Origin of the sequence: Bradyrhizobium sp. 186 (assembly GCF_023101685.1) — a bacterium.
Classification (GTDB): Bacteria; Pseudomonadota; Alphaproteobacteria; order Rhizobiales; family Xanthobacteraceae; genus Bradyrhizobium.
The window spans coordinates 8,760,430-8,875,772 of sequence record NZ_CP082164.1 but is presented as its reverse complement, the minus strand read 5'-3'; the positions used below and the strand labels follow the sequence as shown (position 1 = coordinate 8,875,772).

75 protein-coding genes and 32 pseudogenes (1 of these 107 running past the window's edge) are annotated in these 115,343 nt (G+C 59.1%); 63 read left to right on the top strand and 44 right to left on the bottom strand.

Annotation, left to right across the window (positions count from 1 at the left end; all coding sequences use genetic code 11):
- Positions 1-313 precede the first annotated feature (313 nt).
- The 14 genes and pseudogenes from IVB18_RS42315 to IVB18_RS42250 all read left to right on the top strand — a co-directional run.
- Entirely contained in the window at positions 314-1,447 is a 1,134-nt protein-coding gene (locus IVB18_RS42315; protein WP_247986052.1) for an ABC transporter substrate-binding protein, read from the top strand.
- Positions 1,432-3,186, top strand: a complete 1,755-nt coding sequence (locus IVB18_RS42310; RefSeq protein WP_247986051.1) for an ABC transporter permease subunit — start codon at positions 1,432-1,434, stop codon at positions 3,184-3,186. Before IVB18_RS42315 ends, IVB18_RS42310 begins: the two co-directional genes overlap by 16 nt.
- Positions 3,187-3,250: 64 nt before the next feature.
- The gene (locus IVB18_RS42305) at positions 3,251-4,339 is read left to right on the top strand and encodes an ABC transporter ATP-binding protein (RefSeq protein ID WP_247986050.1); all 1,089 of its coding nucleotides are present in this window, start codon (positions 3,251-3,253) and stop codon (positions 4,337-4,339) included.
- A 355-nt stretch (positions 4,340-4,694) separates the two neighbouring features.
- Positions 4,695-4,967: pseudogene (locus IVB18_RS42300) on the top strand (transposase); the annotation flags it as partial.
- 534 nt (positions 4,968-5,501) lie between these two features.
- The gene (gene ltrA, locus IVB18_RS42295) at positions 5,502-6,749 is read left to right on the top strand and encodes a group II intron reverse transcriptase/maturase (RefSeq protein ID WP_247986049.1); all 1,248 of its coding nucleotides are present in this window, start codon (positions 5,502-5,504) and stop codon (positions 6,747-6,749) included.
- 76 nt (positions 6,750-6,825) lie between these two features.
- Positions 6,826-7,896, top strand: a pseudogene (locus IVB18_RS42290) (IS5 family transposase); the annotation flags it as partial.
- A 322-nt stretch (positions 7,897-8,218) separates the two neighbouring features.
- On the top strand, positions 8,219-9,433 hold the full coding sequence (locus tag IVB18_RS42285) for a M24 family metallopeptidase (RefSeq protein WP_247986048.1): 1,215 nt from the start codon (positions 8,219-8,221) through the stop codon (positions 9,431-9,433).
- 7 nt (positions 9,434-9,440) lie between these two features.
- Entirely contained in the window at positions 9,441-10,463 is a 1,023-nt protein-coding gene (locus tag IVB18_RS42280; protein ID WP_247986047.1) for a succinylglutamate desuccinylase/aspartoacylase family protein, read from the top strand.
- Between the two features lie 25 nt (positions 10,464-10,488).
- Positions 10,489-11,658, top strand: a complete 1,170-nt coding sequence (locus IVB18_RS42275; protein ID WP_346732591.1) for a pyridoxal-phosphate dependent enzyme — start codon at positions 10,489-10,491, stop codon at positions 11,656-11,658.
- A 758-nt stretch (positions 11,659-12,416) separates the two neighbouring features.
- Positions 12,417-13,247: a hypothetical protein gene (locus tag IVB18_RS42270; RefSeq protein WP_247986045.1), complete on the top strand. Its 831-nt coding sequence runs from the start codon at positions 12,417-12,419 to the stop codon at positions 13,245-13,247.
- Positions 13,248-13,568: 321 nt separating this feature from the next.
- Positions 13,569-13,686, top strand: a pseudogene (locus IVB18_RS42265) (IS630 family transposase); the annotation flags it as partial.
- Positions 13,687-13,837: 151 nt separating this feature from the next.
- Positions 13,838-14,197 (top strand): transposase, encoded by a 360-nt coding sequence (locus IVB18_RS42260; RefSeq protein WP_247986044.1) that lies wholly within the window; start codon positions 13,838-13,840, stop codon positions 14,195-14,197.
- A gap of 53 nt (positions 14,198-14,250) precedes the next feature.
- Positions 14,251-14,594, top strand: a pseudogene (tnpB, locus tag IVB18_RS42255) (IS66 family insertion sequence element accessory protein TnpB).
- A gap of 51 nt (positions 14,595-14,645) precedes the next feature.
- Positions 14,646-15,983 (top strand): annotated as a pseudogene (locus IVB18_RS42250) (IS66 family transposase); the annotation flags it as partial.
- A gap of 502 nt (positions 15,984-16,485) precedes the next feature.
- Here the strand turns inward: IVB18_RS42250 and IVB18_RS42245 are convergent.
- The 3 genes from IVB18_RS42245 to IVB18_RS42235 form a co-directional block, all read right to left on the bottom strand.
- Positions 16,486-17,649 (bottom strand): IS110 family transposase, encoded by a 1,164-nt coding sequence (locus tag IVB18_RS42245; RefSeq protein ID WP_247983249.1) that lies wholly within the window; start codon positions 17,647-17,649, stop codon positions 16,486-16,488.
- A 139-nt stretch (positions 17,650-17,788) separates the two neighbouring features.
- On the bottom strand, positions 17,789-18,022 hold the full coding sequence (locus IVB18_RS42240) for a hypothetical protein (protein ID WP_247986043.1): 234 nt from the start codon (positions 18,020-18,022) through the stop codon (positions 17,789-17,791).
- A 7-nt stretch (positions 18,023-18,029) separates the two neighbouring features.
- A complete protein-coding gene (locus tag IVB18_RS42235) occupies positions 18,030-18,362 on the bottom strand; it encodes a hypothetical protein (protein WP_247986042.1) in 333 nt (110 codons plus the stop codon).
- A gap of 336 nt (positions 18,363-18,698) precedes the next feature.
- On the opposite strand from IVB18_RS42235, the gene IVB18_RS42230 reads away from it, so the two are divergent.
- The 7 genes and pseudogenes from IVB18_RS42230 (at position 18,699) to IVB18_RS51510 (ending at position 25,806) form a co-directional block, all read left to right on the top strand.
- Entirely contained in the window at positions 18,699-19,580 is an 882-nt protein-coding gene (locus IVB18_RS42230; protein WP_247986041.1) for a site-specific integrase, read from the top strand.
- A gap of 11 nt (positions 19,581-19,591) precedes the next feature.
- Complete coding sequence (locus IVB18_RS42225; RefSeq protein ID WP_247986040.1) at positions 19,592-20,794, top strand: IS91 family transposase; 1,203 nt, start codon at positions 19,592-19,594, stop codon at positions 20,792-20,794.
- A 1,181-nt stretch (positions 20,795-21,975) separates the two neighbouring features.
- Positions 21,976-22,377 carry a tyrosine-type recombinase/integrase gene (locus tag IVB18_RS42220; RefSeq protein ID WP_346732590.1) on the top strand — a complete coding sequence of 134 codons (402 nt, stop codon included), beginning with the start codon at positions 21,976-21,978 and terminating at the stop codon, positions 22,375-22,377.
- Positions 22,378-22,579: 202 nt separating this feature from the next.
- Positions 22,580-23,296, top strand: coding sequence for a tyrosine-type recombinase/integrase (locus IVB18_RS42215; RefSeq protein ID WP_247991862.1), 717 nt, complete (start codon positions 22,580-22,582; stop codon positions 23,294-23,296).
- Positions 23,293-23,650: pseudogene (locus IVB18_RS42210) on the top strand (site-specific integrase); the annotation flags it as partial. The gene IVB18_RS42215 and the pseudogene IVB18_RS42210, both read left to right, overlap by 4 nt.
- Before the next feature lie 41 nt (positions 23,651-23,691).
- Positions 23,692-25,230: pseudogene (istA, locus tag IVB18_RS42205) on the top strand (IS21 family transposase).
- 207 nt (positions 25,231-25,437) lie between these two features.
- A complete protein-coding gene (locus tag IVB18_RS51510) occupies positions 25,438-25,806 on the top strand; it encodes an ATP-binding protein (RefSeq protein WP_253076228.1) in 369 nt (122 codons plus the stop codon).
- Here the strand turns inward: IVB18_RS51510 and IVB18_RS42195 are convergent.
- From IVB18_RS42195 to IVB18_RS42185, 3 genes and pseudogenes are all read right to left on the bottom strand, one after another.
- The gene (locus IVB18_RS42195) at positions 25,801-27,540 is read right to left on the bottom strand and encodes a recombinase family protein (RefSeq protein ID WP_247986039.1); all 1,740 of its coding nucleotides are present in this window, start codon (positions 27,538-27,540) and stop codon (positions 25,801-25,803) included. The genes IVB18_RS51510 and IVB18_RS42195 overlap by 6 nt on opposite strands.
- A pseudogene (locus IVB18_RS42190) lies at positions 27,540-27,833 on the bottom strand (IS3 family transposase); the annotation flags it as partial. The gene IVB18_RS42195 and the pseudogene IVB18_RS42190, both read right to left, overlap by 1 nt.
- Positions 27,834-28,225: 392 nt before the next feature.
- Entirely contained in the window at positions 28,226-29,461 is a 1,236-nt protein-coding gene (locus IVB18_RS42185; protein WP_247986038.1) for an IS701 family transposase, read from the bottom strand.
- A gap of 515 nt (positions 29,462-29,976) precedes the next feature.
- Here IVB18_RS42185 and IVB18_RS42180 point away from each other — a divergent pair.
- Entirely contained in the window at positions 29,977-30,888 is a 912-nt protein-coding gene (locus IVB18_RS42180; RefSeq protein WP_247986037.1) for a branched-chain amino acid transaminase, read from the top strand.
- Positions 30,889-31,002: 114 nt separating this feature from the next.
- Here IVB18_RS42180 and IVB18_RS42175 read toward each other — a convergent pair whose 3' ends face one another.
- Positions 31,003-31,485 carry a hypothetical protein gene (locus IVB18_RS42175; protein ID WP_247986036.1) on the bottom strand — a complete coding sequence of 161 codons (483 nt, stop codon included), beginning with the start codon at positions 31,483-31,485 and terminating at the stop codon, positions 31,003-31,005.
- Positions 31,486-31,505: 20 nt separating this feature from the next.
- Here IVB18_RS42175 and IVB18_RS42170 point away from each other — a divergent pair.
- Positions 31,506-31,634 (top strand): annotated as a pseudogene (locus tag IVB18_RS42170) (ATP-binding protein); the annotation flags it as partial.
- Positions 31,635-32,027: 393 nt separating this feature from the next.
- On the opposite strand, the gene IVB18_RS42165 reads toward IVB18_RS42170, so the two are convergent.
- Both IVB18_RS42165 and IVB18_RS42160 read right to left on the bottom strand, forming a co-directional pair.
- Positions 32,028-32,417 (bottom strand): hypothetical protein, encoded by a 390-nt coding sequence (locus IVB18_RS42165; protein ID WP_247991967.1) that lies wholly within the window; start codon positions 32,415-32,417, stop codon positions 32,028-32,030.
- A gap of 273 nt (positions 32,418-32,690) precedes the next feature.
- Positions 32,691-34,103, bottom strand: a complete 1,413-nt coding sequence (locus IVB18_RS42160; RefSeq protein WP_247986035.1) for an MATE family efflux transporter — start codon at positions 34,101-34,103, stop codon at positions 32,691-32,693.
- 697 nt (positions 34,104-34,800) lie between these two features.
- Here IVB18_RS42160 and IVB18_RS42155 point away from each other — a divergent pair.
- Positions 34,801-35,031, top strand: a pseudogene (locus IVB18_RS42155) (IS3 family transposase); the annotation flags it as partial.
- A 207-nt stretch (positions 35,032-35,238) separates the two neighbouring features.
- Positions 35,239-35,373 (top strand): hypothetical protein, encoded by a 135-nt coding sequence (locus IVB18_RS51785; protein WP_256476639.1) that lies wholly within the window; start codon positions 35,239-35,241, stop codon positions 35,371-35,373.
- 136 nt (positions 35,374-35,509) lie between these two features.
- On the opposite strand, the gene IVB18_RS42150 is transcribed toward IVB18_RS51785, so the two are convergent.
- From IVB18_RS42150 to IVB18_RS42140, 3 genes are all read right to left on the bottom strand, one after another.
- Positions 35,510-35,845, bottom strand: a complete 336-nt coding sequence (locus IVB18_RS42150; RefSeq protein WP_247986034.1) for a hypothetical protein — start codon at positions 35,843-35,845, stop codon at positions 35,510-35,512.
- 477 nt (positions 35,846-36,322) lie between these two features.
- Positions 36,323-36,829: a hypothetical protein gene (locus IVB18_RS42145; protein WP_247986033.1), complete on the bottom strand. Its 507-nt coding sequence runs from the start codon at positions 36,827-36,829 to the stop codon at positions 36,323-36,325.
- A gap of 670 nt (positions 36,830-37,499) precedes the next feature.
- Positions 37,500-37,805 carry a hypothetical protein gene (locus IVB18_RS42140; protein ID WP_247986032.1) on the bottom strand — a complete coding sequence of 102 codons (306 nt, stop codon included), beginning with the start codon at positions 37,803-37,805 and terminating at the stop codon, positions 37,500-37,502.
- 114 nt (positions 37,806-37,919) lie between these two features.
- On the opposite strand from IVB18_RS42140, the pseudogene IVB18_RS42135 reads away from it, so the two are divergent.
- Positions 37,920-38,105, top strand: a pseudogene (locus IVB18_RS42135) (integrase); the annotation flags it as partial.
- A pseudogene (locus tag IVB18_RS42130) lies at positions 38,102-38,617 on the top strand (site-specific integrase); the annotation flags it as partial. The pseudogenes IVB18_RS42135 and IVB18_RS42130, both read left to right, overlap by 4 nt.
- Positions 38,618-38,657: 40 nt before the next feature.
- Here the strand turns inward: IVB18_RS42130 and IVB18_RS42125 are convergent.
- The 8 genes and pseudogenes from IVB18_RS42125 to IVB18_RS42095 form a co-directional block, all read right to left on the bottom strand.
- Positions 38,658-38,774, bottom strand: a pseudogene (locus IVB18_RS42125) (hypothetical protein); the annotation flags it as partial.
- A gap of 95 nt (positions 38,775-38,869) precedes the next feature.
- Positions 38,870-39,334, bottom strand: a pseudogene (locus tag IVB18_RS42120) (IS3 family transposase); the annotation flags it as partial.
- On the bottom strand, positions 39,294-40,799 hold the full coding sequence (locus IVB18_RS42115) for a pyridoxal-phosphate dependent enzyme (RefSeq protein ID WP_256477129.1): 1,506 nt from the start codon (positions 40,797-40,799) through the stop codon (positions 39,294-39,296). The pseudogene IVB18_RS42120 and the gene IVB18_RS42115, both read right to left, overlap by 41 nt.
- Positions 40,800-40,887: 88 nt before the next feature.
- Complete coding sequence (locus tag IVB18_RS42110; RefSeq protein ID WP_247986030.1) at positions 40,888-41,793, bottom strand: GHMP kinase; 906 nt, start codon at positions 41,791-41,793, stop codon at positions 40,888-40,890.
- A 970-nt stretch (positions 41,794-42,763) separates the two neighbouring features.
- Complete coding sequence (locus IVB18_RS51780; RefSeq protein WP_256477138.1) at positions 42,764-42,892, bottom strand: hypothetical protein; 129 nt, start codon at positions 42,890-42,892, stop codon at positions 42,764-42,766.
- An 81-nt stretch (positions 42,893-42,973) separates the two neighbouring features.
- A pseudogene (locus IVB18_RS42105) lies at positions 42,974-43,123 on the bottom strand (transposase); the annotation flags it as partial.
- Between the two features lie 134 nt (positions 43,124-43,257).
- Entirely contained in the window at positions 43,258-43,605 is a 348-nt protein-coding gene (locus tag IVB18_RS42100) for a transposase (protein WP_247986029.1), read from the bottom strand.
- Between the two features lie 387 nt (positions 43,606-43,992).
- A complete protein-coding gene (locus IVB18_RS42095) occupies positions 43,993-45,024 on the bottom strand; it encodes an IS110 family transposase (RefSeq protein ID WP_247986028.1) in 1,032 nt (343 codons plus the stop codon).
- A gap of 1,206 nt (positions 45,025-46,230) precedes the next feature.
- Here IVB18_RS42095 and IVB18_RS42090 point away from each other — a divergent pair.
- A pseudogene (locus IVB18_RS42090) lies at positions 46,231-47,638 on the top strand (IS66 family transposase); the annotation flags it as partial.
- A 259-nt stretch (positions 47,639-47,897) separates the two neighbouring features.
- Here the strand turns inward: IVB18_RS42090 and IVB18_RS42085 are convergent.
- From IVB18_RS42085 to IVB18_RS42060, 6 genes and pseudogenes are all read right to left on the bottom strand, one after another.
- Positions 47,898-49,191 (bottom strand): annotated as a pseudogene (locus tag IVB18_RS42085) (IS5 family transposase).
- A gap of 408 nt (positions 49,192-49,599) precedes the next feature.
- Positions 49,600-50,826: an IS91 family transposase gene (locus tag IVB18_RS42080; RefSeq protein WP_247986027.1), complete on the bottom strand. Its 1,227-nt coding sequence runs from the start codon at positions 50,824-50,826 to the stop codon at positions 49,600-49,602.
- Positions 50,827-50,846: 20 nt separating this feature from the next.
- A pseudogene (locus IVB18_RS42075) lies at positions 50,847-50,966 on the bottom strand (integrase); the annotation flags it as partial.
- 28 nt (positions 50,967-50,994) lie between these two features.
- Positions 50,995-53,052 (bottom strand): recombinase family protein, encoded by a 2,058-nt coding sequence (locus tag IVB18_RS42070; protein WP_247986026.1) that lies wholly within the window; start codon positions 53,050-53,052, stop codon positions 50,995-50,997.
- Entirely contained in the window at positions 53,033-53,215 is a 183-nt protein-coding gene (locus tag IVB18_RS42065; protein WP_247531465.1) for a hypothetical protein, read from the bottom strand. Before IVB18_RS42065 ends, IVB18_RS42070 begins: the two co-directional genes overlap by 20 nt.
- 267 nt (positions 53,216-53,482) lie before the next feature.
- Positions 53,483-54,265 carry a site-specific integrase gene (locus tag IVB18_RS42060; RefSeq protein ID WP_247986025.1) on the bottom strand — a complete coding sequence of 261 codons (783 nt, stop codon included), beginning with the start codon at positions 54,263-54,265 and terminating at the stop codon, positions 53,483-53,485.
- Between the two features lie 319 nt (positions 54,266-54,584).
- Between IVB18_RS42060 and IVB18_RS42055 the strand changes: the two genes are divergently transcribed.
- Complete coding sequence (locus IVB18_RS42055; RefSeq protein ID WP_247986024.1) at positions 54,585-55,730, top strand: IS630 family transposase; 1,146 nt, start codon at positions 54,585-54,587, stop codon at positions 55,728-55,730.
- A gap of 28 nt (positions 55,731-55,758) precedes the next feature.
- Here the strand turns inward: IVB18_RS42055 and IVB18_RS42050 are convergent.
- A pseudogene (locus tag IVB18_RS42050) lies at positions 55,759-56,258 on the bottom strand (aldehyde dehydrogenase family protein); the annotation flags it as partial.
- 761 nt (positions 56,259-57,019) lie between these two features.
- On the opposite strand from IVB18_RS42050, the gene IVB18_RS42045 reads away from it, so the two are divergent.
- The 3 genes from IVB18_RS42045 to IVB18_RS42035 all read left to right on the top strand — a co-directional run bounded on the left by IVB18_RS42045 (position 57,020) and on the right by IVB18_RS42035 (position 61,752).
- Positions 57,020-58,207, top strand: coding sequence for an aminotransferase class V-fold PLP-dependent enzyme (locus IVB18_RS42045; RefSeq protein ID WP_247986023.1), 1,188 nt, complete (start codon positions 57,020-57,022; stop codon positions 58,205-58,207).
- 1,011 nt (positions 58,208-59,218) lie between these two features.
- On the top strand, positions 59,219-60,358 hold the full coding sequence (locus IVB18_RS42040; RefSeq protein WP_247986022.1) for an ABC transporter substrate-binding protein: 1,140 nt from the start codon (positions 59,219-59,221) through the stop codon (positions 60,356-60,358).
- A 569-nt stretch (positions 60,359-60,927) separates the two neighbouring features.
- Positions 60,928-61,752, top strand: coding sequence for a hypothetical protein (locus IVB18_RS42035; protein WP_247986021.1), 825 nt, complete (start codon positions 60,928-60,930; stop codon positions 61,750-61,752).
- 282 nt (positions 61,753-62,034) lie between these two features.
- Here IVB18_RS42035 and IVB18_RS42030 read toward each other — a convergent pair.
- Positions 62,035-62,637 (bottom strand): annotated as a pseudogene (locus IVB18_RS42030) (transposase); the annotation flags it as partial.
- A gap of 68 nt (positions 62,638-62,705) precedes the next feature.
- Positions 62,706-62,928: pseudogene (locus IVB18_RS42025) on the bottom strand (transposase); the annotation flags it as partial.
- A gap of 232 nt (positions 62,929-63,160) precedes the next feature.
- On the opposite strand from IVB18_RS42025, the gene IVB18_RS42020 reads away from it, so the two are divergent.
- Positions 63,161-64,396 (top strand): IS110 family transposase, encoded by a 1,236-nt coding sequence (locus tag IVB18_RS42020; RefSeq protein WP_247986020.1) that lies wholly within the window; start codon positions 63,161-63,163, stop codon positions 64,394-64,396.
- A 320-nt stretch (positions 64,397-64,716) separates the two neighbouring features.
- Here the strand turns inward: IVB18_RS42020 and IVB18_RS42015 are convergent.
- Together IVB18_RS42015 and IVB18_RS42010 are read right to left on the bottom strand one after the other, a co-directional pair.
- Positions 64,717-65,697: pseudogene (locus IVB18_RS42015) on the bottom strand (IS256 family transposase); the annotation flags it as partial.
- Between the two features lie 96 nt (positions 65,698-65,793).
- Positions 65,794-66,081, bottom strand: a pseudogene (locus tag IVB18_RS42010) (ISNCY family transposase); the annotation flags it as partial.
- 601 nt (positions 66,082-66,682) lie between these two features.
- Between IVB18_RS42010 and IVB18_RS42005 the strand changes: the two are divergent.
- Complete coding sequence (locus tag IVB18_RS42005) at positions 66,683-68,230, top strand: acetolactate synthase large subunit (RefSeq protein ID WP_247986019.1); 1,548 nt, start codon at positions 66,683-66,685, stop codon at positions 68,228-68,230.
- Positions 68,231-68,999: 769 nt separating this feature from the next.
- Positions 69,000-70,187 (top strand): aminotransferase class V-fold PLP-dependent enzyme, encoded by a 1,188-nt coding sequence (locus IVB18_RS42000; protein ID WP_247986018.1) that lies wholly within the window; start codon positions 69,000-69,002, stop codon positions 70,185-70,187.
- A 451-nt stretch (positions 70,188-70,638) separates the two neighbouring features.
- On the opposite strand, the gene IVB18_RS41995 is transcribed toward IVB18_RS42000, so the two are convergent.
- Complete coding sequence (locus IVB18_RS41995; protein ID WP_247991860.1) at positions 70,639-71,073, bottom strand: ATP-binding protein; 435 nt, start codon at positions 71,071-71,073, stop codon at positions 70,639-70,641.
- A gap of 36 nt (positions 71,074-71,109) precedes the next feature.
- On the opposite strand from IVB18_RS41995, the pseudogene IVB18_RS41990 reads away from it, so the two are divergent.
- Positions 71,110-71,443: pseudogene (locus tag IVB18_RS41990) on the top strand (transposase); the annotation flags it as partial.
- A 267-nt stretch (positions 71,444-71,710) separates the two neighbouring features.
- Positions 71,711-71,875 (top strand): hypothetical protein, encoded by a 165-nt coding sequence (locus tag IVB18_RS41985; protein WP_247986017.1) that lies wholly within the window; start codon positions 71,711-71,713, stop codon positions 71,873-71,875.
- Positions 71,876-72,180: 305 nt separating this feature from the next.
- Here IVB18_RS41985 and ccrA read toward each other — a convergent pair whose 3' ends face one another.
- Entirely contained in the window at positions 72,181-73,464 is a 1,284-nt protein-coding gene (gene ccrA / locus IVB18_RS41980) for a crotonyl-CoA carboxylase/reductase (RefSeq protein ID WP_247986016.1), read from the bottom strand.
- 911 nt (positions 73,465-74,375) lie between these two features.
- On the opposite strand from ccrA, the gene IVB18_RS41975 reads away from it, so the two are divergent.
- Entirely contained in the window at positions 74,376-75,368 is a 993-nt protein-coding gene (locus IVB18_RS41975; protein WP_247986015.1) for a ketoacyl-ACP synthase III, read from the top strand.
- Positions 75,369-75,388: 20 nt separating this feature from the next.
- Positions 75,389-76,216: a glucose 1-dehydrogenase gene (locus tag IVB18_RS41970; RefSeq protein ID WP_247986014.1), complete on the top strand. Its 828-nt coding sequence runs from the start codon at positions 75,389-75,391 to the stop codon at positions 76,214-76,216.
- A 195-nt stretch (positions 76,217-76,411) separates the two neighbouring features.
- Here the strand turns inward: IVB18_RS41970 and IVB18_RS41965 are convergent, their stop codons facing one another.
- Positions 76,412-76,858 (bottom strand): hypothetical protein, encoded by a 447-nt coding sequence (locus IVB18_RS41965; RefSeq protein ID WP_247986013.1) that lies wholly within the window; start codon positions 76,856-76,858, stop codon positions 76,412-76,414.
- A gap of 99 nt (positions 76,859-76,957) precedes the next feature.
- Between IVB18_RS41965 and IVB18_RS41960 the strand changes: the two genes are divergently transcribed.
- Together IVB18_RS41960 and IVB18_RS41955 are read left to right on the top strand one after the other, a co-directional pair.
- On the top strand, positions 76,958-77,740 hold the full coding sequence (locus IVB18_RS41960; RefSeq protein ID WP_247986012.1) for an enoyl-CoA hydratase/isomerase family protein: 783 nt from the start codon (positions 76,958-76,960) through the stop codon (positions 77,738-77,740).
- A gap of 730 nt (positions 77,741-78,470) precedes the next feature.
- On the top strand, positions 78,471-80,195 hold the full coding sequence (locus IVB18_RS41955) for an IS1634 family transposase (protein ID WP_247983724.1): 1,725 nt from the start codon (positions 78,471-78,473) through the stop codon (positions 80,193-80,195).
- A gap of 114 nt (positions 80,196-80,309) precedes the next feature.
- Here the strand turns inward: IVB18_RS41955 and IVB18_RS41950 are convergent, their stop codons facing one another.
- Positions 80,310-80,588 (bottom strand): hypothetical protein, encoded by a 279-nt coding sequence (locus IVB18_RS41950; RefSeq protein ID WP_247986011.1) that lies wholly within the window; start codon positions 80,586-80,588, stop codon positions 80,310-80,312.
- Positions 80,589-80,659: 71 nt separating this feature from the next.
- On the opposite strand from IVB18_RS41950, the gene IVB18_RS52060 reads away from it, so the two are divergent.
- Together IVB18_RS52060 and IVB18_RS51500 are read left to right on the top strand one after the other, a co-directional pair.
- Positions 80,660-80,914: an IS66 family transposase zinc-finger binding domain-containing protein gene (locus IVB18_RS52060; RefSeq protein ID WP_247986010.1), complete on the top strand. Its 255-nt coding sequence runs from the start codon at positions 80,660-80,662 to the stop codon at positions 80,912-80,914.
- Positions 80,915-81,089: 175 nt separating this feature from the next.
- Positions 81,090-81,404, top strand: coding sequence for a transposase (locus IVB18_RS51500; protein ID WP_253076236.1), 315 nt, complete (start codon positions 81,090-81,092; stop codon positions 81,402-81,404).
- A 494-nt stretch (positions 81,405-81,898) separates the two neighbouring features.
- Here the strand turns inward: IVB18_RS51500 and IVB18_RS51775 are convergent.
- Both IVB18_RS51775 and IVB18_RS51770 read right to left on the bottom strand, forming a co-directional pair.
- Positions 81,899-82,090: pseudogene (locus tag IVB18_RS51775) on the bottom strand (transposase); the annotation flags it as partial.
- Positions 82,091-82,152: 62 nt separating this feature from the next.
- Positions 82,153-82,359 carry a transposase gene (locus IVB18_RS51770; RefSeq protein WP_256477128.1) on the bottom strand — a complete coding sequence of 69 codons (207 nt, stop codon included), beginning with the start codon at positions 82,357-82,359 and terminating at the stop codon, positions 82,153-82,155.
- A gap of 250 nt (positions 82,360-82,609) precedes the next feature.
- On the opposite strand from IVB18_RS51770, the gene IVB18_RS41930 reads away from it, so the two are divergent.
- Complete coding sequence (locus IVB18_RS41930) at positions 82,610-83,296, top strand: hypothetical protein (protein WP_247986009.1); 687 nt, start codon at positions 82,610-82,612, stop codon at positions 83,294-83,296.
- Positions 83,297-83,335: 39 nt separating this feature from the next.
- Here the strand turns inward: IVB18_RS41930 and IVB18_RS41925 are convergent.
- A protein-coding gene (locus tag IVB18_RS41925; protein ID WP_247986008.1) for an IS3 family transposase occupies positions 83,336-84,468 on the bottom strand; the annotation gives its coding sequence in 2 pieces (ribosomal slippage) (positions 83,336-84,213 and positions 84,213-84,468; 1,134 coding nt in all).
- A 668-nt stretch (positions 84,469-85,136) separates the two neighbouring features.
- On the opposite strand from IVB18_RS41925, the pseudogene IVB18_RS41920 reads away from it, so the two are divergent.
- The 9 genes and pseudogenes from IVB18_RS41920 to IVB18_RS41880 form a co-directional block, all read left to right on the top strand.
- A pseudogene (locus IVB18_RS41920) lies at positions 85,137-85,423 on the top strand (transposase); the annotation flags it as partial.
- A 126-nt stretch (positions 85,424-85,549) separates the two neighbouring features.
- Positions 85,550-85,783: pseudogene (locus IVB18_RS41915) on the top strand (hypothetical protein); the annotation flags it as partial.
- A 771-nt stretch (positions 85,784-86,554) separates the two neighbouring features.
- Positions 86,555-87,271: pseudogene (locus IVB18_RS41910) on the top strand (transposase).
- A 963-nt stretch (positions 87,272-88,234) separates the two neighbouring features.
- Positions 88,235-89,557, top strand: coding sequence for a M20 aminoacylase family protein (locus IVB18_RS41905; RefSeq protein ID WP_346732589.1), 1,323 nt, complete (start codon positions 88,235-88,237; stop codon positions 89,555-89,557).
- Positions 89,558-89,934: 377 nt separating this feature from the next.
- Positions 89,935-91,794, top strand: a complete 1,860-nt coding sequence (locus IVB18_RS41900) for an AMP-binding protein (RefSeq protein WP_247986007.1) — start codon at positions 89,935-89,937, stop codon at positions 91,792-91,794.
- A complete protein-coding gene (locus IVB18_RS41895; RefSeq protein ID WP_256476638.1) occupies positions 91,791-92,555 on the top strand; it encodes an SDR family NAD(P)-dependent oxidoreductase in 765 nt (254 codons plus the stop codon). Before IVB18_RS41900 ends, IVB18_RS41895 begins: the two co-directional genes overlap by 4 nt.
- Before the next feature lie 11 nt (positions 92,556-92,566).
- Complete coding sequence (locus tag IVB18_RS41890; RefSeq protein WP_247986005.1) at positions 92,567-93,748, top strand: acetyl-CoA C-acyltransferase; 1,182 nt, start codon at positions 92,567-92,569, stop codon at positions 93,746-93,748.
- Positions 93,748-94,530: an enoyl-CoA hydratase/isomerase family protein gene (locus IVB18_RS41885; protein ID WP_247986004.1), complete on the top strand. Its 783-nt coding sequence runs from the start codon at positions 93,748-93,750 to the stop codon at positions 94,528-94,530. Before IVB18_RS41890 ends, IVB18_RS41885 begins: the two co-directional genes overlap by 1 nt.
- Positions 94,531-94,621: 91 nt before the next feature.
- Positions 94,622-95,636, top strand: a pseudogene (locus tag IVB18_RS41880) (IS3 family transposase); the annotation flags it as partial.
- Positions 95,637-95,659: 23 nt separating this feature from the next.
- On the opposite strand, the gene IVB18_RS41875 reads toward IVB18_RS41880, so the two are convergent.
- Together IVB18_RS41875 and IVB18_RS41870 are read right to left on the bottom strand one after the other, a co-directional pair.
- Positions 95,660-97,729: a recombinase family protein gene (locus IVB18_RS41875; RefSeq protein WP_247986003.1), complete on the bottom strand. Its 2,070-nt coding sequence runs from the start codon at positions 97,727-97,729 to the stop codon at positions 95,660-95,662.
- Positions 97,719-97,889 (bottom strand): hypothetical protein, encoded by a 171-nt coding sequence (locus IVB18_RS41870; protein WP_187436520.1) that lies wholly within the window; start codon positions 97,887-97,889, stop codon positions 97,719-97,721. The genes IVB18_RS41875 and IVB18_RS41870 overlap by 11 nt, the downstream gene beginning before the upstream one ends.
- A gap of 420 nt (positions 97,890-98,309) precedes the next feature.
- On the opposite strand from IVB18_RS41870, the pseudogene IVB18_RS41865 reads away from it, so the two are divergent.
- Positions 98,310-98,495: pseudogene (locus IVB18_RS41865) on the top strand (IS3 family transposase); the annotation flags it as partial.
- Between the two features lie 37 nt (positions 98,496-98,532).
- Here IVB18_RS41865 and IVB18_RS41860 read toward each other — a convergent pair.
- Positions 98,533-98,618 (bottom strand): annotated as a pseudogene (locus IVB18_RS41860) (transcriptional regulator); the annotation flags it as partial.
- Positions 98,619-98,884: 266 nt separating this feature from the next.
- On the opposite strand from IVB18_RS41860, the gene IVB18_RS41855 reads away from it, so the two are divergent.
- Complete coding sequence (locus tag IVB18_RS41855) at positions 98,885-99,451, top strand: hypothetical protein (RefSeq protein ID WP_247986002.1); 567 nt, start codon at positions 98,885-98,887, stop codon at positions 99,449-99,451.
- A 129-nt stretch (positions 99,452-99,580) separates the two neighbouring features.
- Here IVB18_RS41855 and IVB18_RS41850 read toward each other — a convergent pair whose 3' ends face one another.
- Positions 99,581-100,816, bottom strand: a complete 1,236-nt coding sequence (locus IVB18_RS41850) for an IS701 family transposase (protein ID WP_247983558.1) — start codon at positions 100,814-100,816, stop codon at positions 99,581-99,583.
- 1,018 nt (positions 100,817-101,834) lie between these two features.
- Between IVB18_RS41850 and IVB18_RS41845 the strand changes: the two genes are divergently transcribed.
- Positions 101,835-102,974 carry an ABC transporter substrate-binding protein gene (locus IVB18_RS41845; RefSeq protein ID WP_247986001.1) on the top strand — a complete coding sequence of 380 codons (1,140 nt, stop codon included), beginning with the start codon at positions 101,835-101,837 and terminating at the stop codon, positions 102,972-102,974.
- A gap of 501 nt (positions 102,975-103,475) precedes the next feature.
- On the opposite strand, the gene IVB18_RS41840 is transcribed toward IVB18_RS41845, so the two are convergent.
- Both IVB18_RS41840 and IVB18_RS41835 read right to left on the bottom strand, forming a co-directional pair.
- The gene (locus IVB18_RS41840; protein ID WP_247986000.1) at positions 103,476-104,918 is read right to left on the bottom strand and encodes an aldehyde dehydrogenase family protein; all 1,443 of its coding nucleotides are present in this window, start codon (positions 104,916-104,918) and stop codon (positions 103,476-103,478) included.
- Between the two features lie 771 nt (positions 104,919-105,689).
- Positions 105,690-106,799, bottom strand: coding sequence for a M14 family metallopeptidase (locus IVB18_RS41835; RefSeq protein ID WP_247985999.1), 1,110 nt, complete (start codon positions 106,797-106,799; stop codon positions 105,690-105,692).
- Between the two features lie 612 nt (positions 106,800-107,411).
- Here IVB18_RS41835 and IVB18_RS41830 point away from each other — a divergent pair.
- From IVB18_RS41830 to IVB18_RS41800, 7 genes and pseudogenes are all read left to right on the top strand, one after another.
- Positions 107,412-108,185, top strand: a complete 774-nt coding sequence (locus IVB18_RS41830) for a hypothetical protein (protein WP_247985998.1) — start codon at positions 107,412-107,414, stop codon at positions 108,183-108,185.
- Positions 108,186-108,364: 179 nt separating this feature from the next.
- Positions 108,365-109,189, top strand: coding sequence for an enoyl-CoA hydratase-related protein (locus IVB18_RS41825; RefSeq protein ID WP_247985997.1), 825 nt, complete (start codon positions 108,365-108,367; stop codon positions 109,187-109,189).
- Between the two features lie 323 nt (positions 109,190-109,512).
- Positions 109,513-110,712 carry a pimeloyl-CoA dehydrogenase large subunit gene (gene pimC / locus IVB18_RS41820; protein WP_247985996.1) on the top strand — a complete coding sequence of 400 codons (1,200 nt, stop codon included), beginning with the start codon at positions 109,513-109,515 and terminating at the stop codon, positions 110,710-110,712.
- A gap of 89 nt (positions 110,713-110,801) precedes the next feature.
- Positions 110,802-111,965 carry an acyl-CoA dehydrogenase family protein gene (locus IVB18_RS41815; protein WP_247985995.1) on the top strand — a complete coding sequence of 388 codons (1,164 nt, stop codon included), beginning with the start codon at positions 110,802-110,804 and terminating at the stop codon, positions 111,963-111,965.
- Positions 111,966-112,026: 61 nt separating this feature from the next.
- Positions 112,027-114,237: an acetate--CoA ligase family protein gene (locus IVB18_RS41810; protein ID WP_247985994.1), complete on the top strand. Its 2,211-nt coding sequence runs from the start codon at positions 112,027-112,029 to the stop codon at positions 114,235-114,237.
- Positions 114,238-114,493: 256 nt separating this feature from the next.
- Positions 114,494-115,030, top strand: a pseudogene (locus IVB18_RS41805) (MaoC/PaaZ C-terminal domain-containing protein); the annotation flags it as partial.
- 259 nt (positions 115,031-115,289) lie between these two features.
- Positions 115,290-115,343: the 5' end (the start) of a transposase gene (locus tag IVB18_RS41800; RefSeq protein WP_247985993.1), read on the top strand. The gene runs 366 nt beyond the window's last position; 54 of the gene's 420 nt are visible here — the first part of the coding sequence; it begins with the start codon at positions 115,290-115,292; its stop codon lies off the right edge, out of view.

Genomic DNA, 115,343 nt, shown 5'->3' with positions numbered 1-115,343 from the left:
GATCCTACCGGATCTTCCACTCTGTGGGTTAACCGTGCGGTGTTTCGGCTGGCCTCGCCGGAGAAACCTGTCGTGAGGTGGGCGGCGTCTCGGTTTCAAGAGCGAGCGTTGGAGGGCGAGTTACGAGCCTGTGGTTGTAAAGCCGACATATTGCAATAGCTGATGGTGGAATTGCGTAGAAGTGGCCCGCGATTTGCAGTTTTTCTTTGATAGTTCGCCATTCTTTGCTGGATTTGCGCGCGGATGGCTCGCTAGACGGTCTAAATGGTGGCGGTAAACGATGTAGTGCTGGGTTAGTTTGGGGAGGAGTGTCATGATCACAAGCGATAGGGCTGGCCGTTTTCATCGCGGCACGAGCCGGCGCTCATTTATTGGAACGTCGGCGGCTTTACTGAGCGTGCCGTTCGTCGCTAAGGCTACCGCTGCCTGGGCGCAGGACAAGCTCGCCGGCAGTGGCGAAGTTGTCGTCTTCAGCTATGGCGGATCGTACACGCAAGCGGTGAGAAAATACGTTTATGAGCCTTTCACAAAGGCGACGGGCATTGCTGTGGTCGATGTGACCGCTGACATTGCCGAGCCCCAAGTGAGAGCAATGTCTCGCGCCGGGCGCATCGACTGGGATGTCGCCCTGATTGACGGGCAGAACTTCCCGACCATGCATGAGGCGGGTTTGTTTCAGCCCATCGACTACGGTTTGTGGGACGAGGAAGCGCTCAAGGGGGCACCGCAGAGTGCTCGCCTCAGTGACGCAGTCGTTGCATTCCGTTCAACGACGTTGCTCGCTTATGACGAGCGTTCCTTTCCGAAGGGAGGACCGCAAAACTGGGCCGATTTCTGGAATGTCAAAGCCTTCCCAGGGCCGCGGGGCCTCAGTGCGGTCGCCAGGCATATGGTGTTGGCGCTCGCAGCTGACGGCGTGCCAAATTCGGATCGTTGGCCCTTGACCGATGACAAGGTCGAGAGGGCTCTCAAGAAGCTCTCGGAGATCAAGCCGAATGTCGCGAAGTGGTGGACGGCTGGAGGGGAGCCTGTTCAAGCGTTGATCAATCGGGAGTTCGTGATGACGAGCTGTTACGATGGTCGTGCGCTGTCGGCCATCCGTCAGGGGGCGCCTATTCGCATGGTGTGGAGCGGTGGCAATCTGGTCTATGTCTACTGGACGGTGCTCAAAGGCGGTCCTAACACCGCAAACGCACAAAAGCTGGTTGCATTCCTGAACCGGGCTCAGAACGCTGCGGAATTCACGCTCGGGACAAACTTGACTGGTCCCAATGTGAATCAGCTCAAGCATTTGCCGGCCGATCTTGTTCCGCTCCTCAGCATTACTGAGGAGAATGCATCCCAACTCGTGGCTCAGGATGATGCTTGGCTCGCCGCCAAGCGACCTGACGGACAGACCAATGTAGATCATCTCCAGGAGCGCTGGCTGGCATGGCGGGCACAATGAGTTCTATCGCAATCAAAGGCCGGGCGGAATCCTCGCGGCCTTGGCCCACGCCCTGGGCTTGGCTGCTGCTGCCTGGAAGCATCTTCCTCGTGGTGCTCTTTGTGGTGCCGCTCACAGGTCTTCTGTTGCTTGCCTTTGGGATGCCGAGCTGGACGCTGGCGAATTTCTCGCGCGTCGCAGACACGCCCGTCTATCTGACGGTGATGCGCAACACGCTGGAGATCAGCGTTACCGTGACTGCGATCGCCTTCGTCTTAAGCTATCCCATTGCCTACGCGCTCACGACGGGCGGAGTGGCGTTGCGCACCTTTTTGCTCATAGGGATCGTGCTGCCCTATTTCACCAGCACTCTGGCGCGGACCTTCGCCTGGATCGTCCTTCTCGGACGTAATGGTGTCGTTAACCAGTTCTTGCTCGAACTTGGCTGGGTATCTCAACCGGTCCCAATGCTCTATAACCGATTTGGTGTAATCCTCGGCATGACCCACATTGTCATGCCGATGATGATCCTGCCGATGTATACGGTCATGTCCAGCATTGACCCGAAGCTTCTGCGCGCCGCGAGGGCAAATGGAGCGAGCCCGCTCGCTGCCTTCCTCACGATCTTTCTGCCGCTTAGCCTTCCGGGATTGATTGCGGGGGTTCTGCTCGTCTTCATCTATTGTCTCGGCTTCTACATCACCCCTGCCTTGATGGGTGGGCTGTCAGACGTCATGATTACCATGGCGATCAGCTCCCAGATCCTGGAGCAACTCAATTGGAATTTCGGTGCTGCGCTTTCCGTGGTCCTCCTGGGCGCCGTCCTGACCATATTGTGGATTGGCTCGCGCTTCTTCCCCATTGAGCAACTTCTGGGATTCTCCGACGGCAAGCTCGCTTCGACCGTTGCCCGCCGTCAGATGGGTGCCAAAATGTTGATGCGGATCGGCTCCGCGGCAAACGCACTTGATCGCTGGCTTCCTTCGATGGGAGGCCGAAGTGTCCCGATCCTAGCAAGCTTTCTGGCCGTGCTTCTCCTGCTGCCGGTACTCATCGTTGCATACTTGTCATTCAGCGCCTCGTCCTATTTTGTCTTCCCGTTGCCAGGTTACTCGCTGCGCAACTACGAAGCCTTTTTTTTCGATACGCTGTGGGTGCGCGCCACCTTCACTAGCATGCGCATTGCGCTGATGGCGGTCGGCATGGCAACTGCGCTGGGTGCCATGCTTGCCTTCGGTCTGTCGCGCGGTGCCATGCCTGGTCGCGGAGCCATGGTCGCTCTCTTGCTCTCACCCATCATTATGCCGACAGTTGTCGTGGCCATCGCAACCTATTTCCTGCTGGCGCGACTGGGTCTGCAGGGCACCGAGTTCGGCCTGGCCCTTGGCCACGCGGTCCACGCCATTCCTTACGTGGTGGTGATCGTGGTTGCCAATCTGCGCGACCTTAACCCGAGCTATGAGCGAGCGGCGCGGAGCCTTGGCGCCGGACCGCTGGCCACCTTTCGCACGATCGTCGCGCCGCTGGTCATGCCGGCGCTCATCGTCGCCAGCTTCTTTGCCTTCCTGGCCTCGTTCGACGACGTGGTCTACGTGTTGTTCCTCGGCATCGGAAAGATCACGACCTTGCCGATGCGCATGTGGGAAGGAATCCGGCAGGACATCAGTCCCACCATCGCTGCTGTGGCCACGCTGCAGATGCTGATCGCGACGATTGTTATTCTCGTCGGTACCCTGCTGAGACGGCAAAAAAACACCTGACGGCCCTGAACGGGCGCGTAGGTCAAACGAAAACCAATGACGGATTGTACCCTAGGGAGCTGAAATGTTGATGAAAGCGACCGTGAGCGGCACTGATGTGAAGACCGGAGGCATCACGCTGCATAACTTGCAGAAGCGTTATGGTAGCGCGATGGCCGTTGATGATGTCAGCCTTTCCGTATCGCCCGGAGAGTTCATCTCCTTGCTGGGTCCTAGCGGATCGGGAAAAACAACAACTCTGATGATGATCGCAGGTTTCGAGATGCCTAACAGCGGTCAGGTTCTGCTGGACGAGAAGGATATCACGCGCCTGCCGCCTCACCGCCGCGAACTCGGTGTAATCTTCCAAAACTATGCACTGTTCCCGCACATGACGGTCGCCGACAACGTTGCATATCCGCTTCGCATGCGGCGTATGGCAAAGGCGGAGATCGAAGCCCGCGTGCGTCGTATTCTTGATCAGGTGCATCTCGGTGCCCTGGCCTCGCGCTACCCCCACCAAATGTCCGGCGGTCAGCAGCAGAGAGTAGCAATCGCGCGAGCCCTGGTTTTCGATCCGCCCGTTCTTCTCCTTGATGAGCCGTTGGGCGCTCTGGACAAGAAGCTGCGTGAGCATCTGAGGAACGAGATCAAGACCCTGCACAAGGAAGTCGGCAAGACGATGATCTACGTCACGCACGACCAGGATGAGGCGCTCGCCATGTCCGACCGTGTCGCGGTGATGCACGAGGGACGGATCCGCCAAGTCTCGGCGCCAAAGGATATTTATCGAAGGCCGGCCGACTTGTTCGTGGCGGGTTTCGTCGGCGAGGTCAATTTGATACCCGTCAAGCTCAACTCTGGCACCGTGCACGGGCCTGCGGGCGAATCCCTGCCGGCTCCGCCGTGGCAGGATGCGGACAGAGAGGCGACGCTGTGCGTGCGGCCCGAACATCTGCATCTCGAAACGGGCGGCGCCGGGTCACCCAGCGGAATTCAGGGACGCATCAGCGGCATGACGTTCGTTGGCGATGCGACGGTCTTGGAATTCCGCAGCGAAACGGGATTGCAGCTGTCATCGAAGGTGCTGAACGTATCGGCCAATTCCATGGAGGTGGGCGATCCGTGCGTCGCCTCTTGGGCTGCGAACGACGCAACAATCCTGACAGAGTAGGTTAGCGGCATTAGAGCAGTAGATGGAGATTTGGAAGCAACTATCTGTAACTTGCGGCAAAGGCCCAACCGCTGACCGGCTCTGCTCGGCCTGACCATCAGCGATTGCTGTATGGCGCCACACGAGAGCCCCCTGGTCCTCACGAAGACCGATGACGTGCCTCCCTCCTTTGCTTAGTCGCCCGTGAAGTAACGCGAACAGCCTGAAGTTACGGGCTAATTCGAGGAATGCCGGCGATTGATTTTGCCGGCAATCGCGATGGCGGGGCCAATTTCCTTGCAAAATCGAATGAGGGATTCCGTCGAATCGGCGGTCGTGATTCTCTGCTCGTCAGAGTGCATGAGCGGAGGTTTGGATGCGGCCACGGGAGCGGCGCGAGACCGGCGAGCAGGATCTGTTTCGTTCCCGGCTCGATCAGATCATCGACATGAAGCATTCGCTGGTGACGCTGGCGCGCACGGTGGATTGGGACTTCCTGGAGCAGGCGTTCGGAGCGGTCTACACGGACGGCCCTGGCCAGCCGCCGCTGCCGACGCGCTTGATGGCGGGGCTCGCGATCCTCAAGCACACCTATGACCTGTCCGACGAGGTGCTGTGCGAGCGCTGGGTGGAGAACCCCTATTACCGTGTGCCTCGTAGCTGGTGCGTATCTGCCAGCACAACTGTGTTGAAGATGGGAGTTGGCCTCCCGGAGCCGGCCTGCAGGGGCAGGCTTCAAACCACTCCAGGCTGCTGCGTTTAAGAGACGTGGTGGTGAGCGCTGGAGAAAAGGCGGCGAGCTACGCCGTCAGGTGAGTGATGAGAAGATGAGCGCAAGCGAACCGCCGATGACGCATCGAAATGGGTCCAGACGCTGTCAAAACGGGCATGGGGTTAATGATGCTCGGAAGGGTGTGGGCGACACCTGCTTACGGTCCACGCGGCAGCCGGTGTATAGGCGGCATGATCTCATCACAGGCTTCAATCCGGAACGAGGGAACCTGGCTCGGGGTGTTAAGGGAAATCCGCAAGTGGCGCACACCACGAGGGAGAATACCAATACCCGAGACAGGGGCGGAGCAGCCTGTAGTAGCGTTGAAGTGGCTGTAATGGCCATGGAGCGAAGGGGCTGCGTTACCCTGTCCGACATCGGACGCCAACCGGCTTTGTCGGGAGGAGCGTCATGACGTCGGACAAACCGTTGCCCATCACCAAGCGTATGGTCTGGGAGGCCTACCAGCTGGTGGCAGGGAATGGAAAGGCGGCGGGCGTCGATGGTCAGAGTCTGGATGAATTTGCGCAGGACCTTGGAAACAACCTCTACAAGCTCTGGAATCGCTTGGCGTCGGGAAGCTACTTCCCGCCAGCGGTAAGGCGCGTGGAGATTCCCAAGGCCAACGGCGGCATCCGTCCTCTGGGCATTCCGACGGTCGCGGACCGCGTCGCACAGATGGTGGTCAAGCAGTATCTGGAACCGGGGTTGGATCAAGTGTTTGACCCCGACTCCTATGGCTATCGGCCTGGAAAATCAGCGCATCAGGCGATCGAGCAAACGCGCAAGCGATGCTGGGACTATGACTGGGCTTTGGACCTCGACATCAAAGGCTTTTTCGATACGATCGATCATGCCCTTCTGGTAAGAGCGCTTCGGAAGCACTGTCAGGAGCCCTGGGTTTTGCTCTACGTCGAACGATGGCTGAAGGCTCCGGTAGAGATGCCCGATGGGACTATCCAGAAACGGGAAACCGGAACACCGCAAGGTGGAGTGGTAAGCCCGCTGCTGGCGAATCTTTTTCTGCATTACAGCTTCGATGCATGGATGCGTCGGACGTTTCCGCGCATTCCGTTCGAACGCTATGCCGATGATGCAATCTGCCATTGCCGAACACGGCAAGAAGCAGAACATCTGAAGGCAGCGTTGGAAAAGAGATTGGCCGACTGTCATCTGACGCTACACCCGCAGAAAACCCAAGTGGTTTACTGCAAGGACAGTAATCGACGTGGGACACATCCGCAGATCCACTTCACCTTCCTTGGCTTCACCTTCCGGCCCCGCATGGCGAAGAATCGTTGGGGCAAGCTCTTCACGTGCTTCCTTCCCGCAGTTAGTCCGCAGGCGCTCGAGCGCATGCGGGAGCGGATAAGGAGCTGGCGCTTGCCACAGCACGCGCCACTTCCGTTGGTTGATGTAGCCCGAATACTCAATCCAGTCCTTCAAGGGTGGTGGCAGTATTACGGGCGTTTCTATCCAACGGAGATGTCGAAGCTGTTCACGTACTTTGATGAACGTCTCGGAGCCTGGCTCCGACGGAAGTACAAGTCGCTCAGGAGGCACCGGGGACGGAGCTTGCGGCGGCTGAACAGTATCGCGAAGCGCAATCCCTCATTCTTCGTCCATTGGGCGCGCCTTGGTCACGCAACGGTTGGGTAACAAGAGCCGGATGATGCGAGAGTATCACGTCCGGTTCTGTGAGGGGCTGAGGGTGAAACTCCCTCGGCCCACTCGACAGTTCTTCTGCGGCGAGGAGTTCTTCCAGCACCGGCTGGTGTTTGATCGTTCGTCGTTGACGCGCTGGCGCAACCGGATGGGCGAGGAGCGGCTTCAGGCCCTGCTGCAGGAGAGCCTGTCGGTTGCCGTCAGGACCAAGGCGATCAAACCGTCCGAGCTCTCCCGGGTGATCGTCGACACGACGGTGCAGCCCAAGAACGTGATGTTTCCGACCGATGCCAAGCTTCTGAACCGGGCGCGCGAGAAGCTGGTGCGGCTGGCGCAGCTCACCGGGGTGGGTTTACGCCAGTCCTATGCGAGGGTGGGCAAGTTCGCCCTGATAAAACATCAGCGCTACGCCCATGCCAAGCAGTTCAAGCGTGCCAGGCGGGCGCTGAAGACGTTGCGTACCTATCTCGGCCGGGTCATGCGCGACATCAGCCGCAAGATCGCGGGCGACGCCGCGCTCGAGGGGAGGTTTTCGAAGCTGTTATTGCTGGCGCGCCGCGTCCACGAGCAGCAGCAGCGCCAGCGCGGGCCGAAGGTCTATTCGCTGCATGCGCCGGAGGTCGAATGCATCGGCAAGGGCAAGGCCCATCGCCCTTACGAGTTCGGCGTCAAGGTCTCCGTCGCAACCACGCTCAGCCACGCCCGGGGCGGCCAGTTCGTCACCCATGTGAAGGCGCTGCCCGGCAATCCCTATGACGGCCACACCCTGCAAACCATCATCCCAGACATGGAAAAGCTCGTCGGCAACATCATCGAGCGGCTCCTCCTCGACAAGGGATACCGCGGCCACAACGCGCCGGATTACAAGTTCAGGGTCTTCATCTCGGGTCAGAAGCGAGGTGTCACGCCGTCGATCAAGCGCACCATGCGCCGCAGATCCGCCATCGAGCCTGTCATCGGCCATCTCAAGGCCGAGCACCGCATGGAACGCAACTATCTTTGGTTCAAGCACGGCGATGCCAACAACGCCGTGCTTGCCGCCGTCGGCTACAACTTCCGCCGTCTCCTCCGCTGGCTCAGGCGTTTGTTGCACCAAATCCTGGCCGCCCTCTTCGCCCGGCCGCTGCTCAATCCAACCTGAAAACAGGAATCTTCACGGTCGACTGCTTAGTGCACGAGGTCACAGATCACTTCCAGTCCGCACCTTCTGTCGACAAGATTATGCCGCGGCTAACGTTCTCGCCAGCGGCTAGGCCTTGTCCTCGAATTCCAGCCGCGCAACCTTAGATCTTGCAGAAAATCTGCGTCACAAGCCGCAAATAGTGTCAGTCGGGATAGAAACTCGTGATATCAAAATCGGGAAAATTGTCGTCAGGATCTAGGTGCCGCTTCAGGCGCGCACTTGACCGTTTGCGCCCAATTGCTGGGTTCTGGAACCAGCCGCCTTGGACTAGGAGAGCCTCGTGAATCCGGATAGGACTCTAAAAGTGCGTCCGTTGCCGCCGTCCCCGCAAGTCCCACTTGAAGAACTTGACGCGCGGTTGAGCCGCGTGCGGAAAGAGATGGAGCGGGCTCACATAGACGTTGTTGTTCTGTCGGATCTGAAGAACATACAGTATTTTACAGACTATCGAACGCTCTCGGTCGCCTACAAATCAAGGCCTAGCTTCGTTGTAATTACCCAAGATCAGCTTCATGTCGTGGGTTGCCCGTCAGAAGTAAAGATCATGGAGAGTGCTCCGCGGCGATACTCGGTTATTTCTTATAACGGCTACATTTCCGAGGCGGTAGACGCAGTAGCTGAACGGATACGTAGCGGCGCGGCGTCGGGTCGTCAACGAATTGCTATTGACTACGGGCAAGAGATGCTCGGGCGCGGCTCACTCCGCATGCTCGATCGGCTAAAAGAATTGGCGTCCGATGGCGTGGTACAGACCGCAGTCGATCTGCTTTTCCGTGTTCGAATGATAAAGACTCCATTCGAAGCTGCAATGAAAAGAACCGCTATGAGCATCGTCAATGATGCGTTCGACCAGGTGATTGCGCAGGCCTATATCGGCATCACCGAGTTTGAGCTGTCACGGATGTTGCAGGCCCAGATTCACTTAAATGGCGCAGAAAGCGCTGACAATATTCCTATGCTCTTTAGCGACGGTGACTTTGTTTATGGCATCCGTCCTTCTGAGCGCAGGCTTAGAGAGGGGCACTATATTTGGACTGACAACAATGCAACATACGGCGGCTATCCTGCCGATCGGAACCGAATTGCACGATGTGGAGGTCCGCAAAATTGGGAAATTGAAACGTACAAGCGGACGCGTTCGTTGACGATCGAAGTTGCAAAAAGTTTCAAACCTGGCCTGCGCTGCCGTGACGTCTACAACAACTTTCTGCGACTTTGGAAAGACGCAGATCTAGGTGAACTCTACGGACATGTATCACGTATAGGACATGGTGGGGGGCTTGATATCACTGAGCCTCCCTCGGTGTCGGCCAGCGACGACACTCTGATTTTGCCTGGCATGATTTTCCATGTCGAACCGAAGCTTGAGAAGAATGGCGCAATTTTCCAGTTTGAAGAAGTCATCTACGTTCGCGAGAATGGCGTAGAGTTCATCAGTGAGCTGTCTCCCGACGAGCTACCTATAGTCCCTGCGTGGCCCAAGAAATCGGCGTGAGGGGGGCATGATCGCAAGTCAGTCTCGCATCTGGACTCCGCTCGACTTTGAACGAGATGGAAAGTTTGTTGACTACCTTCGATTGCCTCATTCCACTGATAGGTCTGCCTACGGTTGCATTCAGATCCCCATCGTCTGCATCAAGAACGCGATCGGTCCGACGGCGTTGCTTATCGCGGGCAACCATGGAGACGAATATGAGGGCCAGATTGCGCTAATGAACCTCGCTCGCCGTCTTACACCCCGCGAGATCTCAGGGCGCGTAATTGTCCTGCCATCAGCGAACTTTCCTGCGGTGAAGGCAGCCAGGCGCGTATCGCCCGTGGATGCAGGAAACCTCAATCGCTCGTTTCCGGGTAGTGCCACTGGGACGCCGACGGAGATGATCGCACACTACATCAGCACGGTGCTGTTGCCGATGTCTGATATCGCTATCGACCTGCATTCGGGTGGGCTGTCGCTCGACTACGTTCGGTGCGCGATCATCCGGCCCGGACGTACGAGCGAAGAGCATCAAGAATTGCTCGAGCTTCTTCGCGTTTTCGGTGCGCCGATCAGCTTTGTCGACAGCAGCCAAGGTGGTGGTGGTGGTGGTGGTGCGACGACGCTAAACGCAGTAGCCAGATCTCTCGGTGTGCCTACTATCACGACCGAGCTTGGTGGCGGCGCCACAGTGTCCCCGGCCGGCGTTCAACTGGCCGAGCATGGCATCACGCGCGTCCTAAAGCATATTGGTATTGCGCCTAACCTGGCCGGAGAAGAGAGGGCCGGAACAGAGTTTATGGATTACGCGGGCCGAGACTCCTCTATTTATGCCGACGCCGACGGCATTTTTGAGCCGGCTGCCTTGGTTGGGCAGGAAGTTTTCGAGGGGGACTTGGCTGGACGACTGTACTACATCGACGATCCAACCAGGGAGCCGATGGAGTTGCGGTTCCGCAAGTCTGGTCGTGTCGAGTGTCGTCGTTTTCCGTCCCTTACCGCTCGGGGAGACTGTCTATACACTCTCATGCTCCCGACAGTCGTATGACGCGCTGAGGCAGGAAGAGAGTTTGATGGCTTGGATACGCAACCCGGCGGCGCTGCAAATGCGATGCGTGCGATGTCACCGCATCTGGCCCTTCGAAGAGCATGATTACGTAGAAGGCTGTCCAGCTTGTCTAAATAGTGGCTGGCCGGCAAGCGTAAAAGTCGATTATCAGAGTTGGCCTAATTCTCTGACAGCGAGGTCAATCCAAGATTGGCTTGTTTACACGAGCTCGCCATTGCTTGGAGAAGGATGTACGCCGCTCGTAGAATTTCCGGTATTCGCAGAAGCTCTAGGCGTGTCGAAGTTTTTTGTTAAAAACGAAGCCGCGAATCCAACTGGATCACACAAAGACAGAATGGCTGCAATGCTGGTGCAACGTGCCACTGAACTTGGAGTGGAAACCGTTGCTGCTGCCTCCAGCGGAAATGCGGGAGCAGCACTGGCGGCTTACGCAGGTCATGCAGGACTGTCCTGTGTTGTGGTTACTACCCAGGATATGAGTCCGAATTGGCGGCGTGCAGTGGAAATGCACGGAGCCACGCTCCTATGCACGTCCACGTCTGACGAGCGATGGAACCTTCTGGCTGCTAAGTCCCGTTCAGGCGAATGGTATCCAGCAACCAACTATTTAATGCCTCCCGTGGGGAGCAATCCGATCGGAGTCGACGGTTATCGTGCTATTGCATTCGAGCTGTTCGTTCAGATGCAAGCGAATCCTGCAACAGATGTTCTCGTCCCCACTTCAAGGGGGGATCTTATTTGGGGCATTGCTCAAGGATTCGCTGACCTTCGTGATGCAGGTCTCCTCGAAAGGCTGCCTCGCGTTCATGCTGTGGAACCATTCCCGCGGATTAGAAAATGCCTGGAAAACGGTGATTACCGCAGTATTCATGAAGGGCAAAGTGCGATGGTCTCGATCGGCGGCTCGACCGTCACCTACCAGAGTATTAAGGCCCTTCGAATTTCGGCAGGCACTGCGCTAGCCGTAACAGACCGCGAGGCCCTAGACGATCAGGGCATCCTCGCCAGGAATGGCCTGTATCTTGAGCTTTCTAGTGCCGCGACCCTGTCGGCAGCCAGATCGCTGACAGTTGCCGATGACGAAGCGCATTCTAAAGTGATTGTATGCCTAGGCACTTCACACGGCTATAAGGAGTATGAAAACTCGCAATGGCCCACCGAAGTGTATAGCTAGCGGGGGTCCGCCCAAAGTGCGAAACAATCTTCGGTCGCTCGGCATTTGAAAAAGCTGATCTGATGCGCATGAGGCGGGACTACAATTCGAGAAAGAGTAAGCGTATCGGCCCGATACTTTGGCCATCACGTGGGAAAATGTCGGCAAACACAAGAAGCACTTCCGCGATCGCAGGCAGAGCGAAGTTTGAGCACATTCTATTTCCTCGTGTTCCCACTCACGTACATTCTGGAAAGTTAGTGCGCTTTCTTGCAGATTTAAGGTATGCAGATATGCCCAGCGACTTTCTTTACAAGGCAAAGCTGCGTTTGCTCGATACAATCGATTGCATTGTTGCGGATCCTTGTTTTTGCAACAAAATAGTAGCCGCATACGATGCTAAGGCAAGCGGCTGCTACGTGATTGGTACCCCTCTTCTTGCTACCTCCTTGGCTACCAAGGTAAATATTTGACTGTCTTATTTGCTAGGCTATGGGGACGGCGCGGGTGGCAATCCGAGCGCGACACTAATAGATGGCAGAGTACGTCAATGCTACCAGCCAGCGACTTCTCGCAGATTATAAGCAGCAAATCGCAACAGAAGGCTGACACGGCAGGCTGTCCAACACCTTAGGAGTAGGCTCCATTGAACAGTTATGAAACAGATAAGAGTTGGTATAGTCGCGCTCGAAACAGTCCAGCGCTGGGCGCGGCGCTGTAAGGAGCCGCTTCATAATCTAGCGCCGAGTGGACCTAAGAACTGATGTCGAGAGGATAATATGTCGGTCGAACACGTTAAGCAGCAGGCAACTGAAATCTGGTCCAACATCCAGTATGAGGTCGACGGCGGCATAGGTACTCGAGCTCATATTGGAATGGTTGTGATTTGCAACGACCAGACTCTCTCGCATGAGGCGCGAGCAATGCTGACTATTCCTGGTATTGCTCTTTATGAGAGTCGTATCGGTCGTGGCTCATCACCCGAGCAGCGTAAGAAGCCTCTGAGCATCGGCTTATTGGAGGAGACTTTCGACGGGCTCGATGAAGCTATCCAACAAATCAACACCATGCGCCGATCGGACGTTGTCGCGCTTGGATGCACCTCCGCGGCTATGGTGATCGGACCCCAAGAGCTCGAGCGTCGTGTCCGTAACGTTCATCCGGAGGCACGTGTGACTGACCCTTTCGCGGCGATCCTTTCTGCTCTGCGAGCGCTCGGCTCCGCTCGGGTTGGTTTTGTATCACCTTATCCCCGCCAGATCGCTGAAAAGATGATTAGAGGCATCGAGACTGCAGGAGTGAAAGTGCCGATCGCGGCTACATTTCACAACGCAACTGGCCTCGTCAGGAATGAAGCACCATTTATCTCACCTGTGAGCATATCGAACGCCGTGCGACAGGTGAGTGACAGTGCTGACCTTGATACTGTTGTGATTGCCTGCACTCAAATGCGTGCCGCCGCAATCATTAACGAACTAGAGCATCAGACGGGTAAATTGATAATTTCGTCCAATCAGGCGATATGCTGGCACGCCTTGAGACTCGCCGAATGCCGCGACGTTATAGGCGGCTGGGGGCGCCTGTTCGAGAGAGATCTCCAACAATCATAACGTCTCAGTCGTTCGTGGAAGATTCGTCTAGAACGACTATAACAACGCGAACAACGACACTTCGGCACATGAAAACCCACCTCGGTCATGCCTGCATACGCGATACCTACTGGTATCTCTCGGCGTGTCCGGAGCTGCTGGAAGAGGCCGCCCGTCGTCTCGACCGTCGCTGGGAGGCCAAGCCACGACGCCGAGTAGCAGCCTCGCCCGGCTCGTCAAGGGTTATTTCACAGTGCGGCTGATGCGCCAGCGCAACGTCAGCGCCAATACGATTGCATCCTACTGACCTTTTAGCGCGTGGTGGCGGCGATTGAGGGCGGAATGTCCCGCAATCAGGCCGCCAAGCAGTTTGGAGTGGCGATCAGCACAGCGATCGGCTGGATGAAGCGGGGTCGATGAGACCGGCAGCGTTGCTCCTGGCCAGATGGGCGGTCACAAGTACGCATCCGGCGACGGCCCCCAGCTGGGCCGTTTTTTGGCGGAAGGCTGATCGCGCTTAAGCGTAAGCGTTGCGCCGAGGCCCTTCAGATTGTTTGTGCGCAGTCTTGGGAGCACCGCTAGAAGAGTCATCTTCGGCAAGGGTGCTCACAATGGACGACCATTCGGACGACATAAGACGACCGTTGTCGCCGCGTATCGAAGTGTATGCTGGCGTAGGTCGAAAGCATTGGCCGGATGATTTGAAGGCACAGATTGTCGCGGAAAGCCTCGAGCCAGGTGCGGTTGTAACGGATATCGCACGCCGCCATGGCTGCCGGCCACAGCAGGTGCATGACTGGCGGCGCCGGGCGCGTTTAGGTCAACTGGTGCTGCCAGCTTCGACGGATACATTTTCGTTCGTGCCTTTGGTGTCGGATTCTTCGGAACCGGCGGCTGCGGAGCCATCCGTATCACCGGGAGCAGCCACTGTTACGGTTGAGCTCCTGGGTGCGCGGGTAGAGGTGCGCTGAACGCCTGGGCTTGCCGTGCTGAGTGATGTGTTTTTGGCGCTCCGGCGGACACGTTGCTGCTGACGGCTCCCGCTGGCCTCATGATTTACGTTGCGACCCGACCTGTAGACTTCAGGAAGGGCGCGGATGGCCTCGCGCTCTTAGCGAAGGAGGCGCTGGGCCACGATCCGATGAAGGGCGTGGCGGTGGTCTTCCGTGCGAAGCGCGCCGATCGTGTGAAGATTGTCGTCTGGGATGGCAGTGGTCTTGTGCTGTATTGGAAGCGGCTTGAGGGCGGCGGCTTCAAGTGGCCACCTGTTGTTGACGGCGTGATGCGGATGAACGCCGCGCAGCTGTCGGCATGGATTGGACACGCATGCACGCACCTCGAATCCCACAACCGAAAGCACTTGCGTAAGGATATAAATCTTCGCTGCATCGGGACGCGAAGCATGGCAGACTCGGGCCAATGAGTGATTTGCCTGATGAGCTGCCGAGCGACCCAGCCGAGCTGCGTGTTTTTGCCGCGGCTCTGCTGGATCGCTGCGCCAGGCTCGAGCGGTTGCTCAAGCTTGCGAAGGATGCGCAGTTCGGTCGATCGTTGGAAAAGCTTGACGCTAATCAGCTACAGCTTGTTCTGGAGGATATCGATGAGGCCGTCGCGGCTCTTGAAGCCGCCGAGGATCGCGCCAATCCCAAAACATGCGAGAGAAGAACCGCCGAGCGCAGGGCCTATCGCGGCAAGCTGCCGGAGCATTTGCCACGCATCGTCGAAACCCTGATGCCCGCTGCAACCTGTTGCCCGTGTTGCGAAGGCGTCCTTTTTGAGATCGGCCACGACGAGAGCCAGAGGCTGGACGTGGTACCGGCGCAGAATCGCGTAATCGTCACCCGCCGACCCAAGCTGGCTTGCCGCGCCTGTCATGGCGTCGTTCTCCAGCGCGCCGCGCCGGAACGCTTGATTAGGGGTGGGCTGCCGACCGAGCGGCTCGTCGTGCATGTGATCGATGCCAAGTATCATTGGCATTTGCCGCTCTATCGTCAGGCGCAGATGCTGGCGACCCACGGTATCGCGCTCGACCGCTCCACGCTCGCCTTCTGGGTCGGCTACGCCGCCCAGGAGCTGAAACCCTTGTGGCATCGACTTCGCGAGATGTTGCTCGCCTCCTCGAAGATTTGTGTCGATGAGACGCCAGCACCGGTATTGGATCCGGGGCGCGGCAGGACCAAGACCGGTTACTTCTGGGCGCTGTCGCGCGATGACAGGCCTTGGGCCGGGCCTGAACCACCTGGGGTCGTCTATGCCTATGCACCGGGCCGTGGCGCCATTCATGGCTTGAGGCTGCTCGAAGGCTACCGCGGCATCATCCACTGCGATGGCTATGAGGCCTACAAGACCATGACCCGGACGACGCGTACGGACGCACTGTCCGGCACGCTCGCCTTCTGCTGGTCGCATCTACGGCGCCAGTTTGTGAAGATCGAGCGCGAGGCTGCTCCGGCGCCGGCGCCGATTGCCCGCGAGGCTCTCGAGCGCATCGCCCAGCTCTACGCGATAGAGAAAGCCCTCCGCGGCCGATCTGACGCCGAGCGCCGTGCGGGCCGGCAGGCGCATGCCCAGCCTCTGGCCGCAGCCTTGAAGCAGTGGTTTGAGGCAAAGCTTGGTCACCTCGTGCAGAAGGGTGAGACGGCGAAGGCTTTGCGCGATGCGCTATGCGCTGCGTCGCTCAATGCCAAGAACGCCCTGTTCGCTGGGTGCGACGAGGCGGCCGAGAATTGGGCATTGCTGGCTTCGCTGATTGAGACGGCCCTATGCCGGACTCGGCATAGGGCTGTTTGGACTTGTATGGGGCGATTTGTGTCAAGTCTATTCGTTATGGGCCATCTCCTTGTTCGGCCGGGCTGCGACATCTCCTCGTCCCGACCTGCTTTTCGCTAGGCTGCTGCGCGCAGCGGCGGTCAAGGGTGGCCGAAGGCCATCGCGGAGCGACTTGCCCTTGACGGCCGCGAGCACAGCGGCAGACTTGCGCGATCGGGGCGTATTCCGGCCCCGTTAGCTACTGAGACGATACCGAGGGGGAGCTCGCCATCGTGCGCGCAGATTGCGCGCCACGAACTTGTATTCGGCCGACCCGTGAGGATCGCAACCACGATGCAGTCATGCGCATCGGCGGCGAAGCTCCGAGAAGGCGGGCCCATTCTAAACCGCGGTGCAAGGACCATAGTCCAACATCGGGTTGCCGCCACCTCGGTTCATCAGCTGCAGCACGGCATCGATAAGGCGCTGGGCTGCAGCAACTCAGTCGTACTTATGCGGCCGGTCGCAGCAGCAGACCTGCCGGCGTTTCGCCGGTTGTCACGAGCCGCCACAGCGCAATGAGAAGCTTGCGCGCGAGCGCCACGATCATCGTCTTGCGCGTGCCGCCGCGGGCGTCGGAAGTTCGCTTCCGATACCACGCGGTCAGTGCGCTGTCCTTCTGGTGTACCAGATGACCCCAGGCGAGCTCGATCATCCCGCGGCGCACGCGGGCATTGCCCGCTTTGGCAAGCCCTCGCTCGCGTCGTTTTTTGCCGCTCTCGTCGGGGGCGCCGGTCAGGCCGGCATAGCGCGCGAGGGCTTTACGGTCCCGCATGTTGCGCGAGAACACCTCCTGCACGAGCATGTCCGCGGTATCAATGCCGACGCCGACGACCCGCGCGAGCAGGCGTACCATGGCATGGCGTTGCTCGTTGGGCGCTGCCGCCAGGCGTTTGGCACGGCTCGTCTCGATCTCCTTGATCTGCTGCTTGATGAAGCGCAGGTGGTTCATGTCGCGCTGCATTTCGGCCTGTGTGTTCGCTGGAACGGCCGAGCCCTCCGGCGTGCGCAAGGCCTCCAGCCGATTCGATGCCTGAGCCAGGTTTGGCCGGAAGCTGCGAATGCCGAGGCGGGCGAGGTTGGCCTTCAGGCGATTGATAATGCGTGTGCGTTCCCCGACCAAGCTCTGGCGCTCGCGGCCCGGCCGTTTTGCATCCTCGTCCACGAGGGTTGGGATCGCCGCCATGCTGCAATGCTTGGGTTCGCCGCGCAGCCAGCCAAGAAAGGCGCGTTTGAGCAGCTCAGTGTCAAGCCGATCTGTCTTCGCCCGCCGGTGCTCGCGCGACACCGGGACGCTCGACGGGTGGATTACGTAGGCCTCGATCTCTCGCGCTCGCAGCCAGCGTGCTAACCAGAAGCCGTCGCGGCCGGCCTCATAGGCGACGACGATCCGTTTGATCGTGCGTCCAGCCTGCACCGCTTCCTTCTGCCAACGATGCAGAAGCTGCAGAAGCGCATCCTGGTCTGGGCTGAGCTTCTTCAAAGGATTGCGTTCGAGACCGGGCACAATACCGGCGACCAGCCAACTCGACTGGCCGATCTCGATCACGGCGATCACTGTCGCGTCTTGTTCAAATGTGACAAGGCATCTGCTCAGGTCGTTCTGCTTCGCCATAGGGGCCTCCATCGCTTTGTTGCCGCGACGATGGTGCCACTGCCTCGCCGCGCAGCCCATAGCTTCTAAACCGCTCCGCGGTAGGCAGCGATGGCGGCGGCCTGAAGAAGGAAGCGGCACAGAGTGCGCGGCAGTGGCATTAACGATCCTTCGCTGTGCGTCGCGCCGTCCGACCCGTGGCCTCGCTGAACAGGTGGCGGGGGATGTTGATTATCGCAAAACGTCGCCGTTCTTCCGGGTGCGTTTCAAAATCTGCCTCCACAAAAATCTCGACGGTCTCCTCACTGGCATGAACTTCGACGCGTACCGGCGCGTCGTCAAACTCCACTTCATATCGGCGACCATTCTTTCCTCGGATAATCGCGTGCGACATTTCTATGCTACCTCCGGCCCTGCTTCTTGAGCTTCTTCACTCGGTGCTTCTGATAATCCAGAACGGCCGCTGCAAGTGGCATTGAGCGCGGCACGCGCACATGTGTGAGGGAGACGACAAGCGCTCTGCCTGTTTCTTCCGAGCGAGACAAATGGCAGATGATGCCGCCCTCGTCACCGGCGTATGACAAATCCCAGACGACGTGGTGCATCCGATCAGCATCGGCAACATTCTGGGCTTGCAGATATTCGATCAACGATGGTGCCAGTTCAACGTCAAATGGCGCAGCTGCCTTGAGTGCGGCGAGCAACCGGGTGGTCTTCTCCGGATTGTCGAGCATAGCGTCGTCCATCTTTAACGGGCGAATCAGAGAGCCGACGATCGGCGATGATAGCGAATATGGCTCAACAGAGCCATATTCGCTATCCGTCGCACAACCCGCCTTCCTCCCATTGCTGGTTGACCCGATCCAATGGCGATGACCTCACGGGCATTACCCCGCTTCCTCGCTAATACAAGGCCGTCCGCCCCTCTCCGGCGCATCACCGCTTCGCGGTAGGCGACTCGTGGCAAGCTTCGGTGCCACAATCTGATCTTCCTGCATTCCCGACGAAGTTCGATTGCGAGACGCTGGAGGCGCTGCTTGCAGCGCTTTCATATCGCAAAGGAGCTTCCCATGACGGTTCTTCGACAACGGATGACTGAGGACATGCAGGTGCGGAATCTGTCGCCGCATACACAGGCATCGTATCTCCAACAGGTATCGCTGTTTGCACGTTACTTCCGTATGTCGCCGGATGCGCTGACCCCCGAGCACATCCGGACTTATCAAATCTACCTCACGAACGAGAAGAGGCTGGCCCCCAATTCAATCCATACGGCTGTCGCGGCGCTTCGGTTCCTTTACAGGATTACGCTCAAGAAGGACTGGACCTTTGGAGAAGACATCCCGCTTCCAAAAAAGCCGCAGAAGCTACCCGTCGTCCTGAGCCCTGAAGAAGTTGTGCATTTCCTCAGCTGCGTGGATTGCAACAAACATCGGGTGATCCTGACCACCTGCTACGCGGCAGGCTTGCGCATCTCGGAGGCCGTCCGGCTGAAGGCCGCCGCCATCGATAGTGCCCGTATGGTTGTTCGCGTCGAGCAGGGTAAAGGTCGCAAAGATCGGTACGTGATGCTGTCGCCCATGCTGCTGGAGATCCTGCGCAGCTACTGGATCGCCGTTCGCCCGAAGGAGTGGCTGTTCCCTGGCATTCACGATGATCGGCCAATCACGAAGGACGCCGTAGAAGCAGCCTGCCAAAAGGCGCATCGGTTGTCTGGTCTCTCTAAACCCGTCACCCCACATTCGCTTCGGCACGCATTCGCTGTACATCTCCTCGAATCAGGTACCGACTTGCGGACCATTCAGCTCCTCCTCGGTCATCGCAGCCTCGCCACCACGGCCAAGTACTTGCGCATCGCGACCAACAAGGTCTGCGCGACGTCCAGCCCTCTGGACCTCTTGCCGCATCCAGTTCAAGCCGAACCACAGCCGGCGCCGCCAAAACACTTCTGAGTTTCAGACCGATGGCCCGCTCGGGGCCGGAAGTGGCGGACATATTCCGCCGCTACGGTGCAGCCTATCGTGAGAGCCATGGCGCCTCGCTATGCATTGCACAGCGTCGCGTCATGAGCGCGATCGAATTGTGTCGAACTGCGGCATTTGGTGGTCATGTCGAGCGCTGCGATCACTGTGACCACCAGCGCATCTGCTACAATAGTTGTCGTGATCGCCACTGCCCAAAATGCCAATCACTGGCTCGTGCCCAGTGGTTGGACGACCGTCGATCAGAACTTCTCGACACCCAGTATTTTCATGTAGTCTTCACCATACCGCAGTCCATTGCAGCTATTGCCCTTCAAAACAAGGAGATTGTCTACGGCATTCTGTTCCGGGCCGCCAGCGAGACGTTGCGCACCATCGCGGCTGACCCCAAGCATTTGGGCGCGCAAATCGGATTCTTCGCGGTGCTTCATACTTGGGGTCAGGCTCTTTTTCACCATCCGCATCTGCATTGCGTGGTTCCCGGTGGGGGCATTTCTCCGGATGGCACGCGATGGATTTCCTGCCGGCGCAAGTTCTTTTTGCCCGTTCTCGTGTTGGCGCGTCTGTTTCGTCGACTGTTTCTCGATTATCTCCGGAAGGCCTTCGACGCCGGAGACTTGCAGTTCTTTTCCTCGCTGGAATCCCTTCGGATGCGCGACGCCTTTTTGCGTCACATCGCGCCTATCCAGAAGAAGGATTGGGTGGTTTACGCGAAGCGTCCCTTCGCCGGACCTGAACAAGTCCTCAAGTACGTCGCACGATACACGCACCGCATCGCCATCTCCAACAATCGCCTCCTCGATATCGACGACGGCAAGGTTCAGTTTCGCTGGAAAGATTATCGCAATGGTTACTGTCAAAAGACGATGACGCTTGGCGCTGACGAATTCATCCGTCGGTTCCTGCTTCACGTTCTTCCCGATGGGTTCCAGCGTATTCGCTATTACGGATTCCTCGCCAATCGCTATCGGGCAGAGAAACTCGCTCTGTGCCGACAGCTCATGCAGATGCCGCCGCCCACGCCCAACCGGAACCGCGAAGTCAACAAGGACTACAGAGATCGATATGAGGCACTCACGGGTATCTCCCTGAAGACGTGCCCGCTGTGTCGCTGTGGCACCATGGTGGTCATCGAAACTTTCGAACGCGCTTCTAGCCGTGCACCAATCATGGACACCTCATGACGGCCATCAGCAACTCACCATCATATGATTCGACCGACCTTGCGCGATCACGCGAACAGGACAATTTCGTCACCTGCAGCTTAACATCGCGTGTCCAAGCTGTTTTTCTTGCGCTTTACACGTCATCGAGTTCGTCTACGCGGCACCGCATCCGCTTCAATCTCCTGTCCGCACCCTTTGCGACCGGTTTTCTTGGCTCCTCGCAACTCCTCGCCGAGTTGCAATGCCCATAGCTGTGGCACTGCCGTGCCCGGCGGTTTTGTCCAACACGTTTTTAGCCCACCGCCGCGGATCAGAATCTCGCGCTCAACCGCACCGCCGTGGCCGCGCCGCCGGGCTAAAAACGCTCTCTGTTATGCCGCCGCCGAATTATGCCCAGTCGGGTCGTTTTCCCAGATTTCTCGCTGACTGACGTTTGGTCGGTTCGGCATAGTTCGTTCTGTGCCTCCGCTTTCAACAGCGGAGAACAGGAAGATGGAAGTTGAAGAGTACTTGGGCAGAAGCCGGCTGTACCGGCGTCTCAGACGGGGGCCGCACGGACAGTTCGTCGAGCGCTACGCCGCTCGTCTCGTCGGATAGAGGCTCGTTCGGCATGGCACGTGGCGTTGCCTCAACCTGGTTGGCGGACTCCTGAGTTGGATCGCGAGCCGTCGCTACAAGCTGGTCGATCTCGATGAACAGGTCGTTGAGCGGTACCTCCGAGATCGAGGCAGGAGGCAGTCCATCCAGCCCGGTGACGGAGCTGCGCTCAAGCGATGGCTGTCGGTGCTGCGCGCGGAAGGCGCGATCACGCCGTTGGCGCCACCGCCTCTCACCCCGCACGAATGGATCTTCAAGGAGTTCGATGCCTACCTGCGATCAGAGCGCGGCTTGGCCTCGAGGTCCATGGAACAGGCAAGGCGAGGTGCTGGTCGTTGCGTGCCTTTCTCCGTTGCCTCCACCATCGGGACTGAACTCGCGCCCGTTGGCGGATTGCGTTCCATCGATGCCGCGATGGAAGCTCGCAACTCTACCGACCTATCTGCCTGCCGCTCAGGTGCAAAAGGCTCTCGACGGTCGCGACCGAGAGACGGTGATGGGACGGCGCGACTTTGCCATTCTGTTGTTGCTGGCCAAGGTCGGCCTGCGGGCCGACGAGGTCGCGACGCTCACCCTCGACGATAGACTGGCGCGCCAGCGAGATGCTCGTTCGCACCAAGGGCCGACAGCGTGCACGAATGCCGATACCGCCAGACATTGGCGCGGCTATCGTTGCATATCTGCGCAATGGCCGCCCAAAGTCGTCGTGCCGACGGTTGTTCGTCCGCACACTGGCGCCACACGTCGGCTTTGCTTCCGGATGCGCGATCACCATGATCGCCAAGGCCGCCCTTGATCGTGTTGGAATCGAAGGTTGCGCCCACCGCGGCGCCCACATCTTCCGACACAGTCTCGCTACCGAGCTTCTCCGATCTGGCGCGACCTTGTCGAAGATCGGACAGTTGCTGCGGCGCGAGAACCACGACACCACCCGGATTTACGCGAAGGTAGACATCGATGCGCTCAGAGCATTGAGCCTGCCCTGGCCGGGAGGCGTGCAATGACCAATCTGCGCTCCGCACTCGATAAGTACCTGAGCATGCGCAAGGGGTTGAGATACAAGTACGAGCACAGACCCGTCGGCTCGTCGACTTCGTCACCTTCATGGAGAAGAGCAAACCCAGGACCATCACGACGAAGTTGGCAATGGAATGGGCAACGCTGCCGCCGGATCGTCATGCATCCTGGGCGCCGCGATTGAGCGACGTGCGCGGGTTCGCGCGCCATCTCGCCAACTTCGATCCGCGAACGGAGGTGTCGCCCGTCGGCATACTACCCGGATGGAAGCGCGCCAAGCCCTATGTCTACGCCGACGCGGAGATCGATGCGTTGCTGACGGCAGCGTTGGCTCTGCCGCCAGCGGACGGGCTGCGCCGATGGACCTACCATACCCTGTTCGGGCTGATCGCGGTGACAGGCATGCGTATATCCGAGGCGATGGGCCTGGAGCGTGATGACGTCGACCTTTACGCCGGCGTGCTGACGGTCCGGCTGACCAAGTTCGGCAAGTCGCGGCTCGTGCCATGCATCCGACGAGAACCGCGCTGCGCGACTACGCCCACCGGCGCGACGCGCTGCTCGGATCACGCTGCGGCTCGACCTTCTTTCGTTGCCGAACAGGGAGGCCGCTTGCTGCACCAGTACGTTCATCGCGTCTTCTGGCGATTGTCCAGAGAGATCGGGCTGCGGCGCCCAGGTGATTATACCGGGCCACGCGTGCACGACTTCCGTCATCGCTTCGCCATCCGGACGCTGCTCGACTGGTATCGCGAAGGCAAGGACGTCGAGCAACAACTCCTAGTACTCTCCACTTACCTCGGCCACGCCTGCGTGCGCGATACCTACTGGTATCTCTCGGCCTGCCCCGAGTTGATGGAAGAAGCGGCGCGGCGTCTCGATCGGCGATGGGAGGTGACGCCATGAAGCCCGCCTGCAATGTCGCCACGTTGATCGGGCGCTTCTTCACCGAGCGCCTCATGCGCCAGCGCAATGTTAGCGGCAACACGATCGCCTCCTACAGGGACACGTTCCGGCTGCTGTTCATGTTCGCACAGGTGCGGCTGCGGAAGTCCATCGGCCCTGACGCTCGCCGATCTGGATGCACCGTTCATCGGCGCGTTCCTCACCGATCTCGAGGTAAAGCGCGGCGCCAGCGCGAAGACGCGTAACCTGCATCTGACGGCCATCAGATCCTTCTTCAGGTTCGTGTCCTTCGAGGAACCGGCACACAGTGCGCTGATCCAGCGCGTGCTCGCCATACCGAGCAAGCGCCGCGACATCGGGTAGCTTGGTCTTTTGGCTAACCGCAGAGGATCGAGATGCCGACCGAGAGACTCTCCATGCGCCACATTCGTGAAGTTCTACGCCTGCACTACAGCGTCGGCATGTCGCAGCGCGCCGCTACCCGCAGGCTGGGCTTGGCCCAAGGCACGGTCAGCAAGTACCTTAACCGAACCCGCCGCGCCGGCCTGACCTGGCCGTTGCCGCTGGAGCTGGATGACGATGTCCGGCTCGAGAACCGTCTGTATCCGCCACCATCCGATCGGCCCAGCGACGAGCGTCCGCAGCCCGATTGGGCGCTCGTGCATCGCGAGCTGCGGCGGCGCCCTAACGTCACGCTGATGCTGTTGTGGGAGGAGTATTGCGACGCAAGCGCCGACAGCTTCAGCTATTCGTGGTTCTGCGGACGCTACAAGGAATGGGCCGGCCGGCTCAAGCCGACCCTGCGCCAGGTCCATGTCGCCGGCGAGAAGCTGTTCGTCAACTATTCCGGCCACACGATGGAGGTGGTCGACGGGCTCAGCGGCGAGGTGCGCAGCATGCAGATCTTCGTCGCCGTGCTCGGCGCCTCGAACTACACCTATGCCGAAGCCAGCTTCAGCCAGAGCCTGCCGGACTGGATCGCCTCGCACGTTCGGGCATGCTCCTATTTCGGTGGCGTGGCCCGGCAGACGGTGAGCGACAATCTGAAGGCCGGCATCACCCGGGCTTACTTTCACGAGCCAATGGTCAACCGGACCTATGCCGATCTCGCCCGCCATTACCGCACCGGCATCGTGCCGGCACGGCCGTATCGGCCTCGCGACAAAGCCAAGGTCGAAGTCGGGGTCCAAAATCGTCAGGCGATGTTTTCTGGCGCGCTTTCGCAGCCGCCGCTTCTTCTCGCTTGCCGCCCTCAATGAGGCGATCCACGCGCTTCTTGTCAAACTGAACGATCGATTCTTTGCGCAACTGGGGACGAAGCCGCCGCGACCTGTTCGAAGAGCTCGATCGTCCGGCGCTGCCCCCCTTACCGGATGAGCCGTACGAGTATGCCGAGTGGAAGCGCTGCCGGGGCAACCTCGATTATCTGTCGAGATCGCCAAGCATTACTACAGCGTCCCTCACAACCTCGTGCATTAGGAGGTCGAGGCGCGGATTACCCAGAAAACCGTCGAGATCTTCCTCCGCGGCAAGTAGATGGCGTCGCATGTGCGCAGCACTCTGCCGCATCGCCCGACGACGATTCCCGAACATATGCCGAGCTCACATCGCCGCTATCGCGACTGGACCCATGAGCACATTCGTTCCGAAGCCGCCAAGGTCGGTCCCGATGCCGAGACGCTGATCGACGTCATCCTGCGTTCGCGGCCGCATCCAGAACAGGGCTTCCGCTCCGCCGTCGGCATTCTCGGGCTGGTCAAGCGCTATGGCCAGGAACGTGTCGACGCGGCCTGCGCCCGGGCGCTGCTGCTCAATGCCCGTTCGTGCAAATCGGTCGCTGCCATCCTCAAGAACGGCACCGAACCGCTCCTCCCGCCGAGGAGACGCCCATCCTCTTCCACGCCAACATCCCCGGCCTTAGTAACTACAATTGATCAGGAGATCAGCATGCTCGTTCACCCCACCGTCACACGCCGATTGGCTCGGCCTCCTCGTCGATCTCGAGGTCACCGCCCACGACAACCGTCGCCTCACGCGCGGCTTAACCAGTGCCAAGCTCCGTCAAGCCGCCGCCATCGAGAACGTTGACTATCGCACCGCCCGCGGTCTCGATCGTTCGCTCTTCCAGAACCTTGGCACCAATGGATGCGCGACAGCAACCACCGAGTCATTGTCGGCCCAACCGGCACCGGCAATCCTGGCTTGCCTGTGCGCTCGGCAACAAAGCCTGCCGCGACGGCTCTTCCGTCCTCTACAAGCGAACATCGCGCCTGTTCGCCGATCTCGCCCAGGCGCGCGGCGAAGGCCGTCTGGCGCGCCTGATCGCAGCCCTGGAACGCGTCAATCTCCTCATCCTCGACGACTGGGGACCCGAACCGCTCACCGCCGACCAGCGCCGCAATCTGCTCGAGATCGTCGACGATCGCTACGACAAGAGATCCTTGTTGATCACGAGTCAGGTTCCTGTATCGCAATGGCATGACGTCATTGCCGAGCCGATGACTTCATGATGCCTCCTTCTTGGAACGCTTGGTGCGTCGTACCCGGTTGCGAAGCTGAGTAATTTGTTTGTCTGAGAGCTCGATCTGCCATGGCTGGCCCCTGGCCAATTGATGACCTGCCAGCAACCCGCGCGCGAGATAATCGAACACCGTCTGCGGGGTTACTCCAAGCTCAGTCGCCGCGCCCTGAATCGAGAAGCTCCCGTCGGGCCAGCGCATTGGGTTCTTCTCCATGCCGTTGATTTTGACGGTGGGAATGCCCCAGCGGGTACGTAATACCCAGACGTTCTCGCCTTTGAAGGCGCAGCCTCGGGCCGCGACGAAGCCTTCCTGATTGAGTATCGCCGCGATCTCGCCATCCATTTTGTGTTCAGCATTCAACTCGACGATTCGTCGCCGCAACCGATCAATGTCGGTGTAATCGCGGTAGGTGTGAACGCGCCGTTGTACGTGATGCTCGCTGGTTGCGCCGGTCTGCCAGACAATCTTGAGCCACACTTGACCTCGGGTCCGCTTCTGATCAAGAACCACTTCGCGGATGACAAATCGCAGAATACGCTTGCGATCGGCTGCCGACGTGGTGGCCGCATTCCAAATCCTGGGCAGATTCTCGCCGAGCGCTTGTAGCCCGGCGCGTTCCGCCGGGCCAATCAGAAGCGGCTCTTGTACGCGCCAACGCGCATGCTGCTGCTCGACCGCCTCGACGACACGCAGCTTCTCTTCCCAAGCCCGCTCAAGTGAGCGCGCCACAAGACGGTTCTCGGGTTCTACGGCGTCATACTGACGCCGAGCGCGCTCGGCCTCGTAGCGGGCGCGCTCCACGCGAAGCGCCCACTGGCGCTCGAGCTGACGGCTCTCCTGCTCCAGTTGGCCCGCCGCCGCGAGCGCGATCTCAATCTGATCCGGCACTAGGGCATCGAGGACCACCCGCTCGACCAGCGCGTCAACCGCCAAGGCCCGGACTTCCTGACACAGTGCACTGCCTTGCTGGTCCCGATCCGAGCGGCAGCAATAGACCGGATAGTCGGCATTCGGGCCAGTGTAGCGCATGCTCATGCGCCGTCCGCAACGGCCGCAGATCGCAATTCCTTGTAACAGGGCTGCCCCCTTGCGCGGTACGCCAGAATGTCCTGCCTCATAGCGGAAGACGTTATCTGCCAGTCGCCCCTGGTTGGCCATGAACTCCTCCCAGCTGATATACCCTGGGTGAGCGGCGTGGAGGCAAACCGCCCAATCCCCGATCGCCACCTTGACCGTTCCCGTCAGTGATCCCGGCCGGCATCGGCTCGGATCCTTTTGCCGTCGGCCATAAACGTACGCCCCAGCATAGGCCGGATTTTGAAGGACGCTAAGGACGCGTGCACTATCTGGCGCCCGCCAGACGATCTCATGTGGAGATGGGCCAAGCAGCGGTCGAACCGGCAAGGACAATCCGTTCCTGTCCAAGTAACGCATCACACGGCGAGCGCTCTGCAGTTCCCGAAATTTGGCGAACACGAGATGAAGACGGGCCTGCACCTCCTCATCGGGATTGAGAATAATTGTGCCCGCTCGATCATAGGCGAGCCCGGCTGGCAGGGGCAGCCGCAGTTCGCCGCGCGCCGCCTTCTGGCGTTCCCCTTGGTGAAGGCGCATTCGAAGCTGATGCAACTCCGCCTCGCTCATGATGCCGGACAAGCCCAACAGCAGGCGGTCGTGGTAGGCGCGCGGATCGTAAAGCCGCTCGCCATCCGCAATGAGCACGTTGCCGGGAATCCCACTTCCTTGCAGGCCCTTTCCAGCACCTCCACGACGTCGGTACCGCGGAAGGTGAACCGCGGCGCCAAGGCCGGCGAGAAGCGCGAGAAGGTATCGACGATCGTAAGCGCGCGAAGCCTGTGTCCGCTCGCCAACTGGTCATGGACAAAGTCCATCGCCCCGGTCTCGTTCGATCGTGTCGCCAGCCTGCGATCATCGCGCAGCTTGGCCTTGACCCGGCGCTTGGGCGTTTTGTTGCGCAATTGCAGGCCCAATTCGCGATAGATGCGCCGCGTCTTGTTCTGGCCAGACTTGGCGCAGATACTATAACGAAGAACGGCCCCATGGGGCGATCGGAAATCGACCGCCGATTTTGCTGCAAAATCACGTTGGCGCAACCAGCCCGCCAACGTGACAGAAGCGCAAAACTCTAATTCTGGGTGGTCCAAAGTTCGGTCTCGCTGCAACCGGACGCAGGCAGACAGCATGTGCTGGATCACTTTGCAGGAGCACACGATGGAGCCCATCGCAGCCTAGCATTACAGTTGCCGTTTTGCTTTGAGATGCGCGCGCTGAGCGGCAGCCTGGTGAGCTCTGCGCCAGAATGACCATGCGATGACATGCGCGGGTTGGATCCGCTTTCGAGCAAGCCTGATGGCGATGCGGCGGATTTCCTGGATTGACCAACGGATCAGTGGCGGCGTGGGTGTGCTTTGGCTTTTGCCGGGGGGCGGCGTTTGGTTTTTTTGGGCGGTGGCGGATTGGCGCGATGGCGGATCGCCGCCATCATGGCGAAGGCGAGCATCACCAGGGACACGTGGCGATGCCAGCCATGCCAGGACCTGCTCTCGTTGTGATCGAGCCCGAACTCGTTTTTCGCGGTTTCAAAGCTGTCCTCGATCGCCCATCGATGGCCTTCGACCGCGACCAGCGTTTCAATTGATGTTCCCGCTGGGCACCAGGTGGTGAAGAAGGCGAGATCGCCATCGGCGATATGGCGACGGATCAGCAGACCGCGCGTCCATAAACCATCATTTGCGCTGTTGAACTGCTCGACCTCGAGATCGGCCAGTTCGAGATAACACCAGTCATGCAGCCTCGGTCCTTTGGTTCCGGCTCCCGCCGACAAGCGCTTCCAGTCGGACGGGCGCCGCGTCCGGGCGATGTCTTCGGCCTTGCCGGCGACCGGCTGTCGCTTGCCCCAGGATCGGAAGACATGAGAGCTGCTGACCCCGAGCACATAGCCTTTGCCTGCCCGCCGTAGCTGCTGTTCGATATCGCCAACACCGTAGACCGTGTCACCGGCAACCCACTTGAATGGTACAGACGCGGCTATCGCACGTGCGATCATTCTCGTCGCAAGCTTTGGTTTGGTCGCAAAGCCGACATCGGCAGGCACATATGCGGCTTCCAGACGATCTGGATCGTCAGTCCATTCCTTCGGAAGATACAACGCGCGATCGATGAACGCATGACCATGACGCGAAACGTAGGTAGCGAAGACGCCGATCTGGCAGTTCGTAATCTTCCCTGCCGAACCAGTGTATTGCCGTGCCACTCCGCATGAGGCCTTACCCTGCTTGAGAAAGCCGGTCTCGTCGATCACCAGCACCGCATCGTCATCCGCCAAATGCTCGATGACATAGTCGCGGACGATATCGCGCAGGGCATCAGCGTCCCAATCTCCACGACCCAGAATTGCCTGCTGACGCCATGGGCCAGGATCGCCAGCCGCCTCCGCGCGCATCCAGCCGGTCTTGCGCTGCTCATCTCCGAGCAGACCTTCCAGGAACAGGCCTGCATTCGTCGCCACACGCTCTTGCGTGAACAACGGACGTATCCGCTGCTTGACCTCTCGAAGCGACGCCGCCCACAACGCAAGCGTCTCCTCAACCGACGCGGCCCGCGTCCACGACATTCGAATCATGGTTGCCCATGGATTCAGAAGCCCGCAAACAAAGCAACTGTAATGCTAGCTGCTCAAGCTAGCTGACTGAGAGTATCATCGGCGCCACTCTTGAAACTGTCAGCGCTTAGTCGACACTTCTACATCATCATACATTAGGATTCCAAAATCTTCGGCGGTCAACTACCAGCCTCAGTAATTGCTCTAGATGACGGACGCATGCCACATCTCGGTTATCCGACGTCGGATTAGTCAACGGAACTGCAAGAGTTCGGCATGCAATATACTGCCACAATCTGTTCTGCCACCGACCCTAATGACGCATGCGTCGACTCGCTGACTAGACGAGCTGCGCTCCGTTGCTCCAACAGGATCCTGCCTTCCTCAGAGAAGTTCATAATGCGCCCGCGGAACGGCTCTCGATCGTCGCTAATCGCCACGAACACACGGAGGAGTGCTCACACAACTAGCGGACTTGTCTATCGTCCGAGCGAGGGCTCGAGGAGAGCTGGTTCCCGGTAAATGGAGTGGACTGCATGTCGATGGTAGAGTTTGCATATCTCAACGGCAAAATTGTCCATTGGGATGACGCTAAGGTGCATATTTTTGCACCGGTGGCAAAGTATGGTCTAGGCGTCTTCGAGGGAATACGTGGCTATTGGAATGATGAAGCACAGCAACTATACCTATTTCGTGTCGCAGAGCATCTGCAACGCTATGCCTTCTCGCAAAAGGCGATGCGCTTCGATCAGGGTCCGTCCAGCGAGGAGTTAACCAAAGCGCTCGTTCGACTATGTCGTGCAAATGGATTTCGTACGAACGTACATATCCGGATGATGGCTTTCATTCAATCTGGCGAGTTGGAGGCCACTGGCCCGATCGGAACCGCAGTCACGGCGCTGCCACGGGAGACCGATAGACAAATTGCCGAAGGTGCTTCAGTTCAGATTAGTTCCTGGATGCGTATGCCGGACAACGTGATGCCTGCACGTATCAAATGTAATGCAAATTATCATAACTCCCGATTAGCCGTTATGCAGGCCCAACGCGATGGGTACGATCAGTCTTTCCTTCTTAATTCGAGGGGAAAGCTGGCAGAGGCATCCGCGATGTGCGTGTTCATTCTTCGCAATGGTCAACTGATCACGCCAAGCGGGACCAATGACATATTGGAGTCGATTACGCGCCAGACCGTTATCGAACTGGCCCGCGAGTATCTTGGGCTGGAGACCGTCGAGCGCGATGTAGATCGATCGGAACTGATCCTCGCCCAAGAAGTATTTTATTGCGGCACCGCTGCGGAAATCACGCCAGTGATATCCATAGACCGTATGGTTGTTGGCAATGGTCAACCCGGGCCCGTCACACAACACTTAATCGACACCTATGGGGCGATCGTAACGGGCAAGAATGATGCTCACGGTTCGTGGCGTACACCTGTCTTTTGATGATGCTCTCCTGGTGCTGACGCACCTGGTTCATGGATGACTGCCGCACGTAGACATAGGCCAACTTCGCTCGGTGCGCAGTCGTGAGCCGCTCGTCAGCGACGTTCAAGCTGATTAGCACGACCCAGTCTCCTTCCGGGCGTGCCGGGAACCGCTTGCATTCGCCGCAGCAGCGCGGCGAGGATTTGAGCGATCTGGGTTTGCGTCGTGGTCGACAGATTCGGCCACAGGCGCGGAATGTCGGCCGGACGGCCAGGTGGAGTTGCCAACGTCGGCAGGGGTCGATACGCAACGCGACCTGGAAGCGGTCGGTGGGTCATCGCGAATCACCTTCTCGTCGAGAAGGCTCAGACTCGCGCTCAAATGTTGCATCAATGGGATCAACATACGTGCGCTGATGCGCGGCAGATCGGCGGCGTTCGGGCCGGAAGTTGTCGTCTCGGCAAGATCCGTCGACGCGATCCGAACCGCCCGCGGCCGGCCGTCCAGCAGCGCGACAACGACGTACGCGGGACCGCGCCCCGGCCGCTCCTTCAGCACCTCAACCCGGTGCCCAAAAAGAAAATGATGCGGGTCGGTGATCGTGACGTGAGACACGAGCCGCTCGAGAATAGGGGTACTCTGACGTGTTCGGTGACCCCACCTACGCCGCCGCCGTCCTCGACCGCCTGGTCCATAACGCCCACCGGATCGATCTGAACGGCGAGAGCATGCGGCGAACCCGCAAACCCAGCCGAAAGGCCTGAGCAAGTGGCGCTGTGGACATGCCGCTGCGCTTGGACAACGCAAGGGCGTTGCCCACATGCCCACAGCAGGAACAGTAGCAGAAAAATCGTCCCTTCATGTCGCGATTCAAGATTGACCACGCGGCGTCGCTGATGCCAGAACCACCAACCAGAAAGCCTCGCGCCCGGGCGACATCAAATCGGAACGGTGGGCGAGATCATCTCGGAATCCCGGGCGAGATCAAATCGGTACACTCGGGCGAGATCATCGGAATCAGCAGCTCCGCAGCTTCCGTCTCCACCGCCCAACCGGGCAATCCAAACGCCAGGAGCGAACTCACTGCTGGATAAGGTCGCATTCGTTCCGGCTACGACAAATCTCGCGAAGGCAGGTCGATTGACGAGCCCGCCTGTTCAAGCCGCGGACTCTTTCGCAAGCTCGTCCATCACTTGCTTCGTCACTCGGTAGGCTAGTTCAACAATCTCATCTATCCCATATTCGGATACGACGAGAGGTGGAGCAAAGCCCAGAATGGCTCGCGCAATGAGCCCTGCAGTTACACTCACGATTATTTTTCCCGTCGACTTCGTAAGCAGCTCATAGACATATTGCCGAACGCCGCCGGCATGAGAGCCACCCCAGCTGAAAGCGACGACTGCGCCAGCCCCCGCGAGCTTTTCCTGCGCCCAGGCGCTAGTAGCTTCGGCCACAAATGGTACGCAAAGTAAGTCAGCGATCGACTGCAGCAGTGAGCGCCGGATCAAGCCGGAAAATAAACAGTTTCCGGAATCGCGTCTGCTCATGAGATTTCCCCTGTTGAAGCAGAACTAGATCGTTGCGCATACGGCTTCAGACGATCAAAGGCGCGCATACCTTCGAGAGCTAGACGAGGCACGTGAGTGCCGGAAGATCACCACCTCTCATCGAGGTCAGTTGGGCTTCATATCGCATCTTGGATCCAGCTGAAGAGACCCTCGGCCAAGTCTGGCATCGCCACGTGCCGTGGCCAGCGAACTCATCCTGGAAGGGACGCGCCGCGTAGAGCTCGACGAGCTGTCCGCGGGCGAATAATCGGCTCAAACAAATCTGCTCGCCAGCAGCTCAAAGCGCAGGACCAGAAGCCCGGCATAGACAGCCTTCCCGATTGATAACCCAATCCAGATACCAACGGCGCCAAGGCCTATCTTCAAACTTAGCACGTAGCTGAGCGAAAAGCCGATCAGCCAATAAGCGATGCCGGCGAACAGAAGCGGCACCCGGGTATCCTTCAGTCCGCTCAGGCTGCCCACCGCAATACTCTGGACGGCATCGGTCATAAAGAAACCGGCTCCGACCAAAACGAGCTTTGCAGCGAGTCCGACCGTTGCATCGCTACGGAACACAGATCCCCCCAAGAACACCTCCGCGATCTCAAAGCGAGCGGCAATTGTTGCAAGCGTTAGTATCGCGGTAATTACGATACCGAACAGCATCGCGACCAGACCTGCCCGTTTAACGCCCGGACCGTCCTTGCGACCGACCGCATGGCCGACACGCACGGCCGCCGCCATACTGACGCCGAAAGGGATCGTGAACAAGGTCCCGGCAACCTGGACGGCGATCTGATGCGCGGCGAGTACACTGGTGCTGATCATGCCCGCGAGCATCGTAGCGGCCGAAGTTAGCCCGGAACTCATCAAGGAGGCGATTGAGACTGGCGTCCCGATGGCGATCAACTGCCGCATCATGGGCCAATCGAAGCGCCAGAGATGCACAAACGCCTGATAGTCACGGAAAGGACGATGCATCAGGGCGCACCACAAGGCGGCCAAGAACGTCGCACAGTTTACGAGCGTGGTCGCAAGACCAGCTCCGAACAGCTCCAGCCTTGGCAGGCCGAGCTTTCCATAGATCAACAGATAAGCCAGTAAGGCGTTCAGGGGAATCGCCGCAAGTGTGATACATAAGACCGGCTCCGGTCGATTCACTGCGATCATGAAACTGCGGATGGCCAGAAACGATAGTGCCGGGGCGACGCCCCAGGCCAGTCCGAATAAGTATTGCTGGGCCAGCCGCGCCGTGTCGGGCACCTGACCGAGAAGGAGCAGTATTTGCTCTCCGCGCAGCGAAAGCGCCACGATCGGGAACGATAGCATCAGCGCTGCCCAAAGCCCCATGCGCAGCGCGCGCCGCACCACGACTAGATTATCAGCTGCGAAAGCCTGCGCCGCTAACGGTACGATCGCCCCTAGCAGCCCGACGCTCACGGTGAAGCTAATGAGATAGACCCTGCTGGCAAGCGCTGCCGCGGCGACCGCCTCAGCATCGATGCGCCCGATGAAGGCAAGGTCAGTCGTCATCATCGCGATCTGACCAACCTGCGTCAGCACCATAGGCAATACTAATTTCGTGGTTTCGCTGAGCTCGACAGCAAACTGATTTCGTGCCTCGGTCTCGTCAGTTCGTGCCGCGAAGCCAACACCGGCATTGTTCTGGTTATCTTTCTTCATGAAACTCATGCTGGCCCGTTTGTCTCGGCGAACTAAATACCTCCCGTTTCACGTAAGCGATCCTCCTCCGTACGGAAATTAACGATGGACAGCAGATGCGGACCAAGCGCGCAGATCTGCCTAGCAGCGCGTCACGGATACCGCGTGCCAATGAGATGCATACGCCCCCGAATTCGCGCGTGCTACCTACAAACGGACTGAGAGACGATCATCTTGTGAGCCATCACTGCGCGTCCTTCATCAGAAGATGCTGGATGACACCCTTCAAGGTTCGTGCCAACTCCGAGAGCTCAATGGCGGAACGCTATTTTGCTGGGCGGACATGTCATGGGTCCAACAGGATGTCGCAAATCCAACAGTCGACGTCAGAAAAGCTTGATGTCGATGCCAGCACGAGGCGATCGACGCGGCGGTCGGTTCGCCAAGCCCCCTTGAGCGGCAAGTCAAATTGCTGCCTTACAATCCATTTGTATGCCGGGCTCATGCGAGGGCTATGCAAGGTACTCTCGCCCATCCGCGCGCGAGCTTTTCACGCAGGACAAAAGAGGCCAACATCTATCGCGGGTGACGATCGAGAGTGCGCTCCCCTTCGGGTAAGATCTACTTCGAAAGTCCGATGGGTCCACAACTTCTGCACGGGTAAGCTTCAAATGGACGACTCTCGCATGATCAGAGTGTGACGAAGCATTCAGGTCGCGCAGTACCCCGCCGCGGCGGTTGCAAGCGGGCAATTGGGACCAGAGCACCGATGATGGTGCCGATGGCACCCAACGAGCGCTGGTCGCCCGACTTCGTGTCGGATCAGCTCATTGACGGCCGCCGCTTCCGTGTTCTGACCATGGTCGACTACTGCACCCGCGAGTGTTTGGCGCCGGTGGCCGACAGCTCACTCTCAGGCACTCGGGTGGCGCGGGAACTGGACCGGCTGGCGTTGCTGGTGAGCTCGCTGCCTTTGTCGTTGACCACATCTTCGGATTGCCGGCCGATCAGGCTGCGTCGTATAGCACTACATCGCGCCGGGTAAGCCCAGGCAGAATGCCTTCGTCGAGAGCTTCATGTATACGCGGCCCCGCGCATGCAAGGGATCTCGATAACGATCGGGTGCGTTCATGTATACGGCCTGTTGGTGCGACCGATGCCATGGCCGCTGGCCCTGATGGAGATCGCGGATCAAGAAGCCTTGGTTCTCGACACTCTTGATTGGGACGAACCGCATATTGAGGCGGATGACCGCTTCGCGCCGCGTCGTTCTTGGCTCCTCGCGCAGTAAAGTCGAGGAGAGGCGCGGTGATGCGCTTGTTGGCGTTCCGTCCTCTTCCACCGGGTCACCGGAGGCGGTCGCCGCCCCCGGTTCCCACAGAACGTGGCGTGCGGGTTTTACCGCACCACGCACTTCGGCAGTTGGTTCACAGCACTGCCAGTGCCTGCAGCTCCCGATAAGGGAGACGCAGTTTGGGGGTCAGCAACGGCGTCCGTTCTTTGATTTGGTTGAAGGCGTCCCAAGTGAGGCTTCGGCCTGCCCAGCTGCCGCTGCACAGCATTTTGCGCCAGTAACGCTCCACGGCCCGATAAACTTTTACGAGACTCCGGAGATTTCCGGCGACACCGTAATAGCCATAGTGGCCGCGCAGGACGATGTTGATTTCACCGGCCTGATCACTGATTTTATAATGCCGTATTCGCCGCATCAGCTCTTGCAGAGACAGGAGGCTGCGCTTTAGCCGAGATTTCTCGGTACGCATCCCAACCTTGAAGTTGCCTTTTTGGTTCCGCGTGCAATGGAGCGTCGGGCCCAGAAAGTAGATTGTTTCCGGGCGGTTTCTGCCGCGTTTGCCCGCGTGTCTTTGCGCGACCGACCGAACTCGACCAACTTGGTCTTGGTCGCTCTAGAGTGAGGCTGAACTTCCCCAACCCAAGACGCAAGGCCTCGTGTACGCGGATGGCGTCCGATCGATATTGGAACCAGATCACAAAGTCGTCGATATAGCGCACCAGTCGGGCTTCGCCCCGCAACCGGCCCTTCACCACGCGTTCGAACCAGAGGTCGAGAACGTAATGTAGAGGTTGCTCAAAAGCACACTGATCGACCGCCTTGTGGCGTTCCTTGTTCGCTCGGATGCACCGCTCCGTCTTCCAAGACACCCGCTTTCAACCAGCGCCGGATCAAGCTGATCAGGCGCGGATCACCGACTCGACGTTCGACAAACCGGAGGACCCAATCATGATCGAGACTCCCGAAGAAGTTCTTCAAACCCGCCTCCAACACCCAGCTGATCATGCCGCCGGCGATGACCTACATTGAGGGTCGCCAAGGCGTGATGGGCGCTGAGCTTTGGCCTGCCGCCGAACGAGCAGGGCAAGAAGTCCTGCTCGTAAATAGCGGACAGCACCTCAGCCGTGGTGCGTTGGAGCGCCCGGTCAGAGACAGTTGGAACCCCGAGGGGGCGCTTCTCCGTCTTGCCAGGCTTGGGGATATAGACCCGCCGAATGTTCGGCGCGCGATATCCCTGGCGGTGGATGGATTGGAGCATCGGCCCTATCCAGTCCTTGAAGCTCTCCTTCGCCGCCTCCACCGTCTGACCATCCACCCCGGCGGCGGATCGCTTCGGAATCTTTGATAGATTCTCCAGCACCCGGTCGCACGTGATGTGATGGGTCAGCGAAGTGAAGCGGAGATTTGGCTCCCTTCGAGCTTTCACTGCTATCTGTTCAAGTTTCGTTTCCATGGTCAGCTGATCTTCTCTTTGAATAGAAGGTCGTAACTCCCGTTGAATGGAGCCCATGTCGCCCGAGAACAATTCAACTACCGCTGACCGCTTCCCCCATCTGGCCGGCTCTCCCGTCCTCGGAGTACTATCAGTCAGTCTGACTTCCACCCGGTCATCAGACCCTTCTCACCTCTTCGGCTTGGCAGGTCCTACAAGCTTGCGTTTGAACCGGATGGATCTCCCTTGTTTGCGTTGCTTCCTTTGGTTGCATGCTGGCGGTACGAATCCCGGGAGCACCTCAGACCGCTCGCGTTGTCGCAACCTGCGGTTCCGCCTTCCCCTTTGAGCGACAGGGTCGGCTACTCCGATCACGTTCGATTTCGGGTTTTTGTTCCCGTTCACTGTCGTTCCGGCCTACAACCTCCCTGTCTACGCTTCGCAACGGCCGTTACCGGACGCCACGCAAGACTCGGTTCGCGGCGGCTCGCTAGGCTTTGCCGCGGCCGTCATCGCAGACGGCAGACTTCAACGCGCTTGCAAGGCGCAACGCTCATCAGTAGGGTCGAGGACTGGCGCGCCGGCAGACCTTTCGACCGCGCCACGTTTCCAGTCCCCTCCACGTCGCACGCAGCGTGCGGATTTCCCGCACTGCGCGCCCCCATTTGCTTCACGCCAACGCTTATGGGACCTATCCTGCTGGGGCAACTTTCGGCCCGTCGCGTCGCACTCTGTAACCCGAAGCACTCACCGCGCTCAAGGTCCACTGTGCGACTCTTTTCATCACGATTTCAACCTGCAGCTTGCCGAACTCCTCCCGAAGCCGCTTGTCCATAGCCCTGATCAGCCAGTCATGACGTTTGTAGGCGTCGATCAAGATCACCAGATCGTCAGCGAACCTCGCATATTCGATGTAGGTGTACTTGCCATTTCGCGTGATTTCCCGCGCCCGCTCCAGCGTCTTGTCCACCTCATTGAGATACAGGTTGCTGAGCAAGGGCGAGATGGCTCCCTGAACGCAAAAGATAACTTTGCGGTGGAGGAGCGGTCATGGAACTATCGGTGGCGCCGGGCGCCTTTCCACCCGGAGGGTGGGTGGGAGGGGATGGAGTGGCGGATCCGGACGCTGCTCGACTGGTATCGCGAAGGCAAGGACGTCGAGCAACAACTCCTAGTACTCTCCACTTACCTCGGCCACGCCTGCGTGCGCGATACCTACTGGTATCTCTCGGCCTGCCCCGAGTTGATGGAAGAAGCGGCGCGGCGTCTCGATCGGCGATGGGAGGTGACGCCATGAAGCCCGCCTACAACGTCGCCACGTTGATCGGGCGCTTCTTCACCGAGCGCCTCATGCGCCAGCGCAATGTTAGCGGCAACACGATCGCCTCCTACAGGGACACGTTCCGGCTGCTGTTCATGTTCGCACAGGTGCGGCTGCGGAAGTCCCCATCGGCCCTGACGCTCGCCGATCTGGATGCACCGTTCATCGGCGCGTTCCTCACCGATCTCGAGGTAAAGCGCGGCGCCAGCGCGAAGACGCGTAACCTGCGTCTGACGGCCATCAGATCCTTCTTCAGGTTCGTGTCCTTCGAGGAACCGGCACACAGTGCGCTGATCCAGCGCGTGCTCGCCATACCGAGCAAGCGCCATGACAAGCGACAGGTGCACTTCCTGACGCGCCCCGAGATCGAGGCGGTTCTCGCCGCGCCCGATCGAACGACGTGGCTTGGTCGCCGCGATCACACCTTGCTGCTGGTCGCGGCCCAGACGGGCTTGCGCCTCTCAGAGCTGACTGGCCTTGACCGGGATGGCGGCGTGCGATATCCGTTACAACCGCGCCTGGCTCGAGGCTTTCCGCGACAATCTGTGCCTTCAAATCATCCCGCCAGTGCTTTCGACCTACGCCAGCATACACTTCGATACGCGGCGACAACGGTCGTCTTATATCGTCCGAATGGTCGTCCATTGTGAGCACCCTTGCCGAAGATGACTCTTCTAGCGGTGCTCCCAAGATTGCGCACAAACAATCTGAAGGGCCGCGGCGCCACGCTTACGTCACCGGTCGTGGACGACATCCAGCGACCAGCAGGCGTTGGGCTGAGCTCCCACCACGATCGCGGCCCGGGTCCCCACGGCCTTGCGGCGGGTTCGTTGGCTTGTGGACGGTGACCCCTTGCTCCCGATAAAGCCGTTAGATCCGGTTGATTCCCGATGGTTTGCCCTCCCGCCGCAGCAAGACGAACACCGGCGGTATCCGAAACGCGGCCGCCGGCGAGATCGCGCAATCGGCCACGCAGCTCCGCATCAGGAGGACGACTAGAGTGATAGCGGCTCATCTTCCGATCCGCGCCAACGGTCGAACAGGCGTTCCGACAGGCTCATGACGGCGCGCAGATGCGCGAAGGAAGCTCGCGAAGGGCACTGCTCCGTCAGGAGCTTCTTCAGCTTCGCGTTCTCCTCTTCCGGCGCCATTAACCGCTTGGCCTCAGAGACATCCATGCCGCTGAATCTGGCCTTCCAAGTGTATATGCAGAATGTTTTGAGGGCCGACTGGACCGCAGTTAACAGCACCTGTACCTTGAAACCCCGATTCTACATATAGCTGTATGGCCGTTACGTTGCGAACGTTGACCGCAAGCATTAGACGCTTGATGCCCGGGCGATTTTCCAAAATCCATTGAGCAGCTAGTCTGGTCGCTAGTTTCCCGTATCCTTGGCCTTGATACGATCTGCCTACGCGAAGATTGTGCAAAGTGATAACATCTGGGGGCGCCCACTCTGGCAGCGCAGCTTTTTCGCGCAAAATAAAAAAGGCAACGACTTCATTTCCGACCACAACCGAAAACGGATGTTCTAGTTGAGGACTTGAACTGTTTCGCAGTTTCGAAAACACCGCATCCAACGGCTCTACAAACTCTTCTTGTTCAGGCTTGAGCTCTAAATGCGCCACGATCGTGCTATCAAAATGAGGTAACGCTTTTAGCGTCGCGCAGCGCCCTACGTCGAAAGATAAGGTCCCCTTACATTGTCTCTCCGAGTTGGAGCCGCGGGACTGGTCTTTGGCGGAGAGTACCTCGCGTAGCGTTCGCCTGCACCAGGGATAGGAAGACCAGCCGGTTAACTCCATGGCCGGTGTTTCAACGGTCACTGGCTCTTGGCGTATCGACGTAGGCCACCCAGGAATGGACGAGAGCCAGTTCTCGTCATAGACTGTTTCAACGTAACGATGCCCCTCGTCGGGAAAGATGGCGACTACGTTCTTGCCTGGATTCTTGCGTGACCACCAATCGGCAACTCTATATGCTGCGCCGCTGGTGGGCCCCATAAATAATCCATGGGTCTGATGCAAGTGGTGAGTGGCCTGAAAGATTTCTGTGGGTGTTAGCCAGTGAGTCTCGTCGAACTGTCTATGGTCGACATTGTAAGGTACGATTGCGCCACCTAGTCCGCTAAGAACCACGTTTTTGCCGGCAGGTTGTCCAAACAATATTGAATTTGCAGCATCAACGGCAATCGCATGCAGGGCGGGAAAAATATGCCTTAGGAACTTGGTTGTACCACACATCGATCCCCCTGATCCAACTGGTCCAACCAGGGCGTCGATCTTCCCCAACCGTTCGACTAGCGCTTCGGCAAACTTCCCGTAGGCTAGCGGGTTGTCTTTGTTGGAGTACTGCGAGGGCCAATAGCTATCGGGTATTTCCTTAAGATATTCAGCTAGCCTATCCAACCGTGCTTGCTGAAGCCCTCCGCTGCTCGCGGGCCGATCGACAATCTCCACACGTGCGCCAAGCTCAACGAGGCGCTTATGAAGTTGTCGATCAAGCGACCAGTCGCTCACCAATACAAGCTTATAGCCATACTGTACAGCGAGCATAGCCAACGCAAGACCGAAAGTGCCGGAAGAAGACTCGCAGATGGTCCCTCCTGATTTCAACAATCCGTGCTCCACAGCTTGCTCTAGCATGAACCGGGCGGGCAGCAGCTTCATAAGAGAGAAGCTGGCGCCAAACAAGCCGTCACTCAGCTTAACGATTCGAGGGAGTTCAAAAGCCTCCAGCTTGCGCATAACAGTTCGGTTAGACATTCGTTCTCTCCAGTTGGTCTTCATGCACGAGGATCGATGGCTCGAATCCCAAATTTCTCAGATCATGTGTTGCCTGCTCAATGTTTTCGGCGGTCGTTTTGTTTGTTGGGTCAAACATTATGCCGACAACTGTGCCGCTGTGGGCAACTTGTATGCCGATTGCGCAATTACGATCGCTTATTGCTTCGATATCGTGCAGGCGTGGTTTTCTAAGATGCCTGTCGTTAATCCGAGCGCTTGCCGTAGCAACCCGACCAAGCAAGCTAACATCGCAGGTATTAATCGCTCGACGAAGGAGACCTCGGAGCGGTCGAAACGTTTCGATATCGGCTGAACTATACCGAGCCGGCTCGAACGCGAGTGTATCAATTGGATGGTCGGGGGTGACATCGACGCTGATGTAATCTATTGGCGGAATTGAGTTTCTGAAAGACTCGATAACGATCCCCTCGCGATGTGCGAATAGTACTGCCTGCTGGGAAAACAATGTGGAATCGCATGCCGTCTCGGCATTCACAGCAACTTGCATTATGCTTTCAGGCGATGGCTGCACTTCCAGGTAATCAACAACGGCTAGGATGCTGGCCAGGACATCGGCAGTGGATGAGCCCATGCCGCGACCAACCGGAATATTGCTGGCTATCGCCAGATGTCCGCCAGTCTTGGTCGGAGCAAACCTCTTGAGTGCCAGCTTCGCAGCGCGTTGTGCCTTCTGACAATGCCTTGGAGTGATGGAGATGTCTTCTGCCCTGTTCGGGCTGAATTTCGCCCTTGATTTGAGCTGACGGCAAGGAAGTGAGACTAACCCTCGATGTAGCTGTCCATTCTCGTCTTCGAAAATACCCTGCAGAAGCTCGCCATGGTGTCCGGTTGCCTCACCGTTTCCTGCTGCGCACATGGCTAAACCTTTTTAGTTGCACCGAGTTCGAGACCCTGGGAGTAACAAAGCCCATTCGATCGCAGACAATTTCGTCTCCACGCGGAGGAGGATCAAGAACTATGCCAGTTGCTTAATGGAACCTCACAATCATGATTCGGCAGAACGCCCGGCAGCAGGAAAAGGGTAGTAAGAAGCGAATGGCAATATCGCCCGGGTAGCGAGTTCGAGAAACGACAGGGTGTGTCTGTTAGGAAACATTTGTCAAAGCGCCGTCGCATATCTCGAGCAGATGATGGAATCTTCGCAAGAGTGGCCTTGCGTGTAAGACGAGGATCTCTGATGCTGGATTGAAATTTCGCCTGCGCTGTGGTGATTGCATTGTCTAATCGCAATGGGGGCGCCAGATGAACTTCTTGAGTTGAAGCTGCGTCGTGCATCGTTGTCTTCACAGTTGACGCACGATGGACCTTCGCGGGACGGACCTTCAGCTTGGACGAGCACGTTACTGAGACAGCTTAAGCCATATAGGTCGTCCGCACGTACCGGATGATCTTTCGATTCTGAGAATCTCCTCGTGAGCTATTTGCCAAGAGCTCATGTGAGCGAACATGCCTCTGACTGTCAATCGGCCCTTTAATTGCGGGTTGTTGTCAAGCTGCCATTCTTTTCTCTCCAGTGGCACGGAGCGATTGCTCCGTCGAAGCTGGTCGGGTTGCGGAGACGGAGCGATCGCGGATGGCGAGACGATCGCCTAGGGGATTGAATAATCGATGTCGTTAGCGGCTTCGGCGTAATTGGGATTGATGTCGTAGCTGGGGTCATGGTCCTTTCCGAGGTCGCGAGCGCCTCATGATGATGTCCGGATCGAGCGCCTCAACGTTTGCAGCGGAGTGCCGCCACCAGCCGATTGACCGAGGTCGCTACGACCACCGTCCCAGCGGGACATCGCCAGTCCGGCGGGGCCGGACCAGGAGCTTGGAAAATAAGATTATGCCTCCGTCGCCTGCCCCCAGTCGAACGAGGTGCCGCCGACCCAGATGCAGTGCAGGATTACGGCGATCTTCCGGGCGACGGCTACCTTTGCCTTCCTCACGCCAATCCGCTTTGCGAGCTTCATGACCCAGGCCTTGAGGCAAGACCATTTCTTTGTTCGGTACAGCAGAACGGTTGCGGCCTCGAATAGGTAAGTTCGTAGAAGTCGATCGCACCAACGGGATATCTTGCCGTTGGTATCAGTTTCGCCAGATTGGTTACGTCGGGGCGTAAGCCCCAGATAGGCGCCAACTGTCGAGGCCGATCGGAAGCGCGAGGGATTATCGATCGTATGGCGGATAGTTAGGGCAGTCACGACGCCAACACCCGGGACCGTCACCAGACGGCGCGTCGTCTCGTCCCGTTTTGCCAACCGGCGGACTTGGTCATCGAAGTTATTCTGTTGCAGACAGACGTTCTCATGGATCGACAGGAGCGGCGCTATCACGCTTAGAGGAGCTGATGATCATCGCCCAAGAGCTCGTGGACCTGGTGGCGGAACTGCAGGCCGATTGCGCGAGGGAACAATAATCCATACTCCTTGATCAAGCTGCGAACCTGGTTCTCGATATCCCGGCGAATGGTCACGAGACGAAATCGCGCAACGAGTATCGCACGAATCTTCTGGCTTTCTTCGCTCTTGACCTTCACCTCCCGGTACCAACCGACCCGCACCAGTTCGGCGAGGCCTCGCGGGTCGTTTTGATCACTCTTGTTCATGCAAACCGATAAGGCTGCGTGCGCGTGCCGAGCGTCGATACAGACAACGGGAAGCCCTCTGCGAGACGTCCAGCCCAACGTATTGCTTCATCATAGTTGCTCCGAATCGTTTGATTGCGAGAGCTTGACAATAGCGAGAGTACCTCCCTCGCGAGCGTCGACCGCAATTACGTCATCGTTTGCAAATTTGGCTCTGACTCATATGTGGAACGGCCCGGGCTGCAAGATCTTTTTCTGGTTGAACAAGGGATGACGGTGCGGTCATATGTTCGGCCTGTGAACGCGGCGCCTGGCCGCTGGCCACGATGATATCCGCGGAAGCAATCGCCCAATCAATTTCTCGCGCTCGAAGCGCAGTGAGTCAGGCGGTCTGATTGCTACCGGGAATGACGTCATTCGGGGTTCATCCAGATTTGCACCTTGCCTCCTCGGCAGCTTTCTTCTTCCGCCGGAGAGCTCTTGAGATTAGGTTTTCAGCATTGCAGCCGGCGCCTGATAGATGCCGCCTCTGACCAGCAAGGCCCAGATCGTGCGCGCAATCTTATTGGCGAGCGCGACCGATACGACCTTGACCGGCCGTCTTTGCAGCATGGTCCGAATCCAGAGCGGGACTTTCAAGCCTCGTTTAGCAAGCTTGATGATAGAGGTCGCACCAACGATCAAGAGCGTCCGTAGTTGCCGATTTCCACGCTTTGATATCGCGCCGAGCCTTTCTTTCCCGCCGCTCGATTGTGCCCTCGGTGTTAGCCCCGTCCAAGCGGCAAAATCTCGTGCAGTCGCAAAATCGCGAGCATCCAAGACCGATGTTCGAACAGTAGCGGCGATGAGAGGGCCGACACCCGGAATGCTCATCAGACGCCTTGCATCGGGGTCCTTTCTGACGGCAACCAAAATCTCTCTGTCGAGCTTCTCTATGCAGGTTGTAAGCAGCTCAATCTGTTCAGGGAATAGGATCAGGGCAAAGCGGGCGGCGCCGGGGATCCTATTGTCTTTTTCGTCCCGGAGAAGCACCAGGAGTTTTGCAATGCTTGCCATGCCTGTGCCGGCGATAATGCCCAATTCGGCCATATGAGCCCGCAGGGCATTTGCAGTCTGGCTGCGCTGCCTCATCAGCATCTCTCGCGTTCGCAAAATCATGCTGGCTGCTTGTTGTTCGGCAGTCTTCACCGGTACGAATCGCATTGTCGGGCGGGTGACCGCCTCACAAATGGCTTCAGCATCCGCCACGTCGGTCTTGTTTCGTTTGACGTAAGGCTTCATGTAGGCTGGCGGCATCATGCGGACAGCGTGGCCCAGCGCCGCGATCTCGCGTGCCCAGTGATGGGCACTCGCACAGGCCTCCATACCTACTAAGCAAGCTGGAAGGCTCCGAAAGAAGGGCAGAACCTGCGATCGCCGCAATGTGCGACGAACCAAGACTTTCCCGTTTTCGGCGATGCCGTGAACTTGAAAGATCGACTTGGCCAAATCCAAACCCACCGTGATAATCTTCTCCATGGAACGGTCCTTCCTTTGTGGCGCCTCTCTGCGCGACCACGTTAGGCACTTTTGATGCCGGTTCGAAGGGCCGTTCCACACCATCACTTTTGATGCAGCTTGGAGGATCTCTTGCGCTTTGATTAGGGGAGAATCAGCGTCATGCAGCAGGCACTCCAGCGCTCCAATCTGGTGCCGAGTGGGTTCGTTGTAGAGAGTGCGTACTTCGAAGGTGATGAGGCCGTTATTGCGGTTCGGGCGTCGGGAAGCGTTGGTTTGTGTCCATGGTGCGGCACGGTCTCCCGACGTGTCCACAGCCGGTGTCGGCGACGCGCGACCGACCTGCCGCTCTCGTGGCGGATCGTCCAGCCCTGGTAATCGCCCGCCGCTTCCGCTGCGATGCCGTCCTATGCGGGCGCCAAATCGTCACTGAGCGCTTCGCCGAAGAGGTACTGGCGCCATCGGCGCGACTGACTGCAAGGCTGGACTCCATCGTCCATCACCTCGGTCTGGCGCTTGGTAGTCGACCGGCAGCAGGCTTGCAACGAGGCTAATGCTGCCGGTGAGCAAAGATACGCTTCTTCGGGCAGTTCGGCGCCGCAGCCGTCCCCCAGCTGACCCGCTCAGGGTTATTGGCATTGATGACTGGGCCTGGCGGCGCAATCATCGATACGCGAGCATCATCTGCAACCTGGAAAGGCGCCGGGTGGTCACCCCTGCTGCCAGATCGTGAGCCAGCGACCGCCCAAGCCTGGCTAGATGCGCCGAATACGCATCGTCATCGGTGCGACCACGATCGATCCTAAGCTGCTCACGGTCGCTGAGCGCCTCCACTATGAGGGCTATCTGCGTCGCGAGGAGACCAACGCGGCTATCCTGGCTCTGTCGAAGAAAGGCATACCAATTAAGCAGTCGTGCGTCAGACTGGCCATAGCAGGAAGCAGGTACGACAGGTGGTCCGCGGCGAACGTCACGACGTCTTCCAAATCAGGCAAAGTTCGTTGGATCTGCACTTGCCATGGCTCGACGATGAATGGGCGTCCGGCTGCCGCAATCGAGCTGAACTTTGGCGCCGCTTAACAGCGCGTGGCTTTCGAGGCTCGCACCGCGTCATCAGCGAGTGGGCGACCCGCAGGCGAAAAGCGGAAAAGACCGACGGGGAAACTCTTCAGCGGATTCCGCCGTCCAGGAGGATCGCACGTCTCATTACAATCGGGCGGGACTTGCTTACGACAGGGCTCCGAGCGCACGGCACGGCTGCTCGAGCAGCTGGATTTGGACCTCGAACAACTCCTCACCACGAGTGAGGATGAGCTTGCCCCCCAGGCCGCAACGGCGAAGACGCAGAACGTCCGCCCCTTACCGCAAGCGGCCGGTGCGCAAGCATGGCCGGATGACATCGAGCGCCAGCGCGTCGTCATTGAGGCTCCAACAACCTGCGCCTGCTGCGGTGAATCGCGGCTGGCGAAGATCGGTGAGGATGTGACAAAGATGCTGGAGGAGATCCCGCGCTGATTCAAGCTGATCGAGACGGTACGCGAGAAGTTCACCTGCCGCGATTGCGAGAAGATCAGCCAGCCGCGCACCGTTCCATGCAACGCCGCGCGGCTTCATCGGCCCACAATCGCTGGCAACGATCGTGTTCGACAAGTTCGGCATGCATATCCCGCTCAACTGCCAGAGTGCGCGATTCAAGCGCGAGGGGATCGACCTGCCGTTGTCGACGCTGGCCGACCAGTTCGGCCACGTGACCTTCGCCGTCATGCCGCTCTTCCACTCGATCGAACGCCATGTGCTCGCGGCCGAGCGCCTTCATGGCGATGACATCACTATCCGTAGCCTGGCGAAGGGCAGGTGCACGACCGTGCGGATCTGGACTTATGTGCGGGATGACCTTCGCCGGGCCTTTGCCGCCGGCGGCGGTCTATTACGCCCCGAGCGACCGATGAGGCGAGCATCCCCACAAGAATCTGGCCGCCTTCGCCGGTATCCTGCAAGCCGATTGCTATAACGGCTTCGAGCCGCTGTTCGACCCGCAGGGCAAGGTGCTGCCGATTACGCCGGCATTTTGCTTTGCCCATGCGCGGCGGGGCTTCTTCGAGCTGGCTGACATCGAGAAAAATGCTCGGAAGGTAAGAAGGGCAAACCGGTCTCTCCGATCGCGCTGGAGGCGGTCAGACGCCTCGATGCGTTGTTTGAGATTGAGCGCACTATCAACGGCCGCGGCGCCGACGAGCGGCGCGCCGTGCGCCAGGAAAAGAGCAAGCCGCTTCTCGAGGACATGCACGCCTGGTTGCTGCGTGAGCGCGAAAACCTCTCGCGCTCCTCCGAGGTCCTGAAGCCGATGAATTACATGCTCAGGCGCTGGGACGACTTCGCCCGCTTCCTCGACGATGGCAGGATCTGCTTGACCAACAATTGCGCTGAGCGCGCATTGAGAGGCATCGCCTTGGGAAGGCGCAACTGGACCTTCGCCGGCAGCCAGCGTGGCGCCGACCGTGCCGCCATCATGCTGACGATGATCACGACCTGTCGCCTCAACGACGTCGATCCCAAGGCCTGGCTCGCCGACGTCCTCGCCCGTATCGCCGATCTTCCCGCATCGCGTCTGCACGAACTGCTGCCCTGGGAATGAAAGCTCCTGCGCCAAGCCGACAAGCCCGCCGATCAGCAGGCTGCCTGATCTTGACGCAACGCCATGATAGAGCTCGCCGCGCCCGCGCGCATGCGTCAATCAGGCGGTCTTCGTCGTGTGCGTACCACGCGTCGATTCGGTAAACGAGATCATATCAATGTCTCGATGCTCGCTCATGGCAGCACGCACGCCAGGGCCTAAACCGTTAACTAGTCGTCCGTTAAGAAGCCGAATTGAGTCGGGCTGGAGAGGCGAGCGTTCACCAAAGCAGTCCGCTCAAGAGTTCTCTGAGCGAAGCCAGGATGCGGCGGAAGTTGTGGCCCGCGGCTGAGAGGATGATGTTGGCGGCATCGCCACGCGACCTTTGAGGTAGCAGCGGCCGAGGTGGCCTTCAGCTTTCAAGTGTCCGATGATGGGCTCGATGGCGGAGCGACGGCGCAACTCGCACTTGATGCGCCGAAGACGCCACGCTTCTGGCCAGAGATGAACACGCGTCCCGGATTTTGCGCGTCATGGCCGCGATACCCCTCGTCGACATAGGCCCGCTCGATCGGACAGCCGGTGAGTGTCTCGGTGCGGTCAATGACTCCCGCAGCGTGTGCCCGTCATACGGATTGTCGGGCATTGCGCTGGCGTGCGGCACGAACAGGCCCCCGGGAGCGCGGCGGTTGTTGGTGACGATGGAGGCCTTCACCCCGAACTCGTAGGGCGCGGCAGCCTTGCCCTTGCCGATGCACTCCACCGCCGGGGCATGGAAGGAATAGAGCTTCCAGCCGCGCTGGCGCTGCTGCTGTGAGCGGATCTGCGTGGCTCGCCCGAGGGGAACTGCGAACGCCTCCTCCAGTGCTGGCTGCCCCTCGATCTTGCGGCGGATGTCGCGAATGATCGGGCCGAGCCGGCTGCTCAGGATACGTAATTGCCGCTGATGCCGCTTGAACTGTTTGGCATGGGCGTAGCGTGAAGCCATCATTGCCGCTGTCTTGGCAATGCGAAGATAGGACTGCCGCAGCTTGACCCCGTACTTCCTCGCCAGGCAGTTGAGCCCCTTGATCGCTGCATGCAAGAGCTTGGCATCGGTCGGAATGGTGATGGCCTTCGGCTGCACCGTGTGTAGACCGTGACGCGCTTGAGGTCGTGGCTGCGCAATGCGCCGGCCTCGTCGCCACCCGCAGGCTCTCGGCCAGCAGCAACTCCAGCCTGTCGCCAAGCCTCTTGCGCCAATGGCTCAGGTCCGAGCGCTCGTGCGGGAAGGTGTGCTGTAAGAACTCTTCGCCGGTGAAAGAACTGGAAGTACGGGTCGTGGACCCAGCGCTCGCACACCCCCATCGGACAGCCCGTAAATGTGCTTGAGCAGCAGCAGCCCAATCATGAAGCGGGTCTCGATCCCGGGCCGACTGTTCTCGCTGTAGAGCGGCGCGATCTCGCTGTCGATCCAGTCCCAATCGATCTTGCCGGCAAGCAGAACCAGCTCGTGCTTCATGTTGATGATCTGGTCCAGCCGCGCCTGGAACACGTCATTCGATCCCCGTCGTCTTGTGCTTCTTCGGCCGCATCGTCCCCTCCGATGCACCACAGAATCATGGTCCGCAGCGAGAGGGAATCTGGAGGGTTCTGTGAGGTCGCGCTCACGCGAGGGCGCAGCAAGCGCTTATCACGCGACCTCATTGAAGCTGGATTGAACGAAGGCGCGGGAGAATATGCACGGTGGTGCGGCTATGGGGATAGTTTGAGATCGCGGGTTGCTATCGGCAGACTGCGGAGCTGACGCGGCGACGTTTTGGTTGCGCAATGGCGGCAAGTTGAGACAGAGAGCATTTTACGGGCGATCGCGATCGATGGCCCGCTGCATCGAATAATTTCCATCGGGCTGTTTGGCCGCACGGATTCGGCAGCGTCTGCGATGATCGAGACAATGGGATCATAATGACGAATGATGATCTTCGTGCACGGTATAAGTTGGCTCACGATGTGTCGCACCGGACCGATTGGCTTGGAGCGCCGGAACGACTGAAGCTGTGTCGAAAGCCCTCGACGATGCGCATGACGCCACCACAATCAGGACAGGCGGGAACCTTGGCCCACGTCAGAGCGTCCGAATCCACAGGCGACGGCTCGCCATCGTTTGGCGCTGTCCGCTCACGATCGAGAAGTTTGCGGCAGAGGGCGAGTTTGGCAGCGCGGTGGCCGTTGGCCATGAAGCCGAAGTGGCGGATGCGATGGAAGCCATCGGGCAGCGTGTGAAGAAGGAAGCGGCGGATGAACTCGTCGGCCTTGAGCTTCATGATCTTTGTCGCGCCGTTCTGGCGGTAGTCCTTCCAGCTAAAGGCGACGTGATCCTCGTCGAGGGCTACGAGCCGGCTGTTGGCGATTGCAACGCGATGGGTATAGCGGCCGAGATAGGCCAGCACCTGCGCGGGGCCGGCGAACGGCCGTTTGGCGTAGACGACCCAGCTGATGCGCCGCATGGCGACGAGGTGAGCTGCGAAGGCGGCAGGCTTGGCCAGGGATGCGAGATCGCCGAAGAAGTTCAGGGTGCCGGCGTCGAAGGCGGCGGTCAGACGTTCGAAGAACAGGCATCTGAACAGCCGGGCGAGCGGTTTGACGGCCAGGAAGAAGTTTGGTCGGCTGGCGATCCAGCGCGCGCCATCGGGCGAGAGGCCGCCGCCCGGCACGACGCAGTGGACGTGGGGATGGTGCGTCAGCGCCTGCCCCCAGGTGTGGAGGACGGCGACGACGCCGATCCCGGCGCCGAGCCGGCGTGGATTGGCGGCGAGCCTCGACATTGCCTCGGGGGCGGCTTTGAACAGGATCGCATAAACGATGGCCTTGTTCTGAAAGGCGATCGCGGCGATCGGAGCCGGCAGTGTGAAGACGACGTGGAAATAGGGAACCGGCAGCAGGTCGGCTTCTCGCGCGGCGAGCCACGCGGCCCGGGCTGGCCCCTGACACTTCGGACAGTGCCGGTTGCGGCAGGAATTATAGGCGATGCGTGTCGTGCCGCAGTCGTCGCAAGCCTCCATGTGGCCGCCGAGCGCCTCGGTCCGGCACGCCACGATCGCGCTCATCACGCGCCGCTCGACCCGACTGAGATGACCGGCATGTACACGGCGATAGGTGTCGCCATGCCGGCGCAGAATATCGGCAATCTCGATGGCGGGCCTGTTGGAGCGGCTGTCGGGGCGGATCATCACCCGCATCCCGCCGCGGATCATCGAGGTGGCGTCACCTCCAGCGACAGGCGATCGAGCGGGCTCTGCGTCGCCCGGATCGTATCGGTGGCGACCTGCGTGTAGCGCGCTGTCGACGACAAATTGTTGTGCCCGAGTAGTCACGATTCATAATGCACCTCGGCTAACTCATTGAAAGTCAAGGACCCGCTGCGTGGTATTTTGTGTTAGCGGAGGCTTCCGACGCTTTCCCTTGGCGAAACCTGCCAAGTCCTCGGCCCTGATCACCCAAGGCGCGCCCGCGCAAGCTTGTCGGCCTTTGATGTCGCCGCGGCGGAGCATACGCAAGGCCGTCATGTTGCAGACGCCGATGAGTTTTGCTGCCGCTTCGAGCGTAATTTCGCCGCGCTCCGCCCACTCGCCGTCGCGGAAGACGGCGATGTCGTGGTGATTGCGGAAGCCGCACACGCGCTCTTGCGTCCAGGCATTGCCGTGCCCGGTCTCCACGCCAGCGCGATTGAGCAGGCGCGCGATCTGCCGATCGGGCATCAGCCGCGCCAGCTCACGCACGAGTGCGATCGTGTCGTCGGGGATGCGTGGATTGTGCCGGCCGGCCGCATTCAGTCGCTGTTTGACTTGCAGTTGGGTATGATCGCCGCCTTGCCAGTGCAGGACCGCATGGATGATTGCGCCGTCCCTGCGCACGACGATCTCCGTGAGTGCCGCGCGAAGGATACGCTTGCGCGTTGCGGCGGTTGCAGCGGGATGCAACCAGGCGCGCTCCAGATCAGCACCGAGCGCCACCAATTGCTGGCGCTCCGGCTCACCGAACGGCGGCGGACGGCGCGCAATCAGGGCGGCGATCTCTCCTTCAAGCTTTGCGACAGCCTGCAATGCCTCGTTCCAGCGGCGCTCCAGCTCGCCGGCGACCAGCCGGTTTGCCGGGTCGACGGCGTCGTACTGTCGGCGCGCGTGCGCGGCTTCGTAGCGCGCCTGCTGCAGCGACAGCTCCAGCTGGCGCTCGGCCGCGGTCGTCGTGCTCGATTGCGCCTTGATCGCTTTGAGTGCTGCCTCGGCGCCGAGCGGCTTCAGCACGCGCAGGACCTCGTTACTGATCGCTGCGTCGATGCTCAAGCCGCTGATCGAAATGCAGCGCGCGGCACCGTGGTTCGTACGCGCACCGTAGCAATTGTAGCGGCCGATCTTGCCGCTGTAGTGCACATGGAGCTTGCGGCCGCAGTGGCCGCATCGCAGCAGTCCGGGCAGCAGCAACTCGCCTTTACGAGCTGCTCCGCGAGCGAGTGCGCTGCTCATGCCGGTCGCATTGTTGGCGATCACCTCGAGGTTGTGCTCGAACTCGTCCCAGGTGATGTAGGCCGCGTGGTGATCCTTGATCAAGACATCCCATTCCGCCATGGGCTTTTGCACACCACGCCGGACATGCTTGCGTCCACCTTTGACACTCACACGGCTCGTCGTGCGCCCGAACGCGTAGGCACCTGCATAGATCGGATTGGTCAGGATGTTGTGCACGATGTTGTAGGCCGGCAGTCGCCACACGACGCCGTGCGCCTCTCCTTGGCGCGACTTGACCGGCAGCTCGATGCCCTCCTCTCTCAGCCAGATGTGCACCTGTCTAGCACTTTGCAGCTCGGCGAACTTGGTGAAGACCAGCTGCAGGGCGTCCTGCACGCGTTTGTCCGGATTCTTCTCTATGCGATCGCGACCGATCTTCACATAGCCGGCGGCGACACCGAGGACCAGCGCGCCGCGGCGCGCCTTCTGCTTCAGCGCTTCCTGCGAGCGGTGGCGGAACATCGAGAGTTCAAGCTCGCTCATCGTGCCCTTCATGCCAAGCAGCAGCCGATCGTTGGGATGGCGAGGATCGTAGATTCCGTCCTCGTCGACGATGAGCGTGCCGACCAATCCACAGAACTCGATCAGCGTATGCCAGTCGCGGCCATTACGGGCAAGACGCGACGCCTCGATCGCGAGCACAGCGCCGACACGGCCGTCGCAGATCGTTGCAAGCAGCCGCTCGAAGCCGGGACGCGCGATGCCGCCGCCGGACCGGCCGAGGTCGTCGTCGATGACTTCGACGTTGCTCCAGCCAAGCTGCTTGGCGCGATCGACGAGGCCGTATTGGCGCCGTCGGCTCTCATGATTATGCGCGAGCTGGTCTGCTGTCGATTGCCGGATGTAGACGCAGGCGTTGCGGGCGAGATGCTCAGTCGTGATTTTGGTCATCGCCGCTCCCCCCGCTTGCCGCCTTTGCCAGCGCCGCCGCGATCTCGCGCAGCAGCACCTCGATGACCATCGCGAGCTCGCTCTTTTGAGCTGCACGCAGTTCGACGCACGGTCGCTCGGCCTCGAACAGGCTTGGCTGGAAATTCTCGGATCGCTGCGTCATTCTCTAGTCGCTCCGTTTTTGATTCGGACGCCAGAAAGCCTAGAAGCGCATCGACCTCGTAGGGAGCGAAGAACATTCAGGGGAAAATGCGGCTCAACGCTGATCTCGAATCGGGACGCAGCCTCGTCAGTCATCCACGCCGGAAGGCAGGCAAAGGTGCCGTCAAGTTGGTGAACAACGAGAAACGCGGCGCCACCTCGCTCAAGCCGCCGCCTGACACCTACCGTCTCCCCGAAGCGAGGATGAAATCGGTAAGTGATGCGTGCTTCAGCCTGTTGTTCGCGGGCAGTATGTCGCCCTTCCGAGCAAGACCTGGATGATCCGGATATCGGTTCCGTTCTCGAGAAGATGCGTCGCGAAGCTGTGGCGCAGCGTGTGGAGCGTGACGCGCTTGGTCAGGCCCGCAGCCTTCACCGCCGACCGACAGGCGGCGTGCAACACGGTCTGATCGATCGGATGATCTTCGTCACGACCAGGGAACAGATAAAGCCGCGGCCGGGCGAGCCGCCAGTAGGTGCGCAGGATGCCCAGCAGCTGGGGCGACAGCATCACGTTGCGATCCTTCGCGCCCTTGCCGTGGCGCACCTGGATGACGCCGCGGGCGCTGTCGATGTCTTCGATCCGCAGTCCCGCGACTTCGGAGGCCCTGAGTCCGGCCGCATAGGCCGTGGTGAGCGCGGCGCGGCTCTTCAGGCTGGACACGGCCTCGAGGAACTGAACCACTTCGTCGGCGCTGAGCACGACCGGCAGCTTGCGCGGTTCTCGCGCATAGGGAATGCGCTCCGGGATGAGCGCCTCGCCGAGCGTGACGCCGTAGACAAACCGTACCGCACAGACGATCTGGTTCAGCGCCGGCCATGAGATGCCGGTCGAGACCAGATGCACCTGGAAGGCGCGGACGTCTTCCAGCTCCAACCGGTCAGGCGATCGGCCAAAATAGCGGCTGAACTTCGAAACCGCGCTGATGTAGGATCGTTGCGTCGCCGGCGACAGATTGCGGACGGTCATGTCTTCCATCATGCGGCGGCGAAGAGGGCTCAAATCGGCCATCTCGATACTCCTGTCTGAGGGGGGTCCAACACCCACATCCTCTCAGCCAGGAGGCGATCTACGCCACCTTGCCCCTCACGCCGCGGCAGCGGCTTCGTTCAATCCACAGAGCGAATTTGCAGGGTTTGGCGGCCTCAAGCTCCAAATCCCTGCAATCTCAAACGGCCCCGAATCCGAAAAACAGACTCCCGCTCAATCGCGTAGCGCCTTGTTCACGGACGACTAACTAGACGACCGATTCCATGAAATCGGCAGTGATGGAACGGATGATTTGTTGCGGGATTCCTCGTTTGTGTTTGGCTGAACGAGGAGTGGCGTCATGGCGAAGTGGCGGCAAGCGGTCGAGTTGGCGCTGACCGATGAGGAGGCTGAAGTGTTGACGGCTCTTTCGCGGTCGAGAACGGAACCGGCGAGCCGGGTGTCGCGGGCAGCGATGCTGCTCGCCTACCTCGAACAGCCATCGTTCTTTGCCGTGGGACAACGGCTTCGCGTGCACCATCAGACGGTCCAACGCTGCGTCGAGCGAGCCGTGGCGTACGGCGCACTGGCGGCACTCGACGACCGACCGCGGCCGGGCAGGGAGCCGGTGATCACGCCTGAGGCCAAGGCCTGGTTGGTGTCTTTGGCGTGCGACAAGGCCAAGGAGCACGGCTATCCACACGAGCTGTGGACGACGCGGCTTTTGGCCCGTCATGCGCGCGAGCACGGACCGGCGGCGGGGCACGAATGTCTCGCCCGTCTGGTTCAAGGCACGGTGTGCAAGCTTCTCGGCCAAGAGGCAATCAAGCCGCACAAGGTGCGCTACTATCTTGAAAATCGCGACGCCGCGTTCGAACAGAAGATGGCGGAGGTTCTGTGCGTCTATCGTGAAGTCGATGTCCTGAAAAAAGCCCCTGCCAGATCCAAGGAGCGGGGAAAACCGGTGGCGATCGTCTCTTGCGACGAGAAGCCGGGAATTCAGGCCATCGCGACCACGGCGCCGGATTTGCCGCCTGAGCCCGGCATCCACGCCACCTTTGCGCGGGATCATGAGTACAAACGCCATGGCACGCTCAGCCTGTTGGCCGGGATCGATCTGCTCACCGGAAAGGTCCACGCGCTCGTCAGAGATCGCCACCGCAGCCGCGAGTTCATCGAATTCCTCAAGCTTCTCGATGCCGCCTATCCGGCCAGCACCGCGATCAAGCTGATCCTCGACAATCATTCGGCACACATCTCGAGGGAAACCAGAGCCTGGCTCGACACCCGACCGGCAGGCCGCTTCGACTTTACGTTCACGCCAAAGCACGGCTCCTGGCTCAACCTCATCGAGGGCTTCTTCTCCAAGTTTGCCCGCTCTGTCCTGCGTCACATCCGAGTGACATCAAAGCACGAACTCAAGGAACGCATCATGGCCGGCATCGACGACGTCAATCGCCATCCCGTCATCCACACCTGGTCTTATAAGCTTGCCGACGCAGCCTGATATGATTCGAACCATGGAAACGATGACCTAGATTGAATACACTCTTCGGTACGCCGGCGTCGTGAAGGATTTCCGCGAATATTAGGGCACAAGTGGGCGCGAATTCCGACGGCTTGAGAATCATTGTACAGCCGGCAGGCAAGCGCTGGCGCTACTTTGCAGGCTATCTGACTCATTGGCCATTTCCAGGGCGTGATGATCCCCACAACGCCGATAGGCTCGCGAACCACAACCGTACCGCCAATGCGCTCCTCGAAGGAGTAGGTCCTGAGCACGTTGAGCGTGGTTGTGAGATGGCCGATGGCGGAGTTAGACTGCATCTGCTCCGCCATCTCGAGCGGGGCGCTATCTCGTCAGAATGGCATCGCCGATCTCTAGCCGCGATGACCGCCTTGTCGACATCAGCTTTTGAGCCGAGCGCTACCTCATACATTTTCCCAGCGATCGCTGGATTGACTGCACGCATTGCTTTCGCAACGTGGGATCGATCCAAGCGCCATCTATGTAAAATTGCGATCGATTGACCATATCATCCTTTCGACGTTGGTGTAATTCGCACGGAGCCGCCACCGTGAATAGCCACTTCAGTGTTGTGGTGGTTTCAGTTGCGTCCGCCCATAGATGGTGGATCTCTTAAAGTGGTCCGATGAAGACCGTTTGAGGTACGACACGCCCGGTGCAGTCATGCCCTGACCCAAGCCAATTAATGAAAAACACGCCAGTTTGTTCTCTCCGGACTCGAATTCCCATGCAGATTCAGATGGTGCTGCTCGCAACAACCCACGCCCTCGCTCCAGGGGTGCCACTGCTTCAGACGATTTTTCAACTCGTGGTGTAAGCTCTGGCGAATCAGCTCCGATGACGCTCGTATAGCCTCTTAATGGCGCCGCTTGGCGGTGATGCTCATCCATCTCCCGCGCATTTTCTCCAAGAAGAATGAGTGGATGCAGGTTCTCCTCATGGAGCCGAGCCTCTTGGATCTTTGGAGATGTCAAACCCGGAATTTCTTACTACCTTTCCGACGTGGCAGAGCCGTGCAGAATTTCGTCGTCGCGCAAAGAAGGCAAGAATGGATGGGTTCTAAAGATTCGGACCGGCCGTGTGCCTACCGGATTCGATTCCTCGGCCGAGTGGCGCCGACCCCGATGAAGGTCTCGAGGCGCTTACATTTGGAATCCTGCGCAGTTTCGGTCTGCATCGCTGAACTTCTGCGGTTTTTCGACTGTGGTTCGCAAGTTTCAACCCCCTGATCCGATTACAAGTGGTTGTCCAACCAAGGGGCAGTTTCCATGACTGTACGTGCCGGCCGCGAGTTTCTTGCCCTTCCGGGGCCTACGACCATACCTGACGAGGTGCTACGCGCCATGCACCGGCCGGCGCTCGACATCTATTCCAAGCCAATGGTCGATTTGACCGAAGGCCTGTTGCGCGATCTGTCGAAGTTGTTTGCGACCAAGGGAAAATCCTACATCTATATCGCCAACGGCCATGGCGCCTGGGAAGCTGTGCTCTCCAATGTGCTCTCGCGCGGCGACAAGGTGTTGGTCCTGGAGAGCGGCAGTTTCGCGGTCGGGTGGGGTAATGCCGCGCGCGCTATGGGCGCTAAGGTGGAGGTGCTCAGAGGAGACTGGACCCGCGCGGTGCGCGCCAGTGAGGTTGAGGCGCTGTTGCGCGCCGATAAGGATCACACCATCAAAGCTATTCTCGTCACACAAGTCGACACCGCTTCTGGTGTCGTGAACGACATCGAGAAGATCGGAAAGACGATCCGTGCGGCTGGCCATCCCGCGCTCTACATGGTCGACGCCGTGGCCTCCCTCGGCTGCATGCCGTTTGAGATGGACAAATGGGGCATCGATGTCGCGATGTCCGGTTCGCAGAAAGGATTAATGACGCCACCGGGACTCGGCTTCGTTGCCGTCAGCGAGCGCGCGAGTGCCGTTCATCAGGCGGCCAACATGCGCACGCCCTATTGGGACTGGACTGAGCGCGACGGTATCGAGCACTACCGGCGCTACGCCGGAACTCCACCGGTACACCTGCTCTTCGCACTCCGCCAGGCCGTCGACATGCTGTTCGATGAGGGATTGGAGAACGTTTTCGGTCGTCATCAACTGCTCGCCGAAGCGGTGCGACGTGCGGTGGCGGTGTGGAGTGAGAGGCACGTGCTCAGCTTCAACATCCGCGAGGATTCAGAGCGATCCAATGTGGTCACGACCGTGCTTATGGGCAGCGGTTATGATCCGATGAGGCTCCATCATTACTGCAACGACAAATGCGGCGTGGTCCTTGGCATCGGCATCAGTAATCTCCAGGGGCGGGCGTTTCGTATCGCCCATATGGGCCATGTCAACGCACCAATGATTTTGGGCGCTCTGGGCGTGGTTGAGATCGGGCTCAAGGCGATAGGAATCCCTCATGGTAAAGGCGGCATAGAAGCCGCTATCGCGCATCTCGGAGAACGTGTTCGCCCCTAGCCCTATTTCCTAATTCGTCACGAGTGCCGCGTGACATTCATTCCGGCAACGTCGGCCCGACGTAGTTCAACAGCGATCGGTCTTACGGCTTCTTGCATCAACGAACGGGGACGCTCAACACGGCGCCCTACGGATACAGAAGATCAACTAGAGCGAGTGGATAGTCGCCGACGTGACGACTCTGCCAACGCTCGGTCCGGTATTCGGCAAGACGCAAAAGGCTTGGCTGTGGGCTTATGCACACGACGATCGACCATTTAGCGGGTTTTAACGAAATCCTGCGCTCAACCGATATGCAGTCTACAATCGGGTCGCCAAGTCAGCAGGTGGTAATGAGTGCGTGAAGCTGGTAGCGTGCTTTATCCGTCACGAGGCGGTTCTAAGAGCCTCAGTCAACGAGAGCTCGTGCCTGCCGACCCAGACCCCCTCCAAGATGGCAGGGCTGTGGGAGATCGAGGCCGACATCCTCGGTCAAATTCCTAAGATTCGGGTGAATGCGCTCCAGGAATGTCGCGGCGTTATTTGAGTTGTGGGACAAGCAGCTGCCGCGCCTGTCGGGCGAGCCCCAACTCGTAAAGGACGGGCTATGCCACATCCAGACGCATAGCCCCTCGAGCGCTTCCTGAGCCGTCGCATCAAGATCGATTTCAACATCGTCGATGTGGCCACGGCAGCAAATCGACGCAAAAAACTGTGCCTTCGCGGGCAGTCATGGCGGCGGACCAGACCTGGGCGACCATGGCAACGCTTGTGTAGGCGCGAAGATCGACGATCCGCACGCTTGGCTCACGCAAAATCAGTACGATGCTCTGATGCCCTGGCACTTCAAAGCCTGAACGGCCTCAGTTTGGCGATTACTCTGGAGGTGACGACTTGAGGCATCGATCGGCAGCTGCATTCCTCGTTTGCAGGATTTCTTCATTGAGGGCCGATTTTTGCTGCCTTTGTGCTTCGCTACGTCTTACGAGTGAGGCACAGACAACTTGGCTGCATACTGCCTGGGGAAGCGTCATGACGAAACAGTATTCCGGCAACCGTTCATTTTGCGGCCTGAGCCGCCGCTCAGTGCTGCAGTCAACCGCGGCCTTTCTGAGCGTACCATTCGTCGTAGAAGCCACTAGCGCTTGGGCGCAGGAAAAACTTGCCGGGGCCGGTGAAGTCGTCGTTTTGAGTTGGGGCGGCTCCTATACGGATGGTATTCGGCGATATGTCTATGAGCCGTTTACGAAGGCGACAGGAATAAGGGTTGTGGATGTGGTTACCGACCTGGCCGAGCCTCAGATCAAGGCGATGCACCAGGCTGGCCGCGTCGATTGGGATATTGCTTATGTGTCGCCTGCTAACTATCCAGCAATGCACGAATCCGAGATGTTCGTGCCGATCGATTACGGACTGTGGGATCAAGAGTCGCTTGAGGGTGCATCAGCGAGCACGCGCCTCAAAGATGCAGTTGTGGCTGAACAGAGCGGCATGGTGCTCGCTTATGATACACGGGCTTTTCCGAACGGTGGCCCGCGGAACTGGGGGGATTTCTGGGATGTCAAGAAGTATCCCGGACCACGGGGTCTGTTCGGTTCCAACGGGAAGGTTAACATCGAATTTGCGCTCATCGCCGCGGGCGTCGCGCACAGCGACGTCTTTCCGCTTACCGATGATAAGGTTGATCGCGCGTTCGAAAAGCTCAACGAAATCAAGCCGCACATCGCTAAATGGTGGGTCGCTGGTGGAGAGGCGCCTCAGCTCCTCATCAATCGCGAATATGCGATGACTAGTATTTACGATGGCCGTGCGGTCGCCGCGGTCCAACAGGGCACGCCAATCAAATTTACCTGGGAGGGAGCCAACATGGGAGTAATGTACGGAGTGATTCTAAAAGGTGGGCCAAATACGGCGAACGCACAAAAGCTGATCGCCTTTTGGAACCGCGCGCAGATAGCGGCCGGGCGGACGCAGGGTACAGGCTATCCTGGGCCGAATATAAATCAGGTCAAGTACCTGCCGCACGATTTGGCCTCGCTGGTCAGCATAAATCCTGAGAACGCTTCGAAGGTCGTGTTCTCAGACGACTCATGGTTGGTGGCTAAGCGCCCGGACGGCAAGACCAATGCGGATCATATCCAGGAGCGTTGGATAGCATGGCGGGCGGCCTAGTTTTGGTCTCGCATGAGGTTGTCCATCTGGTCTGAACCGAGGAAGCTGAGGTTGCGAAGCTTCAGTGCTGACCAGATGAACTCAACAAGAATGCGCCTTTGACGCCCAAAGGTCGAGAGGCGACGGTGCGAGGCGTAATGGCTAAGCCAAACCCGCCGGCCCCCTGGAGGCCGTCGAGGCGTTGAGCCGGCAGCGCTACACCGGCAAGCAGATTGCAACGAAGGTCGAAGTGTTCACCGGCCACGGTCAGCCGCATCTTCGCCCGCTTGGGATTAAGCCGGATCGCGATCTGGCCCCCAGATCGGGTGCGTTACTACGAGCGCGAGCAGCCCGGCAAGTGACATGACTCACAAAAAACTGCTCGCATCTCGCTGAATAACCGCCAAAACTGCAGGACGCAAAACAATAGGGTATTCGCAGCCGCATCCCATGCGTGACACGCTTGGCTATCCGAGGCTATGGCAGGGAAGTAGGATCAACAGACATGACGACGCGATTGTCCGGCCGTCGCTCCCGTGATCGCTGTCAACCTTGGCGCGAGCTTAAAAACTGACCTTCGAGAGGATTATATGCTGCTTAAACATGCTAAAGACACAGCTGAAATCTGGTCCAACCTCCAATATGAGGTGGACGGCGGTATTGGCACGCGTGCTCATATTGGAATGGTCGTGATTTGCAACGATCAGACTCTCTCGCATGAGGCGCGAGCCATGCTGACTATTCCTGGCGTTGCGCTGTATGAGAGCCGTATCGGTCGTGCTTCACCCGAGCACCGTAAGAAACCTTTGAGCGTCGGCCTCTTGGAGGAGACTTTCGACGGACTTGATGACGCTCTGCAACAAATCAACACTATGCGCCCATCAGACGTTGTTGCACTCGGATGCACCTCCGGGGCTATGGTGGTGGGACCACAAGAACTTGAGCGCCTCGTCCGTAACGTTCATCCGCACGCACGTGTGACTGACCCTTTTACGGCAATCCTTTCAGCTCTGCGAGCACTCGGCTCCTCTCGGGTAGGTTTCGTATCGCCTTATCCCCGCGAGGTTGCTGAGAAGATGATTAGAGGCATGGAAACTACAGGGGTGCAAGTACCGATCGCCGCTGCATTCCACAATCCACATGGCCTTGTTAGGCTTGAAGCTCCCTTTATCTCACCTTTGAGCATATCGAAAGCGGTGCGGCAGGTGATTGACAGTGTCGAGGTTGATACCGTCGTGATTGCCTGCACTCAAATTCGTGCCGCGGAAATCATTGACGAACTTGAGCATCAGACAGGTAAAACAATAATTTCCTCTAATCAGGCGATGTGCTGGCACGCCTTGAGACTGGCTAAATGCTGCGATCTGATCCGTGGTTGGGGGCGCCTGTTCCAGACAGAACTGCAAGAACCATAGCCTCTACTTTGTCCGTGGGAATACGCAGTTTCCCTTCGGTACGTAGCGAGCCAAATGGCCCTGCTTCAGAGTCCACTGCGGCGCGGCAATCAGGATGGAAGTGCGTATTGCCGCATGTAACGATGTTCCCGATCGAGCTCTTGTTGCCTCATCTATTTTGCTCCCTCGCCGGGGGAGCGGAGGTGCCGCTCGCACAACTGGTCGGCATTGCGAGCGCGCCGATGTCGCGCTCGGTCCGCGACCGAGCGCTTGCAAAGCCAACAGACCGGTGATCGGGCGTGGTCAAGGCCGCAAGCCGCCGGAGGCGGTGGCGCATCGCGCCAGCCTTGAGCACGTCGCGTCGGTTTGCGCCGTCTTTTCTCCGGAGCCAAACAACAGCGCGCTTGCTTGCTCGCCGCGCCACAATTTGAGGCGACGTTGGAGCGTTCGGAGTACTTTGCTCGGATAAATCCCGGGGTATTCGGCCTGAAGCTTGGACAGGAGTTCGCTGCTGGTTCGCCACGGCTCGGCCTCGAACCATTCGCGCAGCTGTGGCGTGGCTTTGACGAGCGGATCGGGGCGTCGTCGCTCTCGCTTCGGCTTCGCAATTGGCCTGTCGGTCGGGCGTCTTGCTCCTTCTTTCCACGCGATTCGCAAGCTCGACAAAAACTGCTCAATCGGTGGCGCCGAAGCTGGATGGCTTGCTGGGGCGGGGTCTGTGAGACTGGCCAACTGCTCCTGCACGGCTCGGATATCGCGCAGTAAGGCGACCGGATCGAGGCCGCCAAAGATTTCATTGACGCGGACGCGGACAGCATCAGGTGTTCCTGCTTCGGCAACCAGCCGCTGATGCGGGGTCGCGGGGGCGCTGTACGTCTTGTGAACACGCGCCCCGTCGCGCTCCTGGATCGCGCCCCGTGGCGTGGTGTAGCTGAGTTTCGGTCACCACGGTTCGCCGGCATGGGCCGGATCGGTCAGCTGGCGATTGCCGGGAAGCTGACGGCGGGATCATCGCCCAACGGCGCGATCGTGTCATGTAGCGGCCACGCTGGACCGCCCATTCATCGTTCTGCTCGAGCAGGATGGCGCCGACCAGGCGGGTGATGGCGTCGCGTCCTCGTTGGGAAAGATGCCGACCACTTCGGTCCGCCGCTTGATCTCGCCGTTGACCCGTTCGAGCGGATTGGTAGCCAGTATGAGATTTCTCGGTGCCAACGTTCCGCTGCGGTGTTCTGCATCGTGGCGTATGGTGCGACCATCGGGACAGAGGCACCGGGAGCACGATGTGCGGGCAGGCCGATGCATACGATGAGCCGAGAGCTCGAGTTAGTAGCTGGCCGCCTCTGCGACTCGCCCGGTTGCGCTGGGAGCGCGAATCCGTAGTTGTCGTGTCGCCCGCAGCTCCCGTCATATCAAGCAGGAGGTGCAAATGCGACGGGTGATTGGCATCGACGTCCACCGAACTTTCGGGGAGGTGGTGTTTTGGGAAGACGGCAAGCTCCGACATGCGGGCCGGGTTGATATGACACGGACTGCGCTCGAGGGATTTGGCAAGACCCTGCTGGCCAGCGATGAGGTGGTGCTCGAAGCGACTGCCAACAGCATGGCGGTGTCGCGGGTTCTGGCGCCGTTTGTGGCGCGGGTGATTATCGCCAATCCGCTGCAGGTGAAGGCGATCGCCCAGGCTCACGTCAAAACCGACAAGATCGATGCCGGCACGCTCGCCAGTCTGCAGGCGGCCGGGTATCTGCCGCAGATCTGGACGCCTGACGCGGAGACCGAACGCAAGCGCAGGCTGGTGGCGCGGCGCTACCAGGTCGTGCGGCATCGCACGCGGCTCAAGAACGAGGTGCATTCGATCCTGCACGCGCACCTGATCCCGAAGTGCCCGCATGCCGATCTTTTCAACGCCCGCGGCCGGGCGTGGTTGGCCGCTCAACAGTTGCCGGACGATGAACGCGCAGCGATCGATCGGCACGTCCGTGAGCTTGACCGGTTGGCGGAAGACCTGGCCCTGCTCGACCGCGAGATCGCACAGGACGCCATGGACGATCCCGCGGTCAACAGATTGATGACAATCACCGGCGTCAATCTCGCGGTCGCCGCCGGGATCGTGGCAGCGATCGGCGACATCGGCCGGTTCAACAGCCCGCAGAAGCTGGTGAGCTATTTCGGGCTGAACCCGCGGGTGCGGCAGTCGGGACTGGGAGCTGCCCATCACGGTCGTATCAGCAAGATCGGCCGTTCTCACGCGCGTGCCATGCTGGTCGAGGCGGCCTGGGCAGCGGCCAAGGCGCCCGGTCCACTGCATGCTTTTTTTGTCCGCATCCGCGCCCGGCGCGGCCATCAGATCGCCGCGGTGGCCGTGGCTCGCAAGCTCACTGTGCTCTGCTGGCAATTGTTGACGAAGGGCGAAGATTACCTGTGGGCGCGCCCGGCCCTGGTGGCCAACAAGACCCGCGCAATGCAACTTCAAGCCGGACATCCGCAACAGAAAGGCAGCCGGCGTGGACCTGCCTATGCCTACAACATCAAGGCGCTGCGCGACCGCGAGATGCTGATTGCCGCCCAGGCGGAGCGAAACTACGAACAATTCGTGTCGCAATGGAAAGCGCGGCGGCCAAGAGCGGGCGCGCGGGCGCCTCAGTCCGGCAGGACAAAATAGGCAGTCCGGTGACGCTTGCAGCCGACGCGTCACGCTTCGCCACGAGGTCGCCCCGCGCCCAACAACCATAGTCGCGGTTGACGGCAAGGTCTAGCCAGGCCAGGAACCCAGTCCCGTTCCACGCCAGCGTGCCGTCGTGCTCGGGCGGTCAAGGCCAAGCCTTGCGGTGGCCGCAAATGCGGCCAGCCTTGACCGCCCCTGCGCGCGGCGGCTGCGAGATCGGTGGCCGGGACGGAAGAATGGCCCGCAGCGCGACCGAACAAAAGAATGGACTTACGGCGATCTCCGCAATCGTCGCCTCGGCCATGAAAAAATCGCTTGTCCATCTCATCTGTCGTCCGCAAGTGTTTCCAGTGCTCGGCCGGGAAGTCGTAGAACGCCAGTAGCGCGTCTCGATCCTTGCTCAGGCAATCGGCGGCCTTCTCGTACTTCAGCGCGTAGCTCTCGATGAAGGCGTCGAACGCCAGCTCGGCGGCGAGCTTCGTTTCAGCCATCCAGATTTCCTGCAACGCGCGTTTGGCCTTCGGCTGCTGGCTCTTCGGCAACGTGGCGAGCACGTTGGCGGTCTTCTGCACCCAGCAGCGCTGCTCGCGCGTTTTCGGCCAGACCTCGCCGGCCGCCTTCCAGAACCCGAGTGCGCCATCGGCGATGACGAGCCGCGGCGCCACGTCGAGCCCGCGCCGCTTCAGATCGAGCAGCAGATCGCGCCAGTCCTGCGCGCTCTCGCGGGCGCCATCGGTGAAGCCGACCAGTTCCTTGCGGCCTTCCGGCGTCGCGCCGATCAGCACCGCCGACAGATCGCGCCTCTGCCACCCGGCGTGCTCGTCGAGCCAGCCATCCTTCAGGCGACCGATGGCGGATGCCGACAACCCGGCAGCATCCTTGCCGAGCAGCGCAGCCAGCGCCTCGGAGAAGTCGCCGGTCGAAATACCCTTCAGGTAAAGGATCGGCAGCAGCGTCTCGATCGACTTCGATCGGCGCATGTAGGGCGGCAGGATCGACGGCGAGAACCGGATGCGGCCAGGATCGGCGGCGTCCGCTTCGCGATCGCGTACACGCGACTGGCGGACGGCGACCGGACCGATGCCGGTCATCACCTCGCGCTCCGGCAGGTGACCGTGGCGGACGACGCGCTGGTGGCCGTCCCGGGTCTTCAAATCGGCATGCTGGCCGAGAAAGTCTGCAATCTCGGCCTCGACCGCCTGGGCAAGCAGGGCACGCGCCCCATTGCGCAACACTTCTGTGAGTTGATCGTCGAAGATTCCTGGCTGAATCAGATGGATGACGTTATCGTTGGACACGGCATATCGCTCCTTCGGTGGAGAAGTGGAGGCGTCAAGCACCCCCACGTATGCCGCCTTTCCGATTCCCGCCGTCACCAACTTTGGGCGATAGCTCGGCAGAAGGGCCTTCAGACGCTTGCCGCACACCCGATCTGCGGCCTCCCAAAGCAGTATCAGCGCGTTTCGCTCAGCGTCTTGGTAAATCCGCGAACGATTGCGCCGTCCCGCTTTCCGGCCGTCAGGATCGCAGCGCAGCAGCCGCATCGCGTGCTTCCGATGGAAGTCCGTAATCGCGACGAACTCATCGAGAATCCGACCCTTCTCGACGCGGCTCGATATCCTGTAGCGCCGCGCCAGAGCAGACCTCAGTTCCTTGCGCGTCGCCGTGCTCAATCGCCTCATCGTTGCCCCTGCGCTCCCTTGCCATTGGGGAGCAATCTACGTGAGGCAACAACTCAGCATTCAAGAGCATTTCTGACGACGCAATGCGGGCATCGTTCAGTTCGTCGACCGCTTATCGGCTCGAGAAGGATCTGCGTCTTCCGTCACAAAAGAAGTCACCGCGCCAAAGGCGCCGGCCTGATTGCTCCCTCGATGCTTGCCCTGTGGCTGTTGAACGGTCAGCTCCATGCCCTTGGTTTTCCGGCTAAGGCGAATCGGGCGTCACTCGTTCATGATCTCTTGCATCGCTATGAAATGCGAACTCCACGTGCCGTTCCGCGGCGGGGCTGCATTGAAACCTCGCATTCTGGGGATTAGCCGCAGAATGTCGGCACTATAGGCCCCTACCTTAGCAGAACACGGCTTTAGGAGCCGGGTAAGATCGCAGAACAGATCTGCTCTCCACCGAACGGATTCAAAGTACTTCAAATCGCCGCTCCATTGACTACCGGCAGCTCGATCGCACGCGGCGCGCGATCATCCATCGTTTTGCACCAATAGGCGGCGCTTTGCGAATGCGGTTCAAGGACAATGTGCGACTAGTAACAAGGAAACGGTTTCAATGAACGGCGCTGAAAGTCTAGTTCGCACATTAGTTGCTGGCGGAGTTGACATCTGCTTTGCAAATCCAGGGACGTCCGAGATGCACTTTGTAGCGGCCCTTGATCGCGTCGATGGTCTGCGCTGCGTGCTCGTGCTCTTCGAGGGAATCGCTACTGGCGCTGCGGACGGTTATGCGCGTATGGCCGAAAAGCCGGCTGCCACGCTGCTACACCTTGGCCCAGGATTGGCGAATGGCCTCGCCAATCTGCATAACGCCACCAAGGCGTCCAGCCCAATCATCAATATCGTGGGGGATCACGCAACCTACCACCTCAACTATGATGCACCGCTCACGTCTGATATTGAAGGTGCAGCAAAGCCGTTTTCTGGCTGGGTCCGTACCTCCCCCAACGCAACGCGTGTTGCGGCTGATGGCGCTGCGGCCATCACAGCGGCGCGCACCCCGCCCGGTCAGGTGGCAACCCTGATTCTTCCGGCGGATACCGCGTGGAACGAAGGCAGTGGTCCCGCTGCTGTGGCTGATGCACCCAAAAGAGCGCGGGTTTCGCAGGATTGCATAAAGGATGCTGCCAAGGCACTCCGTTCGGGCGAGCCCGCGATGGTGCTACTGGGCGGACTCGCGCTCCGACAACGCGGCCTTGATCTGGCAGCGCGCATATGTGCCAAGACGGGCGCGAAAATCATGGCGCAAACATTTGTTGGCCGGATCGAGCGTGGCGCTGGTCGTGTTGCGGTCGACCGCCTTCCGTACCCAGTCAATCAAGCGCGTGCGACACTTGCGGGACTCAAGCATATCGTCCTGGTGGGTAGCCGCATCCCGGTGGCCTTCTTTGCCTATCCCGACAAGCCAAGCTTGATGGCGTCTCAGGACACGGACTTCTTGACGCTTGCACGTGGTGAAGAAGATGCATTGGACGCGCTCGAGCGACTTGCGGATGAGTTGGATGCTCAATCGATGCCGAGCCAGGCCGCGAAGCTGGATCCGCCGTCATTAGCAACTGGGGCAATCACGGGCGCCAGCCTCTCGCAATCGCTTGGCGCGTTGATTCCGGAAAATGCGATCGTGGTCGATGAGTCGATCTCGAGTGGCGGCGGTTTTTTTGCAGCAACTTGGAACTCGCAGCCACACACTTGGCTCCAGAACATGGGCGGTTCGATTGGGCTCGGAATGCCTATGGCTACGGGGGCTGCGATTGCCTGCCCGAACCGACCTGTGCTCAACCTGCAGGCGGATGGCAGCGCGATGTACGCCATTCAGTCACTGTGGACACAGGTGCGCGAATGCCTGAACATTACGACAGTGCTGTTCAACAATAGATCATACGCCTGCCTTCGCGACGAATTGGCCAACGTCGGGGCGCAAAACGTCGGGCGCAAAGCGTTGGATATGCTCGATCTCAGCCGGCCTGATATCGACTTCCTCGGATTGGCCAGAAGCCTGGGTGTGCCGGGCGCTCGGGTGGCAACGATGGACGAATTCAATATCGAGGTGGCACGCGGACTTGCGACCCCGGGACCATATCTGGTCGAGGTCCTGATCGCTTAGGCCGGTTAGGGTCTTGGCCCTAGGTGTTGGCTCGACGCTCAGGCGCCGTCTGTTATGGGTGGACGAGTTGCGTCCCGGTGAGGGGCCAATTTGAATCCTAATCAGGCGCGACGAGGCGTTCAGAACGACTCGCGGCACTAGCTTCCGCGGAAAAGACACGGAGATTGTGGCCGGTGATGTGTGCGCGCCGCTATGCCCACTCAAGTGTCGGCTGCGGACGATTTCGCGCAGGCATTTCTGTTTTGAGGTGCCGAAGAATCTAATCTTCCTTTAGCCGTCGGCTGTTGAACCCTGGGCGACACCGTGATCTCGGGGCTTGCTAGGTGCGTGCGATGTAGGCGCAGCAGATGGTGTACTCTCAAGGGGAAGCTTACCAGCCAAGAGCAAGCCCTCGAGGGGAAGATCTCGATGCTTGCAATCTCAGATCTCCGACTGCATCCGGAGAAGAACCCTTCTTAAACGCTTGGGGTTCGCAGTTCAGCGCTCAATAGAGCCAGCAATCGACTTGACTTCAAGATAGTCTTCCAGACCGAAGCGACCGGGTTCTAAGGATCCGGGATCCAATCGCGTGCTTGGTCGGCCCTGTGCCTACCGGATTCAATTCCTCAGACTAAGTGGCACCGACCTGAAGGTCTCGAGGCGCCTACATTTGGAATCCTGCGCAGTTTCGGTCTGCATCGCTGAACTTCTGCGGTTTTTCGACTGTGGTTCGCAAGTTTCAACCCCCTGATCCGATTACAAGTGGTTGTCCAACCATGGGGCAGTTTCCATGATTGTACGTGCCGGCCGCGAGTTTCTTGCCCTTCCGGGGCCTACGACCATACCTGACGAGGTGCTACGCGCCATGCACCGGCCGGCGCTCGACATCTATTCCAAGCCAATGGTCGATTTGACCGAAGGCCTGTTGCGCGATCTGTCGAAGTTGTTTGCGACCAAGGGAAAATCCTACATCTATATCGCCAACGGCCATGGCGCCTGGGAAGCTGTGCTCTCCAATGTGCTCTCGCGCGGCGACAAGGTGTTGGTCCTGGAGAGCGGCAGTTTCGCGGTCGGGTGGGGTAATGCCGCGCGCGCTATGGGCGCTAAGGTGGAGGTGCTCAGAGGAGACTGGACCCGCGCGGTGCGCGCCAGTGAGGTTGAGGCGCTGTTGCGCGCCGATAAGGATCACACCATCAAAGCTATTCTCGTCACACAAGTCGACACCGCTTCTGGTGTCGTGAACGACATCGAGAAGATCGGAAAGACGATCCGTGCGGCTGGCCATCCCGCGCTCTACATGGTCGACGCCGTGGCCTCCCTCGGCTGCATGCCGTTTGAGATGGACAAATGGGGCATCGATGTCGCGATGTCCGGTTCGCAGAAAGGATTAATGACGCCACCGGGACTCGGCTTCGTTGCCGTCAGCGAGCGCGCGAGTGCCGTTCATCAGGCGGCCAACATGCGCACGCCCTATTGGGACTGGACTGAGCGCGACGGTATCGAGCACTACCGGCGCTACGCCGGAACTCCACCGGTACACCTGCTCTTCGCACTCCGCCAGGCCGTCGACATGCTGTTCGATGAGGGATTGGAGAACGTTTTCGGTCGTCATCAACTGCTCGCCGAAGCGGTGCGACGTGCGGTGGCGGTGTGGAGTGAGAGGCACGTGCTCAGCTTCAACATCCGCGAGGATTCAGAGCGATCCAATGTGGTCACGACCGTGCTTATGGGCAGCGGTTATGATCCGATGAGGCTCCATCATTACTGCAACGACAAATGCGGCGTGGTCCTTGGCATCGGCATCAGTAATCTCCAGGGGCGGGCGTTTCGTATCGCCCATATGGGCCATGTCAACGCACCAATGATTTTGGGCGCTCTGGGCGTGGTTGAGATCGGGCTCAAGGCGATAGGAATCCCTCATGGTAAAGGCGGCATAGAAGCCGCTATCGCGCATCTCGGAGAACGTGTTCGCCCCTAGCCCTCTAGCTCTTCTAACTACATAACCGATCAACAGTTGCATTCTGCCGAATCGACCGCTGTTAACCCAAGGGTGGTGAGTTGCATAACCGGGCGATGTGTAGCGGGAGGGTGCGAGCTCGCTCAAGAAAATAAGATGAGACGCGAGGTGCGGATTCCGGCGATCGCGGCCAGGGATTCCGATTTAAGCGCGAGCATTCAGTCCGATCACAGCCACCCGTTCAGACGAAGGCGGTTGGGGTGCCGTTGCCATCATGTTGGGGCAAGTTTTCTTGATTGCATCAAGATCGGCGCGCTGCGCAGTGATCTTTCGCATGCTGTTTGAGTGCGAGGCGATGAGCGTTGTGGAGGAGTCGAGGACGGCGTCAGCGACGGGCCGGGTCGGCGATAATCTCGTGCCAATTTCGACCGGTACATGGCTGATGATGATGGTCGATCCGCGCTGGTCGCGATCATCGGCGACTTCGAGGGGATCGCGACCGCTGCTCGACGGTGAGCGGAGCGAGGTCCCAGTCATCAAGGATGAGCAAATCGCCCCTCAATAGCGTCTGAGCAGCCGCGCATAACGTCCGTCGCTGCGGGCGAGCGCACGAGCGTCGAACAGCCTTGGCAGGCGATAGTATAGGACCTCGGTTGCCGCGGCCTGCCTTGTGGCCGAGCGCGCAGGCGATCCAGCTCTTGTCGACGCCGGTCGGCCCGGTGATTAGCAAATTGTGCTTGCGGCTGATCCAATCGCCATCGACGAGCTTGGCAAACAAGGCGCGGTCGATGCCGCGTGGAGCGCGCAGATCGACATCTTCGACGATTGCGGTCTGCCGTAGCGAGGCGAACTTCAGGCGCACGATGAACCTTTTGTTCCTCCGCTCGGTTACGTCGCGATCGATCATCAAACCGAAGGGCTGCTCGAAGGTGAGCGCGGTCGAACTGGTGATGCCTTTCATAACGGCAGCGACCTCGCAGCATGGCTTGGTCTGGTACCGAAACAATCTCGACCGGCGATCGAACCATGCTCGCCCGTATATCGAGGCGCGGCAACGGTTACCTGCGAACACTGTCCATCCAGGAGGCCAGAGCCGTACTTTCGAGGCGCCGAAGCTGGCCCAAGCACGTCTTCGGACCTTGCTCGAAGCTGCGTCCAAGCGGGTCCACTCAAACGTATTGGTCGTTGCCCTGGCCGCAAAACTCGCACGCATGGCCTGGAGCATGCTCGCAAAGTGCCAGAACTACGCCGCAGATTTGTTGGCTCACACCGCGTAAGACACAGCCGGCAAAGAGAAAGAATCACCGTCCAACCGGAAGGTCACAAGGCCGAGGTTTGCGAGACGGAAAGGACGAATGGAGCACCGGTTGCGCCAACAATTCCGAAGCCTGGTTCGACGCCATGGCCCTTCTTGAGGCCGGCGAGTTATTGAGGACACAAGTGGAAGGATATCAGTAATGGCTCGAGCGAGAGCCTCAAATCGAAGCCGGATAGATTGGCGCAGGCCGTTACATCCGTTTGTCGATTCCTCCTGCAACGCGCGCGTGGTCCGGGTGTCGGTGGCCGTCACGCTGGCCCACGCCAAGCGTGGTCAGTTCGTTACCCATGTGAAGGCGCTGCCTGGCAACCTCTATGATCGCCTCGTTCTCGACAAAGGCCATCGCGGCCACAGCGTGGTACAGAAGGAGCCGCGGGTTCTCCTATCCTGATTCTGCTCCAGGCTTGGGGGATAGCTTGGATGAAACCTCTCCCGTGAACTGAACTGATCACAGCGGGCGAAGGGAAGCGCACAGTGTAGAGCCGGAGGACGGATTGAAGGAAGCGTGGAACGCAATGCGGACCTATGTTGGCCATTGTTTGTGGTGGGCTGCGAACGGTCACGACTGACCGCAAGGCTGCGGCGATCTGCGGGCCACGACAACTGTTGCTCTCGTGTGAAGTGTTGAGCTATTTCCGTCGATTCTGCAATTGGCCGAATTCTAGTAACGTGCGCAAGCGCAACGTCCGCTGTCGGTCACGCGCCGGCCGCCTTGACGATGTCTTCGAAATTCCGCAGGCCAGCGCGCGGCGCATTGACCAGTACGGCCATATTCCCCGGCTTGTGCTGGTTTTTCCACATCTTGGTATGGGCTCGAGCGATTTCGTCCCACGGAAAGACCTCGCTGATACAAGGCGCGATACGACGATCCAGCACGAACCGGTTCGCCGCGCTAGCCTGCTTGAGATTTGCGAAATGCGAGCCCTGGATTCGCTTCTGGCGCATCCATACGTAGCGGGCGTCGAATGTAATATTGGGCCCTGTAGTGGCCCCGCAGAACACCACCATGCCGCCGCGCTTCACAATCAGGATCGACACTGGAAATGTCTGCTCACCTGGATGCTCGAGTACGATGTCGACGTCGCGCTTTCCCGTGATATCCCAGATCGCCTTTCCGAACCGCCGAGCCTCTTTGATCCAATTGTTGTACTGGGGGGAGTTGACGGTGGGTATCGCGCCCCAGCAGTTGAAGTCGTTGCGGTTAATGACACCACTGGCGCCGAGTGCCATCACGTACTCGGTCTTACTGGAATCCGAGACAATGCCAATAGCGCTTGCACCGGATGCGGCCGCAAGCTGCACTCCAAATACCCCGAGTCCGCCCGAGGCCCCCCACACCAGCACGTTATCTCCCGGCTTGAGGGTGTGCGGCGCATGCCCGAACAACATCCGGTACGACGTGGCGAGGGTCAGCGTGTAACAGGCCGCCTCCTCCCAGGTCAGGTGCTCCGGTTTTGGCATCAGCTGTCGCGACTGCACACGGCAGAACTGGGCGAACGAGCCGTCAGGGGTCTCGTATCCCCAGATTCGTTGCGAGTGCGAGAGCAGCGGTTCACCGCCGTTGCACTCTTCGTCGTCGCCGTCGTCCTGGTTGCAGTGAATGATGATCTCGTCTCCGACTTTCCACCGCCGCACCTTGTTGCCTACCGCCCAGACTACGCCGGCGGCGTCCGACCCCGCAATATGGTAAGGGGCATCGTGCACGTCGAATGGCGATATGGGGTTACCGAGCCCGGCCCAAATTCCATTGTAGTTGACGCCACCCGCCACCACGAACACGAGTACTTCGTCGTCCGCTATCGGCCAGGTCGGCACCACCTCGACCAGCATCGAGGCCTCCGGCGGCCCGTGGCGCTCTTTGCGTATGGCCCAAGCGTACATGCGCTCGGGGACGTGTCCGAGCGGCGGAATATCTCCGACCTCGTAGAGACCCTTCGAATGAGATGCTGACGATGACAGTTCGTGAGGAACGGGCGACATGGTGACCTTTCTCTTCAGTACCCTTATTCCGGGGCAACGCTGACCGGTCCTGTCCTAACGCGACCACCTTGATGCCGAACCGCTGCGCAAAGAATTTTCTCTGGCGCTTGATGACCACAAGTGGATGGCCGTCTGCTCTTCAACACAAGATCTTAGGCGCCAACACGAACCATCCAAGATGGTGCCGCCAAAAACGTCAGCGGTCATATCGCTCATCATGGGTTCGCATTCGCCGTTGCAGTCGTCGTCTTGTTCGTGACACCTTAATGAATCGGATGGACGTTTATCATCTTCTCGCACGAGAGGAACCCATCACATTTGGTGCGATTGATTGTCCTCAGAGCTGCTGTCTTTCGAACCGCGTTGTTGCCGATGCCATTCGAAGACAAACATGCTCTTTCATTCTTTCCAGATCGTATTCCTAGGCCGACATCAGCTCCGCTGACCTCCTCTCCAAGCTACCAGTTTCGGTGGGTGACACGCTACGCCAAGGTCCTATTGTCAGTGCGGTTTTCGCATTCAGCTCGCAAGCGGCGCTGCCCGACATCGAGGCCACTCTTACATTCTCCCGGCCAAGGAACCGTTCATGACAAATTACGACGAAGATCCCAGCACAAATCAGATCTTTGTAAATCATCAACAACAATAATCTTTTCGCCAACTGAAAACTTATCCCGTGGAGAACTTCGGTTTGCAAGGACCACAGCAGGACGGAGTGCCTGAGCACATTCGTGACCCGGGGCGGTCTGCTTGATACCTGCGCAAGCGCGTGGCGGAGTTGAGAGCGCGCTATCGGCGTTCATTTACTGTTCGCCGCCCGATTGCTGGTGAGGGCTGAGGGGGGCGGAGCTCTCCGCGCTCAAACTAACTTTGTACTATCCTGTCGAGCCTCAGCTGGAGTTGATCCCAATATGGCAAGCGGCATCATAAGCACCGGCTCGTGGGCGCCCCCAAACGTCGTCACGAACTATCAGATTCAGCAGTGGACAGGCGCTCGGGTTGAGCTAATCAGAGAGCGAACCGGAATTGAGGAGCGACGGTACGCCTCCGATTCAATGGCTACATCTGATTTAGCATTTGAAGCTGTAAGCGTGATGCTTAGGCGAGAGGAGATTCCACTTGAGCGTATCCGTGCAGTAATCGTGGCAACCTCCACACCGGATCATCCGCAACCGGCTACCGCATCAATCCTATTGGCGAAGCTTGGTATGTGCGGCATCCCTGCTTTTGACATCGCGGCCGCTTGTAGCGGGTTTGTCTACGCACTGTCTGTCGGAAACGCACTTTTGAGCTGCTGTGATGAGATGGACTGCGTGTTGGTAGTTGGCGCCGACACTTACTCGCGGGTTATGAACCGGGGCGACTACCGTACTGTCAGCATCTTCGGCGACGCCGCAGGAGCTGTGGTAATTAGTCGAGTGCCGCACGGTTTTGGTATCGTCGCAAGCTGCCTATTTGGCGAAGGACGTGGCTGGGATGACGTCATTGTGGGTGCTGGGGGAAGCAGGGCGCCTGCAACGGCCGAGAGGATCGCGCGAGGCGAGCACTTCTTTCGCATGAGCGGCCGCAATACTCGAGAGTACGCGTTGCACACTCTGCCCGAAGTAATTGGGCGGACGCTTGAGAAGGCTGAGATCTCTCCAAGCATGGTCGATCGGTTTATCGTGCATCAAGCCAATGTTCGCCTCATCGAGGCCCTTCGAAAGAAGCTTGGTATTGATGATGGCGATGAGCGCCGCTGTCCTATGACAGCGATGTACTTCGGCAACACGGCAGCGGCGTCCATTCCGTTCACTCTCGACGCTTCGCACCGTGCTCACGCATTCCAGAGAGGCGAACGAGTAATGCTCGCGGCTGTAGGCGGCGGATATTCGGCCGGAGCCATCCTGCTCAAGTGGTATTGATTGTACAGAGGCAATGGTCGATGCAAAATGAAAATTATGAGCTTACCCAAAGTGCATCTAGAAGTACACGGAGTCAGCGAGGAGACGAAGACAGCTTGCGGAGCCCCCGTCGTCTTGTGGGGAAGGTCGCAGTAGTAACGGGGAGCACGAGAGGAATAGGTCGAGCGATCGCGGAGGCGTTCCTAGAGGAAGGCGCGCAAGTCATGTTCAGCGCTCGTCATGAAGGAGAGGTGTTCGAGCTGATAAATCGGGCTCCCAACCAAGCCGGTTTTACCGTGACGGACGTAACAGATCCAGAGTCGGTTCGCGCACTAATGCGCGCCACTTGGAACAGATTTCATCAGATCGACATATTGGTTTCGAATGCCGGCGTAAGCTGTGACGATAAGGTGGACAAAATATCTGCTGAGAATTGGGCGGCCGTACTCAATACAAATCTTAGCGGAGTCCTCTATTGCACCCAAGCGGTTACCCCATACATGGAATGCAAAGGGGGCGGCCGAATCATCAATGTTTCCTCCAGCATGGGGACGCGGGTTGCGGTCGGTGCGGCCGCGTATTGTGCGTCCAAAGCGGCCGTCAACATGCTGACGCGCGTCTGCGCAATTGAGCTCGCGGAGAAGGGCATTCTGGTGAACTGCCTTGCGCCTGGTCTAATTGACGAAGGGCTTGGCAAGTTGCTGGCTCTCAAAGAGAAAATATGGGACATCTACAAAGCGCGGATCTCGCTTCGACGACTGGGCAATGCGCGGGAAGTAGCGCAATCAGCAATCTTTCTTGCGAGCGACGAGAGTTCTTACGTTAACGGCCACATATTGGAAGTCAATGGTGGTCTACTATGGGCGTAGGCCAGCAGAAAGGGGTGCTGAGCAGGAGGCCGTCGTCTCAGGCGAACAGGTGTAAATCGATCGTTGCTTCGGTGGCGCCTCGACCCGGCGTGTCTTTCTCGGCGTCGCGCTCGGCATCCTCGCCGCCGTGCCCGTCGGCTTCCTGCTAGGGTGCGCAAGATGGTCGCGGCTAAGCGCATCCGATGGATTCGTGGACTAGGTGGTGCCGTTCATCGGATCGGGCGCTTTTAGCATAATGCGGTGGCTGCCCGAGCAATGAAAAGCAACGATCCGGTCCGGAGACCGGAGCCCGGCATACTTTGTCAACACGGTCTCGATCGCCGCTTCCAATGGATAGAAGCAGTACTTAAGCAGCTTCAAAGTGGCAATATTCAGCGCGACCTTCCCTATGGCGTGTGATCTCGCATTAGCGAGTATTCGCTGCGTTTCGAGGGCGCACATCCTGTCCGAGACAGTGTTGCTCACTTCAGGAGAAGGGAATGACGAACATCGAACTAGGCCCGCCTTCCTGAACGGTTGGGTTGATTTGCCGAGTTCACCCCGGTTCACCGCGCCGTCCGGCATCGAAAAACCTTTGATCACCTCGTTGATCGTGGCGCGCGCCTTCTTGCCCGAACGCGCACAATTATGAGGCGGCTCCATTGTTCTAGTCGGACTCGTTCGGAGCCAAAATCGACAACAAGCTCGGAGGACTTCGTCCCGCGCGCGCGTTCAGCTTCGAAGAAGTAAGGAGAGACTTTGATGGCGGCTGCCGACCAACGCTATACAACTTTGGACCTGGAGCACAGGAAACCAATCGTTCGCATTAATCTGGCTAGGCCTGCTAGCGCCAACGCCCTCAATTCGGAATGTATTCGCGAACTGCACCTCGCCCTTAGTCGCGCGGAGGCGGATGATTCTGTACGTGCTATCATCCTGAGCGCACAGGGCGCGCATTTCTGCAGCGGCGCGGATCTTCGGGAGTTGTTGCGCGGGGGCCGCTCAGGGGTGCGATCGATTCTCAATCCATTGCGAGACCTGTTATGTCGTTTGGAACGATCTAGGCTCCTGATAGTGGCGGCTGTCCATGGTGCGGCCCGTGCAGGCGGGCTTGAGTTGTGTTTGGCTTGCGATGCAGTGGTGGCTTCGCGTTCGGCCACGTTTGGCGATGCGCATCTGTCGAACGGTTTGCTACCCGCCGGCGGTGCTACGGCGCGGCTGCCGCGAGCGGTCGGATTGCAGAGGGCCAAGTGGCTGATTTTGAGCGCCACCGCAATATCCGCCTCCCTAGCAAGGGATTGGGGGATCGTCACCGAGCTCAGTGGGGATCTGGACTTAATCGATGTAGCCGAGCAGATGGTGATGGCTCTCACCCGTGCGGATGGTGAAACTGTGGCAACGGTGAAAGGACTGATTTCGGATGGCGCGGAACATCCTTTGACTACATGTCTTGAACGGGAGATTAGTGCGCTGGAACGCCGGTATGATGCTGCGTCCTTTCAAAACGGAATCCGCAACTTTCTTGAACGTAAGTCGCAATCGTGAGTGGAGCACCACCGGGGCCAACGTGATATCCAGGTTGGAGCGGGACGTCGGCGGTCGTGGAGCGATGCGGTCAAGGGACGTCTCGTGGCGGAGCGCATGTGCCGGGCGCTGTCGCGTCCGAGGCGGCGCGCTGGCACGACCTTGCGCCGCAGCACATGTTCGTTTGGCGCAAGGCAGCACGCTCCGGTCTGCTGAGCTTGCCGGCTGAAGATGCGCCATTTCGTTCCGGTGGTATCGGAGCTGCGTTCCGCTTGGACGTGTGTGGAAGCGGCAATACGGCGACAACGATCAGCATCGAGATTGGCGGTGCGGTGGTTCGCGCAGCTGCCGGGTTCGATTCGGCTGGCTGCGCGATGTGCTGTGGACCGTGAGGGCGACGACACGATCGCGGCTTCGGCGGTGTGAAGATCATGGTAGCAACGAGGCCGGTCGACTTCCGTAAAGGTGCTGACGGTCTCGCTGCACTGGTCCCGCGAGTAACTCCACCATGATCCCTTCGCGGGAACAATTTTCGTCTTCCATTCCACGCGAGCAGACCGTTTGAAGATCTTGGCCTGGCGACCGGTGTCTGGGCTGGTGCTGCTGTGGAAGCGGCTAGACCGAACTTCCCCTCGGGATTTTTGTTAGAGCGTTGAGAGGATTTGAGAAGTTTGGATCGGGCTGATTTTGTAGGCATGTAAATGATGATTTTTGGCTTGCGAATGGCAGTTTTCCGTGATTCGATTCCGGCATGTTCGTCGCCCGCATTCCCAACCGCAACTCACCGCCCGCGATCCTGTTGCGCGAGAGCTATCGCGAGGGCGACAAGATCAAGTCGCGCACGCTGGCCAACCTGTCGCATTGGCCGGATGAGAAGATCGATGCGCTGCGCCGCGTCCTGAAAGGCGAGGAGCTGGTCTCGCCGGCCGAGCAACTGCGGATCGAGCGCTCGCTGCCGCACGGCCACGTGGCCGCGGTGCTCGGCATGGCGCGCCAGCTCGGACTGCATCGCCTTGTCCCGGACAAGCCCAGACGGTTGGCCAGGCTGGCTTTGGCCTTGATCGTGGCACGGGTGATCGAACCGGCCGCCAAGCTGGCCACGGCGCGCCAGCTCAGCGAGGCGACGGCGGCGCATTCGCTGGGCGAACTGCTCGATCTCAGCGCCGTCGACGAGGACGAGCTTTACGAAGCGCTCGACCTGCTCGGCACGGCCCAACCGGGGATCGAGGCGACGCTCGCCAAGCGCCATCTGCATGACGGCTCGCTGGTGCTCTACGATCTCACCTCCAGCTATCTGGAGGGGCGACATTGCGAATTGGCGCGGCATGGTTACAGCCGCGACGGTCGTTCCGACAAGCTGCAGATCGTGTTCGGCTTGCTGTGCGCCGCCGACGGCTGCCCGGTGGCGGTGGAGGTGTTCGAAGGTAACACCGCCGACCCGAGCACGCTGGCCGCGCAAGTCGACAAACTGAAGGCCCGCTTCAAGCTGTCGCGTGTGGTACTGGTCGGCGATCGCGGCATGATCACCAGCGCCCGTATCGAAGCCGATCTGATGCCGGCCGGGCTCGATTGGATCACCGCTCTGCGGGCGCCGGCGATCCGCAAGCTCGCCGAGGACGGCGGCCCGCTGCAATTGTCGCTGTTCGACGATCGCGATATGGCCGAGATCACGTCCCCCGACTTCCCCGGCGAGCGCCTGATCGTGTGCCGCAACCCGGATCTGGCCGACGAGCGTCGGCGCAAGCGCGGCGAGTTGCTGGCGGCGACCGAGAAGGATCTCGCCCGCGTCAAGGCCGCCGTGCAGCGTCAGCGCAACCCCTTGCGCGGCGAGGATGAGATCGGTCTGAAGGTCGGCGCCGTGCTGGGCAAGCGTAAGATGGCCAAGCACTTCCACCTCGCCATCACCGACACTTCGTTCGACTTCAGTCGGATCGAGGATGCCATCGCCAACGAAGCGTCGCTCGACGGCTTCTATGTGCTACGGACCAACGTGCCGGCCGAGAACCTCGACACCGCCGCCACGGTGCGTGCCTACAAGAGCCTGGCCCAGGTCGAACGCGCCTTCCGCACCATCAAGACCGTCGAACTGGAGGTGCGCCCGATCCACCATCGCCTCGCTGGCCGCGTGCGCGCCCACGTCTTCCTCTGCATGCTCGCTTATTACATCGTCTGGCACATGCGCCGCGCGCTGGCCCCGATCCTGTTCGACGATCACGACCGCGAGGCCGCCGACGCCGCGCGCGTCTCGCCCGTCGCCAAGGCCAGAGTCTCGGCCGCGGCCAGAACCAAGGCTAATCGCAAGCACACCCACGATGGCCGGCCCGTGCACAGCTTTCGAACGCTGTTGCAGGATCTCGCCACGCTCACACGCAACATCGTTCGCATCGGTCAGGACGCCCCGGCCGCTATGCTCACAAGTCCAACCCCACTACAACAAGACGTCTTCAATCGGCTCGGCATTCCTATCGCCCCATAATGTAGGCAGACGCGCCGTCACGCCCGCTGGAATTACACGCCAGCTCAAATGCTTACGTCGCTACTCAAGGGGAAGTTCGGGCTAGAGGGCATTCCGCATTCCGTTGGCCGCCGATCAGTGGCGGCGTGCGTCGGCATCACAGCCTGCCGCGCTGGTGGACGGCCTGGACTGGTCGCGCCTGCATGCCCGCAACATTGCTCCGCCGAGCGGTCGGTTGCGCCAGGGAACGCGCGCAGCTTCGGTCGCTGCTTGGAGAAGCTCGATCCTGAGCAGTTGCAGCTCGCGATCGAGAACATCTAGAAGACCGTTGCCGGCGACGACGCGCTCACGACAGGAGGCGCGCGCAAACGTGCTGAACGGCGCCGCGCCCGCCGTGGTGCGCTTCCGGCTCATCTGCCGCATATCGACGGCGCGATTGTGTCCCAGAAGATACCAACTATCCGTCCTGCCGCGCGCCTCTGCATGTGATCGGTGAGGAGACCTCACGACGGCTCGACGTCATCCCGGCGCAGGTCCGCGCGATCGTCACCCATGCTCCCAAATATGCCTGCCGGGCCTGCACGGATGGTGTGATTCAGGCGGCGGCACCAGAACGGCTGATCAAGGGCGGCTTGTCGGGGCCGAGGCGATGCTCGCCCATGTGCTGGTCGCCAACTACGCTTGGCACCTGCCGCTATATCGGCAGGCGCAGATATTACTGGCGCAGGGTATCGACATAGCGCTTGGTTCTGGCATTCTGGCCCGGCTATGCGGCCGCTGAGTTTCGTTGGCTCTGGCTCTGGCTCTCAGGCTGCGCAAGACCATTCTGACCGCGAGCAAGATCGCGGCCGACGAGAACACAGCTCCGGTGCTTGAGCCAGCCGCGGCCGCACCAACAAGGGCTTCTTATGCACGATCGCTCGCGACGATCTTTCGTGGGCCGGCGCCGATCCGCCGGCAGTGGCTTGGTCGCCGTACCGTCCACGCGCTCAAGCTGCTCGACGGCCATTACGCATCATGCAATGCGACGGCTATACCGTCTACAAGACCATTGCCAACACCGCGCCTGACGCAGCGAGCACGCTTGCCTTCTGCTGGGCTCATCTGCGGCGGCGCTTGTTCGACCTTGTCCAGAACGGTCCTGAAGCGCTCGATCGTATCGCCGCTCTCCATAGCATCGAGAAAACGATCAAGGGCCGCAGCGCGGTTCAGCGCCGCGTCGTCCGCTAGGAGCGCAGCAAGCCGTTGGTGCTGGCGCTCAAGGCTTGGTTCGACCCAACAACTGTGAGACAAGGAGCTGCACCGCGTGTCGGTAAATCAAACCTCGCCGAGGCGATTCGCTATGCCACATCGAGGTGCATCGCGCTCGAGCGCTTCCTGAGCGAGGGCCCATCGAGATCGATTCAAACAGCGGGCGATCGGCAACAATCAGCACGAGAAAAAAGATCTTTGCGGGCAGCCATGCCCCTGCCCGACGATCGCCACGCTCCTGCAGACCGCGAAGATGAACGACATGCTGGCTCACACGTACTCTCGAGGGGGCGGGGAGGGCTGGCCGATCACTCAGATCCCTGGAACTTCAAAGCCTGTGCGGCCTTCAGCTTGGCTGCTTATACTCAATCTGGAGGAAATACGCAGTGGCAGGTCACCTTCACTAGACTAGGTAGTGTCTCAATCCTTGTTGGTGCTGTACAGCAAATACTAGGGTTCAGCTTAATTGATCCATAGGCAACGATGGCGGTGAGGTGGACTTGGGCCAAGAGGTTTCTGGCAAGCTTGTCGTAGCGAGTTGCGACACGCCTGAAGTCCTCGAGGCCGTAGAAACAGCGCTCGATGACGTTGCGCGCCTTATAGGCGCGTTGCTGAGCTGTGGAGGGTGACTCTGTTGGATTTGTTTGGAATGACCGGCTTGGCACCACGATCGATGATTTCGGCGCGAAAGCCGTCACCGTCGTATCCTAAGTGGCCGATCGCCTGTTCATGCTCCCCCTTTTCGGCCGCTTGCCGAGCGATGCGCCTTGATCGAAGTGGAGTCGATGGACAAAGTGACGCCGTCCTTCCCGCAACGGCCGAGCGCTTCAAAGATCGCCTGCCAATAGCCTCGCTTGGCCCACCGATTGAAGCGATTGTAGATCGTCGTGTAAGGACGATAGTCGGGCGGGCAATCGCGCCAGCGTGGGCCCACTGAGCATGTGAATGATACCGCTGAGAATGCGTCGAGCGTCGTCGCGCGCCGGGTCAGTCTGTTTCGTTGGCAGATGCGGCTCAATCAGAGCCCACTGATTGTTGTTCAGCCGGAACAGCCCCTTGCGCATCGAAGCCTCCCACGCCGAATCAATTCGGCGCGAGGCAAACAGGAGCTGCTAATTAGGTACAGTCTCTAAGTCGTCGCAGAGGCTATGTCGCAGGTTATCACAACTTGAAAAGGTGCAGCAATGAACAGCCTAGTTAATCCGCTCCACGTCACACGGTTTCTGCAAGTATATGATGATGCCGCCGCCAAAAGAGGCATCAAGCTCTCTATAGGATTCGATTTCCATAAGTACGTTTCGATCGCACGGACCACGCCAACGAAGGCACTAACGTCTCCAATTTTCCAGCTAGATAGCTCGCCAATCAAATCAGGAGGCGGGTTTTGGATGATAGGTCTCGACAAGAATGACGACGTCGCGGTTTTACAGGCCGTTCGACTGTATGATCTTTCGCGCACCAACTTTGCAGAACATCTTGCAGAGGTGTTTCACGCTGATCCGGCCCAACATGCGCATCCCCACGACGGTAAACTTTGTATAGCACCAAGCGCGAGAAATATGGCCGGCAAAGTAGCCTACCATGGGGATGGTTGGGTGCGAAAAGATTATAGAGGACAGAGCTTACCCAAAATCATGGCAGGAATAGCATTTGGCGTTTCTTTTGCCATGTGGGCTCCTGATTTCGTATGTGGCCTTGTAGCCCGATGGCTACTGGATAAGGGCGTCGTTGCGCAATACGGATATGCGCATCATGAATCCGGCGGGTTACGGCTGGTAGAACAGAATGTTCTGAATGAGTATTTTCTTGTTTGGCTCACTGGGAACGAGTTGAGGAGCGTTGTTGATAGAGAGCTGGCCCCGGTTGTCTGAACAGAATCTCCGCGTCGATAGGTGGAGCTTCTGCCGGGGTTAGGCCGCCGCGCGGAGCGGAGGAAGATCGAAGTAGGCTTGATCCGGGGTGCGGTCGTCAAGGCTCGAATGTGGTCGTTGTCCGTTGTAAAAGTCGAGATACCGGCCAATCGAATGTCGCGCCTCACTGACGGTTTCGTAGGCTCGCAGATAGACCTCCTCGTATTTGACGCTTTTCCACAGTCTCTCAACGAACACGTTGTCGCGCCAGGCTCCTTTGCCATCCATGCTGATGGCGATGCCGTTGTCGGCGAGAACGCCGGTGAAGGCCGCACCAGTGAACTGCGAGCCTTGGTCGGTGTTGAAGATGTCCGGCCTGCCGTGACGCGCGAGAGCATCCTCCAGCGTCTCGACGCAGAAGGCCGCCTCCATCGTGATCGACAGCCGCCACGACAGGACACGACGTGTCGCCCAGTCCAGCACCACGGTGAGATAGACGAAGCCCTGCGCCATTGGAATGTAGGTGATGTCCATCGCCCAGACCTGGTTCGGCCGCGTGATCTCGATGCCGCGCAGCAGATACGGATAGATCTTGTGGCCGGGTTCGGGCTTCGTGGTGCGCGGACGGCGATAGAGCGCTTCTATCCCCATCCGCCGCATGAGCGTCTTCACATGCCGGCGGCCGATCTTGCACCCTTGCAAAGCCAACAGGCCTCGCAACATACGCGAACCGGCGAAGGGATACTCCAGGTGCAGCCGATCGAGCTGCCGCATGATCTCGAGGTCGGCAGAAGAAACCGGCCGCGGCAGATAGTAGACGCTGCCGCGGCTGACCTTCAAAATCTCTGCTTGCTTGGTGATCGACAGATCGTGCTTACGGTCGATCATCGCTTTGCGCTCAGCAATCCCGCCTTGGTGAGCGCGCCTTCTAAAAAATCGTTCTCCAGCGTCAGCTCCCCGATCTTGGCGTGCAGCGACTTCACGTCGATCGCAGGCGCGGACGGCGCCGTGTTCCCCGATCCGAAAACTCCGGAAGCACCGCCCTCCAACTGGGCCTTCCAGGCCGTAATCTGATTGGGGTGGACATCAAAGTGTTCGGCCAGTTGGGCTATCGTCCGGTCGCCCTTGACGGCGGCAAGCGCCACCTTCGCCTTGAAAGCCGGTGTGTGGTTCCGGCGCGGTCGTTTGCTCATGGTCTCTCCTGCTCGCGGCGATTATCGCCGTTGTCAGGCAGAAATTCCACTTATCGACCTGTTCAAATTTGCGGAGCCGGCTCTATAGTCACGACAGAACCAGGCGGATTTCAGCCACATAATTTGGCCGGCACGAAGGTACTCGATTTTGTGCCGCGTCACTAAAGATTCTGGCCGTAAGAATTCGGCGCTGAACCGCGCTAATGGCGCCGCCCGACGCAAGTGAGCATGACAGTTGCTTGAACAGCCCTCGACCGTCACCCGTTTCGAAGGAGGACCTACATGCACGGCGAGAGCCGCACGACGCAGGCGTCTGCCGAAATGCTCCCAAACGAGCGCGTTCGGACGGGATATCGACAGCATCGATCCCGATAGTCTGCTCATTGTCTGTGACAATCGCGGACGAAACCGCCGTGGTATAGTCCGGTTTTTCTTTCGAGCCTCAGGGCAGCCGCTGCAGCGTCCGTATTGAAACCGATCCGCGCATTCGAGGTGACGATGAGGAAAGACCAGGTTCTGCAGGCAAACGATCTTGGAAATGTCGGCTGGAGGCTCTCAAGGTCTCTGATACCAGCACTACTTTGGCAGGTTCGTCAGTTTGGTGGCCTGTGAGGATTCCCGAAATGATTTTTCAATGATTCGTAAGGGCGGCTTTGGAGGGCCGATCAATGGGATCGCGACCGCCGGATTGGGAAGACGAGCTCGAACCCCGCCATTTTTGGATCGGTTAGGTCATAAGAGCCGACGACGGATGTGCCAGCTTCTTGGTAATCGCAAAATTGTGAAGCCGATAGCGGAACGCCTTGCAACAGGCAGTTACGATCAGCTGCACGATTTCATCACCGATCGCGTCTGGGACGCGACGCCGCTGGAGGCGGAACTGCTCAATCAGGCCGACTGGCTTGTCGGCAGCGACAATGCGGTGTTGGTTATCAATGACACCCCGATGCCGAAGAGTAGATGCTCTCGTGCCCTCGCAACTTCGAGGGGTAGCACGCATCGAGCGACGGTTCGCCAAGCACAATCATATGCCGCTGCGCCAGAGCTATCTGCGCCTGGCGAAGCGTGCCGCCATCATGGTGCGGCTGTCGAGCCTGTCATCGGCCACGTCCACCCCACGGACCGCAACTATCTCAAAGGGCCGCATCAGCGACGCATCGACGCCGTCCTCGCCGCGGCCGGCTACAACTTCGGCCTGCTCCTGCGATGGCTCGCAGCACTCTTGCGTGCCAGTATCCTGGCGCTCGCCGAACTGTCCCGGCTTGAAACATCGCTTAAATCAGCGCTCGTCCGCGTTCTTCACGGGACTAATTGAAAGCTCAAAACGAGGCTTACGCCGCCTCCGGCATGCGAGATCCTCAACCGCGCTGGTCCAGCAACGACGGCATAAATTCTGAGCGCCGTGAGCCGCGCACCAAAAGAGGAAGAGCGCAGCGGACATCTTAAGATCATCAAAAGACGGGTGTCCGCCACGCATCGTGAGCATCATTCTTGCCGGTTACGATCGCCCATAGATCTCGATCAAGCGTCGTGTGACGGCCCCGGGTTGACCACTGCCAACAACCACACAATCTATGGATATTACCGGCGTGATTTCAGCAGCGGTGCCGCACCACCTTGACGACCGCGTGGCACAGACGGTCGTTAAACAAAGGATTGAGCCGGCTCTCGACGAAATCTTTCTGGCCGATTCTTATGGTCACAGACCCGGCGAGTCGGCTCTCGATGTCGTGCCGTGCCAGCCTCGCGGAAGATGTTCTGTGGGTTTACCCCAGCGCCCAGCGAACCAGCGCTGAACGCGATGCGGGCGGCGATCCAAGGCTTGAACTTCGCAAGCGAGACCCGCGCGTCCCAAACGGTGATGGAAGCGCTTGTACTTTTCTTTCAATCAAATAGCCAGCGTTTGGTTGATGTAGCGCGCCACAGGGCAGGGCGCTGAATGCGTGTATTGCCCATAACAAGTGATCCACCCAATCATCGGGTTTAGTTCGCAGGCAATATAGACCAGCGTCACCTTTCCTGGAGAAGATCGCTGCGACAGGCTGGAGGTACCCGACCGTTTGGTGGCTCGGACCTGCCGGCGGCGATGTTCTATTACTCACGCGACCGCAAGGGCGAGCATGCCCAAGTGCAGCTGGCTCGGTATGCCGGCATCCTGCAGGCGGACGCTTATGACGGGTACAACCAGCTCTATCTGGCCGGGCGCCAGCTGGACTGATCCGGGAGGCTGCCTGCTGGTCGCACGCTAAGGCGTCCGTTCTTTGCCATGGCCGAGGAGAATGCCCGGCGCAAGGGTACCGGCAAAAAGGAAATCCCGCTCTCTCCGACCGCGATCGAGGTCGTGCGGCGGATCGATGCGCTGTTCGAGATCGAACGCTCAATCAATGGCAGGAGCCCCGAAGCGCGTCTTCAGGTGCGACAGGCGCTGAGCCGGCCTCTCGTCGAGGGCCTTCAGGTCTACATGCGCGAACAGCTCGCCAAACTGTCTCGCGGTCACGACCTGGCCAAGGCGTTGAAGCGATGTGCGAGCTTCACGCTGTTCCTGGACGCGCGTGTCTCTCCAACAATGCCGCCGACGGCGGCTTGCGGAAGCCCTGGCTGTTCTGCGGATCTGACATCACCAAGGTCGAAGGACCTCGGTGAAGACGAAGACTGGCTGTGCGACATCGCCATAGAAATGGAGGGGACGGCGTCATCTGGGTCTATGGCGTCGGAGAAGACGACGTCAAGGCGTTCACCGGCCTCGAAATCGAAAACCCGACCGAACTCATCAAGTTCTACAACAAAAACCCCAAACTGCTGAAGCGGTGATCCCGCGCAGCATTTTCGCTGCTTAGCCCCGCGGCGATCGCCCGCCAGACGTCTATTCTGTGCATTGCGTCCTGCACCAGACGGCTGTTCGGACGATGGCAATGGGGCTCGTCCTGACGAGCCGATCGGCGCCTTACAACGTCATCGGAACTCCAACCTCCGAGTGTTGCGACGACCGTATCGCCACTACAGGACCCGACGCGAGGCTCATCGCGATTTCGCCTACATCATCGGCTTCTACGATCGAGCCCGTCTCCATTCGGCCATCGCTTATATGCTTATATATCACCCCGATCCAGATGATGCTAAAAGCACCGTAACTCTGTCTACTTTTTTGAGGGAAGATCACAGTGTCTGAAACCATTTCGATGCGTCATCGGCGCTCATCTTCTTATCAACCACCGGACGGCATAGCCCGCCGCCTTTTTCCCAGCGCTCACCGCCACGTCTTTCAAACGCAGTAATTTGAAGCCTACCCCTGCAGGCCGACTCGGGCAGGCCAGCTCCTATCTTCAAAACGGTTATACCGGCAGATGCGCACTAGCTACGAGGCACACGCGAATATGGGTTATTGATCCAGCGGGCGCACAACGCCTCATCCTAGAGATTGTGCATGTGCTTCAGAATAAACAGGCTGGCGCAAGCCGCGCCGGCAAGGCCCGGCTGCCCCGACCGTGATGGCACCTTGAGCCGCTCTGATTTGGCTGCGCGCATCTCGTCGCGGGGCTCTTTTCTGGCAAATTGAAGCCAAAAATACAATTTTCCCGCACAAAAGCAGAGTCAAACGCAAGAAAGCATCGAAGCAATCGAGCTAACTTTCAACGATGAAGAATGGCAAGCAGCGAAGAGGCGAGCGCATCATTGGTGGCTTCAAAAGCTAGACGGCCAGACCGTCAAGTCCGGCTATCCGATCAGGCAGCTCGGGCAGACCTTATTCGCCGCGCCGGAAGCTCTCATGGCTCTCGACAACGACGGCAGTTCTGAGCCTCGCGTGAGCCTCATGCCAGACGTGAATCAACATTGGCTCGCCGAGATATGCCGCGCGCGTGCCGACCTAACCCGGGACCCCACAATGAAAATCATACCCGAGATCGCAGCAGCGCAAGATGAAATCCAGGCCTTGCGGCGCTGGTTTCACGCACATCCAGAACTAGGTTTTGAAGAAACGCAAACCTCCGATTTCATTGCCAAGACATTAAAGAGCTATGAAATCGAGGTGCACCGTGGACTTGGCGGCACCGGCGTCGTTGGCGTGCTGCGCGCGGGCGATGGAGGGCGTTCGATCGGACTCCGTTCGGATATGGATGCGCTACCGATACAGGAACTCAACACGTTCACGCACCGCTCGCTGTATGATGGTAAGATGCATGCGTGCGGTCACGATGGTCACATCGCGATGCTTTTGGGGGCCGCGCGACATCTGGCTCACAGGCGCGATTTCAATGGCACAATCGTGTTTATTTTCTCGCCGGCAGAGGAGCTTGGGACGGGCGCTAAAGCAATGGTCGAAGAGGGAATTTTTGAGAAATTTCCCGTGGACGCGGTTTTCGGCCTGCATAACTGGCCGGGCATGCCTCTCAATACGTTCGGGCTGCGGCCCGGCCCAATCTTAGCAGCGAGTGCTGGATTCAAAATTCGGATCATCGGCGTCGGCGCACATGCCGCTCTCCCGCACAATGGCAAGGATCCGGTGTTAACCGGTGCACAAATTGTCGCCGCGCTACAGGGAATCATCACTCGCAACAAGAATCCGATCGATACAGCGGTACTCTCGGTCACGCAGTTTCATGGGGGGGAGGCCAGCAACGTGATCCCAGAGTCTGTGACACTCGGCGGTACCGTAAGAACATTCAGCGACGCGACGCTAGACCTAATCGTATCCCGGATGCGTACAGTCGTCCAAAACATTGCCGCGGCGCAAGAATGCCAAGCCGAGCTAAAGGTCACGCGCTCTCCGGCGACGATCAACGCACCGGATCAAACGCGCTTCGCGGCGGAGGTAATGAAATCGATCGTTGGCGACGCAAAAGTAGACGTCGATCTCGAGCCAATAATGAGTGGCGAGGACTTCGCGTACATGCTGCAGGCCCGTCCTGGGGCCTTTGCGTTTCTAGGTGCGGGGAATGGAGAGCACCGCGAGCGGGGTCACGGACCTGGTCCCTGCGATGTGCATAATCCAAGCTATGATTTCAATGACGAAATACTTGGATTGGGTTCGACGTACTGGGTGGAACTGGCGCGGAGGTGGTTGAGCGGACCCTTAGGAGCCCACCGCTGATCTGCCCAGCCAAGGAAGTTAGATGTGATGCGCGCGCGGCTAGGTACGTGGACCCAGGACTCCGGCTTGACGGCGCGGCGAAGTCGATCAATCGTCCGTGAAGAACGCGGACGACTCTCGAAGCGATAGCGCTCCGTCCACAGCTCAGGTGGCGCTGTCACGCTCAATCGGCGAGGCTAGTCTATGCTGTTGCTCTGAAGGTACAGCTCTATCTATGTCAAGCCTCACGTTCCGGAAGGCGCGCATTTTCCGTGCTGGCCGCAAACATAGTGATTTTGCGGGTCGCGTTCGGCTTGTGGGGAGAGCCGGCGGACGCTCCAGACGCTTCGTGCGCCCTCTTGGTTCTGGCAGTCTATCGTCCTCTGCGATGCCCTAGCATGTACGCATGGATCGCCCGTTCTGAGGATGAATTTCTGCGTCAAACCAGCAAATTCGCCTGCTGTATGCGCGGCCGGCTAAAGCTTGGCGATTTTCTTCTTCAGGACCAGCTAAATTTTCACTTTGTTGGATGTGCGGGCGAAGGTACAGGCCATGGGCCGAATGAAAGTGCAGAAGGCAATATTTTTCGGACAGATAAAGAAAGGAGGTGTCTGATGAACAAATCCGAAGTTGATCAGAGGATTGCGGAGCGCGTCCATGAGATGTTGGATGTATTCGGGAGTCCCGATGCCGACGTGGCCCGCCTCCTTTGCGATCGTTATCCCGAAAAGAAAACGGCCTTTCGCATTGTTCCGAAGGCCGGCGCAACGGTTAGTTTGTCTTACGGGCGGCTGAAGGAGAGGTCGGTGCGGCTCGCAAGCGGCCTTACCAAGCTCGGATTGAAGCCCGGGGACCGTATCGGGACGCTCATGTCGAAGAGCGAAGACTATCTCGTCACCTTGATGGCAATCTGGCGATTGGGAGCGGTCTACGTGCCGCTCTTCACTGCATTCGCGCCGCCAGCGATCGAAATGCGGCTCGCGTCCAGTGGCGCCAAGCTGATTGTATCCGATTGCGCGCAGCGATCCAAACTCGAGGATCTGGCTGACGCGCTTCCAGGCCTGCGGGTCGCGGGATCTGACTATCGTCCTCATGGCGATCTGTCACTTGGGGACATTGAGGCGTCAGGCGAACCGGGCGGGTCGGCCCACGTAGGAGGTGGCGACTGGCCGATCATCGAGGTTTATACCTCGGGAACAACGGGCAAACCGAAGGGTGTCGTCGTCCCGCTTCGTGGGATCGCAGCATTCCAAGCCTACGCCGAATTCGGGCTGGGCCTTCTCCCTGACGACATCTTCTGGAACGCGGCCGATCCAGGCTGGGCTTATGGACTCTATTGTGGGATCATCGCGTCCCTCAGCGTTGGCGTCACCTCGGTGATCCACGGGGACAAATTCACGCCTGAGGGGACTGTCGACGTTCTCGTGCGCGAGAGGGTAACGAACTTTACCGCGGCGCCGACGGTTTATCGCAGTCTTCGCGCCCACGGAATTGCAGAAGGCCAGATCTCGCTTCGCTGCGCCTCAAGCGGAGGTGAGCCCCTGACCCCGGATGTGAACCTCTGGGCTCCCAAGGCATTGGGAACGGTAGTTCATGATCACTACGGCCAGACCGAAGCCGGCATGCTGGTGAACAACCATCATCATCCAGCTCTGAAGAGGCCCATCACGCCGGGCTCGATGGGGCATGCTCTTCCGGGTTGGTACATGACGGTGATCGACCCGGATACTCACGAACCACTCGAACCAGGAATGCCCGGCATCCTAGCCGCTGATCTTACTCGGAGCCCTTTGCACTGGTTTCAGGGGTATGTCGCAGCGTCGGAAATGAATTCGGAGCGGCTATCCTCAGACGGGCGATGGTATCTCACTGGCGACGTAGCCAAGTATGACGATGATGGCAGCTTTCGTTTTTCGTCGCGCAGCGACGATCTTATCATCATGGCTGGATACCGCATCGGCCCGTTTGATGTGGAATCCGTGCTAAGCACCCATCCGGCCGTCCGGGAAGTCGCTATCGTTGCCACTCCAGACGCGATTCGGGGCGAAGTGATCGAGGCGGTGGTCGTTCTTGCACAAGGCTTTACCCCCTCCGACGCCCTTTCAGAAGAGCTCAAGCAGAAGGTGCGTGCCGACTACGGCGCCCACGCCTATCCTCGCCGAGTACATTACCGGGACAATCTTCCGAAGACCCCTTCAGGAAAGATCCAGCGTTTCGTCATCCGCGGGGAACTGCGTTCGCTTAAGGTGCCGAGTTGAGGATCGCAGGTTCCGCCGGTCTCATAACCGGGGCGGCTTCTGGGCTGGGGCGAGCGACGGCTGAGATTATGGCGTCTCAGGGAGCGCGACTCGTCCTTGCCGACGTAGATGTCAACGGGCTCGAACAACTCGCGCTCGCGCTGCCCGGCAGGCACATCGTCGCGGCGGTGGATATATGCGATCCCGCTTCCGTAACTGACTCGATTAGCCGCGGCGAAGCGGAGCTCGGTCCCTTACGTTTTCTCGTAAGCTGCGCGGGCATCCCGTCTGCAGCCCGCGTGGTGTCTCGCGGTGAGCCTCACGATCTCGAGCTCTGGAATAGGATCATTGCAGTCAACCTGACCGGCACGTTCAACGTCCTGCGTCTGATGGCCCAGAGAATGATATCGAACTCGCCTGATGAGACAGGCGAGCGCGGCGTTATCGTCAATACAAGTTCGATCTCGGCGTTCGACGGGTTGAAGGGGCAGGCTGCCTATTCGGCAAGCAAGGCTGCGGTAGCCGGCATGACCCTTCCGATAGCGCGGGATCTTGCGGAGCACGCGATCCGTTGCATGGCCGTAGCGCCCGGCGTCTTCCAGACGCCGCTAACAGATAGCGTGCCGAAGAAAGGCATCGAGACGATGAAACGGTGCTTCCTGGCCCCCCCGCGTCCCGGCCATCCGGCCGAGTTCGCGGCGATGGTCAAGTCGATCATTGAGAATCCGTACGTAAATGGCACCTGCTATCGCTTGGATGGCGGCAGTCGCTTCGCTCCGTGACGAGGTATGATATGTTTCATGATGTGTATATCGCAGGGGCTTCCAGAACCCCGATGGGAAGCCTTCTAGGAACCCTGTCGCCACTCACTGCGATTGAACTGGGGGCGCATGCCACCCGTGCAACGTTGGCGCGTGCAACAATTCAACCGCATCAGATTGACCAAGTGTTCGTGGGCTGCGTGTTGCCGGCGGGACTTGGCCAAGCTCCGGCCCGACAGGTTGCCGCATCGGCCGGGATCACCAAATCCGCACAAGCAACAACCGTCAACAAGATGTGTGGCTCGGGGATGCAGGCGGTCATATTAGCTCATGACGCGATCCGAGCAGAAAGTGCGAACGTGGTGCTCGCAGGCGGCATGGAAAGCATGTCCAATGCGCCGTTCCTGCTGCCACGACAGCGGCGCGGAATCAAGTTCGGCCATGGAGAGATCGTGGACCACGTGGCGCGCGATGGACTCGAGGACGCATACGAAAAGCATTTATTGATGGGCGTTTTTGCAGATCGATCTGCCATCCGTCACCAAATCAGCCGCCAGGAACTGGATGATTTTGCCAGGATGTCACTTGAACGAGCTAAAAAGGCGTCAGAGAAGCGCCTAGTCGACGATGAAATAGCAGCGGTGGACGTTCCGGCCCGGAATGGGCATGTGCGCATCGAGAGAGATGAGCAGCCGCTGACGGCAGATGTTGCGAGAATTCCCCAACTCATGCCTGCATTCGGCCCAGAAGGACGGATGACGGCGGCCAGTTCGTCCTCCATCTCTGATGGAGCCGCCACAATGGCAGTCATGTCTTCTAGGAGCGCCGAGGCTATAGGGCCCGGACAGAAGGCGCAGATTATCGGACACACCTGTTATGCTGCCGAACCCGAGCACGTCTGCAGTGCGCCAGGGTTGGCAATAGCGAAGCTGCTGCAGAAGGTCGGCTGGTCGGCGCAGACTGCAGATCTCTATGAGGTGAATGAAGCGTTTGCTGTCGTTCCGATTTTGGCGGCGAAGCACGTCGGGATCGGTCTCAGTAACGTCAACATTCGAGGCGGAGCTTGTGCACTCGGACATCCGATCGGCGCCAGCGGCGCCCGTATTCTCACAACACTCCTTGCATGCTTGCAGGCAAGGGGCGGAGGTCGCGGCATCGCATCGATCTGCTTAGGTGGAGGAGAAGCTCTCGCCGTTGCTATCGAGGTCAGGTGATGACAGCTACATCGCCTCCTCACGACAAGCCGGGAAACACCCGAATCGGCCAGAAAGAGGGCGACATTGTGTGGATCACGCTCGACCGACCGGAGAAGGCGAACGCCCTTAGCTCTTCCCTTCTGACCGACATACTAGAGGCGCTCGAAGCAGCCGAACGCGATCCGAACGTCAAGGCAGTTATACTGCGTGGGGAAGGCAAGCATTTCTGTGCCGGGGCAGACCTGCGTGAACTAGTGGACGGCGGCCCTCGTGCAATCAGGCGCCTGCTCGATTTATTTCGCGAAGTCTGCCTTCGATTGGAGCGATCGGCGCTAGCTGTCGTCGGCATGGCACACGGCGCGGTGCGAGCAGGTGGATTGGAGCTCCTGTTGGCGTGCGATGTCGTGGTGGCGTTGGAGGATGCGACATTCGGCGACGCGCACGTGCTACGTGAACTCCTGCCCGGCGGTGGTTCGAGCGTCCGACTGCCCCGAACGGTCGGGCACCAGCGCGCGAAATGGCTGATCCTTTCCGGTGCAACGATTAGTGCCGAGGAAGCGCGCGATTGGGGCATCCTCCACCGGACCGTACCAACTGAACGGTTGAAGCAGGCGGCTGTCACGCTCGCGAGATCTATCTCGGTGGGGGACCGGAAAACCGTAGGAAGGCTCAAGTCTCTGATTTACTACTCGAATACAATTGGTTTCGACACCGCACTCGAGAACGAAATATCTATGCTTGAGAAGCACTCCACTGACTCTGCCATGTGGGAGAGCCTCAAGGGATTCGTTCGGGACTGAGACCTCGTTTATCCACGCAGCCGCCCAATGACCTTGCCCCCCGGGCTTAATCCAGTTTGAAGTTCGCTCTGGCCAAGACGAGGACCAGAGCATGAAGCGCAGTCGTTTTACGGAAGAGCAGATCATCGGGATCTTGAAGGAGCACGAGGCCGGGGTTTCGGTGGCCGATCTATGCCGCAAGCATGGCGTCAGCGACGCCAGCATCTACAATGGAAGGCCAAGTTTGGCGGGATGGACGTCTCGGAGGCCAAGCGGCTGAGGACGCTGGAGGACGAGAACGCGAAGCTGAAGCGGCTCCTGGCCGACGCCATGCTGGATAACGCGGCGCTGAAGGACCTCTTGGGAAAGAAGTGGTGACGCCCGCGGGGAAACGGAAAGCTGTCGTGCATCTGCGAGAGGCATTCGGAATGAGCGAACGGCGGGCGTGTAAAGCCATCGGCTGCTGCCGCATGACCATGAGATATCGGACGACCCGGGCTGACGATGCCAGCCTTCGCCAGCGCATGAGGGCGATCGCCCAGGAGCGCCGCCGCTTCGGCTATCGGCGGCTGCATATTCTGCTCAGGCGGGAGGGGTATCTGATCAACCACAAAAAGCTGTTCCGGCTCTATCGGGAAGAAAAGCTGACGGTGCGCCGCCGTGGTGGCCGCAAGCGGGCGATCGCGAGCAGAGCGCCGATGCTGGTTCCGATGACGCCGAACGACCGGTGGTCGCTGGACTTTGTGTCGGACCAACTGACCTGCGGCCGCCGCTTCCGCATCCTGACTGTCGTCGACGATTGTACCCGCGAGTGCCTGGCGCTGGTGGCCGACACCTCGCTCTCCGGCATCCGCGTGGCGCGAGAACTGGACCGGCTGATGATTGAGCGCGGCAAGCCCAGGATGGTGGTCAGCGACAACGGCAGCGAACTCACCAGCAACGCCATTCTTGCATGGGCGGATCACAGCCGTATCGAATGGCATTACATTGCGCCGGGCAAGCCTACGCAGAACGCCTTCATTGAAAGCTTCAACGGCCGGCTGCGAGACGAATTGTTGAACGAGACGCTGTTCACGTCACTGGCCCAGGCTCGCGTCGCTCTTGGGTGTTGGCGGGCCGACTACAACCGCGCATCAGAACACCCATCTGTCTATGTTGTTGAAGAGAAGAGACTTTGCTGATTGGGATGCGATCCCGTGGGGTATCTTGGGTTCTGTCGCGCTCGTTCGGCGATAGATTGAGCGGCAGTTGTTATCAGCGAGGCGCGGGCGAAGATCCACGGGCCGTCCGATAGCGGATGGAAGGCTTCGATTTCGCCGGCTTCAGCGGCCAGCCGGAGCGTCTTGGGCGCGATCTTCAGGAGCTTTGCGGCGTTGCTAAGGTTGAGCCAGGGTTCGATCCCGTCATCGGCGGGCTTGAACACCGGGAGGTGGTAGCTCGAGCGCATTGATGTGACGCGCTCGCGGGTCCAGCGATTGCCGTTGCCCGTCTTGAGGCCGTTTCGGTTGAGGAGGCCGGCAATCAGATCGTCGCTGGCGATCAGCACCAGTTGACGCACGGCTTGGATAATATCGGCGGAAGTGCTGTTGCGCTGTCCGCGCCGGCGCTTGGGCAAGCGCAACTCGCTGTGAGCGCCACCCACCCAGTGGACGATGAGAACGATCTCGGACGCCGCGTCGTCTATATCGGCCACGACCTCATGGACGAGGGTGCGTACAATGCGCTTCTTGAGACGAGCATCCGTCGTCGGCGCATCCCAGACCGTTTTGAGGTTCGAGGCCAGTACGCCGAGCGAAGCTGGATCAGCAATGGGTGCGGGCGTCGCCGCATCATGCATGGCGATCTTGCCCTCGACCTCCGCCGCGTGAGCGAGTGCCCTGTTCCAGCGCGCTTCCAGCTCACTCGCCACCAACCGGTTCGCGGGGTCAGCGGCATCGTATTGCCGGAAAGCCCGGTCGGCGGCATAGCGCGCCGCTTCCAGATCGCGACTGAGCGCATCGCGCACCTGATCCCGCCGTTCCCTGGCTCCTTCGGCGGCAGCGGTTGCAGCGGCGATAGCGCCCGGACCGACGACGCCAAGCAGTGCTTCCTCGATTGCGTCATCGACACGCAATCCGCCGAAGGCGATGCAGTGAGGACCGCCATTGTCCATCCAGGCGCGGCTGCAGCTGTAGCGTGGGATATGGTGCTTCATGCCGGAGTACCGGAGTGTGAGCTTGCGGCCGCAGCGCTTGCACCGGATCAGACCGGCCAGCAGCGCGTCACCATGCTTGGGTGCGCCGTGATGCCGACCGGTGGGAACGTTGCTGCTGACCATGGTGCGGATCGCCTCGAACCTCTCCCAGCTCACATACCCGTCGTGGGTGTTGGGCTTCAGCGCCAGCCATTCGCTCCGCGTCTTGCGGCGGATCTTCACGCTCACGCCCCCGGCGCTGTATCCCGCCGCCACAGCCGTCTTACCATAGGCATAGGCGCCGCCGTAGACCGGGTTCTCAATGATCCGGTGGATGGCGGAGTAACTCGGTCGCCGCCAGGCTGTGTCGCCGTTGGACTGCTTCACTGGTAGATCGAGATTGTACTCGTGGAGCCAGCAGAGCGCCTGTCGCGCGCTGCCCAGTTCCTCGACCTTGTCGAACACCAGCTTGATCGCTTCCTGGACACGCCGATCCGGATCTTTCTCATAACGGTCGCCGGCCTTCACGAAGCCGACGGGCGCCGCCACAACCAACTCGCCCCGGCGCGCCTTCTCGTAGCGGGCCGAGAGCGAGCGTTGGCGCAACAAATCCAGTTCGTACTCGTTGAGGCTGCCCTTGAGCCCGAGCAGCAGGCGGTCGTTGCCGTGCCTTGGCGCATAGATAGTCTCCTGATCGACCAGAACGGTATCGACCACGCGGCACATCTCGATGAGTTGCTGCCAATCCCGGCTGTTGCGGGCGAAGCGCGAGACCTCGCGGGCGCAAACCGCACCAACCTTACCGAGGCAAACCTCCGCTACCATTCGCTCGAAACCGGCGCGTTGCACGCCGCCGGCGGCTGAACGACCGAGATCATCATCGATCACTTCGATCTCTGACCACCCGAGTGCCGTCAGCCGGTCCCGCATGGCGTATTGCAATGCGCTGCTCTCGCGATTGTGCAACACCTGATGTGCTGAGGATTGGCGCACGTAAAGAATCGCCTTACGCTCCAGATGATGAGGCCTGACCTTGTCAGAGATCATGATCGACCCCCTTCGCGGGCGGCGTCGCTGTCATCGCAGCATGGTCGAGGATCAACTGCGTCATCAGGCTTGTGAGGGCCGCCCGGGCTTCCGCCGGCAACTCCGGCCATGCTGGCGCGCCGATGGCGCCGTTCGGCAGGCCGCTCCCGAACAGATCCATCTGTTGCTGCGGCCGCGGTTGTCGATTGTGTCGGTATCCGCTCCCTGGCATTGCCGTCTGCCGTGACATGGGTCTCTCCCCGATTCTGGTCGTGAGAGGCTCTGGATGCGCTAGAAAGCAGGGCAGCTGATGGCGTTCGATCCATCAACACCAGATCGAGAAGCGCAGAAAGCGCTGCAAGTGCGGTTATGCTGACAAATGGCCGAGCTGCCAAAAGCTCCGCCTCAGGGCATGCCGTCCGGTCGAACATCCATGCTGGAACCTCCAGCCAACGATCTGCTTGCGATCCATCCAGCGTGCAGCGGAAGGCGACATCGCCAGCCTTGTCGACGGCCCCATGAACGCAAACACGGCAACCAAACCAAGGATGATATCGATAAAGAACCACGCGAAGAGCGGTCCTGTGGGCGTTCTCAAACCTCGTTGTACAACCACACACGACCACACTCGCAGCTCGGGTGGAGAACTCCGTCCGAGTTTGCCATGACCTGCTATCCGCGCCGGGATCTGGCGCTGCGCTATGCCGAAGGCTCCGCGCCAGCTCCCGTCGCTGCCACCGCCCAACCGGGCAAATCCAACGGCAAGAGCGAACTCAGAACTGGATAAAACTTGGGGGCAAGGTCACCAACACAATGCGATGTTGCTGGCCGTCCATCGCCTCAAATCGATCGGGCGATCGAGCCGCGCGAACTGGCCGACGATTTTCTCGAGCTTCGGCAATTTGCCGTACCCACAGCAGATGCAAACGCAGCAGCAGGAAAGCTGCTTGATTTGAAGGACAAGGCAGTTCGGATCACAGCTTAACTTTGGCGATCCAGATCCTGGGTCCACTTCAAAGGATATGCCGCGGTTCTCGCTCTATGGGAAAAATATTTATATGCAGTAAAGTTAAGGTAGGAGAGCCCAAAGATGTAGGAATGCTCATCAAATGTAAACGAGTGGGACATCGAAAATCGAGTTGAACTGACAATACTTCAAAGTAAGGAGCGTAAGTTATGCGACATCACCGTCCCTTCACCTATATCAGATTTTATCGAGCCCCAACGTTTACTCATTGGCTAAAAATAAAAGCAGCCTTGATAAGCGCCAGATTATTCGGTTACTGGGATTATCCGCGTGCAGACGCTGCCGCTGCTTTTGAAGAGTGGACACTTACTGATCTGGCATACTCGCTTTACAAAAACGCAAGGCCGATCATAAGAGCAGAAAAACGCGTATCTAAAGTCTTATTCTTGCGCGACAAATCCGTTGTGAAGTTGCCGGATGAATTCAGAAAGAATACCTCGGTGACGATAGGTGCAGCGGGTGATTTAATGCCGGCAGAGGGACTTGAATTTTCCAAAGACATATTCTTTGAAAACATCGCGGATGTCCTCTTAGAGGTTGACATTTCTTTCGCGAATCTGGAAGGGCCTGTAACAGAACAGAATGTAGAAGTTGCAATCGTAGAAGGGAGTAAGGCGCCGATTTTGGGTTTCTCAATTGCTCAATTTCCCACTGTGGCGGGACATCGGGGAAAATACTTTACAGCTCTTAGCATTACAGTTGCCGTTTTGCTTTGAGATGCGCGCGCTGAGCGGCAGCCTGGTGAGCTCTGCGCCAGAATGACCATGCGATGACATGCGCGGGTTGGATCCGCTTTCGAGCAAGCCTGATGGCGATGCGGCGGATTTCCTGGATTGACCAACGGATCAGCGGCGGCGTGGGTGTGCTTTGGCTTTTGCCGGGGGGCGGCGTTTGGTTTTTTTGGGCGGTGGCGGATTGGCGCGATGGCGGATCGCCGCCATCATGGCGAAGGCGAGCATCACCAGGGACACGTGGCGATGCCAGCCATGCCAGGACCTGCTCTCGTTGTGATCGAGCCCGAACTCGTTTTTCGCGGTTTCAAAGCTGTCCTCGATCGCCCATCGATGGCCTTCGACCGCGACCAGCGTTTCAATGGATGTTCCCGCTGGGCACCAGGTGGTGAAGAAGGCGAGATCGCCATCGGCGATATGGCGACGGATCAGCAGACCGCGCGTCCATAAACCATCATTTGCGCTGTTGAACTGCTCGACCTCGAGATCGGCCAGTTCGAGATAACACCAGTCATGCAGCCTCGGTCCTTTGGTTCCGGCTCCCGCCGACAAGCGCTTCCAGTCGGACGGGCGCCGCGTCCGGGCGATGTCTTCGGCCTTGCCGGCGACCGGCTGTCGCTTGCCCCAGGATCGGAAGACATGAGAGCTGCTGACCCCGAGCACATAGCCTTTGCCTGCCCGCCGTAGCTGCTGTTCGATATCGCCAACACCGTAGACCGTGTCACCGGCAACCCACTTGAATGGTACAGACGCGGCTATCGCACGTGCGATCATTCTCGTCGCAAGCTTTGGTTTGGTCGCAAAGCCGACATCGGCAGGCACATATGCGGCTTCCAGACGATCTGGATCGTCAGTCCATTCCTTCGGAAGATACAACGCGCGATCGATGAACGCATGACCATGACGCGAAACGTAGGTAGCGAAGACGCCGATCTGGCAGTTCGTAATCTTCCCTGCCGAACCAGTGTATTGCCGTGCCACTCCGCATGAGGCCTTACCCTGCTTGAGAAAGCCGGTCTCGTCGATCACCAGCACCGCATCGTCATCCGCCAAATGCTCGATGACATAGTCGCGGACGATATCGCGCAGGGCATCAGCGTCCCAATCTCCACGACCCAGAATTGCCTGCTGACGCCATGGGCCAGGATCGCCAGCCGCCTCCGCGCGCATCCAGCCGGTCTTGCGCTGCTCATCTCCGAGCAGACCTTCCAGGAACAAGCCTGCATTCGTCGCCACACGCTCTTGCGTGAACAACGGACGTATCCGTTGCTTGATCTCTCGAAGCGACGCCGCCCACAACGCAAGCGTCTCCTCAACCGACGCGGCCCGCGTCCACGACATTCGAATCATGGTTGCCCATGGATTCAGAAGCCCGCAAACAAAGCAACTGTAATGCTAAGACCCGGCTGCGGACCTTGCTCCTGCGCAGTGAGCCTGTCCTCGAGAGGTCCGGGCGCTCGGGCTCGAATAGCGAGTGGGACGCATTGCAGCTGTCGATCCCTTCGCAACTCCGCTGGCCAGCCGATTAAGACGCGCCGCGCAGGACCTTTCGCCTTACGAGTGGATCGCCAAACGCGATGAAGAGGCGAGTACCCATGAATTGAGCTGACAATTCTTCATCGCATGCGTCGAGGCGCTAGCTAGCAACCTTCACAATCAACCGCGCCCCGGTTACGCTGGTCGCTCAGGCTGACCTGAATGGCTCTGCGTCGAAATTCCTCGATCTGAGCTTATTTTTGCAGATTTTTGTGAATTCCCTGCAGTTTTCGCCGATTTGTGGGCGTCGACAAATCTTACAGTGCTACGTCCGGCTAATCGCACAGCTGCGCTCACCCGCAGAGGCTCGTTAGATGTTTTATCGGTCCGAATTGAACGAGGAGCTGTCGGTCCCTCGCGGGACACTGATCGATCCTGCGTGTTGTCATTGTCGCTCGAACGTCCAACATCGCGCTATCTGGAGCTGCCAGATCAACGAAGCTGATATCGCCGGCCTCCAGCTAGCGCTGCGTCATCTTGGACGGAACGGCTCCCAATTCACCGCCACAGGGCAATTGCCGCTCCGGCATTTCAAGGGCGACCTGAAGGCTGTTAAGCACGAGCCAAATCAAAGAAGTCGGCAGCAGCGCCGGCCTCTCGCTGGGAAGATCGCCGGCTGGGCCATGCCGCATTGGGCGCCCGCATTGTCTATACGCGATCGGTCCGCGAGCGGGGCCGTCGATGTTTGCCCCATTGATGCATCAAGGCGGTGCAGCAGGTGGTGATCTTCCGGCGCTCACTTGCCTCGTCCAGCTCTCGAAGGTGTGCGCGCCTTCGAGAGAATGAAACCGTGCGCGCAGCGATTTGTTCTGCTTCAACAGGGGGAAATGTCATGACCAAACAGGCTTCCGGGGACCGTTCATTCTGTGGCTTGAGCCGCCGCTCACTGCTGCAGTCAACCGCGGCCTTGCTAAGCGTGCCGTTCGTCGCCGAGGCCACTCGGGCCTGGGCAGAGGAAAAGCTTGCCGGAACTGGCGAAGTCGTCGTTTTCAGTTGGGGCGGTGCCTTTACCGATGGCGTTCGACGAAATGTCTATGAGCCGTTTACGAAGGCGACAGGAATAAAGGTCGTAGATGTAGTTGCCGACCTGGCTGAGCCCCAGGTCAAGGCGATGCACCAGGCTGGCCGCGTCGATTGGGATATTGCCTATGTGGCACCAGGAAAATATCCAGAAATGCACGATGCCGGAATGTTCGTGCCTATCGATTACAGCCTCTGGGATCAAGAGTCGCTCGAGGGCACGCCGGCGTACACGCGTTTCATAGACGCGGTTGTGATTGAATCGAGCGGCATGGTACTCGCCTATGATAACCGCGCCTTTCCGAAGGGTGGTCCCCAGAACTGGGTGGATTTCTGGGACGTTGGGAAATTTCCAGGACCGCGGGGGCTGTTCGGTTCAACCGGTAAAACTAACATTCAGTTTGCGCTACTGGCGGCTGGTGTCGGCCACAAGGATATCTGGCCCCTCACTGATGACAAACTCGATCGTGCATTCGAGAAGCTAAGCGAGATCAAGCCGCACATTTCCAAGTGGTGGAGCGCCGGCGGTGAAGCGCCGCAGCTCCTGAACAACCGTGAATACGCGATGTGTAGCATTTACGACGGCCGCGCGATGGCTGCGATCCGCCAAGGCGCGCCAATCAAATTTACCTGGGATGGGGCTATCCTGGGCTACGACTACGCGGCGATTCTGAAGGGTGGACCAAATACCGCAAACGCGCAAAAGCTGATCGCCTTCTTGAACCGCGCGCAGATTGCGGCCGGGTGGACGCAGGGCACCAGCTATCCAGGGCCGAATACAAATCAGATCAAGTATTTGCCGACCGACCTGGTCTCGCAGGTTAGCGTAAATCCAGAGAACGCTTCGAAATGCATAGTCGAGGACTCAGCCTGGCTTGTGGCGAAACGCCCAAACGGAAAGACCAATGCGGATCACATCCAGGACCGGTGGCTCGCGTGGCGAGCAGGATAAGCTCGATGGCAATCGATTCGTAACGAACTCCTCGCGCTGGCGGGCAGCGCCAAGTCCATCGCTGGGCCTCACTGCTGTTGTCTGCCAGCATCTTTGTCCCGCGGTCTTTGTCGTGCCGCTCGCCGCACCTCTATTACTTGCAGCCCGCAGGTCCTTGCGCGCGGGATTGAATTAGACCCGCATCGCTATTTGAACATGGATTTGCTGAAGGAACACAAGAAGGAGGCAATACGCCAAGCGGCATGACGATACTCGGGCCCACCAAGGGGATGGGGCCACCCCTCTCCACCGCCGCCGCTCGCCCGCTGCGCTTCTGGGTAAGGCGAGCGACGGTGGCTCCGGGGGGATGGCTCAACCGGACCCATGATCAATTTTGCTGAACTTGACGCACAGAACTGCGCGACCGGCTTGTCTCCCGGTCGCATCGACGTTCTGCTGAATTGAAGTCCGACTTGCACCCCTAGTGATCGATGAATTAGAATAAAGGCCTGCTCGACCGTTTTAGGTTCGCAAGTCAGCGCTAAACGGACCAGCAACAGACTTGACTTCCAAATAGTCCTCCAGTCCGAAGCGCCCCCATTCACGACCATTGCCAGATTGTTTGTACCCGCCGAATGGTGCGGCCCGGTCAAGTGATGCCCCCTGCAGGTATATGTTGCCCGCTCGAAGCATACGACCGATCTTGCGTGCTCGCTCCGTTGACCCTGAGAATACGTAGCCGGCAAGGCCGTATGGCGTGTCGTTGGCGATTTGGATAGCTTCGTTCTCGTCCCTGGCGCCAATGATCGCAAGCACCGGCCCGAAGATCTCCTCGCGGGCGATAATCATTTCGTTTTTGACATCTGCAAAAATAGTGGGGCGGACGTAAAAGCCCTGATCCGTGCCGTTTGGGAGACCTAAACCGCCGGCAATCAGCGTGGCCCCTTCATCTATGCCTTGCTGGATCAAGGCTTGGATCTTCTCCCATTGGACGCGGTTTACGACAGGACCCATATCAGTGCCCGCCGCGCGCGGATGCCCGACCCGGTATCTGCCGGCCACATTTTTTGCGATCTTTACGACTTCTCCCATTTTGGAATCCGGCACAATCAGGCGCGACGGTGCGTCGCAAGATTGGCCGGAGTTGAGGAAGATCGTCTCAATGCATCCAGAGATAGCTTTTTCGAGATCAGCATCATCAAGAACAATGTAGGGTGACTTACCTCCGAGCTCTTGGCTAACACGCTTTACGGTAGGGGCAGCCCGGCTTGCAACGTCGACCCCGGCTCGGGTCGATCCAGTAAACGAAATCATATCGATATCTCGATGCTCGCTCATGGCCGCGCCCACTTCAGGACCTAGGCCGTTAATCAGATTGAATACGCCTTTCGGTACGCCAGCCTGATGAAGGATTTCCGCAAATATCAGCGCGCATGTGGGCGCAAATTCCGATGGCTTGAGAATCATCGTGCAGCCGGCGGCGAGCGCGGGCGCTACCTTGCACGCAATTTGGCTGATCGGCCAATTCCAGGGCGTGATCATTCCAACCACGCCAATAGGCTCCCGAACAACAACAGCGCTGCCGATGCGCTCCTCAAACGAATAGCGCTTGAGCACCTCCAGAGTACTTGTGAAATGGCCGATGGCGGAATTTGCCTGCATCTGCTGAGACATGGCCACTGGTGCGCCTATCTCATCGGAGATGGCATCGCCGATTTCCTTCGCGCGATCTTTGTAGATTTCGATAATGTTTGCGAGCAGGCTCATGCGCTGCTCGCGAGTGGTTTGAGAATAGCTCTCAAATGCGCGCCTGGCTGCCTTCACCGCCTTGTCGACGTCAGCTTTTGAACCGAGCGCAATTTGGTACAGTTTTTCTGCCGTTGCTGGATTCAGCGTCCATGTCGTTTTCACAAGGACGGGATCGACCCAGGAGCCATCTACGTAGAATTGCATTCGATTGACCATGTCATTCCTCTCGTCGTTGGTTAAAAGGGATCACTCAAAAGAAGGTCGCCCGCTCTCGTAACGGAGCAGATCCAGTCAGGGAGGAAGACGCCTGTGAGGACCCCTTGTGGGGCCAACGGAAACATCTCGTCGCCCCCGCGTTCTTTGGCGCTAGCAAGCTAAGCTTCTCGCAGACCCGACTTCATGCGCAGACCTGGATCACGCTGTTCGCTGCCGAGGTTCGCTCGGCACAGAGGGCCTTCACTTGCGTGGCATTGTCGAGGCTTGCGATGCTCGTATATCTTCTTTGTAACGCCGCTTAGCGCTGATCCTCGCGAATGTCGCGCGCGTTTTCGCCAAAAATCGTTGAACGGTGCTGAAATCCGAAGATCGTGTCTCCATACGGAAGACGAGGCTATCGCGAGAAAAGTCAAGTAACCGGCAATGTCTGCAGAGCAGCGGCCGGGCAGCTTGCCACTTTGCGCCCTCTCCGAGCTGCCGAGCTCTGACAGCCTCGCGGTGCGCGATCGCAAGAAGTTTTGGGTTTGGAAATGCCCAAGAGGGATAGTTCGACGCCTCAGCCAGAGCTAGACAGCAAATGGGCAAAGTAGGTCAAAACACTCTCGAATTCTTTGAGACCGTAAATGATGGATCAATAGGACGAGGTAAGTCGGCGCGGAGCCTTTCATGAGCTTCTTTGCGGCAAAAGGATAACGCTGCAGTAGCCGTTTCCCACCATTACCGAAGCAGCGAGTTGAGGCGAGTTCAGCGTCCCGCTGGCACTGGTTGCGTTCACGCGCTCATCCCTTCCATCATCTGCCGGTGAACTTGACGACTGCGATATAGGACCATCTCCTTCCAGTCGGGTCTGTCGGGATAATAGTGGTCCTTCACGCGCCTGCGGATATCCCGACCAAATGCGCCGTCGATCTCAGTTTGGCGATACGCGTAAAGCCAATGGTCAGCGCGCAACACAGGTCTTGCGACCTCCGGAGGGTAGGTTCCGAACTCCAAGCAGACGTAAACGTGGCGATCACCCAAAATCCGCTGCCAGTAATCATCCTGCGTGCCACTGAGTACCAGTGCCGATGAGGTGCCAAGATCTGGCGACGTGACCGAACCGCCGAAGATGTCGCGCGCCCGTTGATATCCCGACATACCCGATGCCTGCTCGCATTGCAGCTCACCATAGCCATACGGTCCGAGGCCCGTATGATAGTCCACGATTAAGACTAGCCTGCGCGATGCGATATCATAGTCCGATACGATCCGTTCGAGTGTTTGGCGCGCTACAGTAGGGCCGAAACCGCCGAAAAACATTCCGTTTGGATGTCGGTACTGACCGGTGGTCCGAGCTTTCCGGTAAGCAACTTCGCCGTGGGTTGCACGGTACTTCTCGATTCTTGCTTCGGCGGCCGCAAAAACTGGTCCATCGACCTCTCGGGGCACTAGGCTATCAGCAAGTGCGTCGTATCCCTCGTTTTGGGGTAAGGGAGCCGTAAAATCTACAAAGTTTCGATTGAGATCGCTGCCTTCTTGCGTGACACGACGATCCCATGCGAACCCATATGGATTGATGGCATGAATCAGCAACATTGCTTCATCAGATTTGAGCCTTTCGTACCCCCGCTCAGCCAGCCAATCAAGCTGTGCTGCAGATCCACAATATCCTTCGGCGCCGTGCGTCGCTGATATCAGAATTCCGACTTTCGAGGCGCCTCGATCGCCGAACCAAGCAACATCCGTTGAGAGTTCTTCTCCACCAGGTCCGCGGGCCGGCGATGGATAGACGGCTGCTTCGCCCATCCCGGCATCACGAATATGGTCGCGAAACTTTTGGCGAGCTTCGAAGTAGTTCGATGAGAAGTGCTTATTTGCTGCTTGGACAATGGCATCGTTCATCGGCATTCCAATCACGGTTCAGAAAGGGGCTGTTAGCCGTCGGGCTATCGGCTGATGAGCCGTCAGTTGCGTCAATTAGACCCGCTCCGGATCCCTTTCTCGGATCATGACCAAAGCTCTACCGGATTCAGTTCGCAGGTTTTCGGCGTTTAGGTCCTGGATCCGGTGAATGAAAGTGCGATCCCGAAACCTTCCGATCGAAGACGAGGAAATCGCGGAACGCGTCGTGGCTCCATCCGAAAGCCCCTGCAAGCTGGGGAAGGCTGCCAGCTGAGCTGCAGCGCAATTCAGTCATCCAAGTCTGGAATCCGACCGAAATTCTGCGCAATTTGCAGAATTCTGTCACTCTGAAGCACTTTTCGCAATATGACCGCCGTTAAGGATGCAATATAATTGGTGTGCGAAAGCGCGGATGCCGCAGCAGTGCAACGTGCCGATGCGTAGATCATTTGGCGAGGGACGGTGACTAGTTTGCAGTCTCTCGCGTCCGGAGTCACCAAGGCCTACTCTGGATGCGCGAAGCATTTGATGCAATTGCTCGAACGACTGCATTGAACGAGTTCGTTGCATGCCTCTCGAGGCTAGTTGCCGGACCAAGAAGGGAGAACAGTGATGACTGGGGCACTCTATTTCAAGAGCGATGACATGGTGTTTGCGCCAATTCGAGTCGACGCCAGTGGCTCCTCAAAGATTTGCCAACTGGTTGGTCCCGAAATCAGCAAAACGATCGATGCTGGCGTGGCCATCTACGATGGCTGCTCGATCGAGCGAAAGGTGAGCTACGACGAGGCATCCATCGTCCTTGGTGGAACACTTCGGATTCTCACCGGCGAAAACTATAGCCGCGTCATCGAGGCTAAGTTTGGGGATGTAATTTGGCTTACTAAAGGGACCCGATTGAAGTACCAAGGGGACAAGGCGAAAGTATTCTTTGCTCGTCATCCAGCTGATTGGGGTGCGGACAGCGCGGTTGTCGAGAGGGAGAAGCCGATGACCGACGTGTACCACTTTAGAAGCACGGACATGATCTATTCGCGGATGCAAATCTATTCGGGAGGGTACGCATCCACGTGTAGCCTCGTCACTCCGGAGATTAGTAAGTCGATCGGCGCTACGATTGCGACCTTTGACGGTAGCTCAGTCAATTGGACGACAGAATATGATCAGATCTCGGTCGGGCTGAGCGGAGTTATGCGGATTCGCACGGGCGAAAACTATAGTCGTGCACTGGACGCAAGTTTGGGCGATGTGGTTTGGCTGCCGAAGGGGACGCCGCTGAAGTACGAAGGCGAAAGAGGAATTATGTTCTTCGTCCCGTACCCAGTCGATTGGCGTCTGCGGAGCCAGCCGGTGAGGCCGAAGCCTTGGCCGGCATCCGTGCGATGAACCCGTCCGTGCCGTGGGAGCTCGGCAGGAATGATGCCTGGAATCCTCATAGTCTTCAACGGCTGCGGCTTGAGGCTCTTTGGGCGCAGGGTCCGAATTGCGGCGACCACTGTAAAAGTTGTGGCTGTCCCTTCGTATGTTAGTTGCCGAAGCGCGGCAAAGTTCATTGAGCTATGAGCATGTCACAGACACACAAAATCGATACCGGAACAGATGACCTGCTTGCAGTGATCCGTGATCGCGTGGCCGTAATTACGCTTAATCGGCCACAGGCGCGCAACGCAATTTCCAGGGGAATGAAAGCGGCCTGGGTCGAGTTGATCAAGCGCTTTGCCGATGACCCTAACGTCGGCGCCTTCCTTATCACCGCCGCAGGGACTGCATTCTGTGCCGGGGGCGATGTAAAAGGCATGGGCCAAAGTACGGCAACAGCCGAAGCAACATTCGAGCAGCGCGTCGCTGATTTGAGGGCTGACCAGCGAAGGCTGGTAGGTGACCTGTTCGCAGTGAGAAAGCCAACCGTCGCCGCGCTCCCTGGGGCAGCTGCCGGCGCGGGCCTTGCGCTTGCTCTCGCCTGCGACATCCGAATTGGTGCAGAATCGGCAATCCTGACCACCTCATATGCGAGAGTGGCGTTAGCGGGAGATTGCGGTATAGCCTGGCTGCTAACGCGGCTCGTCGGAGTCTCCCGCGCGCGCGAACTGATGCTCCTATCCGAACGCATCGATGCGCGGCGAGCGGAAGCGATGGGCCTGCTCAATCGCGTGGTGGCCGACTCGCTTTTGGCCGAATCGGCGTTTGCCCTCGCAGCTTCACTCGCCCAAGGACCTACTTTCGCGTTTAGCTGCATGAAGGACAATCTGGATCATGCTGTCGAGTCGGGCCTTTTGGAGTCGATGGACTACGAGGCCGAGAACCTGATTAAGACGGAATTGACATTTGACCACAAAGAAGGCGTGCGGGCGTTCGCGCAAAAGCAGAGGCCTGTGTTTCAGGGGCGTTGAGTTGCTCGCAGTGCGATAACCGACTTACCTTCGTAAGCGCGCATCGATTTAGAGCGACAAGCGGCAGCAATTAACTTAGGCGACGTTTACCTCCGCGAACTGTATCCATGGCTGAACGTTGTCTCAATGGCATCTTCGAAAGACGGATAGTGCCGGAGACCACGACAATTTCCCTCGTGAGCGCGGAGAACAGTCGCGTTATGGACGTTTTGCGCGGTTTTTCGGCCCCGGGCTGGCAGATTTGAGAGTTTTGGCATCAGGGGCATGGGTATATTCGCCGACATAGGATCGGCGCGCCGTATCGCGCAAGTAGGAAGCAAACGATGGATCTGAATTTTACCGCTGACGAACTTGCCTTTCGCGATGAGGTCCGGGCATTCTGCCGCTCCGCAATCCCCGCAGACATCCGCGAGAAGCTGATTGCCGGCAGGCATCCGAGCAAGGACGATAAGGTGCGCTGGACGCGCATTCTGGCGCAGAAGGGATGGGCCGTGCCGCACTGGCCCCTCGAGTACGGCGGCGAGGGATGGACGCCGGTCCAGCAGTACATCTTCGGCGAGGAGGTGAGTCAGACGCCGGCGCCGGAGCCGGCTGGCAGCGGCATCAACTTGGTCGGTCCGGTTATCTATACTTTCGGAAATGAAGCGCAGAAGAAGTATTTTCTGCCGCGTATTGTAAACGTCGACGATTGGTGGTGCGAAGGCTTCTCCGAGCCGGGGGCTGGTTCCGATCTCGCCTCGCTCAAAACGCGGGCCGTGCGTAACGGCGACCACTATATCGTCAATGGTCAGAAGATCTGGACGTCGTTGGCGCAATACTCCAACTGGATCTTCTGCCTGGTTAGGACTGATCCTGATGCCAAGAAGCAGCGGGGTATCTCATTTCTTCTGATCGACCTGAAGTCTCCCGGCGTCACCGTGCGTCCGATCCAGTTGCTCGACGGCTATCCCGAAGTTTGTGAGGTGTTCTTCGACAACGTACGGGTTCCTCTCGAGAACCTTGTCGGCGAGGAAAATCGCGGCTGGGATTACGCCAAGTTCGTCCTTGGCAACGGGCGCGTCACGATTGCTTGTGTTGGCCTTTCGAAGGAACGCATTCGGCGCATCAAGGAGCTGGCTTCACGCACCCGCGTCGGTGGCGAGCGACTCGTCGACAGGGCCGATTTCCGCAAGAAGATTGCCGCGGTCGAAGTCCAGCTCAAGGCGCTTGAGATGACGCAGCTCCGTGTCGTGGCCAACCAATCGAAGCTCGATAAGGGTACGCAGGACCCCGCGAGCTCGATCCTTAAGATAAAGGGTTCGGAGATCCAGCAGGCGACTGCTGAGCTTCTGATGGACGTGATCGGCCCTTACGCGCTGCCCTATCAATCAGAGGAGGAGTTTCAGCGCGGGGAGGCGGCGATCGGTCCCGATTGGGCTGGACCGATCGCGCCCGCTTATTTCAACGGGCGTAAGGTACCAATCTATAGCGGCTCGGATGAGATTCAGAAGAACATCATCGCAAAGGTTGTGCTCGGCCTCTGAGCTTCGGGCAAATCACAGGATGCTGTTTGCGCAGGATTCTAAAGAGTTCAAGGGGGCAACGATACGCCCCGCTTCAGGAGGGTTTTCCAGTGGATCTTGATCTTTCCGAGGAGCAGCGGCTCCTTAAGGATGGCGTCGAGCGCTTGATGCGTGATCATTATAGCTTCGAGGATCGCCGCAAGTACCTGACAGAGAAGGCAGGATTCAGCGAGGCGATGTGGGCGCGCTATGCTGAGCTGGGGCTTCTCGGGCTACCATTTCCGGAGGCTTATGGCGGACTCGGCGCCGGGGCGGTCGAGACGATGATTGTCATGGAAGCTTTCGGCAAAGCGCTTATCCTCGAACCGTATTTCGCAACCGTAGTACTCGCAGGCGGTCTCCTGCGGCACGGCGCGAACGAAGCGCAGAAGACGAAGCTCATCACCGCGATTGCGGAAGGTCGAATGAAACTCGCCTTCGCTTACGCAGAACCTCAGTCACGATATGACCTCTCCGATGTTGAATCTCAAGCCAAGAGGAACGGCGGGGGTTGGGTGCTGAACGGGACTAAGGGGCTTGTCTTGCACGGCGATGTAGCGGACAAGATCATAGTGTCAGCGCGCACGGCGGGGAGCGCGCGGGAAAAGGACGGGATTGGCCTTTTCCTGGTCGACGCTAAAGCTCCGGGTCTCATGCGTCGGGGCTATCCGACACAGAACGGGCTCCGTGCGGCCGAGATTACGCTTCAGAACGTCCGCGTTCCGGCAGCTGATGTTATCGGCGACCCAGCAGGTGCTTTCCCGGTGATTACGCGAGTCGCAGACGAAGCAATTGCGGCCTTGTGCGCCGAGGCGGTTGGCTGCTTCACTGAAATGCATGCCATCACCCTCGGTTACATGAAGACGCGCAAGCAGTTCGGCACGACAATCGGTTCCTTCCAGGTGCTCCAGCACCGCGCGGTCGATATGTTCGTTGAATTGGAGCAGTCGCGTTCCATGGCCATGTACGCCACCATGATGGCAGGAGAGAGTGACGTGACCGAGCGTGAGCGGGCGATCTCGGCGGCAAAAGCGCAGATCGGGCAGTCGTCAAAAGCGCTCGGACGGCAGGCTATCCAGCTCCACGGTGGCATCGGTATGACCATGGAATACAGCATCAGCCACTATTTCAAACATGTCACGATGATCGACACATCGTTCGGCGATACCGACCACCATCTTCAGCGGCTCGCCTCGCTCGGAGGCCTCTTCGGCGAGCAAGCAATCCCACGATAGGGCCGAGACCTATTCCAAACGAGACGCTAGCGTTACCGAATCAAGAACCGACGGGTTGAACATGCAAGTTGATCGTGTGCTGCAACAGGACCGCCTTCAGCAGGGAACGGCTGCAAGGATCAGCCAGCTTTTTCGGCCGGAGTCCGTCGCTATTGTAGGAGCTTCTCAGAAGGGAGGCTTCGCAACAGAAATCCTCACGAATATCAAAAAGTGGAGTTTCTCGGGCGAGGTCGTTGCAGTGAACCCGCGTTACACGCAGATCGCGGGCGTGCCATGCTATCCGAGCTTGACGGCCATACCTCATCCGGTTGGCCTCGCTATGGTCGCCATTCCAAGCAAGGCCATTCCCGAAGTCCTCGACGATTGCGAAACCGCTGGTGTGCGAGCGATCCAGATCATCTCGAGCGGATTTGCTGAGCAGGCGGGGGAGGGGGCAAGTAAGCAACGCTGGGTTATGGAGTGGGCCGCGCGAACCGGCATCCCAGTGGTCGGTCCAAACTGCTTCGGTTTGATGAACGCGGCCAATCAGCTGATGGCAGTCCCTCTCGACTTTCACACCATGAAGGCAGGCGGAATTAGCTCCATCCTGCAGAGCGGCACCCTTGTTTATAGCCTAATCGTGCCACTGCTGGCTCGCGGAATTGGCATCGGCCGCGTGGTCACAGTGGGCAATGAAGCATGTCTCGATGTCGCAGATTTCATTGATTATTTTGTCGATGAGGAGGAGACGCTCGTCATCACCTCGTACTGCGAGCAGATCAGGAGGCCGGCTGAGTTCATCAAAGCCTGCGAGCGTGCGGCCGACAAGGGCAAGCCCATCGTGATGATCAAGGTTGGTCGCTCCGAAAAGGCCCGCCAGGCAGCCTTGGCTCACACCGGCTCTCTCGTGGGCTCGGACGTGGCGATCGACGCCGTCCTGAAAAGACTGGGTGTCATCCGGGTCGATACTGTTGATGATCTCATCGAGACTGCAGTTGCGCTGTCTTCAACGAAGCGGCCGCGTGGCCGCCGCGTAGCTTTTGCATCTTTCTCCGGTACCGCCGCCGGCATTCTGTCGGACGTCGCCGATTCCTACGGCATCGAATTTTCGCCGCTGCCCGCAGCGGCGAAAGCTCGTCTGGAAGCAGTATTTCCCGAGTTCGGCAATGTCGGCAATCCGCTCGATCTCACCGCGCAGGGCGGCTATGATACGCATATCATCGATGACTCACTGAGCACACTTGCCACCTGCGGCGCCTATGACATGGTGGTCTGGGGCCGCGGCTTTCCTTCGTGCCTGGATATGCGCTCGGCTCTCGGAGAAGCTTTGACGCGGGCTGCTGCAGCGGCGCCAGAGGTTGTATTCCCGATATTGAGCCTTGCCGGGGGGCATTTTTACACCTCTCTCGATCCAAAGGATCCGATGATCGAACCGAAGGCCGAATTCGAGGGAATGCCGTTTCTGCAGGGTCTAGCTCCCGGGTTGAAGGCGCTCTCTGCTCTCATCGGCTATGCTGAGTTCCTACGCGGTCGTAAACCCGGCGATTCCTTATCGGCCCAGCGGGGCCGGCGCAGCCCTTTGTACTCCGAGGCAGTGCGCCTCATGCGCGAGGCGAAGGGCGTCGTTCTGACGGAGCGAGAGGGCAAGCGTCTGCTCGCGCTCTACGGAATTCCGGTTACGCGCGAAGCGCTGGCAACGCGGGCGGATGAGGCGGCGCGCATTGCACAGAGTCTTAATTTCCCGGTGGTGATGAAAGTCGAGTCGGCCGAGATCGTGCACAAGACGGACGTTGGCGGCGTCATCTTAAATATTCCCTCAGCGGACAAAGCAGCGGAGGCGTTCGAGCAAATAGTCGCTTCGGTCCGGTCGCACCGTCCCGAAGCGAAGATCGGCGGAGTGGTCGTGCAAGAAATGGCCAAGGCAGGCCCTGAAATAATGCTGGGCGCGACTTTCGATCCGCAATTCGGGCCCGTCATTGCCATCGGTTTGGGCGGAATCTGGGTTGAAGCGCTAAACGATGTGCAGGTGCTGCTGCCGCCCTTCGATGCGCGCGACGTGCAATCTGCAATCGCGCGGCTACGTGGTGCGAGCGTTCTACGTGGTGCGCGCGGCGGCGCAAAGGCAGACTTGGAGGGATTGGCCGATTGCGTTGTCAAGTTCGGGACGCTCTACACCGATCTGGCCGACGAGATCGGCGAGATCGATATCAATCCCGTCATTCTTTCTCCCAGTGGCGTTGGGCTGACTGCCGTTGACTGCCTCATCACCAAAAAGGAGCTCAAAGGAGATTGACGAACGAGCCTGAGACCGGTTGCGGCGCTTAGTTCGACCAGCCAGACGTTCGGCAAAGACAGATATCACCGCTTTCTAGAGGAGAGAGGCGGTGTGGAGTTGAGGCTTTTCAGCTACGAGAGACCTGGGCCACGCAACGATCGTTGCTTGGTCCTTCTCTGAGCAACGTAAGCAGCCGAGCTACTATAAAGTTGGCCAAGTCTTGCCGCGAGGAAATATCACAATGGCAATCAACATGAGCGGCTGATGGCCATGAAAATACAGCTATAGCGATCGCGACGTGATGCTTTACGCTCTTGGTATCGGCATGGGAGCTGATCCCATGGACGAGAAGGAGCTCGCTTTCGTAAACGAGGCCACTGGGACCGCGCGGCCACTGAAGGTCGTACCGACGTTTGCCTCAGTCGCAGCCGGCTTCGCTGAACCCGGTGAGTTCAATCTGAACTCCATCGCATTGGACGGCGAGCGGGACATCGCATTTCACAGCACACTTCTGTCCGCTGCCCATTTCACGGCCGATTCTTCGGTGATTGCCGTCTATGAGGGTTTTCCGAAGCCGATCCTTCACGGTATGTGCACCTACGGAATCACCTGCCGCGGCATTCTGCAGACCTATGCCGATTATGATCCCAGCGCCTTCAGGCGGCACGCGGCGCGTTTTTCATCGCCGCTCTACCCCGGGGAGACCCTGACGCTGAAGATTTGGAAGGATGGCGACGTGATCTCGTTCGAAGCGAGTGTGAAGGCGCGCGGCGTTACAGTTGTGAAGAACGGCATGACAATGCTTGCCTGACATCCCGCTTCGCGGGCGCAGAACGATTTCGAGAAACTGGCCGTTTGTTCTGCTAAGTTTCTTCGATCCCCCACTGATTCATGCGCTCTTTGCGCCGCGTCAGGTCGCTACGCTCATGCGCAATCGACGACGACCTGCTCAGCGTAAATTTGCTGCCGGGACGACTGGACCGTAAGCGTGGCGCCGCGGCCCTTCAGATAGTTTGTGCGCAGTCTTGGGAGCACCGCTAGAAGAGTCATCTTCGGCAAGGGTGCTCACAATGGACGACCATTCGGACGACATAAGACGACCGTTGTCGCCGCGTATCGAAGTG

Coding starts and splice junctions, on each gene's coding strand:
- ltrA (WP_247986049.1), top strand. CDS start 5,502: ATGACGTCGGACAAACCGTTGCCCATCACCAAGCGTATGGTCTGGGAG.
- IVB18_RS42275 (WP_346732591.1), top strand. CDS start 10,489: ATGGCTTGGATACGCAACCCGGCGGCGCTGCAAATGCGATGCGTGCGA.
- IVB18_RS42110 (WP_247986030.1), bottom strand. CDS start 41,793: ATGTGCGCAGCAGGAAACGGTGAGGCAACCGGACACCATGGCGAGCTT.
- IVB18_RS42165 (WP_247991967.1), bottom strand. CDS start 32,417: ATGAGCAGACGCGATTCCGGAAACTGTTTATTTTCCGGCTTGATCCGG.
- IVB18_RS41995 (WP_247991860.1), bottom strand. CDS start 71,073: ATGATCGATCGCGACGTAACCGAGCGGAGGAACAAAAGGTTCATCGTG.
- IVB18_RS41825 (WP_247985997.1), top strand. CDS start 108,365: ATGTCACAGACACACAAAATCGATACCGGAACAGATGACCTGCTTGCA.
- IVB18_RS41855 (WP_247986002.1), top strand. CDS start 98,885: ATGCGACATCACCGTCCCTTCACCTATATCAGATTTTATCGAGCCCCA.
- IVB18_RS42115 (WP_256477129.1), bottom strand. CDS start 40,799: ATGAAGCTGCTGCCCGCCCGGTTCATGCTAGAGCAAGCTGTGGAGCAC.
- IVB18_RS42080 (WP_247986027.1), bottom strand. CDS start 50,826: ATGATCCGCCCCGACAGCCGCTCCAACAGGCCCGCCATCGAGATTGCC.
- IVB18_RS41830 (WP_247985998.1), top strand. CDS start 107,412: ATGACTGGGGCACTCTATTTCAAGAGCGATGACATGGTGTTTGCGCCA.
- IVB18_RS41900 (WP_247986007.1), top strand. CDS start 89,935: ATGTACGCATGGATCGCCCGTTCTGAGGATGAATTTCTGCGTCAAACC.
- IVB18_RS41840 (WP_247986000.1), bottom strand. CDS start 104,918: ATGGTCAATCGAATGCAATTCTACGTAGATGGCTCCTGGGTCGATCCC.
- IVB18_RS42020 (WP_247986020.1), top strand. CDS start 63,161: ATGCGACGGGTGATTGGCATCGACGTCCACCGAACTTTCGGGGAGGTG.
- IVB18_RS42150 (WP_247986034.1), bottom strand. CDS start 35,845: ATGCGTACCGAGAAATCTCGGCTAAAGCGCAGCCTCCTGTCTCTGCAA.
- IVB18_RS42095 (WP_247986028.1), bottom strand. CDS start 45,024: ATGGAGAAGATTATCACGGTGGGTTTGGATTTGGCCAAGTCGATCTTT.
- IVB18_RS41905 (WP_346732589.1), top strand. CDS start 88,235: ATGGCTCTCGACAACGACGGCAGTTCTGAGCCTCGCGTGAGCCTCATG.
- IVB18_RS41970 (WP_247986014.1), top strand. CDS start 75,389: ATGCAAAATGAAAATTATGAGCTTACCCAAAGTGCATCTAGAAGTACA.
- IVB18_RS42310 (WP_247986051.1), top strand. CDS start 1,432: ATGGCGGGCACAATGAGTTCTATCGCAATCAAAGGCCGGGCGGAATCC.
- IVB18_RS42040 (WP_247986022.1), top strand. CDS start 59,219: ATGACGAAACAGTATTCCGGCAACCGTTCATTTTGCGGCCTGAGCCGC.
- IVB18_RS42230 (WP_247986041.1), top strand. CDS start 18,699: ATGACGGTTCTTCGACAACGGATGACTGAGGACATGCAGGTGCGGAAT.
- IVB18_RS42070 (WP_247986026.1), bottom strand. CDS start 53,052: ATGACCAAAATCACGACTGAGCATCTCGCCCGCAACGCCTGCGTCTAC.
- IVB18_RS42055 (WP_247986024.1), top strand. CDS start 54,585: ATGGCGAAGTGGCGGCAAGCGGTCGAGTTGGCGCTGACCGATGAGGAG.
- IVB18_RS41850 (WP_247983558.1), bottom strand. CDS start 100,816: ATGATTCGAATGTCGTGGACGCGGGCCGCGTCGGTTGAGGAGACGCTT.
- IVB18_RS51780 (WP_256477138.1), bottom strand. CDS start 42,892: ATGAAGCTCGCAAAGCGGATTGGCGTGAGGAAGGCAAAGGTAGCCGTC.
- IVB18_RS42270 (WP_247986045.1), top strand. CDS start 12,417: ATGTCGGTCGAACACGTTAAGCAGCAGGCAACTGAAATCTGGTCCAAC.
- IVB18_RS51510 (WP_253076228.1), top strand. CDS start 25,438: ATGGATGCGCGACAGCAACCACCGAGTCATTGTCGGCCCAACCGGCAC.
- ccrA (WP_247986016.1), bottom strand. CDS start 73,464: ATGTCGCCCGTTCCTCACGAACTGTCATCGTCAGCATCTCATTCGAAG.
- IVB18_RS42220 (WP_346732590.1), top strand. CDS start 21,976: ATGCTCGTTCGCACCAAGGGCCGACAGCGTGCACGAATGCCGATACCG.
- IVB18_RS42280 (WP_247986047.1), top strand. CDS start 9,441: ATGATCGCAAGTCAGTCTCGCATCTGGACTCCGCTCGACTTTGAACGA.
- IVB18_RS42145 (WP_247986033.1), bottom strand. CDS start 36,829: ATGGAAACGAAACTTGAACAGATAGCAGTGAAAGCTCGAAGGGAGCCA.
- IVB18_RS41975 (WP_247986015.1), top strand. CDS start 74,376: ATGGCAAGCGGCATCATAAGCACCGGCTCGTGGGCGCCCCCAAACGTC.
- IVB18_RS42160 (WP_247986035.1), bottom strand. CDS start 34,103: ATGAAGAAAGATAACCAGAACAATGCCGGTGTTGGCTTCGCGGCACGA.
- IVB18_RS42000 (WP_247986018.1), top strand. CDS start 69,000: ATGATTGTACGTGCCGGCCGCGAGTTTCTTGCCCTTCCGGGGCCTACG.
- IVB18_RS42315 (WP_247986052.1), top strand. CDS start 314: ATGATCACAAGCGATAGGGCTGGCCGTTTTCATCGCGGCACGAGCCGG.
- IVB18_RS41875 (WP_247986003.1), bottom strand. CDS start 97,729: ATGATCTCTGACAAGGTCAGGCCTCATCATCTGGAGCGTAAGGCGATT.
- IVB18_RS42245 (WP_247983249.1), bottom strand. CDS start 17,649: ATGGCGAAGCAGAACGACCTGAGCAGATGCCTTGTCACATTTGAACAA.
- IVB18_RS41890 (WP_247986005.1), top strand. CDS start 92,567: ATGTTTCATGATGTGTATATCGCAGGGGCTTCCAGAACCCCGATGGGA.
- IVB18_RS41955 (WP_247983724.1), top strand. CDS start 78,471: ATGTTCGTCGCCCGCATTCCCAACCGCAACTCACCGCCCGCGATCCTG.
- IVB18_RS51785 (WP_256476639.1), top strand. CDS start 35,239: ATGCCATGGCCGCTGGCCCTGATGGAGATCGCGGATCAAGAAGCCTTG.
- IVB18_RS42180 (WP_247986037.1), top strand. CDS start 29,977: ATGTCGATGGTAGAGTTTGCATATCTCAACGGCAAAATTGTCCATTGG.
- IVB18_RS41835 (WP_247985999.1), bottom strand. CDS start 106,799: ATGAACGATGCCATTGTCCAAGCAGCAAATAAGCACTTCTCATCGAAC.
- IVB18_RS42005 (WP_247986019.1), top strand. CDS start 66,683: ATGAACGGCGCTGAAAGTCTAGTTCGCACATTAGTTGCTGGCGGAGTT.
- IVB18_RS41810 (WP_247985994.1), top strand. CDS start 112,027: ATGCAAGTTGATCGTGTGCTGCAACAGGACCGCCTTCAGCAGGGAACG.
- IVB18_RS42305 (WP_247986050.1), top strand. CDS start 3,251: ATGTTGATGAAAGCGACCGTGAGCGGCACTGATGTGAAGACCGGAGGC.
- IVB18_RS41960 (WP_247986012.1), top strand. CDS start 76,958: ATGGCGGCTGCCGACCAACGCTATACAACTTTGGACCTGGAGCACAGG.
- IVB18_RS41930 (WP_247986009.1), top strand. CDS start 82,610: ATGAACAGCCTAGTTAATCCGCTCCACGTCACACGGTTTCTGCAAGTA.
- pimC (WP_247985996.1), top strand. CDS start 109,513: ATGGATCTGAATTTTACCGCTGACGAACTTGCCTTTCGCGATGAGGTC.
- IVB18_RS42240 (WP_247986043.1), bottom strand. CDS start 18,022: ATGTCGCACGCGATTATCCGAGGAAAGAATGGTCGCCGATATGAAGTG.
- IVB18_RS42225 (WP_247986040.1), top strand. CDS start 19,592: ATGGCCCGCTCGGGGCCGGAAGTGGCGGACATATTCCGCCGCTACGGT.
- IVB18_RS42185 (WP_247986038.1), bottom strand. CDS start 29,461: ATGATTCGAATGTCGTGGACGCGGGCCGCGTCGGTTGAGGAGACGCTT.
- IVB18_RS41950 (WP_247986011.1), bottom strand. CDS start 80,588: ATGAGCCGGAAGCGCACCACGGCGGGCGCGGCGCCGTTCAGCACGTTT.
- IVB18_RS41870 (WP_187436520.1), bottom strand. CDS start 97,889: ATGGATCTGTTCGGGAGCGGCCTGCCGAACGGCGCCATCGGCGCGCCA.
- IVB18_RS42235 (WP_247986042.1), bottom strand. CDS start 18,362: ATGCTCGACAATCCGGAGAAGACCACCCGGTTGCTCGCCGCACTCAAG.
- IVB18_RS42045 (WP_247986023.1), top strand. CDS start 57,020: ATGACTGTACGTGCCGGCCGCGAGTTTCTTGCCCTTCCGGGGCCTACG.
- IVB18_RS42035 (WP_247986021.1), top strand. CDS start 60,928: ATGCTGCTTAAACATGCTAAAGACACAGCTGAAATCTGGTCCAACCTC.
- IVB18_RS42260 (WP_247986044.1), top strand. CDS start 13,838: ATGGACGACCATTCGGACGACATAAGACGACCGTTGTCGCCGCGTATC.
- IVB18_RS41965 (WP_247986013.1), bottom strand. CDS start 76,858: ATGGAGCCGCCTCATAATTGTGCGCGTTCGGGCAAGAAGGCGCGCGCC.
- IVB18_RS42065 (WP_247531465.1), bottom strand. CDS start 53,215: ATGACGCAGCGATCCGAGAATTTCCAGCCAAGCCTGTTCGAGGCCGAG.
- IVB18_RS42060 (WP_247986025.1), bottom strand. CDS start 54,265: ATGGCCGATTTGAGCCCTCTTCGCCGCCGCATGATGGAAGACATGACC.
- IVB18_RS41845 (WP_247986001.1), top strand. CDS start 101,835: ATGACCAAACAGGCTTCCGGGGACCGTTCATTCTGTGGCTTGAGCCGC.
- IVB18_RS41885 (WP_247986004.1), top strand. CDS start 93,748: ATGACAGCTACATCGCCTCCTCACGACAAGCCGGGAAACACCCGAATC.